The sequence below is a fragment of the Streptomyces sp. NBC_00028 genome (assembly GCF_045041065.1).
GTDB lineage: Bacteria > Actinomycetota > Actinomycetes > Streptomycetales > Streptomycetaceae > Streptomyces.
Map to the genome: position 1 here is coordinate 3444969 of NZ_CP108293.1, position 115343 is coordinate 3560311.

Genomic DNA, 115343 nt, shown 5'->3' on the forward strand with positions numbered 1-115343 from the left:
CAGGCCCCGTCTTAGCGTGGCCGCATGATCGAGCTCGAGGGCCTGACCAAGCGGTACGGCGAGAAGGTCGCGGTCAACAATCTGACCTTCACCGTCAGACCGGGCATCGTCACGGGCTTCCTCGGTCCCAACGGCGCCGGCAAGTCGACCACGATGCGCATGATGCTCGGCCTCGACCGGCCCACCGCCGGGGACGTCCGCATCGACGGCCGGCACTACGACCGGCTGAAGGACCCGCTCACCTACATCGGCGCCCTGCTGGACGCGAAGGCCATGCACGGCGGGCGCAGCGCCTTCAACCATCTCCTCTGTCTCGCGCAGAGCAACGGCATCCCGCGCGGCCGGGTCGCCGAGGTGCTCGACACCGTCGGTCTGACGGCCGTGGCGAAGAAGAAGGCCAAGGGGTTCTCGCTCGGCATGGGCCAGCGCCTCGGCATCGCGGGCGCGCTCCTCGGCGACCCCCGGATCCTGATGTTCGACGAGCCGGTGAACGGCCTCGACCCCGAGGGCATCCACTGGATCCGCAATCTGATGAAATCGCTGGCCGCGCAGGGCCGGACGGTGTTCGTCTCCAGTCACCTGATGAGCGAGATGGCGCTGACCGCCGATCACCTCGTCGTCATCGGTCAGGGGCGGCTGCTCGCCGACACGTCCATGGCCGAGTTCATCGAGCAGAACTCGCGGTCGTACGTCCGGATCCGCTCGCCCCAGCGCGAACGGCTCCTCGACGTGCTGCACGGGGCCGGGATCACGGTCGTGGAGACCGGCGCCGGCGCGCTGGAGGTCGACGGCGGCAAGCCCGAGCACATCGGTGAGCTGGCCGCCCAGCACCAGATCGTGCTGCACGAGCTCAGCCCCCAACAGGCCTCCCTGGAAGAGGCGTTCATGCAGCTGACCGCCGAGTCGGTCGAGTACCACGCACACACCGAGCCTGCTCAGGAACAGCAGCCCTGGGGCGACGGCTGGAAGGGGAACTGACCATGCCGGCAGCCCAGGTCGTCCGGTCCGAGTGGACCAAGATCCGGTCGGTGGCGTCCACGGTGTGGACCCTCTCGCTGGCCGTGGTCGTCACGCTCGCCCTCGGCGTGCTGATCTCGGCCCTGTCGAAGAACGAGTTCGACAAGATGAGCCGCAAGGACCAGCTCTCCTTCGACCCGACCTTCATCAGCTTCGCCGGGATGAGCCTCGGCCAGCTCGCGATGATCGTGTTCGGGGTGCTCGTCGTCTCCAACGAGTACAGCACCGGCATGATCCGCACCTCGCTGGCCGCCGTACCGCAGCGCGGCACCTTCCTGTTCAGCAAGATCGCCGTCGCGACCGGCCTCTGCCTCGTCGTCGGCCTCCTCACCAGCTTCGTCGCGTTCTTCCTCGGGCAGGCCATGCTCGGCGAGCACCGGGCGCACATCGGCGACCAGGGCGTGCTGCGCGCGGTCATCGGCGGCGGCCTCTACATGACGCTCATCGCGATGTTCTCCATGGGCGTCGCCGTGATGCTGCGCTCGCCGATGCTGTCGCTGGGCATCCTGATGCCGTTCTTCTTCCTGATCTCCAACATCCTGGGCAATGTCCCGGCCACCAAGAAGGTTGGGCAGTTCCTGCCCGACCAGGCCGGCAGCAGGATCATGCAGGTGGTCACACCGCTCGACGACGACACTCCCTACGGACCCTGGGGCGGGCTCGCGATCATGGTGCTGTGGGTGGCGGCGGCGATCGCGGGCGGGTACGTGCTGCTGAAGAAGCGGGATGCCTGAGGCTTTACGGCCTCTTGAGTGGAACCGTCAGCGCCCGGATAAGCTCCTAACCCTTACGGGGGCGTGCGCCCTGCTGTCCTGAACCTTTCGATGGGTGCGGAGCATGATCGAGGCAGTCGGCCTGACCAAGCAATATGGCGACAAGACCGCTGTGTACAACCTTTCCTTCCAGGTGCGGCCCGGTTCCGTCACCGGCTTCCTGGGCCCCAACGGCTCGGGCAAGTCGACGACGATGCGGATGATCCTGGGCCTGGACAACCCCACCTCGGGGCAGGTGACGATCGGCGGCTACCCGTACCGCAAGCTCCCGAACGCCCCCCGTCAGGTCGGCGCGCTCCTCGACGCCAAGGCGGTCCACGGCGGCCGGCACGCCCGCAACCACCTGCTCTGCCTCGCCCAGCTGTCCGGCATCCCGGCCCGCCGGGTGGACGAGGTGCTCGGTGTGGTCGGCCTCCAGGACGTGGCGCGGAAACGTTCCAAGGGCTTCTCCCTCGGCATGGGCCAGCGGCTCGGCATCGCCGCCGCGCTCCTCGGCGACCCCCAGGTCCTCCTGTTCGACGAGCCGGTCAACGGCCTCGACCCCGAGGGCATCCTCTGGGTGCGGAACCTCATGAAGTCCCTGGCGGCGGAGGGCCGTACGGTCTTCGTCTCCTCGCACCTCATGAGCGAGATGGCGCTGACCGCCGACCATCTGATCGTCATCGGGCGCGGGCAGCTGCTGGCCGACATGAGCGTGAACGACTTCATCGCGGCGAACTCCGCCGGCTTCGCGCGCGTCCGTACCCCCGACACCGAGCCGCAGCTCCGCGAGAAGCTGACGTCCGCGCTGACGGACGCGGGCGGCCATGTGCTGCCCGAGCAGGACGGCGCCCTGCGGATCACCGGGCTCCCGCTCCCCCGCATCAGCGACATCGCGCACGACACGGACGTACGCCTGTGGGAGCTGTCCCCGCACTCCGCCTCCCTCGAAGAGGCGTACATGCGGATGACGCAGGGGGCCGTCGACTACCGCTCGACCATCGACCAGAAGGCCGGGCTGCAACAGCCCCTCCCGCCAGGCGCCCAGCCCCCGATGCCGGTCCCGGGCCAGGGCCAGCCCGACTGGTACGCCCCGCCGCCGCCCCAGCAGCAGTACGCCCCGCAGAGCCAGGCCCCCGCGGGCCCCTACGCCCCGGGACAGCCCTCGGCGGGCCCGTACGGCGCCCCGGGCGCTCCGGGTGCCCCCGGCACGGCCGCGCAGCCGCCTAGCGTTCCTCAGGGCGCCCAGGCCCCGGCCGCCAATCCGTACGCCGCCCCGAGCGGCGCTCCGGCACCGCAGGCCCCGGCCCAGGCCCCCGGCCTCGCCAACCAGCCCGCGGCGGGCACTCCGTCCGGAACGCCCTCGGCCCCGCCGGCCGCTCCCACGCAGCCGGCCTCACAGCCCGCGGCCGCCCCGGCCGCGGCTTCCGCCTCCGCGCCCGCCGCCCCGGCCCCCGCGCAGCCCGCCGCCGACCTGACCAAGCCCGAGGAAGCCCGATGAGCACGCCCCAGCCTCAGATGCCGCAGGCCGCCGCGCCCCAGCCTCCGATGCCACAGGCCGCCGCACCTCAGCCTCCGCTGCCGCAGGCCCCCGCGCCCCACTGGCAGTCCGCGCAGGCCCCCGCGTACGCCGGGTACACCTCGCCCATCCCCGTCGTGCGCACGCACCTCGGGCACGCGATCGCCTCGGAGTGGACGAAGATCCGTTCCGTGCGGTCGACGATGTGGACGCTCGGCGTGTTCATCCTGCTCGTCGTCGGGATCGGGCTGCTGGCCGCGGTGGTCGTGTCGAGCAGCGCCGGCGAGACCGACCTGGCCGGTGAGAACCCGCTCTCCTTCGGCTTCTTCGGGCTGCTGCTCGGCACCATGTGCGTCATCACGCTCGGCGTGCTGACCACCGCCTCCGAGTACGGCACCGGCATGATCCGCACCACCACGACCGCGTGCCCCAGCCGGGTCCGCGTACTGGCGGCGAAGGCGATCGTGTTCTTCACCGTCGCCTTCGTGGTCACCTTCACGTCGGTCCTGCTGGTCGCCCTCGCGGACGTGGCCCTGCTCGACAGCAGCGGCGTGCGGGACCCCTCGGGCAGCGAGTGGCTCAAGGGCACCCTCGGCATCTCGCTCTACATCGCGCTGCTCGGCCTGCTCTCGCTCGTCATCGGCTCGATCATCCGGCACTCGGCGGGCGCGATCACCATCATGATCGGCGTGGTGCTGGCCCCGCTGGTCATCGCGCTGTTCATGTTCTCGTCCTCGCTGGAGAAGCTGCGCGAGGCCCTGTTCGAGTACTCCATCCCGAACCAGCTGAGCGTCTTCTACTCCAACTCCCTCACCGAGAGCGGCCCGTCCGGCTGGGACCCGCTGTGGATCATGCTCGGCGTGACGGCCGTCGCGTTCGCGGGCGCGTGCGCACTGCTGGAGAAGCGGGACGTCTGAGCGAAGTCCCTAGGTCGTGTCCGCAAAGTCCCGTCGTCCGCCCGGAGGGCGGGCCGGGCGGCGTCAGGTGCGTGCTCTCGGCGTGCCGGGCACGAACCCGCGTACTGGTTGTACGTGGGTTTGTGCCCGGTGCGGCGAGAGGGCGTGCATGGCGGCTCCCGGCAGGCGGGACTTTGCGGACACGACCTAGAACTTCGGCGCGTTCCTGGACCGCTGCACCCGCGTGGTGCGGCGGTCCTTCGCGTTCCAGCACGCCTTGTGCCAGTGCCGGCGCTCGTCGACCCCCGAGTGCTCCGGCCAGGCCACCACGTGCGGGACGCCGTCCGGGATCAGCTGGTCGCAGCCCGGGCAGCGGTAGGACTTGCCCTGCGCGCTCGCACCCGCCACATGGCGGATGTTCCACTCCTCGCCCTGCCAGTTCTCCGTGGACTGCCAGCCGCCGTACCGGCCGGACCGGTCGTCCTCGGCGCTCCGGCCGGAATCGGAACCCTTGGGTCGGTTGCGACGCGGGGACACGGAACACCTCTCGGGGCTATACAGGAAGCACGGGCCGTGTCCAGCCTACGCGGCACGGACAGGGGCACGCGAAGGGCACCAACCCTCGCAAGTCCCCCTCGCGGACGCCGCATTCGGCAGACAATCCGCAAATCTCTTCGCCAGGCCGTGTCCTCGGCACGTGTCACACGGTTATGCCGGGTGGGGGAGCTCCGCGTCGGAGCCAAGGAAGCAGGAAAAGCACATGCGTGTCGGAAGTTTCGTGTTGGCGGCCCAGTTCCCGGGACAGGGCCAGGGGGAGGCGCTGCACCGCGCGGTCCGCTCGGCCGAGGTGGCCGAGGAGGCGGGTCTCGACTCGGTCTGGCTGGCCGAGCACCACTTCGTGCCGTACGGCACCTGCCCGTCGGCGATCACCCTGGCCGCGTTACTGCTGGGCCGTACCCGCCGGCTCCGGGTCGGCACCGCGGTCAGTGTGCTGCCCACCGCCCACCCGGTGGCCCTGGGCGAGCAGGCCGCGCTGCTGCACCTCACCTCGGGCGGGCGCTTCTCGCTGGGCGTCGGCCGTGGCGGGCCGTGGGTCGACCTGGAGGTCTTCGGGTCAGGGCTCGCGGCGTACGAGAAGGGGTTCCCGGAATCACTCGATCTGCTGGTGCGCTGGCTGCGCGAGCCCTCCGTGGCGGCCGACGGCGAGCGCTACCGCTTCCGTGAGGTCCCCGTCGTACCGCGCCCGTCGGAGTCCCTGACGGAGGAGCCCGGGTCGGGACCCGAGGTCGTCGTCGCGTGCACCTCCCCGGCGAGTGTGCGGCTGGCCGCCGAGCGCGGGCTGCCGATGCTGCTCGGGATGCACGTCGGGGACGAGGAGAAGGCGGAGATGGTCGGCCTGTGGCGTCAGCACGCGCGCGCGGCGGGCCGTCCGCGGGACGAGATCCTGGGCGCGGGCCATGTCTCCGCCGGTGTCTGCCAGATCGCGGACAAGCGCACGGACGCCGTGGAGGCGCTGGTGAAGGCGATGCCGGGGTGGCTGCGGCAGGGTCTTGAGGCGCATGTGACGGTCGACGGCCGCCATCGCTCGATGCGCGATCCACTGGCGTACACCGAACTGCTCTGCGGGCTGCACCCCGTGGGTACCCCCCGGCTGTGCGCCGACCGGCTCGCCGCCACCAGCGAGCGGACCGGCATCTCCCGCTTCGCCCTGCTCGTCGAGGGCTCGGGAGACCTCGCGGCGACCGAGGAGAACGTACGACGGCTGGGCGCCGAGGTGCTCCCCCACCTCGGCTGACCGTGAGACCCGCGCAGAGCTTGCCGCCCCGGTACTGAATGCACCTCCCGCGTACGGAGCGGCAAGCGAACGGCTCACCGCGTCAGCAGTCCCGGAACTCCGGGGACTGGTTCAGCAGCTGACTGCGGACCGAGGTGAAGCGGGCCAGCGTCTCGTCCACCGAGGCGTCCAGCGGGAACACCGCCACCCGGTGGCAGTTCTGGAAGGCCAGCCGTACTCCGAAGTGCCGTTGCAGCGCGCCGCGTATCGCGTCACTCGCGAGCGCACGCAGCAGCTGACCGCGTGCCTGCTCGTCCGGCGGAGGCGTCTGGTTGTCGGCGAACGCACCGCCGTCGACCTTCAGCTGGGCCACCAGGGAGCTGATCATCTCCCATGCGTAGGGCAGGGAGGTCCGGACGCAGTCGACGAATTCCGCTTCGTCGACCTCGCCTCGCTCGGCCTTCTCGAGTAGGGCCGGTGAGACGTCGAGCGACATGGGTTCTCCTCTCGCACCCCCAAGCAACAGGGGTTGCCGGACAGTTGAGGGAGTCCGCGACGCCGAACACGCTGAGTACATGCCTCGCGACCTCCCGTTTACTACGGTAGGCAACGGACCGTGACGGCACCAGGAGATTGCGTACATAGAGGGTCCCCAATGGGCACACAATCGGCCACAAACGAACAAGGGTCGTTCCGGGTGGTACGGGCCGAATCGCTTCGACGGCGGGCCGTCGAGTAGCGTTGCCCACCATGCGTCTCGTCATTGCCCGGTGCTCCGTCGACTACGCGGGCCGGCTCACCGCCCACCTCCCGTCCGCGCCCCGCCTCATCCTCGTGAAGGCGGACGGCAGCGTCTCGATCCACGCGGACGACCGGGCCTACAAGCCCCTGAACTGGATGTCGCCGCCCTGCACGTTGAAGGAGGGTTCCGGCGACGAGGACGGCGTCTGGACCGTCATCAACAAGGCCGGCGAGAAGCTGATCATCACGATGGAGGAGATCCTCCACGACTCCTCGCACGAACTGGGCGTCGACCCCGGCCTGATCAAGGACGGCGTGGAAGCACACCTTCAGGAACTCCTCGCGGACCGCATCGAGACCCTCGGCGACGGCTACACCCTCATCCGCCGCGAGTACATGACCGCCATCGGCCCGGTCGACATCCTCTGCCGGGACTCCGCGGGCCAGACCGTCGCGGTGGAGATCAAGCGGCGCGGCGAGATCGACGGTGTCGAGCAACTCACCCGCTATCTGGAGCTGTTGAACCGCGACCCCCATCTCGCCCCGGTGCGCGGCATCTTCGCGGCCCAGGAGATCAAGCCCCAGGCCCGCGTCCTCGCCACGGACCGCGGCATCGGCTGCACGGTCCTCGACTACAACGCCCTGCGCGGTATCGAGGACGACAAGCTGCGGCTGTTCTGACAGCGGTTTTCGAGGCTCTACGACGATGAGGGCCGGGTTCCCACGGGGAACCCGGCCCTCACTGCTGGCGTACGCGCGTCAGATCACCGTGTCCGACGCCGAACCCGAGGAGCTGGGCGTCCCGGCGGCGCTGCTCTCCGTGGCACTGGCGGGCGCGCTGGACGACGCGGGGCCGCTGGCGGAGTCGGAGGTGGACGGCGTGGTCGACGGATCCGGTGTCGGGCTGGTCGTCGGTGTCGGCGTGTCCGAGGGCTCGGTCGGCGTCGGCGTCGGGGTCGGGGTGTTCGACGGCGGCTTGGAAGTCGACGACGGCGGCTTCGACGTCGTCGTCTTCGAAGGCGAACTCGACGAGGACGGCTTCTTCGTCCCGCTCGGGTCGTCCGAAGGCTCCGCGCTCTCCGTCGGCGTCGGGTCGTCGGACGTGCCGAACGTGCCGTCGGGGCCCGGGTCGGTCGGGCGGCTGGTGGCCTTGCCGGTGTCCCCCTTGCCGTCGTCGTTCTTCGGGACGTCGGCGCCGAGGCTGCCGTCGTCCACGTCCTGACTGGCCGACGGGTTGACGCCGACCTTGTCGGAGGGGTTGTTCGCGTCGTTGTCGGACGTCGCGCCGAGCGTCACCACCGTGCCGAGCACGGCCGCGAGGAGCGCGCCGGCACCGGCCGCGACGAGGTTGCGCCGGGCGAGGCCCTTGAGGCCGCCGCGGGCCTTGCGGTTCGGGACGGGGCCCGCGGGGGCCGCGGCCCGGTGGGTGACCAGGGTCGCCGTCTCGTTCGGCGGCTGGAGCGGCGGGAAGGCCATCGGGACGCCGCCGGGCGGCGACTGCGACTCCTCACGGCGGGCGTCGGGCACCTCCTCGCCGGCGGTCGCGGTGATCCCCAGCGGTACCCCGGACCGGTCGGAGACCAGGGCGAGGGCCCGGCGGCCGGCGACGGTGCCGCGCTTGTCGGCGAGGGCGCCGCGCAGCGCGATGGCGGCCTCCAGCTCGGCGCGGGCCCGGTCGAGCTGGTCGGCGCAGAGTGCGAGGATGCCCAACTCATGGTGGAAGTAGGCCTGTTCGCCGACCTCTCCGGAGGCCCGGGCGGCTTCGGCGCCGAACCTCAGGGCCCGCTCCCAGGCGCTCCAGTGCAGCCCCGCGGCGAACGCGGGCGCCGCGGTGCGGGCCAGCTGGACGGGGACGTTCTCCTCGTCCTCGGCGGGCGGCTCCGCGACCGGCACGAGCACGGCGAGGGCGGCGAGCACCGCGTCGGCCTCGGCGCACACACGCTCGGGCGTGACCGAGGGATGCCCGGCCCACCAGGCGTAGTGGCGGCCCGCGGCCAGCGCCCGGGCCTCGGTGTCGTCGCCGTATCCGGCGCCCTCCAGCTGGGTCTGCACACCGGCGGCGAGCCGGTAGCGGGCGCCGACCGGGGTGATCAGCGCGGAACTCAGCAGCTCGCCGAGGGCGGCGTCCGCGTGGGTGTCGCCGACGAGGGCGGGCAGATGGGCCTGGTGCGGCACCTCGCCGCCGAGCGCCACGGCGAACCGCAGGGCGGTGCGCGCCGAGTCGCTGAGCCGTCCGGCGAGCAGCGTGGCCGGTGCGGCGCCCTCGGCGAGCGAGGGCAGGGGTACGTCGTGGCCGTCGCCGGCCTCGAAGGGGGCGTCGATCTGGGCTTCCTGGAAGACGCCGAACTCGTCGAAGGCCTCGGCGCTGGCGCGCAGTTCGTCGCGCTGCCGCAGCAGGGCGCCGGCCTGCACGAAGCGCAGCGGCAGGCCCTCGGACTCGAACCAGAGGTCGCCGGCCCAGTTGGCCTCGTCCTCGGTGAGGACCCGGCCGACGGCACGCTCCAGGAGCTCCACTCCGCCGGCCCGGTCCAGGCCGCCGAGGAAGACCTCTTCGAGGGCCGAGTCGGCCGACGGGGCGGGGACGTCGGGGGTCGCGGCGACCAGGAAGGCGCACTCGGGGGTGGCGTCGAGGAGGTCGTCGAGCGCGGCACCGCCGAACTCGACGTCGTCGAGGACGACGACCGCGCCGATCTCCCGGACGAGGGCGAGCAGGTCCTCGGGTCCCGGGCGGTGCAGGGGTGCGTCGTAGACGGCGTAGAAGAGGTCGTGGAGGAGGTCGTCCGGGGTGCGGTGGAAGCCGCTGAGGCGAACGACACCGTCGGGCGCGAGGTCCGAGCAGTCCTCGGCGACGACGTCGAGGAGGCTGGTGCGGCCCGACCCGGCGGGGCCGGTGAGGCGGACGGAGCGGCCGCGGGCGAGGAGCCGCACGAGGCGCTCGCGCTCGTCCTGGCGGGCCAGCAGCGGCAGCCTGGGCGGGGTCGGTCCCGGCGGGACCGGCGGGCGGGCCGCGCGGTCGCTCTCGGCACGGTCGGCGGCGGTGAGCTTCTGCGGCCGGGCGGGCCGTTCGCCGGGCGGGCAGGCCTCTATCTCGCTGCCGTCGACGGGGTTGACGGTGAGCAGGTGGTCGCCGGAGACCAGTTGCACGGCGCGGGCCAGGGCGGGTGTGCTCTGGCCGAAGTCGGGTGTGAGCGGGTCCCTGGGCGGACGCTGGCGCGACGGGCTGCCGTCGCCGTCGTGGCCGTACTCCTCGGGTCCCCGGTTGTTCGGGTCCATAGGTTCAAGCCCCCCAAAAGCGTCTCGTGTGTCGTGGGTCCTCCGGGACCCAGGCCCCCTCCGGCCTGCTGCACACCGCGCTGTCGCTTCTGGTCCGGGCCCGCTCGTTCAGGGACGTACATCCAGCGGGCGACCGAACCCTAAACCTTCGCACAGTATCTACGACAGCCCGGGGTACCGCGCCGTCCGAGACGTCACAGTCTCGTGAGGATTGTGCGCGGCGCGCCTTTCACCTTTGCAACACCGGGCGCTCACATCGCACGCACACGAGGGTTCACACCCGGGGCAGCGACTCCACTCCGATGCCGCCCTCGATCGCCAGGATCCGGTGCAGCCGGGTGGCCACCAGCAGGCGCTGCATCTGCGGCGGTACGTCGCGCAGCACCAGGCGTCGGCCGCAGCGGCCGGCCCTGCGGTGGGCCCCCATGATCACCCCGAGTCCGGTGGCGTCCCAGGAGTCGAGCTCGGACAGGTCGAGCACGAGATCGCCGACTCCGTCGTCGACGGCCGAGTGCAGGACCGTACGGGCGTCCGCCGCGCTGCGGACGTCGAGGCGGCCCCCGACGACCAGCTCGACGTGGTCGCCCCTGATGAACATATGCGCTCCCCGTGGTGCGTCTCGTGCTCCGCGAATGTGATGTCCGGTGATGCAACCTCTGACTGCGCGAGGCGGTCAGAGGTTGCCGTCTGTAAGCGAACCGATACCGAATTCACCCCTCGGTGTGACACCTGAGGGGCGTAAGTGAATTCGGACGTTGACCAGTACGTGTACCGGGTGGTGATCAGTACGTGTACCGGGTGAAGATCAGTACGTGTAGAAGCCCTGCCCGCTCTTGCGCCCGATGTCACCGGCGTCAACCATCCGGCGCATCAGCTCCGGCGGAGCGAACTTCTCGTCCTGGGACTCGGTGTAGATGTTGCCGGTGGCGTGCAGCAGGATGTCGACGCCGGTGAGGTCGGCCGTGGCGAGCGGGCCCATGGCGTGCCCGAAGCCCAGCTTGCACGCGAGGTCGATGTCCTCGGCCGTGGCCACGCCCGACTCGTAGAGCTTGGTGGCCTCGACGACGAGGGCGGAGATGAGCCGGGTGGTGACGAAGCCGGCGACGTCCCGGTTGACGACGATGCAGGTCTTGCCGGTGGACTCGGCGAACTCCCGCGCGGTGGCGAGGGTTTCGTCGCTCGTCTTGTAGCCGCGGACCAGCTCGACGAGCTTCATCATCGGCACCGGCGAGAAGAAGTGCACGCCGACGACCCGCTCGGGGTGCTCGGTGGCCGCCGCGATCTTGGTGATCGGGATGGCGGAGGTGTTGGAGGCGAGGACGGCGTCCGGCCGCACGATCTTGTCGAGCGCGCGGAAGATCTCGTGCTTCACTTCCAGCTTCTCGAAGACCGCCTCGACGACGATGTCGGCGTCCGCGGCGGCGTCCAGATCGGTGGTCGCGGTGATCCGGCCGAGGGCGGCGTCGGCGTCGTGCGCCTCCATCTTGCCCTTGCTGACGAACTTGTCGTACGAGGCCTTGATGCCGTCGGTGCCACGCTTGAGAGCCTCGTCGGTGACGTCCCGCAGGACGACGTCCCAGCCCGCAGATGCGGAGACCTGGGCGATCCCGGAACCCATCAAGCCGGCGCCGATGACGGCAAGCTTCCGTGCCACTGTTGTGACTCCCCTTTGTACGCCTTGCCCACTGTTGAGATTGCTTCTCCGGCGGACCTTAGCGTTCGTGAGGTGCTGTGTGACCGGTAAGTAATGCGCGTCACGTCTCATCTGACGGACATCACACCGGCAGACCTCACGCCGGGTCCCGTACGGCGTAGTTGAGCACCTTCTCGCTCAACAGCCCCTCGATCTCGTCCATCAGTACGAGCACCTCTCGGGACACTTCATCCGGATTGCGGCCCTTGACCATCTCACGCCCGATAACACCCATGACGGTGTGATGGATCCAGTTGAGCTGACCGGCCATCAGGGTGGGGACCGGGTCGTCGTCGGCGGCGGCGGTCTCCTCGCGCAGGGCCCTCTCCAGGTTCTCCTGGACCTCCTGCTGGATGCTCCACAGCCGGGACCGCAACGGCGGCGCCTCATGGATGACCCGCATGAACCGGTCGTAGCCGACCATCAGCCCGACCCGGGGCGAGACCGCCTCGACCTCGTCGCGCAGTTCGCGCAGCAGCGCGGCGGCGGCCGACTCGCCGGCGTCCCGGCCGCGCACCCAGCGGGCGAGGCGGTCGACGACGCCCTTGCTGCGGTCGAGGAAGAGGTCCTCCTTGGTGGCGAAGTAGTTGTAGACGGTGTTGACGGAGACGTCGGCGGCTTCGGCCACATCCGCGATGGTCACGTCCATGAAGCCGCGCTCCAGGAACAGCCCGGTGGCGATGTCCGAGATCCGCTGTCTCGTCTCGCGCTTCTTCCGCTCCCTGAGCCCTTCAGCCATGGTCCACATCCTAGCTTCGCTGGTGTCGGTTGATTTTTGGGGCCATTGCAAAATTTAAGTCTCTCTGTTTTTCTGGGCGCATGACCGTCATCAGTACGGCCGGACTGGCCCGTACCTTCCAGACCAAGCGCGGCCCCGTAGAAGCCGTGCGCGGCATCGACCTGACCGTCCGAGAGGGCGAGATCCTCGGCTTCCTCGGCCCGAACGGCGCCGGGAAGACCACCACCCTGCGCATGCTCACGACCCTGCTCGCGCCGACCGGCGGCACCGCCACCGTCGCCGGCCACGACCTCGCCACCGACCCGGCCGGAGTGCGCCGGGCCTGCGGATACGTGGCCCAGTCCGGCGGCGTCGACCCGCAGATCGGCGTGCGCGAGGAACTGGTCACCCAGGGCCGCCTCTACCGGCTGGCGAAGACCCAGGCCCGCGACCGCGCCGAGGAGTTGGCCCGCGACCTGGGCCTGACCGAGCTGCTGGACCGCAGGTGCGGGGAGTTGTCGGGCGGCCAGCGGCGCCGCCTGGACATCGCGATGGCGCTGACCCATCGCCCGAAGGTCCTCTTCCTCGACGAGCCGACCACCGGCCTCGACCCCGGCAGCCGCGCCGACCTGTGGGACCTGATCCGACGCCTGCGCGCCGAGCACGGCACGACCGTCTTCCTGACCACCCACTACCTCGACGAGGCCGACGCCCTCGCCGACCGCCTGGTGATCGTCGACCGCGGTGTGGTCGTGGCCGAAGGCACCCCGACCGCGCTCAAGCTCCAGTACGGCGGCTCGATCGACGCCACCCTCCAGGACACGTTCCTCACCATCACCGGCCGCAGCGCGCCTGAGGCCGACGCCGCCCCCGTAGCCGTATAGGACCCGCTTCATGCTTCTCCACGACACCGCGCTCATCTACGGCCGCTATCTGCGCCAGTCCCTGCGCTCCCGCTTCGCGCTGCTCTTCGGGGTGCTGATGCCGCTGCTGTACCTGCTGTTCTTCGGTCCCCTCCTGACCGATCTGCCGCTCGGCGGACAGGGCAGCTCCTGGCAGGTGCTGGTGCCAGGACTCCTCCTCCAACTCGGGCTGTTCGGAGCCCTGTTCGCCGGGTTCATGATCATCCTGGAGAAGGGGTCGGGGATCGTCGACCGGATGCGGGTCACGCCCGTCAGCCGGCTCGGGCTGCTGCTGGGGCGGGTACTGCGGGACGCTACGGTCTTCGTCTTCCAGGCGGTGCTGCTGGTGCTGGCCGCGCTGGTGATGGGGCTGCGGGCACCGCTCGTCGGCATCCTGATCGGCTTCGCCTTCGTCGGGCTGCTCACGATCTCGCTCGCCTCGCTGTCCTACGCGGTGGCGATGAAGGTCCGCACACCCCAGGAGTTCGGCCCGCTCATCAACGCCGTGTCGATGCCGTCGATGCTGCTGTCCGGGCTGATGCTCCCGATGACCCTCGGCCCCGCCTGGCTGGACGTCCTCTCCCACTTCATGCCGTTCCGCTATCTGGTGGACGCGATGCGGGACGCGTACGTCGGTGAGTACGCCACGGCCCACATGGCGTACGGCGTCCTGGTCGCCCTCGGCTTCTCGGCGCTCGCCGTGACAGTGGGCACACGCGTCTTCCGGACGGCCGGCGCGTAACTAGGCTGGTCGCATGGTCAATCTGACGCGCATCTACACCAGGACCGGCGACCAGGGCACCACCGCCCTCGGCGACATGAGCAGGGTCGCCAAGACCGATCTGCGGATCTCGGCGTACGCCGACGCCAATGAGGCGAACGCGGTGATCGGGACGGCGATCGCGCTCGGCGGGCTCGCCGAGGAGGTCGTCAAGGTCCTCACGCGCGTCCAGAACGACCTGTTCGACGTCGGCGCCGACCTGTCCACGCCCGTCGTCGAGAACCCGGAGTTCCCGCCGCTTCGGGTCGAGCAGTTCTACATCGACAAGCTGGAAGCGGACTGCGACCACTTCAACGAGCGGCTGGAGAAGCTCCGGTCGTTCATCCTCCCGGGCGGCACCCCGGGCGCGGCCCTGCTGCACCAGGCCTGCACGGTCGTACGCCGGGCGGAACGGTCGACGTGGGCGGCGCTGGAAGTGCACGGGGAGGTCATGAACCCCCTGACCGCGACCTACCTCAACCGCCTGTCCGACCTGCTGTTCATCCTGGCGCGGACCGCCAACAAGGAGGTCGGGGACGTGCTGTGGGTGCCCGGCGGGGAGCGTTAGGCCTCCCTCTTGGGGAACAGCGTGTAGCTGCCGGCGATGACGACGTTGATGCCGATCAGCCAGAGCATGCGCTGCTGCCACGCCTGGAGCGAATCGGTGTCGCCGGCGCCTCCGACGTACCAGATCGCGGCCTGGAGCAGGGCCATGGCGACCACCGCAGCGACGATCCAGCGGCCCGCGACCTTCCATTCGTGGACGGCGCGGGCCGTGCCGTACTTCGGCGGCCGTACCGGCGGCGGGCCGCCCGCGAAACGGTGGGCGAAGCGGGCGTCGGCCCAGCGGATCGTGGAGTGGCCGAGCCCGACCGTGAAGCCGATGTAGACGGCGGCCAGGCCGTGCTTCCAGTCGGGTTCGGCGCCGTTGCGGAGGTCGATCGCGGTGACCGTGAACAGCACCACCTCCAGCAGCGGCTCGCACAGCAACAGGGCCAGCCCGGTACGCGGCATCTTCAGCAGGTACCGGAAGGCCAGCCCCCCGGCCAGCAGCACCCAGAACGCCACCTCGCAGGCGATGATCAACGCGACCAGCACGGCTCGCTCCTCACAGAAAAGTCCGTCACCCTTCCAGGCTCGGCCCGGATTCCCCCGCTTTCCTCGTCGCCGACGACGAACTCGCCGTACATCGAAAGATGCAGTCCAGGACCGTCCCCGGGGATCAGGCGGGCGGCGCGGCGGCCGTGTTTCATGGGGGCATGGCCGTACGACTCCCCCGCCCGCACCGCTTCGACGTGTACGTCGCGGCCGGCGGACTGCTCGGCGGTCTGCTGCTCGTGCTGCTGGGGCTCGGCACCCGGCGCTCGGACGACCCGATCACCCTCTTCGACGGCCCCTGGCCGGTACTGCTGCCGCTCACCGTGCTGGCCGGGTGCGAACTGCTGCGCCGCACGGCACCGCGCGCGGCCCTGCTGACCGGCACGGTCGCGATCTGCGCGGACCTGACCACGCAGGGCAGCCTGGCGTCGGTGCTGATGTTCACCGACCTCGTCTACGCGGCCGTCCTGTACGGCCCGCTCGCCTCGGCCCGCCGCATCCAGTGGATCACCGGTCTGCTCACGGTGGTCGCGACGCTGGTGCCGTTCGCGGTGTGGCGGGTCCCGGAGGCGCTGCTGATCGGTGTGGTCGTCGGCGTCGTGGCGTACGGGCCCGCCGCCACCGGCTGGATCGTCCGCAACCACCGCGACGCCGCCGAGGCGGCCCGGCTGCGCGCCGAACAGACCGCGCTGCTCGCCGAGATGGACCGCAACCAGGCCGTCGTCGCCGAACGCGCCCGGATGGCCAGGGAGTTGCACGACATGGTCGCCAACCACCTCTCCGCGATCGCGATCCACTCCACCGCCGCGCTGTCACTGGACGACCCGAAGACCTCCGCGGAGGCCCTCGGCGTCATCCGCGAGAACAGCGTCAAGGGGCTGGAGGAGATGCGCCGGCTCATCGGCATCCTGCGCGACGGCGACGAGGAGCCGAGCGCGGTGCCGACCCTCGACGGTCTCACCGCCCTCGTCGAGGACGCCCGCACCAACGGCCTCGACGTCACGCTGGACCCCGGGTACGGCACGACCGTGCCCGCCCCCGTCGAGCTCGCCGCCTATCGCATCGTCCAGGAGTCCCTGACCAACGCGCTCAAGCACGCCTGCCCCGGCCGGGTCACCGTCAGCCTGGCCCGGCGCGACGGCTCGCTCGACGTGCTCGTGAGCAGCCCGTACGGCCGCCGGGAGGGCCCGAGCGCCCCCGGTTCCGGCGCCGGTCTGGTCGGCATGCGGGAGCGGGTGGCGCTGCTGGGCGGCACCTTCACGGCCGGCCCCGAGGGCACCCTGTGGGCCGTACGCGCCGCCCTCCCCCTCACCGATGGAGACCCCACATGATTCGTGTGCTCGTCGCCGAGGACCAGTCCGCCGTGCGCGCCGGGCTCGTCCTCATCCTGCGCAGCGCCCCGGACATCGACGTGGTCGGTGAGGCGGCCGACGGGGAGCGGGCGGTGGCGCTGGCAAGGGAGTTGCGGCCGGATCTCGTCCTGATGGACGTGCAGATGCCGCGTCTGGACGGAGTGTCGGCGACCCGGAAGGTCACGCAGGAGGGGCTCGCGGACGTCCTCGTGCTGACCACCTTCGACCTCGACGAGTATGTGTTCGGGGCGCTGCGGGCGGGCGCGGCCGGGTTCCTGCTGAAGAACACGGAGGCGAGGGACCTCGTCGAGGCCGTGCGCACGGTGGCCCGCGGGGAGGGCATCGTGGCCCCGGCCGTCACCCGTCGGCTGATCGCCGAGTTCGCGGCGAAGCCCGTACGGCAGTCGAGCGCGGACCCAGCGGTCCTGGACTCCCTCACCCGCCGTGAACGCGAGGTGCTGTCCTGCCTCGGCGAGGGACTGTCCAACGCGGACATCGCGGGCCGCCTCGACATGGCGGAGGCAACGGTAAAGACGCACGTCAGCCGCCTCCTGGGCAAGCTGGACCTGCGGAGCCGGGTGCAAGCGGCCGTACTCGCGCAGGAGTTGGGTGTCTGAGCGGTTGCATACGAGAGTGGTCCAGACCTATTGACCCGTGGTCCAGACCTTTCTATTCTCGCGGCACCGTGGGCACGAAGGCTCAGTCGTGCCCCCATCCCCGAGAAGGAGGCGCGGTATGCGCTTCAGACACAGAGCCGCGGCAGGGTTCGCGACGCTGTTGCTCCCCTTCGCCGGACTGGTCGGGCTGGCCAGTCCCGCCCAGGCCGCGACGTCCGCGACCGCGACCTTCGCCAAGCCCCAGGACTGGGGCACCGGCTTCGAAGGCAAGTGGACCGTCAAGAACACCGGCGACACCACCCTCAGCTCCTGGACCGTGGAGTGGGACTACCCCTCCGGCACCTCGGTCACCTCCGCCTGGGACGCCGACGTCACCTCCTCCGGCACCCACTGGACCGCCAAGAACAAGTCCTGGAACGGCACCCTCGCCCCCGGCGCCTCCGTCTCCTTCGGCTTCAACGGCTCCGGCTCCGGCTCCCCCTCCAACTGCAAGCTGAACGGCGGCAGTTGCGACGGCGGCACCACCAACCCGAGCGACAGCGCGCCCAGCGCCCCCGGCACCCCGACCGCGTCCGGCATCACCGACACCTCGGTGAAGCTCTCCTGGAGCGCGGCCACCGACGACAAGGGCGTCAAGAACTACGACGTCCTGCGCAACGGCAGCAAGGTCGCGACGGTGACGACGACCTCGTACACCGACACCGGCCTGACCGCCGGCACGTCCTACTCCTACACGGTCCAGGCCCGCGACACCGCTGACCAGACCGGCCCGGTCAGCGGCGCGGTCTCGGTGAAGACCACCGGCGGCGGCACCACCGACCCGGGCACCGGCGGCGACAAGGTCAAGCTCGGCTACTTCACCGAGTGGGGCGTCTACGGCCGCAACTACCACGTCAAGAACCTGGTGACCTCGGGCTCCGCCGCGAAGATCACGCACATCAACTACGCGTTCGGCAACGTCAAGGACGGCAAGTGCGTCGTCGACGACACCTACGCCGCCTACGACAAGGCGTACACCGCCGACCAGTCCGTCAGCGGCGTCGCCGACACCTGGGACCAGCCGCTGCGCGGCAACTTCAACCAGCTGCGTGAGCTGAAGGCCAAGTACCCGAACATCAAGGTCCTCTACTCCTTCGGCGGCTGGACCTACTCCGGCGGCTTCGCCCAGGCCGCCGCCAACCCGGCCGCGTTCGCCGCGAGTTGCAAGTCCGTCATCGAGGACCCGCGCTGGGCGGACGTCTTCGACGGCATCGACATCGACTGGGAGTACCCGAACGCCTGCGGTCTGACCTGTGACACCTCCGGTGCCGCGGCCTTCAAGAACCTGGTGTCGGCGCTGCGTTCGGAGTTCGGCAGCGACTACCTCGTCACCGCCGCGATCACCGCGGACGCGTCCAGCGGCGGCAAGATCGACGCGGCCGACTACGGCGGCGCCTCGGCGTACCTCAACTGGTACAACGTGATGACGTACGACTACTTCGGCGCCTGGGACAAGACCGGCCCCACCGCCCCGCACTCCCCGCTCACCTCGTACTCCGGCATCCCGAAGGCCGGCTTCAACTCGGCCGACGCGATCGCCAAGCTGAAGGCGAAGGGAGTGGCGTCGAACAAGCTCCTGCTCGGCATCGGCTTCTACGGCCGCGGCTGGACCGGCGTCACCCAGGCCGCCCCCGGCGGCACCGCCACCGGCCCGGCGACCGGCACCTACGAGGCCGGCATCGAGGACTACAAGGTCCTCAAGACGTCCTGCCCCGCCACCGGCACCGTCGGCGGCACCGCGTACGCCTACTGCGGCAGCAACTGGTGGTCGTACGACACCCCCGCCACCATCGGCACCAAGATGGCCTGGGCCAAGAGCCAGGGCCTCGGCGGCGCCTTCTTCTGGGAGTTCAGCGGCGACAGCTCCAACGGTGAGCTGGTGAGCGCCATCAACAGCGGGCTCAGCTAGCGGTACCCGTACTACGCGACATTGACGCGCTGACCGGGCGGGGCTGCCTCAAGCCACGCGAGAAAACCGGTCAGCGCGTCTTCGCTCATGGCGAGCTCAAGACGCGTGCCCCGGTGCAGGCAGGTGAGGACGACGGCGTCGGAGAGCAGCGCCAGCTCCTCCTCGCCCTCGGGCAGCCGGCGTCCCGCGACCTCGATCGCGGCGCGCTCCAGGACGCGGCGCGGGCGGTAGGCGTAGGAGAAGACGCGGTACCACTCGATCCGGTCGCCGTTGTAGCGGGCTACTCCGTAGCTCCAGCCTTTTCCGCTGGTGTCGGTTTTCTCCGGGACGTCCCAGCGCAGGGAACAGTCGAAGGTGCCGCCCGAGCGCTGGATCAGTCTGCGACGCAGGCCGAAGACGAACAGCCCGAGCACCACCAGGGCGACCACGATTCCGCACACAGTCAGAGCGAGGACCATCGACACCGACCTCCTCGTCTACTCGGTAACGGAATGGAAAAAACATCCACATTTGCCTCAGCCGCGACCGGGGCCGGATTTCTCCGGTCCCAGCCGCGGCTGAGTGACGTCATACGGTCTTGCGCAGGCTAGCGCGTCGCCGCCGCACGGATGCGTACGTCCGCGCGACGCTCGGCGGCGGCGTCACCCTCCGCCTTCGCGCGCTCCAGCTCACGCTCGGCACGCTGGACATCGATCTCGTCCGACAGCTCGGCGATCTCGGCCAGCAGCGACAGCTTGTTGTCGGCGAACGAGATGAAACCGCCGTGCACCGCGGCGACGACCGTTCCACCGTCACTCGTACGGATGGTCACCGGGCCCGACTCCAGCACACCGAGCAGCGGCTGGTGACCGGGCATGACGCCGATGTCGCCGGACGTGGTGCGCGCGACGACCAGGGTGGCCTCGCCGGACCAGACCTCTCGGTCGGCCGCGACCAGCGCGACGTGCAGCTCAGCAGCCAAGGTGGCTCCTCGGGTCACCACCCGGCGGTTCTGCCGGGTGTGGGTTACAAGTCTAGTAGGCGTGAAAGAGGGGGCGGGACGTGCCCCGCCCCCTCAGGTGTGAGCCACAGGGCTCACTTGGAACTCGGTTGAGTTCAGGAGACGCCGAGCTCCTTGGCGTTGGCCTTCAGGTCCTCGATGCCACCGCACAGGAAGAACGCCTGCTCCGGGAAGTGGTCGTACTCGCCGTCGATGATCGCGTTGAAGGCCGCGATCGACTCGTCCAGCGGGACGTCCGACCCGTCGACGCCGGTGAACTGCTTGGCGACGTGGGTGTTCTGGGACAGGAAGCGCTCCACGCGACGGGCACGGTGGACGGTGAGCTTGTCCTCCTCGCCCAGCTCGTCGATACCGAGGATCGCGATGATGTCCTGAAGGTCCTTGTACTTCTGCAGGACCGTCTTGACGCGCATCGCGGTGTTGTAGTGGTCCGCCGCGATGTACCGCGGGTCGAGGATGCGGGACGTCGAGTCCAGCGGGTCCACGGCCGGGTAGATGCCCTTCTCGGAGATCGGACGGGAGAGCACCGTCGTCGCGTCGAGGTGGGCGAAGGTGGTGGCCGGGGCCGGGTCGGTCAGGTCGTCCGCGGGGACGTAGATCGCCTGCATCGAGGTGATCGAGTGACCACGGGTCGAGGTGATGCGCTCCTGGAGGAGACCCATCTCGTCGGCCAGGTTCGGCTGGTAGCCCACCGCGGAGGGCATACGGCCGAGCAGGGTCGACACCTCGGAACCGGCCTGCGTGAAGCGGAAGATGTTGTCGATGAAGAACAGCACGTCCTGCTTCTGCACATCGCGGAAGTACTCCGCCATGGTCAGACCGGCGAGGGCCACGCGCAGACGGGTGCCCGGGGGCTCGTCCATCTGACCGAAGACCAGGGCGGTCTTGTCGATGACGCCCGAGTCGGCCATCTCCTCGATGAGGTCGTTGCCCTCACGGGTGCGCTCACCGACACCGGCGAACACGGAGACACCGTCGTGGTTGTTGGCGACGCGGTAGATCATCTCCTGGATGAGCACCGTCTTGCCGACGCCGGCACCACCGAACAGACCGATCTTTCCACCCTTGACGTACGGGGTGAGAAGGTCGATGACCTTGACGCCGGTCTCGAACATCTCGGTCTTCGACTCGAGCTCGTCGAAGTTCGGGGCCTTGCGGTGGATGCCCCAGCGCTCGCCCTCGTACTGCTCGTCGACGTTCAGCACCTCACCGAGGGTGTTGAACACCTTGCCCTTGGTGAAGTCGCCGACCGGCACGGTGATGGAGGCACCCGTGTCGGTCACCGGGGCCTGGCGGACCAGACCGTCGGTGGGCTGCATCGAGATGGTGCGGACCAGGCCGTCACCCAGGTGCTGGGCGACCTCCAGGGTCAGCGTCTTCTTCGCGCCGTCCTGGGCCGGGTCGGCCACCTCGACGTGAAGAGCGTTGTAGATGTCGGGCATCGCGTCGACGGGGAACTCCACGTCGACGACCGGGCCGATGACCCGGGCGACGCGGCCCGTGGCCGTCGCGGTCTCAACAGTGGTGGTCATTAGCGGTCACTCCCCGCGGTCGCGTCGGCCAGGGCTGCGGAGCCTCCGACGATCTCGCTGATTTCCTGGGTGATTTCGGCCTGGCGGGCCGCGTTGGCAAGCCGGGAGAGCGTCGTGATGAGCTCTCCGGCGTTGTCGGTGGCCGACTTCATCGCGCGGCGGGTGGCGGCGTGCTTGGAGGCAGCCGACTGGAGCAGCGCGTTGTAGATACGGCTTTCGACGTACCGCGGCAGAAGGGCGTCGAGGACGTCCTCCGCCGACGGCTCGAAGTCGTACAGCGGGAGGATCTCGCCCTTGGGCGCCTCCGCCGCAACCTCTTCGAGGCTGAGCGGCAGCAGACGGTTGTCGATCGCCGTCTGCGTCATCATCGAGACGAACTCGGTGTAGACGATGTGGAGTTCATCCACGCCGCCCTCGGCCGTGTCCTTCTCGATGGCCTCGATCAGCGGGCCCGCGACCTTCTTCGCGTCCGCGTACGAGGGCTCGTCGGTGAAGCCCGACCACGACTCCACGACCTTGCGCTCGCGGAAGTTGTAGTGGGCCAGACCGCGCCGGCCGACGATGTACGTGTCGACCTGCTTGCCCTCGGCCTCGAGACGCGCGGTCAGCTGCTCCGCGGCCTTGATGGCGTTGGAGTTGAAGGCACCGGCGAGACCACGGTCGCTCGTGAGGAGCAGCACCGCGGACCGCACGACCGTCTCGGCCTGCGTGGTCAGCGGGTGCTTCGTGTTCGAGCCGGTACCGACCGCCGTGACCGCGCGGGTGAGCTCGGTCGCGTACGGCGTGGAGGCCGCCACCTTGCGCTGCGCCTTGACGACGCGCGAGGCGGCGATCATCTCCATCGCCTTGGTGATCTTCTTGGTCGCGGTGACGGATCGGATGCGACGCTTGTAGACCCGGAGCTGGGCTCCCATGAGTCAGGTCCCTTCCTTACGTCACTTGGCGGCGGCCGGGGCGTCCTCGCCGAGAAGCTTGCCGTCCGAGGTCTCGAACTGCTTCTTGAACTCGGCGATGGCGTCGGCAACAGCGGTGAGGGTGTCGTCCGACATCTTGCCGCCCTCCTTGATGGAGGTCATGAGGCCCTGCTCCTTGCGGTGCAGGTACTCCAGGAGCTCCTTCTCGAAGCGGCGGATGTCGGCGACCGGGACGTCGTCCATCTTGCCGGTGGTACCGGCCCACACGGAGACGACCTGGTCCTCGGTCGGCATCGGCTGGTACTGCGGCTGCTTGAGCAGCTCGACCAGACGCTGACCGCGCTCCAGCTGGGACTTCGACGCGGCGTCCAGGTCGGAACCGAAGGCGGCGAACGCCTCCAGCTCGCGGTACTGGGCCAGGTCGAGGCGCAGTCGGCCGGAGACCTGCTTCATCGCCTTGTGCTGCGCGGAACCACCGACTCGGGAGACGGAGATACCGACGTTCAGCGCGGGGCGCTGACCGGCGTTGAACAGGTCCGACTCCAGGAAGCACTGGCCGTCGGTGATGGAGATGACGTTGGTCGGGATGAACGCGGAGACGTCGTTGGCCTTCGTCTCGACGATCGGCAGGCCCGTCATGGAACCGGCGCCCAGCTCGTCGGAGAGCTTCGCGCAGCGCTCCAGCAGGCGGGAGTGCAGGTAGAAGACGTCACCCGGGTAGGCCTCACGGCCCGGCGGGCGGCGCAGCAGCAGGGAGACGGCGCGGTAGGCGTCGGCCTGCTTCGAGAGGTCGTCGAAGATGATGAGGACGTGCTTGCCCTCGTACATCCACTGCTGGCCGATGGCCGAACCGGTGTACGGCGCCAGGTACTTGAAGCCGGCCGGGTCGGACGCCGGGGCGGCGACGATGGTCGTGTACTCCAGCGCGCCGGCCTCTTCGAGGGCGCCACGCACGGAGGCGATGGTCGAGCCCTTCTGACCGATGGCGACGTAGACGCAGCGGACCTGCTTCGACGGGTCGCCGGTGCGCCAGTTGTCGCGCTGGTTGATGATCGTGTCGACGGCCAGGGCGGTCTTGCCGGTCTGGCGGTCACCGATGATCAGCTGACGCTGGCCACGGCCGATCGGGGTCATCGCGTCGACGGCCTTGTAGCCGGTCTCCATCGGCTCGTGCACCGACTTACGGGCCATGACGCCCGGAGCCTGCAGCTCAAGGGCGCGACGACCGCTGGTCTCGATCTCGCCGAGGCCGTCGATCGGGTTGCCGAGCGGGTCGACGACGCGGCCGAGGTAGCCCTCGCCGACGGCCACGGAGAGGACCTCACCGGTACGGGATACCGGCTGACCCTCCTCGATGCCGCTGAACTCACCGAGGACGATGGCGCCGATCTCGCGCTCTTCCAGGTTGAGCGCGAGGCCGAGGGTGCCGTCCTCGAACTTCAGCAGTTCGTTGGCCATGGCCGAGGGCAGACCCTCGACCTTCGCGATGCCGTCGCCGGCAAGGGTGACCGTACCGACCTCCTCGCGCGAGGCCGCGTCCGGCTTGTACGACTGGACGAAGTTCTCCAGCGCGTCCCGGATCTCCTCCGGCCGGATCGTGAGCTCCGCCATCTGGGTTCCCTGCTCTCCTTGTTGGGCCCGAAGTTTCACTTTGGGGGTCTGGGGGCGACCCCCAGGATTCTTCATGTACGGCCCAACCAGGGCCGTCGTAAGTACGTACTGCTATGAAGTTGCTGCTCAGCCCGCCAGGCGGCGGCCGGCGTCCTCGATGCGGTCCGCGATGGAGCCGTTGATGACCTCGTCACCGACCTGCACCCGGATACCGCCGAGGACCTCGGGGTCCACGTCGATGTTCAGGTGGACCGGGTGGCCGTAGAGCTTCCCGAGTGCGGCGCCCAGGCGCTGCTTCTGCGCGTCGCTCAGCGGTACCGCCGAGGTGACGACGGCGACCAGGCGGTTGCGTCGGTCCGCGGCGAGCTTGGACAGGGACTCCAGTCCCGCTTCCAGGCTACGTCCCCGCGGCGCGGTCACAAGACGCGTCACCAGGCGCTCGGTGGCAGCGTCGGCACGACCGCCGAGCAGGCTGCGCAGCAGCTCGCTCTTGGCCGAACCGGTCGCGGCGCGGTCGGTCAGCGCGGCCCGCAGCTCGGTGTTCGAGGCGACGATCCGGCCGAACCGGAACAGCTCGTCCTCCACGTCGTCGAGCGCACCGGACTGCTGCGCGGCGGTGAGGTCGGCGAGAACCGCCAGCTCCTCAAGGGCGTCCACCAGGTCGCGCGACTGCGACCAGCGGGAGCGCACCATGCCGGACACCAGGTCCGCGGTCTCGCCGCCGACCTGGCCGCCGAGGAGACGCCGGGCCAGGTCGGCCTTGGCCTCGCCGGCCTGCGCCGGGTCGGTCAGGACCCGACGCAGCGACACCTCGCGGTCGAGCAGCGCGGTGACGGCGGCCAGTTCGTCGGCGAGCGTGCGGGCGCTCACGGACGTGTTGTCCGTCAGCGCGTCCAGACGCTCACGTGCGGCTGCCAGGGCCTCGCGGCTCGCTCCGTTCATCGCGCGGCCTCGGCCTTCTCCTCGAGCTCGTCGAGGAAGCGGTCGATCACGCGGCTCTGCCGGGCGTGGTCCTCGAGGGACTCACCGACGAGCTTGCCGGCCAGGTCGGTGGCGAGCTTGCCGACGTCCTGGCGGAGCGCGGACGAGGCGGCCTTGCGGTCGGCCTCGATCTGCGCGTGACCGGCGGCGATGATCTCCTCACGCTGCCGCTGGCCTTCCGCGCGCATCTCGGCGATGAGCGTGGCGCCCTGCTCCTGCGCCTCCTGGCGCAGGCGCGCGGCCTCGTGGCGGGCCTCGGCGAGCTGTGCCTTGTACTGCTCAAGGACGCTCTGGGCCTCGGTCTGTGCGGCCTCGGCCTTCTCGATACCGCCCTCGATGGCCTCGCGCCGCTCTTCCAGAACCTTGTTGATGGTCGGGAGGAGCTTCTTGGCGAGGAAGCCGAAGACGATGACGAAGGCGATCAGGCCGATGACGAGCTCCGGCCACGGCGGAATGAGGGGGTTTTCCTTCTCCGCCTCGGCCGCCAGCTGAACCAGTGCGTGGTTCACATCAGTGCCTTTCGTCTAATTACGGCTGGTCGTCTGGTTCGTCTTAGTAGACGAACGGCATGACCAGACCGATGAGGGCGAGCGCCTCACAGAAGGCGAAGCCGAGGATCTGGTTGGCGCGGATGAGGCCGGCCGCCTCGGGCTGGCGGGCGAGGGCCTGCGTGCCATTACCGAAGATGATGCCGACGCCGACGCCCGGGCCGATCGCGGCGAGGCCGTAACCGATGGAGCCGAGGTTGCCTTCGACCGCAGCGAGGGTCTGGAGAGCGGACATGCCGGTTCTTCCTTCTCTTTCAGTGACCGGTGGGGGTTGGCCACCGGATGTCTCTAGGGGTGTCGCAGGGGGCGGTGCTCAGTGGTGCTCGGCGAGCGCGCCCTGGATGAAGGTGCAGGTCAGGAGGACGAAGACGTACGCCTGAACCGCCTGGATGAACAGCTCGAAGGCGGTCATGATGATGACCATCACGAACGACACGGCGGAGTAGGCGATGCCGATGCCGTTGAGCATGTACCAGCTGGCGATCGTGAAGAGCAGCAGCAGGGTGTGACCGGCGAACATGTTCGCGAACAGTCGCACCGCGTGCGTAAACGGACGGACGATCAGGTTCGAGAAGAACTCGATGGTCATGGCCAGCGGGAGCACCGGGCCCAGCGACTTGTCGTAGCCGGTGAAGTTCTTGAAGGCGCCCACGAAGCCGTGCCGCTTGAAGGTGAGCGAGACCCAGGTGACGTAGACGATCGCGGCCAGTACGGCGGGGTAGGCGATGATCGATGTCACCGGGAAGGACGCCACCGGCACGATGGACCAGAGGTTCATGATCCAGATGAAGAAGAACAGCGAGACGGCGAGCGGAACGTACTTCTCGCCCTCCTTCTTGCCGATCGTCTCGTAGACGATGCCGCGGCGTACGAAGTCGTAGCCGGCCTCGGCGACCATCTGGAGCTTGCCCGGGACCAGCTTCGGCTTGGCGAAGGCGGACCAGAAGAAGCCCACGATGATGATGGAGCCCAGGAGGGCCAGCAGCATCGGCTTGTTGAAGTACGCGCCGTTGCCGTCGGCGTCGCCCCACAGCGGCTCGAACATGAACGAGTGCAGGCCCGGAGCCGGGAAGCCGCACCCGTCGAACAGGTGACAGCTCGTGTCGAAAGCGAGCGTCTGCGTCGGGTCAGCACTCACCGCGGGCTCCTTCATCGTGGCGCATAGGTACGGCAACCTCGTTGTGTCGGCGCGGCGCAGGGCCGCGGTTCGGCACGGGACTGGTGTTACGGATGTGGGGGCGGCTGGGGGGCATCTCGCCTCGCGAGTGAGATCGAGCAGGCGTCAGCTCAGATGCCCGCGCCCGCGATGCCGCAGTTGGCACCGGACGATAGCAGGACTTCTCGTGCCCCTTTATCCCGCCCCTACCCCTCACGACGAGTGCCCCGATTTTTCGGGCTTGTTACCCGAATCGGGCTCGACGTAGAGGATCTTGGACTTCATGTGGGCACGTGTCTGGGCGGCGATCCAGGCGAGGGTGCCGGCGACCAGAGTCAGTGCGAAAGCCTTGGGGTTGAACAACGTCGTGTTCTTGAAAGCAGCGACGAACACGAACAGCAGCAGGATCTGAGCCGCGTAGAGCATCAGGCCCATCGCCTGGAACAGGTGCGGAAGCGATTTGGCAGTGCGCTGCAGTACGTAGAGACCGATTCCCATGAACAGGATCACGATCAGCGTCGCGACGCCGGCCCCGATCGCCCCTTTGCCGCCGGCGACCACACCACTGACGACGGCGGCAATCGCGCCGACGGCAGCTGTGGGCACAGCAGCCTGGGCCAGGATCCGGACGTCGTTGGACGGCATGGCGGCAACTCCGCTTTCAAAGGGGGAAGGGGTGTCGTCATGGACGAGCGTAGTCCCGGGTCGAGAGGGGACCTCACACCAATGGACCGTCGCACTACGGTCCTTCGGCTCTACCCCGGGTTCTCGTGAACCGTATCACAAACTATTTGATGAGGTCTTTACCTGGTTGGTGTGCTCGCTGTCACACATGAGAGTGACCGTGCGCGTCTGTGCAAGAACACGGCCGACATGTCTGGTATTGGGGCGCTTTACACCCCCAACTCACTCCCACGACTTGGCAATGCTCTAGTCAGATTCTTACCTTGCCGCGTCAGCGCGACGATTCGGCTTTCCGCCGGTCCAGGAACCGCGAACGGGCGCCGATGGCGGTCGCCCCGTTGACGCCGGACACCCCGACCGCGACCGGAGTGCGCTCTTCCTCCTCCGCCTCGGCGGAGACCGGCTCCGCGACCGGCGTGGATTCCGCAACGGCCTTGCGGCGACGGCGATATCGCGGCGGCACGAAGGCCTGCGCCCACATCGGGGCACGCGGTGTGAAGCGCGGCAGCAGCAGGAGCAGCAGCCCGATCGCCGAGAGGATCACCACACCGAGCACGATCCACATGGACGCGGAGTTCACGGAGTAGGCGAGGGCGCCGAACGCGATCAGCGCCGACCAGAAGTACATGATCAGGACGGCCCTGCTGTGCGAGTGCCCGATCTCCAGCAGCCGGTGGTGCAGATGCCCCCGGTCGGCCGCGAACGGCGACTGACCGCGCCAGGTGCGCCGCACGATCGCCAGCACCAGGTCGGCGGCCGGGATGGCGATGATGGTCAGCGGCAGCAGCAGCGGGATGTAGACCGGCACCGTCTGGTGCACCGCCGCCTTCTCGGACCCGGCGAACAGCTTCAAGGCGTCCGGGTCGACCTGTCCGGTGATGGAGATCGCGCCGGCGGCCAGCACCAGCCCGATCAGCATCGAGCCCGAGTCGCCCATGAAGATCCGCGCGGGGTGCATGTTGTGCGGCAGGAAGCCCAGGCACATGCCCATGAGGATCGCCGAGAACAGCGTCGCCGGGGCGGCGGCCTCGATGCCGTACGACACCCAGACGCGGTAGGCGTACAGGAAGAACGCGGCCGACGCGATGCAGACCATGCCGGCCGCGAGGCCGTCGAGGCCGTCCACGAAGTTGACCGCGTTGATGGTGATGACCACCAGCGCCACCGTCAGCAGGGTGCCCTGCCACTGGGTCAGCGCGACCGAGCCGAAGCCCGGGATGGGCAGCCACAGGATCGTCAGACCCTGCATGACCATCACACCGGCGGCGATCATCTGCCCGCCGAGCTTGATCAGGGCGTCGATCTCGAACTTGTCGTCCAGGACGCCGATCAGCCAGATCAGGGCGGCGCCGGAGAGCAGCGCACGCGGCTCGTTGGACTGGGAGAAGACCCCGTTGAGGTTGGTGAGGTGGTCGGCGACCAGCAGTCCGGCGCACAGGCCGAAGAACATGGCGATACCGCCGAGCCGCGGAGTCGGTTCCCGGTGCACGTCACGGGCCCTGATCTCCGGCATCGCTCCGGCCACGATCGCGAACTTCCGTACCGGCCCTGTCAGCAGATACGTCACCGCGGCCGTGATGCAGAGCGTCAGCAGGTATTCACGCACAGGCTTCCCCACAGGTCTCGCTGGCCATCTCAGCCCCACACCCTAGCGACGGACGCATATGGTTGGGGACTTCCGGGTAGCGACGATGGTTGCACGTGTGGCTGTGCACCAGGGTTGAAACCAGGTGTCCGACGGGTTCCACGGCGGGTTCTACAGGGTTGCGCCTACCCCTACTGAGCGGGGTACGGCGGAAATCTGCCCGCCAGCTCCCGCACTTCTTCACGGGCCTTCTGCCCCTCGGTCTCCCCGCGCAGCACCCCCGCGAGCAGGGCGGCGACCTGGGCCATCTCCTCCTCCCCCATGCCCTGCGTGGTCAGGGCGGCGGTCCCGAGGCGCAGTCCGCGGACGTCCGCGTGCGGCAGCGCACAGCAGTCGAGGACCATGCCGGCCGCGGCGAGCAGCCCCCTCGCGGTGCGCCCGTCGACGCCGAGCGGTGCGGGATCGACGGTGAGCAGATGCGTGTCCGTGCCTCCGGTGGTGACGACGAGCCCCTCGCCGGCCAGCCCCGCCGCGAGAACCCTCGCATTGGCGACCACCTGATGGGCGTACGCCGTGAACGCCGGAGTTGCCGCCTCGCCGAAGGCGACGGCCTTGGCGGCGATGGTGTGCATCTGCGCGCCGCCCTGGGTGAACGGGAAGACAGCCCGGTCGACCCGCTCGGCCAGCTCGCTTCCGCAAAGGATCATCCCGCCGCGGGGCCCGCGCAGCACCTTGTGCGTGGTGGCGCAGACGACATCGGCGTACGGCACCGGACTGGGCGCCGCTCCCCCGGCGACGAGCCCGATGGGGTGGGCGGCGTCGGCGATCAGATAGGCGCCCACCTCGTCGGCGACCTCGCGGAAGAAGGCGTAGTCGATGTGCCGGGGGTAGGCGATGGACCCGCACACGATCGCCTTGGGCCGGTGATTCCTCGCCAGGGCCCGCACCTGCTCGTACTCGATGAGCCCGCTCTCGGCATCGACGCCGTACCCGACGAAGTCGAACCACCGCCCGGAGAAGTTCGCGGGCGAGCCATGCGTGAGATGCCCGCCGTACGGCAGCCCAAGGGCAAGAACGGTGTCCCCGGGCCGCAACAAGGCCGCATAGGCGGCCAGCACGGCGGACGACCCCGAATGGGCCTGCACATTGGCGTGCTCGGCCCCGAAGAGCGCCTTCGCCCGGTCCACGGCGACCCGCTCGGCGACGTCCACGATCTCGCAGCCACCGTGGTGCCGGGCGCCGGGATACCCCTCGGCGTACTTGTTGGCGAGCGGCGACCCCAGGGCGGCCAGCACGGCGGGCGACGAGAAGTTCTCGGCGGCGATCAACTGCAATGACGTCGACTGCCGTTCGAGCTCCCCGAGCAGGATCTCAGCCAGCTCGGGATCCTGCCGCCGCAGGACATCGGCGGTCTCGGGCGCATGGGTGACCGACATGGTGGACTCCGGGGCGTCGACGATGACGTACGACCAATGTAGGCCCGGTACCCCCGAGGTGCTCGCCCGTCACGCCCGCGCGGCAACCCCCGTCAACGCCGTCACCACCGGATCCACCGCCTGATGTATCTCGTCCCCGATCGACCGGAAGAACGTCAGCGGCGCCCCGTACGGGTCGTACACCTCGTCCGCCTCCGCCGTCGGAGCCAACAGCCACCCGCGTAGAGCCGCCGCCGCACGGACCAGGGCACGGGCACGGTCGACCACGCCGTCCTCCAGAGGGGGCAGCGTGGTGGGGACCCCGTCCCCGACGCGCCCCTCGCACCGCTCGGCCCTGGCGGGCCTCCCGGGCTTCGAGCCGCTGCGTCGGACTCCGTCCGCCGACTCACACCAGCCGCGTCACGCCCGCGCGGCAACCCCCGTCAGCGCCGTCACCACCGGATCCACCGCCTGATGTATCTCGTCACCGATCGACCGGAAGAACGTCAGCGGCGCCCCGTACGGGTCGTACACCTCGTCCGCCTCCGCCGTCGGAGCCAACAGCCACCCGCGTAGAGCCGCCGCCGCACGGACCAGGGCACGGGCACGGTCGACCACGCCGTCCTCCAGAGGGGGCAGCGTGGTCGGGTCTATGGCTCGGACCAGGCGGGTGAACTCCTTCAGGGTGAAGGTGCGCAGGCCCGCCGAGTGGCCCATGGAGATGACCTGCTGGCGGTGGTCGCGGGTGGCTGTCAGGACCAGGTCGGCCATGATGACGTGCTCGTCGAGGAGCTCCCGGCCGGTGAAGCCGGTGGCGTCCGCGCCGAAGTCGGCCAGGACCGCCTCCGCGTTGGCCTCCATGGGGGCCCCTTCGTGGCCCCAGGTGCCCGCGCTCTCCACCACCAGGCCGCCCCACAGCGGGTCGCCGAGCCGGTTCGCCAGGGCATGGCGAGTCAGCCGCTCGGTGATCGGCGAGCGGCACACGTTGCCGGTGCTGACGTGGAGGATGCGGAAGGTGTCACGCGGGAGGCCGGTGAAGGTCCGCGTCTCTTCCATGTCCCATATGCCACGCCCCGCGTCAGGGGCCGTCAATTCGCCACCTCGAGGTCGGGTACGACCTTCCTCAGCTCCTCGGCCGAGATGGCACCCGCGCGCAGCAGCAACGGCACCTCGCGCGTCACGTCGACGATCGAGGACGGGACGTTGCCGGGGGTCGGGCCGCCGTCCAGGTAGACCGAGACCGAGTCGCCGAGCATGTCCTGGGCCGCGTCGCAGTCCTCCGGCGCCGGGTGGCCGGTGAGGTTGGCCGAGGAGACCGCCATGGGGCCGACCTCGGTCAGGAGCTCGATGGCGACCGGGTGCAGGGGCATGCGTACCGCCACCGTGCCCCTCGTGTCGCCCAGGTCCCACTGGAGGGACGGCTGGTGCTTGGCGACGAGCGTGAGCGCGCCCGGCCAGAACGCGTCGACCAGTTCCCACGCCATCTCGGAGAAGTCCGTGACGAGACCGTGGAGCGTGTTCGGGGAGCCGATGAGGACGGGTGTGGGCATGTTGCGGCCCCGGCCCTTGGCCTCCAGCAGATCGGCGACGGCCTCGGAGGAGAACGCGTCGGCGCCGATGCCGTACACCGTGTCGGTCGGGAGGACCACCAGCTCGCCACGACGGACGGCGGACGCGGCTTCGCGCAGACCCGTCGAGCGGTCGGTCGCGTCGTTGGTGTCGTATCGCCGTGCCATGTCTAGCGGGCCTCCTCGTACACGTACTTCTGGTCGAAAGTCTTTACGGCGCTCACGGCAGCGCCTTGCGTGCCGTGGCGAACCTCGGTCGGTTGTTGAGGTCGGGGTGGTCGGCCGCGTCGGCCCAGCCCCGTTCCTCGGTGAAGATCCACGGCACCTGGCCGCCCTGGGTGTCGGCGTGCTCGATGACGACGACACCACCGGGGCGGAGCAGCCGGTGCGCGGTGCGTTCCAGGCCGCGGATGAGGTCGAGGCCGTCCTCGCCCGAGAACAGGGCGAGTTCGGGATCGTAGTCCCGCGCCTCGGGAGCGACGTACTCCCACTCGGTCAGCGGGATGTAGGGCGGGTTGGAGATGACCAGGTCGACCTGGCCGTCGAGGTCGGGGAAGGCGTCCAGGGCGTTGCCCTGGCGCAGGTCGACCCTGGAGCCCTGCACGTTCTTGCGGGTCCACTGGAGGGCGTCCTCGGACAGCTCCACGGCGTGCACCCGGGAGCGCGGGACCTCCTGCGCGAGGGCGAGCGCGATGGCGCCTGAGCCCGTGCACAGGTCGACGATGCACGGCTCGACGACGTCCATCGCGCGGACGGCGTCTATCGCCCACCCGACGACGGACTCGGTCTCGGGCCGGGGCACGAAGACACCGGGCCCGACCTGGAGCTCCAGGTACCGGAAGAACGCCCGCCCGGTGATGTGCTGCAGCGGCTCGCGCTGCTCACGGCGGGCGATGACCTCCCAGTAGCGGGCGTCGAAGTCCGCGTCCTTCACGGAGTGCAGCTCGCCCCGCTTCACGCCGTGCACGAACGCGGCGAGCTCCTCCGCGTCGTTGCGCGGCGAGGGCACGCCGGCGTCGGCCAGCCGCTGGGTGGCCTGGGCCACCTCTGCGAGCAGCAGGTTCACGCAAGTCCTCCGTGTCGTACTCGGTCGTGCGTAGGTGCCTGGTTCGCGGCCCCCACGCGTGCCTTCACACGTGCCTTTACGCGGCCGCCAGCTTCGCCGCCGAGTCCGCGTCGACACAGGCCTGGATCATCGCGTCGAGGTCGCCGTCCAGGACCTGGTCCAAGTTGTACGCCTTGAAGCCGACGCGGTGGTCCGAGATGCGGTTCTCCGGGAAGTTGTACGTACGGATCTTCTCGGAGCGGTCGACGGTACGGACCTGGCTGCGGCGGGCGTCGGCGGCTTCCCGCTCCGCCTCTTCCTGCGCCGCGGCGAGCAGCCTGGAGCGCAGGATACGCAAGGCCTGCTCCTTGTTCTGAAGCTGGCTCTTCTCGTTCTGGCAGGAAGCGACGACTCCGGTGGGAATGTGCGTGATGCGCACGGCGGAGTCGGTGGTGTTGACGGACTGTCCGCCGGGGCCCGAGGAGCGGTACACGTCGATGCGGAGGTCGTTCGGGTTGATCTCGACGTCCACCTCCTCGGCCTCGGGCGTGACCAGCACACCGGCGGCGGAGGTGTGGATGCGGCCCTGGGACTCGGTCGCCGGGACGCGCTGCACGCGGTGCACGCCGCCCTCGTACTTCAGCCGCGCCCAGACGCCCTGGCCGGGCTCGGTGGCACCCTGGCCGCCCTTGGTCTTCACGGCGACCTGGACGTCCTTGTAGCCGCCCAGCTCGGACTCGGTGGCGTCGATGATCTCGGTCTTCCAGCCGACGCGCTCGGCGTAGCGCAGGTACATGCGCAGCAGGTCACCGGCGAACAGGGCGGACTCGTCACCGCCGGCGCCCGCCTTGATCTCGAGGATGACGTCCTTGTCGTCGCTGGGGTCGCGCGGGACGAGCAGCAGGCGCAGCTTCTCGGTGAGCTCCTCGCGCTGCTTCTCCAGTTCCTTGACCTCGGCGGCGAAGTCGGGGTCGTCGGCGGCGAACTCCTTCGCCGTCTCGATGTCGTCGCCGGTCTGCTTCCAGGAGCGGTACGTGGCGACGATCGGGGTGAGCTCGGCGTAGCGCTTGTTCAGCTTGCGCGCGTTGGCCTGGTCGGAGTGGACCGACGGGTCGGCGAGCTTCGTCTCCAGGTCGGCGTGCTCACCGACGAGTTCCTCGACGGCCTCGAACATCTCAGGGCTCCTGTACTGCGAACGAAAAAGGGAAGGCGGGCGACCAAAAACGCCGGTCCCGGCGCGCTCCGAGGAGCGCGACCGTGGACCGGCGCTGGTGGCTCGCTACTTCTTGGCAGCAGCCTTGCCGAAGCGGGCCTCGAAGCGGGCCACACGGCCACCGGTGTCGAGGATCTTCTGCTTGCCCGTGTAGAACGGGTGGCACTCGGAGCAGACCTCGGCACGGATGGTGCCGCTGGTGATGGTGCTCCGGGTGGTGAACGAGGCGCCACAGGTGCAGCTGACCTGCGTCTCGACGTACTCGGGGTGGATCTCGCGCTTCAAGGTGTCTCCTAGTTTCGGGAGGGCACCGGGTCGCCGTCCGCGGGTTGCGGGGGCGTGAACCGGGGCCGACGTACCAGTCTGCCAGGACTGGCCGCATCCCCCAAAACGGGGGGTGGCCGTGAACTATTCCCGACCGGCCTACGAGGCGGTGACCACGCCCTCGGCCTGGCCGGTGGCCGTGCCCTGGGTCGCGCTCTTCGGGATCGCCCGGTCGTTCTCCAGAGCCTTCCAGACCACCTTGGACTTGGCCTCGTCCACGAGGACGCGGTTGCCGTCCGCCGGGTCGTACTGGACCGGCATGGTGACCATGGTCATGTTCTTGGAGCTGATGCCCTTGAGGCCATTGGCGAAGGACATGAGCTTCTTGACGGAGCCGAGGTCGGAGTCGGTCGTCACGGCCTTGGTGGCGGTGTTGGCGAGGTCGTACAGCTTCTTCGGGTTGCCGAAGACGTCGACGTGCTTGATCTGGTCGATCAGCGCCTTGATGAACGCCTGCTGGAGCTGGATGCGGCCGAGGTCGGAGCCGTCGCCGACGCCGTGCCGGGTGCGGACCAGGCCGAGGGCCTGCTTGCCGGTGAGGGTGTGCGTGCCGGCCTTCAGGTTCAGGTGGCTCTCGGGGTCGGTGATGTTCTTGGTGGTCGTCACGTCGACGCCGCCGAGCTCGTCGATGAGCTTCTGGAAGCCGGAGAAGTCGACCTCCAGATAGTGGTCCATGCGGATGCCGGTGAGCGACTCGACGGTCTTCACGGCACAGGCGGCGCCGCCCGTGGAGTACGCGGAGTTGAACATCGCCATGGACGCGGCGTCGTGCTCGGTGCCGTTGCTGTCGGTGCACTCGGGGCGGTCGACCAGGGTGTCGCGGGGTATGGAGACCACGCTGGCCTTCTTGTGGCCCTCGTAGATGTGCACGACCATCGCGGTGTCCGAGCGGGCGCTGCCGTCGTCGGCGCCGCCGCCGAGCTTCTTGTTCGTGCCGGAGCGGGTGTCCGAGCCGAGGACGAGGATGTTCTCGGAGCCGTTGTCGACCTTGGTGGGCCGGTCGGTGCCGAGGGCCTGGTCGATGTCGACGCTCTTGATGTTGCCGTTGAGCTTGAAGTACAGGTATCCGGCGCCGGTGCCCCCCAGCACGACGATGCCCGCGGCGGTCCAGGCCGCGATCTTCAGGCCTCGGTGGTTGCCGTGAGTCTTGCGGCGTCGGCCCTTGGCGCGGTGGCGCGGGCCCGTGGTGCCGGAGTCGCCCGGTATGCCGGGCTCCGGCGTGCTCTCGGCGGTCATGTGCTCCTCGTTCTCGTCCGGTCGGTTACCCCCTGCTTTCAGGGTCAGACGTGGTCGCGTGCGACCCGGACCTCACCATGGTCGCTCCGTCGGGTCAGACGGGGAAACCGGGAAAAGGGTTGCACAACGCACTGTGCCCACCCGGTGGACGGGTGGGCACAGTGCGTAGTCGCCGAACGAGGTCAGGCCTCGCTCACCAGCGATTTCAGCCGAAGATGTCGTACTGCTTGAAATCGGTACCGACCGAGATCCTTGTGGCGAAGATCTCGCTGGTGGCCTTGCCGGTGCCCTTGTACAGGTAGAGCGTGCCGCCGGGCGTACGGGCCAGGAAGTCGGCCTTGCCGTCGCCGGTGACGTCACCGACGGCGTCGAAGGCGTTGTACGTGGTGTTGCTCCACGTACGGACCTTCACCCGGGCGGAGAAGGGGCTGGAGGCGTTGCCGGTGCCCTTGTAGAGGTAGATGGCGCCGGTGCTCTTGTTGCGGGCGATCAGGTCGGCCTTGCCGTCACCGTTGAAGTCGCCCTTGCCGCGCACCATGTTGTACGAGTTCCAGCCGGTGCCGGTGCCGATCTGCTTGCGGGCCGCGAAGGTGCCGTCGCCATTGCTCGGGTAGAGCCACGCCTTGCCGGCGGAGTCCACGGAGACCAGGTCGGGCTTGTAGTCGCCGGTCAGGTCACCGGGGGTGATGATCCGGGTGCGGGTCTTCCAGCCGGAGAACATCTTCTTCTCCGTCCACGTCTCGGTGGACCAGACGTAGCGCAGCCAGTAGACGTCGCCGGTGGAGCTCTGGCGGAACACGAAGTCCTGGACGCTGTCCCGGTTCAGGTCGGTCTGCGTGACGAGGTTGACCCCGCCCCAGTCGCCGAGGGACTGACGGGCGCCGAACGAGGTGCCCTTGGAGTCCTTCTCGTAGGCGACACCGGTGCTCTTGTTGCGGACGAACAGGTCGGCCTTGGCGTCGGTGTAGCTCATGTTGGCGTCGTCGACCTGCGCGTACGCGGCGCCGAGGTAGGTGCTGACCTTCGAGAAGACGCTGTACGCGCCCTTCTCGACGCAGTCCGTGACACCCCAGGAGACGACACCCACGATGCGGCCGGAGACGACCAGCGGACCACCGGAGTCACCGTTGCAGGCGGACGTCGTGCCCGTGTCGCTGCCGGTGGCGGGGTTGCCCGCGCAGACCATGTGGCCCTTGATGAAGTCGGCGCTGTAGTAGTTGCCGCAGGTGGTGTCCGACTGGATCGGCAGCGTGGCCGTCTTCAGCGTCTCGGAGATGTCCTGCGTGGTGGAGCTGGTACGGCCCCAGCCGTAGACCTTCGCGCTGGTCCCGGCCTTGTACGAGGTGGTGTCCGTGGACGTCGTCATCCGGATCGGCGTCGCCTTGACCGGGCTGCTCAGGGTGAGGACGGCGATGTCGTTGTCGATGGTCCGCGCGCTGTACGACGGGTGGGTCCACTGGCGCACCACGCCGGTGACCGTGCCGTTGGTGTTGCCGTTCTCGTCGGGCAGCGTCGTGGTACCGGTGACGATCGCGCCGTTCTTGGCCCAGTCGTAGCCCTTGGCGCAGTGCGCGGCGGTCAGGATCTTCGTCGGCGTGACGACGGAGCCACCGCAGAAGAAGCCGATGTCGTCGGAGGTGTCGGAGGTGGTGCCGTTGTCGTCGTAGTACCAGAGCTGGGCCATCCACGGCGCGGAGCTGATCGTCGTGGTGGAGCCACCGATGATCTTCGGGTCGACACTGCCGCTGCTGGTGCTGGAGCTCTGCGCCGACTTCGAGGTCGTCTCCCCCGCGGTGTCGTCACCGGCGACACCGCCCGCGACGCGCTTGGTCAGCTCGGCCTGCGACACCGTGGTGACGGCCGGCTTGACCGTCGGCGTCGGCAGCGCGGTCGCGGCCCCGGCCGACGTGGTCATCAGCGCGGCTGCCACGGCGGCGGCGACACCCACCGCGCCGATGGGCAGGGCGATCCGCATCCGACGTCTGTGCCGACCGCCCCCGGACATGGCTGTACCCACGCAAGTCCCCCCTCGGGATCAGAAGTTCAATGGTCGAATAAGTGACCGAAGAGCGCGATCGTACACCGGCCGCACAAAGCAGAAAGGGCCACCCCTGCAACAGGGGTGACCCTTTACCAAGACTTACGTCAGTCGCCGTTGCCCGGCGTCGGCGTGGTCTTCTGGATCTGCATCAGGAACTCGGCGTTCGACTTCGTCTGCTTCATCTTGTCGAGGAGCAGTTCGACCGCCTGCTGCTGGTCGAGCGCGTGCAGCACCCGGCGCAGCTTCCAGACGATGGCGAGCTCGTCGCTGGCGAGCAGGATCTCTTCCTTACGGGTGCCGGACGCGTCCACGTCCACCGCCGGGAAGATCCGCTTGTCGGCGAGCTTGCGGTCGAGCTTGAGCTCGGCGTTGCCCGTGCCCTTGAACTCCTCGAAGATGACCTCGTCCATGCGGGACCCGGTGTCCACCAGCGCGGTGGCGAGGATGGTCAGCGAGCCGCCGTCCTCGATGTTGCGGGCCGCACCGAAGAAGCGCTTCGGCGGGTACAGGGCGGTCGAGTCGACACCACCGGACAGGATGCGGCCGGAGGCCGGGGCGGCGAGGTTGTACGCACGGCCCAGACGCGTGATCGAGTCGAGCAGCACGACAACGTCGTGGCCCAGCTCCACCAGACGCTTGGCGCGCTCGATGGCGAGCTCGGCGACCGTGGTGTGGTCCTCGGCCGGACGGTCGAAGGTCGAGGAGATGACCTCGCCCTTGACCGACCGCTGCATGTCGGTGACCTCTTCCGGACGCTCGTCGACCAGGACGACCATCAGGTGGCACTCGGGGTTGTTGTGCGTGATCGCGTTGGCGATCGCCTGCATGATCATGGTCTTGCCGGTCTTCGGCGGGGCCACGATCAGACCGCGCTGGCCCTTACCGATCGGCGCGACGAGGTCGATGATGCGGGTGGTGAGGACGCCCGGGTCCGTCTCCAGACGGAGGCGGTCCTGGGGGTACAGCGGCGTCAGCTTGTTGAACTCCGGGCGCCCACGCCCGGATTCGGGCGCCATGCCGTTGACGGAGTCGAGACGCACGAGCGCGTTGAACTTCTCGCGACGCTCGCCGTCCTTGGGCTGACGGACCGCACCGGTGATGTGGTCGCCCTTGCGCAGGCCGTTCTTGCGGACCTGGGCGAGGGAGACGTACACGTCGTTGGGACCCGGCAGGTAGCCCGACGTACGGATGAAGGCGTAGTTGTCGAGGATGTCCAGGATGCCCGCGACGGGGATCAGGACGTCGTCGTCGGCGAGCTGCGGCTCGGGGGCGCCGATCTCGTCACGGCCGCGACGGCCACGACGGTCCCGGTAACGGCCCCGACGGCCACGGCGGCCGCCGTCGAAGTCGTCGTCGTCCTGCGGGCCGGCGTTGCGGTCCTGACGGCCGCCGCCCTGCTGCTGGTTCTGCTGCTGGCCGCGCTGGCCGCCGCCCTGCTGGTCGTCGCCCTTGCCACGGCGGTCGCGGTCGCGGCCACCACGGTCACGGTCACCGCCACGCTCACGGTCGCCACCGCGGTCGCCGCGGTCACGACGGCCCTGACGGCCCTGACGGCCCTCGGCGTCACCGGCGTCGCCCTTGGCCTCGCCCTGCGCCTGCGCGGCGGGCGTCTCGGCCTTGGGCTCGCTCTTCGCCTCGGCGACCACGGTCTCGGGGCTGCCCGCCTCGGCGGTGGCGCGGCGACGGCGACGCTCCACCGGGGCGTCGTCGGAGGCCGGCTGGCCGGGGATCTCGATCTGCTGCTGGGCCGTCGCCTTCTCGGCGGTGGCCTCGGCCTTCGCGTCGGCCTTCTTCTCGGCGCTCTCGCCGGTGCGGGCCTTGGAGGTGGCGCGGCGCTTGGGCTTGGTCTCGGCAGCGGCGTCCGCCTTGGGAGCCGCGGCACCCGCTCCCGCCTGTGCCTCCTTGATGACCTCGATCAGCTGGCTCTTGCGCATCCGCGCGGTGCCCCTGATACCGAGGCCGGATGCGACCTGCTGCAGCTCGGCCAGCACCATGCCCTCGAGGCCGGTACCGCGGCGCCGCCGGGAGCCGGCACCGCTGGCAGGCGCGGAGGCGTCCGTGGCGGGCGCGGCAGCGGTCTCCTCGACACGTGCGCCCATCAGATCGGTGGTGTCGCTCACGAAGGGTCCTTCCCTGGAGCGGACGTCGGCCTGTCTGGCTCGGCGACCGGTTGTGCTGTCCGACGTCGGTCCCATCCTTGTGGACCGTGCCGGGGCGGTGGTCCGCCTGGGCGGCGGAGGAATCTGGTGATGGCGCTTCCCAGAGCAGCGACACCGACTGTCTGCGTCGCGTGGCTCGGTCGCACCGGTTCCGGAGCGTGCCCGGCAAGTCGCTCAGTGCTCGCGTACGACGTACTGCCCGCGTACGTCGTACGAAACACAGTGCGGCTTGGGAGGCTCCCGGAAGAATGTCTGTCCCGGACGGGGACGTGAAGCACCTCGCCATGGTGGGGTCGGGTGCAGACTTGAGGTTAACACTACCGGATCCAACAAACATTCCCCCTCTCGAAATCCGGCAACCGAGCTCTTTAAATGTCGCCGGAAGGTGCCAGTGGCAAGACGCTCGCCCCTTGCGCGTCGAGTTCCAGCCGGTTGGCGGCCCAGCCCTCGCCTGCCAGGTGGGCGACCTTGTCGGCGCTCTCCTCGTCGACCAGGGCGAGAACGGTGGGCCCGGCTCCGGAAATCACCGCGGGAACTCCGTCCGCCCTCAAGCGCTCGACGAGTGCGGCGCTTTCCGGCATGGCCGGAGCGCGGTATTCCTGGTGCAGCCGGTCCTCGGTGGCGGGCAGCAGCAGCTCGGGGCTCCGGGTGAGGGCCTCGACGAGCAGGGCGGCACGGCCCGCGTTGGCGGCGGCGTCGACGTGCGGCACGGTGCGCGGGAGGAGACCGCGCGCGGTCTCCGTCAGAACCGGCTTTCCGGGCACGAAAACCACCGGAACGATGGAATCGGCGGGCTTCAGCCGGATGGCCCGGGCGGCGCCGGCCTCCATCCAGGCGATCGTGAAACCGCCGAGCAGACACGGGGCCACGTTGTCGGGGTGGCCCTCGATCTCGGTCGCGAGCTCCAGGAGCGCCGCGTCGTCGAGCCTGGACTCGCCGCCTATGGTCACGGCACGCGCGGCGACGATGCCGGCGCAGATGGCGGCGGAGGAGGACCCGAGGCCCCGGCCGTGCGGAATGCGGTTGGCGCACACGATCTCGAGGCCGCGCGGCTGTCCGCCGAGCAGGTCGAAGGCGGTGCGCAGGGACCGTACGAGCAGGTGCTTCTCGTCGCGCGGGAGGGTCTCGCTGCCCTCACCCGCGATGTCGATGTGCAGCCCTGAGTCGGCCACCCGGACGACGACGTCGTCGTAGAGCCCCAGCGACAGGCCGAGGCTGTCGAAGCCCGGGCCGAGGTTGGCGCTGGTGGCGGGGACGCGCACCCGGACGGCGGCGGCGCGGAACGCTGGACCGGCCATCGCTCGATGACTCTCCTTGAGCTGCGTGATTGTCGAAGACATTCGATACGTACGTGGAGACCCCGCGGGCCGCGGAGATGACGCGGCTCCCGGCCATGCGCTCGGGCATATGCGGCGGGCGGGTTCGGTACAGCCTATCGAAGGAAGGTTCTGTGGCGACATAGGGCGCACAGGAGGCGCACGATGCGTGTCGTAAGCCCCCTGTGCACCCCCTTATGGGGATGTCGCTCGGGGATGCCCCGGGATGCCCTTATGCGAGACCGAGGCGCTCGGCGGCCGTCGCCGCGTCGACCGGGACGGTGACGGGCTGCGGGGCGCCCGCGACGGCCCAGTCGGGGTCCTTGAGGCCGTTGCCGGTGACCGTGCACACGATCTTCTGGCCCGGGTCGACCAGGCCCTGCTCGGCGGCCTTCAGCAGACCGGCCACGGACGCGGCCGAGGCGGGCTCCACGAAGACGCCCTCCTGCGCGGCCAACAGGCGGTAGGCGCGCAGGATCTCACGGTCCGTCACCTCGTCGATGAGGCCGCCGGACTCGTCCCGCGCGGCGAGCGCGTACTGCCAGGACGCCGGGTTGCCGATGCGGATGGCGGTGGCGATCGTCGAGGGGTCCTTGACGATCTCGCCGCGCACGATCGGGGCGCTGCCGGAGGCCTGGAAGCCCCACATACGGGGGGTCTTCGCGGCGATGCCGTCGGCGGCGTACTCCTTGTAGCCCTTCCAGTACGCGGTGATGTTGCCCGCGTTGCCGACCGGGAGGACGTGGATGTCGGGGGCGTCGCCGAGCATGTCGACGATCTCGAAGGCGGCGGTCTTCTGGCCCTCGATACGCACCGGGTTGACCGAATTGACCAGCGCCACTGGGTAGTTGTCGCTCAGCGCGCGGGCCAGGGTGAGGCAGTCGTCGAAGTTGCCGTCGACCTGGAGGATCTTCGCGCCGTGGATGAGCGCCTGGCCCATCTTGCCGAGCGCGATCTTGCCCTGCGGCACGAGCACGGCGGAGACCATGCCGGCGCGCACCGCGTAGGCGGCGGCGGAGGCCGAGGTGTTGCCGGTGGAGGCGCAGATGACCGCCTTGGCGCCCTCCTCCTTGGCCCGCGTGATCGCCATGGTCATGCCGCGGTCCTTGAAGGACCCCGTGGGGTTCGCGCCCTCGACCTTGAGGTGGACCTCGCAGCCCGTGCGCTCGGAGAGCACCTGCGCGGGCACGAGGGGCGTGCCGCCCTCGCGGAGCGTCACGACCGGCGTGGTGGCGGAGACGGGCAGCCTGTCCCGGTACTCCTCGATGATTCCGCGCCACTGGTGGGTCATTGCTGGTTACTCTCCTTCAACCCGCATGATGCTGGCGACACCGCGCACGGTGTCGAGCTTGCGCAGCGCCTCGACGGTCCCGCCCAGGGCGGCGTCGGAGGCTCGGTGGGTGACGACGACGAGGGAGGCCTCGCCGTCCTTGCCCGTCTGGCGAACCGTATCGATGGAAACCCCGTGCTCGGCGAACACGGTCGCGACCTGGGCGAGAACACCCGGTTTGTCCGCGACATCGAGACTGATGTGATACCGCGTGACGACCTCGCCCATCCCCGAGACGGGAAGGGCCGCGTACGCGGATTCGCCGGGACCGGTCGCGCCGTTGAGCCGGTTGCGGCAGACGGCGACGAGGTCGCCGAGGACTGCGGAGGCGGTCGGGGCGCCGCCGGCGCCGGGACCGTAGAACATGAGCTGCCCGGCGGCGTCGGACTCGACGAAGACGGCGTTGTACGCGCCGCGCACGGAGGCCAGCGGGTGGGTGAGCGGGATCATCGCCGGGTGTACGCGAGCCGTGACCGACCCCCCGTCCTCGGCCCGCTCGCAGATGGCGAGCAGCTTGATGGTGCAGCCCATGTTCTTCGCGGAGGCGAAGTCGGCGGCGGTGACCTCGGTCATGCCCTCGCGGTAGACGTCGTCGAGCCGCACGCGCGTGTGGAAGGCGATACCGGCGAGGATGGCGGCCTTGGCGGCGGCGTCGAAGCCCTCGACGTCGGCGGTCGGGTCGGCCTCGGCGTACCCGAGGGCCGTGGCCTCGTCGAGCGCCTCCTGGTACCCCGCCCCCGTGCTGTCCATCTTGTCGAGGATGAAGTTGGTCGTGCCGTTGACGATGCCCAGCACGCGGTTGACCTTGTCGCCGGCGAGGGACTCGCGCAGCGGGCGGATCAGCGGGATGGCGCCGGCGACGGCGGCCTCGTAGTAGAGGTCGGCGTCATGCTCCTCGGCGGCGGCGTGCAGGGCGGCGCCGTCCTGGGCGAGGAGGGCCTTGTTGGCGGAGACCACCGAGGCGCCGTGCTCGAAGGCGGTGGTGATGAGGGTGCGGGCGGGCTCGATGCCGCCGATGACCTCGACGATGACGTCGATGTCCCCGCGTTTGACGAGGGCGGTGGCGTCGGTGGTGACGAGGGCGGGGTCGATGCCCTCACGGACCTTGGACGGCCGCCGTACCGCGACCCCCGCCAGCTCGACGGGGGCGCCGATGCGCGCGGCGAGGTCTTCGGCGTGCGTCGTCATGATGCGCGCCACCTCTGAGCCGACAACCCCACAGCCCAGCAGCGCCACCTTCAGCGGACGCGTACGCATCATCCGACCTCGTTTCCTCATACCGTCTACGGTTGGTCCAGTCTCACTCACCGGACGGGAGTTTCTACCCTTCGTCCGGATCGTGAGACATCTATTTCATTTGTACGGGGGTGGAAGACAGGAGATCTTCCGCCCCCGGCCTTGGGCGGCTGTCGGACGTCTCATCCGACGTATCATCCGACGTCTCATCCGACGTCGAGACGCAGGAGGTCCTCCTCCGTCTCCCGGCGGACGATCACGCGGGACTCCCCGTCGCGCACGGCGACGACCGGCGGCCGCAGGACGTGGTTGTAGTTGCTCGCCATGGAACGGCAGTACGCCCCGGTCGCCGGTACGGCGATCAGGTCGCCCGGCGCGATGTCGGCGGGCAGGAACGCGTCCTTGACCACGATGTCGCCGCTCTCGCAGTGCTTGCCGACGACGCGGGCGAGCATCGGCTCGGCGTCGCTCGTCCGTGACACGAGAGCGACGCTGTACTCGGCGTCGTACAGCGCGGTACGGATGTTGTCGGACATGCCGCCGTCGACGGAGACGTAGGTGCGCAGCCCGTCGAGGGGCTTGATGGTGCCGACCTCGTAGAGGGTGAACGCGGTGGGGCCGACGATGGCGCGACCGGGCTCGACGGAGATACGGGGGGTTCGGAGCTTGGCCGACTCGCACTCACGCGTGACGATCTCGGTGAGCGCCTTGGCGATCTCGTGCGGCTCGCGGGGGTCGTCGTCGGAGGTGTAGGCGATCCCGAGCCCGCCCCCGAGGTCGATCTCGGGCAGCTCGACCCCGTGCTCGTCCCTGATGTCCTTGAGCAGCCCGACGACGCGGTGCGCGGCGACCTCGAAGCCGGACATGTCGAAGATCTGCGACCCGATGTGGCTGTGGATCCCGATGAGTTCGAGGGAGTCCAGTTGGAGCGCACGGCGCACGGCCTCGGCGGCCTGGCCGCCGGCGAGCGGGATGCCGAACTTCTGGTCCTCGTGGGCGGTGGCGATGAACTCGTGGGTGTGCGCCTCGACCCCGACGGTGATCCGGATCTGCACGCGCTGCCGCTTGCCTTCGGACTGGGCGATGTGCGCGACGCGGACGATCTCCTGGAAGGAGTCGAGCACGATCCGCCCGACACCTGCCTCGATCGCCCGGCGGATCTCGTCCTTGGACTTGTTGTTGCCGTGGAAGGCGATGCGGTCGGCGGGCATGCCGGCGGAGAGGGCGGTGGCGAGTTCGCCGCCGGAGCAGACGTCGAGGTTGAGCCCCTCTTCGTGCAGCCACCGCACGACGGCACGGGACAGGAACGCCTTGCCCGCGTAGAAGACGTCGGCGTCGGCCCCGAAGGCGGTACGCCACGCACGGGCCCGCTCCCGGAAGTCGGCCTCGTCGAGGACGTAGGCGGGGGTGCCGTGCTCCTCGGCGAGGGTCTTGACGTCGATACCGCCGACGGTGAGGACACCGTCCTCGTCACGGGTGACCGTCTGGGCCCAGACCTTGGGGTCGAGGGTGTTGAGGTCGGCGGGCGGCGCGGAGTAGTGGCCCTCGGTGAGGACGTCTGCGTGGCGGGGCCCGGCGGGGTGGGCGGAACGGCTCATGTTCTTCGCTGGCTCTCTGTTCGCTGTCTCAGAGGTGTTCGGGTGCGTCGATGCCGAGCAGGGACAGGCCACCGGCCAGCACCGTCCCGGCGGCTTCGGCGAGGGCGAGCCGGGCGCGGTGGGCGGCCGAGGGTTTCTCGTCGCCGCGCGGCAGCACGGTCGGCAGGACGGCGAGCACGGCATCGGCGACGGTGACGAGGTGCCGGGCAAGACGGTCGGGGGCGTGGTGGGCGGCCGCCTGGGCGAGGATGCGGGGGTGGTCGGCCAGGAGGGGGGTGAGGGTGGACCCTGGGTGTACGGCGGTGGGTTCGGCGCGTGCACCGGATTCGGCGGTGAAGCCCAGCTCGGCGGCGTTGCGGCGGAGGGCCCGGGTGCGGGCGTGGGCGTAGCGGACGCGGAAGAGGGGGTTGCCCTCACGCTGGACGAGGTGCTCGTCGGTGATCCGGGGCCGGTCGTGGGCGGCGGGGTGGAGCAGGGCCCAGCGGGCGGCGTCGCGGCCGAGGGGGACGGGGTCGGCCGGGGCGGGCACGGGGCGGATGCCGATGTCGAGGGGGGCGGGGGCCTCGGGGGTGCCGTAAGCGTCGACGCGCACCCCGAGGGTGTCGGTCCACTCGGCCGCGGGAGGCCCTTCACAGCTGCTGCGGACGAGGGCGCCCTGGGAGCGGAGGATGCGGGAGACGGCGTCCATGACGACGACGGCACGTACCTCGCGGGCCGCGTGCAGCTGCACGACCTGGCCGCTGGGCCCGTCCACGAACCCGTACCGCGCCCCGCTCGCCAGAATCTCCGCCACGAGGGCGGTGGGAAGGGCCTGGGCGTCGCTCAGGCTGAAGTTGAGGAAGCCGGGCCCGGTGACGACGACGTCGGCGATGCCGTCGGTGCCGCTCAGATGCGGCCGCAGGATCTCGGCGACGCGGCGGGGCGGTTGTCCGGCGGGGCGGGCGAGCTGAAGGGCGATGTTGGTGGCGTAGTCGCCACACCCCCCAGGCCCAGGGAGGGTGACGACAGCCCGTCCCGGCACGGACACGCTCAGCTCTCCCCCGTCGACAGCGCGACGGACCGCGCGCAGCACGGTGCGGGAGAGTTCGACGGGGGTCACGGGACAAGCGTATGGGAGGAGGGGGGTGGGTAAGCGAGTCGGTTTAGCGGAGGTCCGGCATATGGACGCCCGTGGACAGCCAGGGAACAGCGATCCGCCAACTGGAGCGGCAGCGCCGATCAGCCGCCGGCCCGCCCGGCGCGCTCGGCCTCACCGGCGCCGAGGACGCCGTCGAAGACCCCGTCCTCATCCCCGTCCGTCTGGTCCGCGCCGTGCCTGCGCTCCATCAACCGCCGCACGAGCTGGACGAGTTCGGCGGGCTCGAAGGGCTTGGCGAGGAAGGCGTCCACACCGACGTCGAGGCCGCTCTCGACCTCGTACTGCGTACAGGCGCTGACGATGGCGAGCGGCAGATCACGGGTCCGGGGGTCGGAGCGCAGCCGAGCGGCGGTACGAAGCCCGTCGAGGCGGGGCATCACGACATCGAGGGTCACCACATCGGGCCGCACCTGATGCACGACATCCAGACACTCGGCACCATCGGCCGCGGTCACGACCTCGAGACCCTCCAGCTCGAGATTGACCCTGATCAACTGCCGGATGACCTTGTTGTCGTCCACAACAAGCACCCGGCCCGACGCGCCTGGCACAACTCGAGAGTAGGTCCGGACCGGCCACCGCGTCCGGGTTTTCCCGACTTCCACCCGTACCGGGGACCGCCACCCCCTCTGACCGCCGGAAATACCTGTTCATGAAGACCCCATCGAAGCTGGTAGGGTTCTACCCGTCGCCGCGCACAGTGCGGCGGACGCCCGCGTAGCTCAGGGGATAGAGCAACGGTCTCCGGAACCGTGTGCGCAGGTTCGAATCCTGCCGTGGGCACATTGCTGAGAGCGGGACCCAGTCCGACTGGGTCCCGCTCTTTATTTGTTTGGTTCGGGTGGGGCCGATCACCGGGGTGTGTGCGGTCGTGAGCTTTGCCACAGATCGTTCGCAGGTGGGGGACAACTCCGTTGGCCAAGAGGGCAGTTGAGGTGGTTTTCCGTTCGCTGATCGTTTGCGGAGGGTAAGGAGCGGGGCAGGTTTTTGTTTCAACAATGGCCTTTCCGGCTTTCGTCCCGTTCACTCAGAACCGTCCCCCGCAAGGCAGTTCAGACTATGGGAAGCATGTACGGCTATGTCCAATTCGTCCGAGACGTCTGAAGTCCCGATAAATCCACACACAGTTGGCGTCGCCGAGGTGATCCCGGGTGACCTGGTCGCCCTGTCGGCCGGGGACGTGGAGCGGCAGCGCTGGTACGTCGTCACGCACACGCTGCCCGAGTCGCCGGAGACGATCCGGATGTCGCTCCGGCCGCCGCTCGGCGGGGTGGACCGGGACGTGGTGCTCGGCCGGGAGGGGACCGTCACCGTCGCCTGCCATCGGCTGGACGTGGCGGCCGTGCCCCGGCTGTCCTCGCCGCCACTCGACGACGTCGCGTTCCGGGACGGTGACCGGGTCGGCTCGGTGCGGGCCGTCGATCCGCGTGCCGTCGAGGTGACGTACGTACGGCGTTGGGGCGCCTGGCACCGGGATCTCGACGTGTGTGCGGAGGAGCCGGTGACGGACTCGGAGGTGCGGGGGTGGGCTCGTGACGCCGACCGGGAGGGGTATGTCGTACGGCATCACCCGCGGCCGGCGCGGGAGGCCGCCGCCGGTGGGCCGCGGCGGGTCGTCGTCACCGGGCTCGGGGCCGTGACTCCGCTCGGGGTGGGGGTCGATGAGTTGTGGCGGGGGCTGCTCGACGGGCGGCACGGGATACGGGAGTTGGACGGGGACGAGTTCGGTGAACTGCCCGTGCGGGTGGCCGGGACCGTGCCTGTCGATCCTGCCGCGTTGCTGCCACGGGCCGCCGCGCGGCGGATGAACCGGGCCGCCCAGTTCGCCGTGCTCGCCGCGCGGGAGGCATGGGCCGACGCCGGGTTCGTGGACGGAGGGACCCGGGAGAGCGGGCTCGCGCCCGAGCGGGTCGGGGTGAGTCTGGGAGCCATCCTCGGGGACGCCTCCGTGCTGGTCGGCGGCGACCGGAAGCTGCGGGAGAAGGGGCCCCGGGGCGTCTCACCGCTCACCACGCCGATGACCGTGCCCTCGCAGGCCGCCTCGCAGGTCTCTCTCGATCTGCACATCACCGGCGAGGCCCGGACCGTGACCAGCGCGTGCGCCTCCGGCACCGAGGCGATCGGACAGGCCATCGACCGCATACGGTACGGCCGGGTCGACGTCGCCCTCGCGGGCGGTGCGGAAGCCGTCGTGACGCCCGCGATCATGGCGTCGTTCGCCTCGATGCGGGCGTTGTCCCAGGCCGGCCTGGAGGACGGGCGTTCGCCCTCACGGCCGTTCGCCAAGGACCGGGGCGGGTTCGTGAACGGCGAGGGGGCGGGGGTTCTGGTCCTGGAGGCCGAGGAGCACGCCCTCGCCCGGGGCGCGCGCATCTACTGCGAGGCCGCGGGATGGGGACTGTCCGCCGACGCGCACCACATGGCCGCGCCCGATCCGTCGGGCAGCGGGGTCGCGCTCGCGCTGCGGCGGGCCGTGCGGGACGCCGGGGGGCATGTCGTGGACGTCGTCCATGTGAACGCGCACGCCACGGCGACCGTGGAGGGGGATCTGGCCGAGGCGGGTGCGCTGCGGGCCGTGTTCGGGAACCGGTCGACGTCCGGGGCCGTGCCGGTGACCGCGCTCAAGGGGCACCTCGGGCATCTGCAGGGGGCCGCGGGCGGGGTGGAGGCCGTGGCCACCGTACTGACGCTGCATCACGGAGTGGTGCCGCCGACTGTGGGGTGTGCGGAGGTGGACGACGACGTGCGGCTGGACGTGGTGACGGTGGCTCCGCGGGAGTTGCCGGGGAGCGGGGATCTGGCGCTCAGCAATTCGTTCGGGTTCGGGGGGCACAACGCGGTGCTGGCCCTGCGGCGGATGGGCCGGGAAAGGGTGGAGTAAGAGGCGGCGGGGCCCAGCGGGGTTCGGTCCGAATCTGGGCCCGACCCCCGAATCCGGGTCCGGGTCCGGGCCCCCGAATCCGCCTGGGTCCGGGTCCGGGCCCCCGAATCCGCCGGGTCCGGGTCAGGCTGAGCGTTTGCGTGGTGTGGTCTTCTTCGCCGATGTCTTCTTCGCCGTACCCGTCGATGCCGACGCCGTCTTCTTCGCCGCCGCCGTCTTCTTGGCGGAGCCCGACGCCGTCTTCTTTGCCGCCGTCGACTTCTTCGCTGATCCCGATGTCGACGCCGATGCCGTCTTCTTCGCGGTCGTCTTCGACGTCGACTTTCTGCCGGTCGCCGGCTTCGGGGTCGTGCGGGACGTCTTGCGCTGCGGGAGCTGTCTGACCTCCGCCGGTTCCTCGCCGCGGGACTCCTTCGCCTCGCGCACGCTCTTCTCCAGGGCGGCCATGAGGTCGAGGACCTTGCCTCCCTTGGCCGGTTCCGGGGACTCCGGCGGGCTCTCACCGGCGGCCTTCGCTGCGACGACCTCCTCCAGGGCCTCGCGGTACTCGTCGTGGAGGTCTTCGAGGTCGATCTCGCCCAGGGTGTCCATGAGGGCGTCGGCGAGGTCGAGTTCCTTGTCGTTGACGGTGACCTTGGTGTCGGGAGCGACGCCCTGGGGGGCGCGGACCTCGTCCGGCCACAGCAGGCCGTGCATGGCGATCGCGTCGTCGACCACCCGCAGCATCCCCAGCCGCTCCCTCCCCCGCAGCGCGTACTTGGCGATCGCCACCTTGTTGCTGCGCTTCAGCGCCTCCCTGAGAAGCGTGTACGGCTTCGCCGCGGGGGCGCCACCCGCCGCGAGGTAGTACGCGGCGTCCATCTGGAGCGGGTCGATGCGGTCGGCCGGCACGAACGCCACGATCTCGATCGTCTTCGCCGTCGGCAGCGGGAGGTGGGAGAGGTCGTCGTCGGTGATGGGGATGATCGTGCCGTCCGCGTCCTCGTAGCCCTTGCCGATCTCGGCCCCGCTGACCTCCTTCTCCTCCAGCTCGCACACCTTGCGGTAGCGGATGCGGCCGCCGTCCTCCAGATGGATCTGGCGGAAGGAGATCGAGTGGCTCTCGGTGGCGTTGACCAGCTTGATCGGGATGCTGACCAGCCCGAACGAGATCGCACCGTTCCATATGGATCGCACGGTCAGTACCCTTTCGACACATAGCGGTCGGTATCACCTTATTTGCGTGAGATTCTCATCGTATGACGCCGATCACGGAGGTGGAGGGCCGTCGGCTCGCGCTCAGCAACCTGGAGAAGGTGCTGTATCCCGCGACCGGGTTCACCAAGGGCGAGGTGCTGCACTACTACGCCACGACCGCCGACGCCCTGCTCCCCCACCTGCGGGGCCGCCCGGTCTCCTTCCTGCGCTACCCGGACGGGCCCGACGGGCAGGTTTTTTTCGCCAAGAACGTGCCGCCGGGTACGCCCGACTGGGTCACCACCGCCGAGGTGCCGAGGTCGGAGGGGCCGGCCCGGATGGTCGTCGTACAGGATCTGCCGTCGTTGATGTGGGCGGCGAACCTGGTGACCGAGTTCCACACGCCGCAGTGGGTCGTCGGCGCGCCGGCCGAGGCCGACCGGATGGTCTTCGACCTCGATCCGGGGCCGCCCGCCTCCGTCGTCGAGTGCTGCGAGGTCGCGCTGTGGCTGCGGGAGCGGCTCGCGGCGGACGGGATCGCCGCGTACGCCAAGACGTCCGGGTCGAAGGGGCTGCATCTGCTGGCGGCGGTGCGGCCGACGCCGTCCGAACGGGTGTCCGAGTACGCCAAGGAGCTCGCCGTGGCCGCCGAGCGGGCGATGCCGCAGCGGGTCGTGCACCGGATGACGCGGAGCCTGCGGCCCGGGAAGGTGTTCGTCGACTGGAGCCAGAACGCCGCCCGGAAGACCACCGCCACCCCGTACACCCTGCGCGCCCGCCCCGAGCCCAGCGTCTCCGCGCCGGTCACCTGGACGGAGGTCGAGGAGTGCCGGTCGGCCCGTCAACTCGCCTTCCTCGCACCGGACATCGGGCCTCGGTTGCAGGACTACGGCGATCTGCTCGCGCCGCTCCTCGACACGCGCTCCGCGGGACGGCTGCCCCCGCTCCCCTGACGGTCCGCCCTGCCGAGCGCCCGATCCACCCGGCCCGGCGCGCCGGCACCGACGGCAGCCCGGCCGCCACGGCCGACACGGCCGACACAGAGGGAACGCCAACGCCGTACCCGGACGGGACACCGACGCCCCACGGGCGCGACCGCAACAGGGCTCAACCGGCTTCAGCCCCGCACCACCACGGGCCCCGGCACCACCATCCCCCGGCCCAACTCAGCCGGCGGACGCCCACGTGGTGCGGTCCCGTGCCATCGCGTGCAGGGCCTCCACGTCCGCCGGTTTCAGCACCCCGCCGAGCCGGGCCAGGGACTCGACCCCCGTGTCCTCGATGACGCGGACCTCGCGCAGCGGGGCCGTGACGCGTACGTCCGTCGGGCCGACGAGGGCGAGGACCGGATGGACCTCGGCGGTCAGGGCGTAGGAGGCGCGGTCGGCGTCGGCGCGGACGCGGCGCAGCAGCGGGTGGGGGTCGTGGCGGCCCAGGGTGACCATGGGGTCGGCGACCGTCACCCGTTGCTTGCGGGCGTACAGGGTGTGGATGGCGAAGAGGCCGCCGGGGCCGATCGCGAGGTGGTGGACGCGGTCGCCGCCGGGGAGCGGGAGCGAGTGGAGGGCGTGCCAGCCCGCCCCGTCGAGCCGGTCGAGGGCGTCCCCCACCGTCTGCTCGGCCAGCAGCGCCCGGCGGCGCGGGTCCGGGCGCAGCCGGTGCGGCGGGCCCGGGTCGCGGTCGAGGGCGATGTGGAGGGCCTCGCCGGGACGGTTGGGCGCCAGGTCGTCGTCCGGGTGGAGGGTGAGCCGGGCCAGTTCCGCGGGGGTCGGCACAGGGGGCGGTCCGACCGCGACCGGGCCCGTCAGGAACGGGCCGAGCACCTCCAGTACGTCCTGTCTGCTCGCCTCGCTGAGCAGGTTGACCCGGGCCGCCTCCCTGTCGTACCAGGCGACGTTCCGCCCGTCCGTCAGGCACACGTAGAGCCGCTCCTGACCATGGCGCCAGGTCGGTACGACGCGCAGTCCGCTCATGCACCATCACCCCCTGACCATGGGAACAGGCGGGGTGCTCCAGGGGCAAGAAGGCGGTTACCTTTGGGGGTGGTTGGGAGGTAGTTGGGAGGGGGAGTTGGGGAGGCGTTATTGCGTACCCGCAGGAAGCAGCCCGACGTACCGGCCCCGGACCGTCCCTGGAACGAGATCGTGCCCGGCCTGTGGATGGGCGGACATGAGTTCCGGGGACCCTCGGGGCAGCGGGAACTGGCCGTCGTACGGGACGAGTTCGATCTCGTCCAGACTCTGCTGAGGCTGCCGGGGCACGGGCCCGACCCCGGCGTGGAGCACCATGTGTGGCCGATACCGGACGGGCCTTTGGACGGGACCCAGCTCGCGGGAGTGATCCGCCTCGCGCGGGCCGCGAGTGAAGCCGTCGGCGAGGGCCGCAAGGTCCTCGTCCGCTGTTTTCACGGTTACAACCGCTCGGGGCTGGTCGTGGCGCACGCCCTGATCCGGGCCGGGCACTCCGCCGAGGAGGCGATCCGCACGATCCGGGACCGCCGCTCACCCTGGGCGCTGCACAACGACCTGTTCGTCGACTATCTGCGGGCCGGACTGCCCACGGCGCGGCTGCTGGAGGAGCTGGCCGAATAGTTCCCGTCCCGGGCGGGTGCGACGGGCGCGACGGGTGCGCAAAAAGGACTTGCGTACGAATAAGGTGTACGGGCCGGTAGTCGTCCCTCGCCTGTTCCGCCCCGCCCGCCCCACCTGCCCGCCCCTGGAGCACAGTGCCACGCCCCGTCCGTACCGCCCTCGCCACCGCCCTGCTGCTGGCCACCGCCGCGGGCTGCGGTGACGCGGGCGGCCTCCAGGGCGCGGGCTCCACCCCGACCGCGACCAGCCCGGCCAAGCTCTGGCCGCAGCTGACCCCGGCGTCCAGCCCCGCCTGGAACTATGACGACGGCGAGGCCGAGGTGATGAAGGGCATCGCCGTGCCCGGTGACGACGTCCGCGCGGTGGACCCGGTGGCGGTCGTGCGGGCGGAGATCCGCCGGCACCCGGAGGCCTACACCGGCGCCAAGGCGACCTACCGCGAGACGACCCGCCGGATGGCCTACTGCGGCAAGTCGCCCGCGGACAGCCGGTGCCCCGTCCTCAAGGCGTACTACCGCGATCTCACCGGCGACGGACACGCGGATCTGACGCTGGGCTTCCGGCTGCTGCCGGGCAACCAGACCGCCGTACGCGTCTACACCGTGCAGGGCGGCCGACTGGTCCAGGTCATGAGCAACGACGACTCGGTGAGCGAGGTCGAGCTGGCCGGGCACTCCGTGATCATCCACGCGCCGTCCGCCCTCGCGGACTACGAGTACCGGTTCCAGTGGACCTGGGACCCGGACCAGCACGTCATGCTGCTCACCCACGACGAGATGCTGCACATCGGCAAGAGGCCGAAGGCCTCCCCCACCCCCTCGGCGACCCCCTGATGAGGCTCACGCTCCCCCGGTGGACCGGCACGCTCGCCCTGAAGGCCCTCGTCTTCATCACCGTCATGTGCTGTGGGCTGGCCGCGCTGCTCGGCATCCTGGTGCATGTCTCGGTGACCAACCAGACCGTGGGGCAGGCCCGTGACCTGGCGCTGTCCCGGCTGGCGGACGCGACCTCGGCGTACGAGGCCGGGGACACGCTGCTGCCGGGCGCGGGCGTCGACCCGCCCGGGTTGCCCGCGTCGCTGCGGGCCCTCGCGGTGGCGGGCGACCGCGGCACGATGGTCGCCGATCACGAGGGGCGCCCCACGATGTGGGCGGCCGGTCCCGCCGACGGCGACCGGGCCCTCGCCGTCGTCGTCGACTACTCCCAGCAGGCCCGTACGATCAACGCCCTCGACCGGGCGATCCTGTGGTCCTCGGCCCTCGCCATCGGGGCGACGCTGCTGGTCGGCGCGTTCGCGGTGACCCGGGTGACCCGGCGGCTGCACGCCACCGCGCGGGTGGCCCGGCGGATCAGCGGCGGTGATCTGGACGCCCGTGTCGACGATCCGCGCACGAAGGATCCGACACGGCCTCAGGACGAGGTGGCCGCGGTCGCGGGCGCGTTGGACTCCATGGCGGCCTCGTTGCAGGGCAAGCTGCTGAGCGAGCAGCGGTTCACGGCCGACGTGGCGCACGAGTTGCGGACGCCGCTGACGGGGCTGCACGCGGCGGCGGAGCTGCTGCCGCCGGGGCGGCCGACGGAGCTGGTGCGGGACCGGGTGGCCGCGCTCAGGACGCTGACGGAGGATCTGCTGGAGATCTCGCGCCTGGACACGGGTCGGGAGCGGCTGGATCTGGACGCGGTGCCGCTGGGGGCGCTGGCGGAGCGGGTGGTGCGGGCGTCGGGGACCGACACCGAGGTCAGGGTCGTGCGGAGTGTCGTCGTCGAGACGGATCGGCGGCGCCTCGAACGGGTGTTGGGGAACCTGGTGGCCAACGCGCACCGGCATGGGCGGACGCCGGTGTCGCTGACGGTCGACGGGGCGATGGTGACCGTTCGGGATCATGGGGACGGGTATCCGGAGTACCTGGTCGAGCATGGTCCGCAGCGGTTCCGTACGGAGGGCGGGGCGAAGGGGCACGGGCTGGGGCTGACCATCGCGGTCGGGCAGGCGGAGGTGTTGGGGGCGGAGCTGAGTTTCCGCAACGCCATCGACGGAGGAGCCGTCGCCGTACTCACCCTGCGGGGTTCCCCACACCCCTGAGCGGGGTTCTCCTATGGCCCAGTCAGAAAGGCGCCCCTGACACACCCCTCCTAATGTGGCGATTAGTCAAGTTCGCCCCCTTCGTGGAGGTTCCGCCATGTCCCTGCGCTCCCGTCTCTCCATATCCCTCGTCGCCGGCGCCCTGCTCGCCGTCACCGCCGCCGTGCCCGCCGTCGCGAACGACGACTGGGACGGCGAGCGCGGCGACGGGGGGAACAATCAGCAGCAGTGGGGGAACAACCAGCAGCAGCACCAGAACCCGCGCCTGTACCGGGGTGTCGTCACGGCGAGCACGCTGAATCTGCGCAGCGCGCCGAACCGCGGGTCGCAGATCATCCGGACCGCCTACCGGGGCGAGGTCGTGTCGATCTTCTGCAAGACGCCCGGCCAGAGCGTCCAGGGCAACCCGCTCTGGTACCTCCTCACGGACGGCACCTGGGCCTGGGGTGCCGCGCGGTACATCGACAACATCGGGGCGGCGCCACGCTGGTGCTAGGAAGACCCGGAAGACGGGGAAGACAAGTCTCCCTATTTGGGTAGGTTCCGGACATGACCAAGGCCGGAACCACCGTGGCTCAAGCGGATCCCCCCGCTCCCGCTGTACGTCTCCCCCGGCGCCGTGGCATCGAACTCGCCCTCCTCGTCGTCGCCGTACTGCTCTCCGTGTACGGCTACTGCGCGGTCGGCCTCGCCCGACACGGCACCGTCCCGCCCGGCGCCGCCGGTTACGGCGCCGGGCTCGGCGTGCTCGCGCTCGTCGCGCATCTTTCGGTGCGCTACCGGGCGCCGTACGCCGATCCGCTGCTGCTGCCGATCGGCGTGCTGCTCAACGGCCTCGGCCTGGTCCTCATCTACCGGCTCGACCTGGAGACCCCGGACGACCGGGCGGCGCCCACCCAACTCGTGTGGTCCACGGTCGGTGTGGCGCTGTTCATCATGACCGTGCTGTTCCTGCGGGACCACCGGGTGCTCCAGCGGTACGCGTACGTGTGTGTCGCCGCCGCGCTCGTGCTGCTGGTCCTCCCGATCGCCTTCCCCGCCGTGAACGGGGCCCGGATCTGGATCCGGATCGCCGGATTCTCCATCCAGCCGGGCGAGTTCGCGAAGGTGCTGCTCGCGGTGTTCTTCGCCGCCTACCTCGCCGCCAACCGCAACGCGCTCGCCTACGCCGGACGCCGGATCTGGCGGCTCCAGCTGCCGACCGGGCGGGTGCTCGGGCCGATCGTGGCGATCTGGCTGCTGAGTGTGCTGGTACTGGTCCTGGAGCGGGACCTCGGGACCTCGCTGCTGTTCTTCGGACTGTTCGTGGTGCTGCTGTACGTCGCCACCGGGCGCACCGGCTGGATCGCGGTGGGGCTGCTGCTGGCCTCGCTGGGGGCGGTCGCCGTCGGCTGGCTCGAACCGCATGTGCACAGCAGGGTGCAGGACTGGCTGCACCCGTTCGCCACCATCGAGGCCGGTCAGGGCCCCAACCAGCTGTCGCAGTCGCTGTTCGCCTTCGCCGCCGGCGGGACGATGGGCACCGGGCTCGGACTCGGCCACTCGACCCTCATCGGCTTCGCCACCAAGTCGGACTTCATCCTGGCGACGGCCGGTGAGGAGCTGGGCCTCGCGGGCCTCTCGGCGATCTTCCTGCTGTACGGGCTGCTGGTGGAGCGCGGCTACCGTGCGGGCCTCTCCCTGCGTGACCCCTTCGGGCGGCTGCTCGCGGTCGGGCTCGCCTCGATCGTGGCGTTGCAGGTGTTCGTCATCGCGGGCGGGGTGACCGGGCTGATCCCGCTCACCGGCATGGCGATGCCGTTCCTGGCCCAGGGCGGCTCGTCGGTGGTCACCAACTGGGCGATCGTGGCCCTGCTGATCCGGGTGAGCGACTCGGCCCGCAGCCAGTACGACGGGGAGGTCACCGCATGACGCGGAGCATCCGGATGACGCGCCACATCCGCCACGCCGCCTGCTTCTGCGCCCTGCTGCTGGTGGCGCTCCTCGTCAACGCCACCCGCATCCAGGTCTTCCAGGCCCAGTCCTACGACGACAACGCGGCCAACCGCCGTACCGAGATCGCCCGCTACGGTCAGCCGCGGGGCGACATCCTGGTCGGCGACTCGGCGGTCACCGGCTCGAAGGACACGGACGGGCGGCTGCGCTATGAACGGACGTACCCGAAGGGCCCGTTGTACGCGCCGGTGACCGGCTTCGCCTCGCAGATCTACGGCACGACCTTCCTGGAGCACGCCGAGGACGACCTCCTCTCCGGCACGGACCCGATGCTGTCGGCGTTCCCGCTGTGGAACGACCTGACGCGGCGCCAGAACCCGGGCGGCAACGTCGTCACGACCATCGACACGGCCGCCCAGCGGGCCGCCTACGAGGGACTCGCCGGGCGCAAGGGCGCGGTGGCCGCGGTGGAGCCGTCGACCGGGCGCGTTCTCGCGCTGGTGACGAGCCCGTCGTACGACCCCCAGGTGTTGTCGGGGAACGACGCGGCGGTGGAGCGGTCCTGGGCGCGGCTGAACGCGGACCCGGACAAGCCGATGCTCAACCGGGCGGTACGGCAGACCTATCCGCCGGGGTCGACCTTCAAGGTCGTCACCCTGGCCGCCGCGCTGGACGCGGGGGTGGTGACGGACGTCGACGAGGCGACCGACTCCCCCGATCCGTACACCCTGCCGGGCACCACGACCTCGCTCACCAACGAGTCCACGGGCTGTGAGGACGCGCCGATCCGGGCCGCGTTCATGTGGTCCTGCAACACGGTCTTCGCACGGCTCGGTGTGCGGGTGGGGGTGAGCGACATGGCGGCCACCGCGGCGCGGTTCGGCTTCAACGACACCGGGCTCGGGATCCCGTACTCCGTCGCCGAGTCGACCTTCGACGTGTCCGTGGACAAGGCGCAGCTCGCGCTGTCGTCGATCGGGCAGTACAACACGCGGGCGACGCCGTTGCAGATGGCGATGGTGTCGGCGGCCGTCGCGAACGGCGGGCAGATCCGCTCGCCGTACCTCGTGGAGCGGACGACGCGGTCGGGCGGGACGACGGTGGCGACGGCGGGCTCGCGGCCGGTGCGACAGGCGATGCATCCGGCGACCGCGGTGCGGCTGAAGGAGCTGATGGAGGAGGTGGTGACCGAGGGCACCGGCAGGAACGCCGCGATCCCGGGGGCGACCGTGGGCGGCAAGACCGGTACCGCGCAGCACGGCGTCGACAACTCCGGTACGCCGTACGCCTGGTTCATCTCCTGGGCGCAGGGCGAGCGTGACCTGGAACCGAAGGTCGCGGTCGCCGTGGTGGTGGAGGACGCGGAGGCGGACCGGGGGGAGATCAGCGGGGGCGGGGACGCGGCGCCGATCGCGCGGGCGGTGATGGAGGCGGTGCTCACCGACTGAGACGGGGGTACCGCCGCCCGGACTCCCGACCTACCGTTCGGTACATGATTTCAGTCGCCGCGTACGAACTCGCCCAGGTCAACATCTCCCGCCTCAAGTTCCCGCTGGACTCACCGGAGTTGAAGGACTTCGTCGACGCGCTGGACCCGGTCAACGCCTCCGCGGAGGCAGCCGACGGCTATGTCTGGCGCCTTCAGTCGGAGGGTGGCGACGCGACCGACATCAAGGTCTTCGGCGACGACTGGCTGATCATCAACCTCACGGTGTGGCGGGACACCAACGCGCTGACCGCCTTCATGTACCAGGGGCAGCACCGCGAGCTGCTCTCCCGCCGCCGGGAGTGGTTCGAGAAGGTGACGGAGGCGATGACGGCCCTGTGGTGGGTACCGGCCGGCCACCGCCCGACGGTCGCCGAGGCCGAGTCCCGCCTGCTGCATCTGCGGGCCAACGGCCCCACCCCGTACGCCTTCACGCTGCGGACGTCGTTCCCGGCGGGGGCTTCAGAGCCGGTGTCGCTCGCGGTGCCGGAGGATCTGGGCTGCGGGGTCTAGGACCTGTCCGGGGTCTCGGTGTTCATGGAGTCCCCTGGTCGATCATGTTCTGCACTTCGGCGACCCGGTCACGCTCCTCCGCCGCGAACCGCTCCGCGTCCAGTTTCTCGGCGATCTCCTCGTCCTGCGCCATCAGCAGGTCGAGGTTGGAGTCGCCCATCCCGAAGACCCCCATGTCGACGTAGGCCTGCTGGAGCCGTTTGCCCCACAGGCCGATGTCCTTGACGCACGGGACGATCCGGGAGAACAGCAACTGACGGAAGAGGGCGAGGAATTCGGACTGTTCGCTGTACTCCTCCGCCTCGGCGGTGGGGATGCCGAAGTTCTCCAGGACCTCGACGCCCCGCAGGCGGTCGCGCATCAACCAGCAGCCCTCGATGACGAATTCCTCGCGCTCGCGGAGTTCGGCGTCGGACAGCTGCTTGTAGTAGTCGCGCAGCGCCATGCGCCCGAAGGCCACATGCCGTGCCTCGTCCTGCATGACGTAGGCGAGGATCTGCTTCGGCAGCGGCTTGTCGGTGGTGTCGCGGATCATGCCGAAGGCGGCGAGCGCGAGGCCCTCGATGAGGACCTGCATACCGAGGTAGGGCATGTCCCAGCGGCTGTCCCGGAGCGTGTCGCCGAGCAGGGACTGGAGGTTGTCGTTGATCGGGTACAGCATCCCGATCTTCTCGTGCAGGAACCGGCCGTAGATCTCCGCGTGCCGGGCCTCGTCCATCACCTGGGTCGCCGAGTAGAACTTCGCGTCGAGGTCGGGGACGGACTCGACGATCCGCGCGGCGCAGACCATGGCTCCCTGCTCACCGTGCAGGAACTGGCTGAACTGCCAGGAGGCGTAATGCTGTCGCAGCTCGCCCTTGTCCTTCTCGGTGAGCTTCGCCCAGTGCTTGGTGCCGTAGAGGGACATGGACTCGTCGGGGGTGCCGAGGGGGTCGTACGGGTCGACCTCCAGGTCCCAGTCGATGCGCTTCTGCCCGTCCCACTGCTTGTCCTTGCCCTTCTGGTAGAGCGCGAGGAGACGGTCGCGTCCGTCGTCGTACTCCCAGCTGAAACGCGCCGCGCCGGTCGCCGGCACCTGCCAGTGGGGGTCTCCCGGATCCGTGGCGTACAGGTCGAAAGTCGGCATGTTCCGCAGGCTGCCCCTTCGTAGACCGGCGGTCAACAAGTCGTGCGCAAGGGATTGACGAGCTTGCTGACAAGCAGTCTCATAACCTCATGACGACGCTCACGGAAGCCGATGCGCTCGCGGGGCTGCGCGATGCGCTCGGCCTGCTCAAGGACCGGGAGCAGGTGGCCGAGCGGCTGCTCGACTCCTCCGCCAAGCACTCCTTCGACCCCGACAAGGAACTCGACTGGGACGCGCCCTTCGAGGAGGGCAAGTGGTTCTGGCCCCCCGAGCTGGTGTCGCTGTACGACACCCCGCTGTGGAAGCGGATGAGCGAGGAGCAGCGGATCCTGCTCTCCCAGCACGAGGCGGCCGCGCTGGCCTCGCTCGGGATCTGGTTCGAGCTCATCCTCATGCAGCTGCTCGTGCGGCACATCTACGACAAGGCCGCCACGAGCGCGCATGTGCGCTACGCGCTCACCGAGATCGAGGACGAGTGCCGGCACTCGAAGATGTTCGCGCGGCTGATCTCGCACGGGGACACCCCGTGGTACCCGGTGAGCCGGGCGCACCAGCAGCTGGGCCGGCTGTTCAAGACCATCTCGACGACGCCGGGGTCCTTCACCGCCACGCTGCTCGGCGAGGAGGTCCTCGACTGGATGCAGCGGCTGACGTTCCCGGACGAGCGGGTGCAGACGCTGATCCGGGGGGTCACGCGGATCCATGTCGTGGAGGAGGCCCGCCATGTCCGGTACGCCCGCGAGGAGCTGCGGCGGCAGATGGTGACCGCGCCGCGCTGGTCGCAGGAGTTCACGCGGGTGACGTCCGGGGAGTTCGCGCGGGTGTTCTCGGTGGCGTTCGTGAATCCCGAGGTCTACACGAATGTGGGGCTGGACCGGCGGGAGGCGGTGGCTCAGGTGAAGGCGAGTGGGCATCGGCGGGAGGTCATGCAGACCGGGGCGAAGAGGCTGACGGACTTCTTGGATGACATCGGGGTGCTGCGGGGGGTCGGGCGGCGGTTGTGGAAGTCTTCGGGGCTGCTGGCTTGAGTGTCGGCTGCGGGTTGTGGGGGCTGGTCGCGCAGTTCCCCGCGCCCCTAGCTAGGTCCAGCTAGGCACGCCGGTGACTGCACCCACCTCAGGGGCGCGGGGAACTGCGCGACCAGCCACGACGCGCCCGCAGCCGCACGACTACGCTGCACCCATGACCCCCGCCGCCCCCGCCTATCGCCGCCTGAGTGTCGAGGAGCGGCGCAGTCAGCTCCTTGAGGCCGCCCTCGGTCTCTTCGCGCACCGCGTGCCCGAGGACGTCTCCCTCGACGACGTGGCCGAGGCGGCCGGAGTTTCCCGTCCCCTCGTGTACCGGTACTTCCCGGGCGGCAAGCAGCAGCTCTACGAGGCCGCTCTGCGATCCGCCGCCGAGGAGCTCCAGCAGTGCTTCGACGAGCCTCACGAAGGCCCGCTGCTCGACCGTCTCTCCCGCGCTCTCGACCGGTATCTCGCGTTCGTCGACCAGCACGACGCCGGGTTCAGCGCGCTGCTCCAGGGCGGAAGCGTGGTGGAGACCTCGCGTACGACGGCCATCGTGGACGGCGTACGGCGGGCCGCCGCTCAGCACATCCTCAGCCATCTCGGGGTCACCGAGCCCAGCCGGCGGCTGCGGATGACCGTACGGATGTGGATCACGGCCGTGGAGGCGGCCTCGCTGCTGTGGCTGGACGACGACAAGGAACCGCCGGTCGAGGAGTTGCGGGACTGGCTGGTGGAGCAGTTCGTCGCCGTGCTGTCGGTGACCGCGCGGCGCGACCCGCAGACCGAGGCGCTGGTGCGGGCCCTCGGGGCGGATGGCTGACACTGGTGGCGTGAAGAGCGAAGACACCCCCTTCGAGGGCGGTCCCATGGACGGCCGCGTCCTTCCGGTCCTCCTCGGCCCGACCGGGCACCCGCCCAAGCAGTACCGCATCCCCCTCCCGGACCCGGACGGCGGTCCGCCCACCGTGCTGATCTACCGCCGCGTGCCGCGCGGGCACAGCAAGCTGGGGCTCCAGCAGGGGTGGAAATACGAGTACGAGCCGGAGGGCAGGCCGTCGCGGCTCAGGTGGCCGTGGTCCAAGCCCGACGCCACGCCGGGCGGCAAGCCGGACGACACCGACGGGTGACGTGGTTGCGCCGAACCGCGTACACCCGGCGCGCGCGGGCGGGGCGCCCGTCCCATGCTCGCGGTGCGGAGCAGAGGGGCTGCTGCGCACCGGAGGTGATGACGTGTCAGGAAGGCTTCTGCGTCTGGCGTGTACGGCGGCGGTGGCGGCCGGCATCGTCCTCGCGCCCTTGCCCGCGGCGGCCGTACCGGAGCCGCCCACGCCCGGCGGGCGGAGCGTCTCCGAGCTGCTGACGGACCTTCAGCGGCTGTACCAGGAGGCCGAGGAGGCAACCGAGACGTACAACGCCACCGCGGAGAAACTGAAGGAGCAGCGGGCGCAGGTGCGCCGGCTCGACGGCCGGCTGGCGCGGGCCCGGCTCTCGCTCCACGACAGCCGGGGGGCCGCGGGGCGCCTGGCCCGGCAGCAGTACCAGAACAGCACCGACATCTCGCCGTACGTACGCCTGCTCCTGGCCCGTGATCCGCAGCACGCGCTCGACCAGGGCCATGTGATCGGGCAGTTGGCGCGGGAGCGGGCCGAGGCAGTGGGCCGGCTGACGGGAAGCGAGAAGAAGGCCGACGGGCTGGCCCGCGCCGCCCGCAAGGCGCTGGACCGGCAACTCACCCTCGCCGTACGGCAGAAGAAGGACCGGGACGACGTACGGAAGAAGCTGGACGACGTCGAGAAGCTGCTCGCCTCCCTGACGGAGGAACAGCTCGGCGCCGTCGCCGAGTTGGAGCGGACGGATGTCGAGGCGGCTCAGGAGGACCTCGTCACCTCGGGCGCCCTGGGCAGTGGCGAGGACTCGGGCGAGCCGACGCGGGCGGCGGACCGTGCCGTGCGGTACGCCGTGCAGCAGCTCGGAAAGCCGTACGAGTGGGGGGCCGAGGGGCCCGAGGCGTACGACTGTTCAGGGTTGACCTCGCAGGCCTGGGAGCATGCGGGCCGGCCCATTCCGCGGACCAGTCAGGAGCAGTGGGCCCGGCTGCCGCGGGTTCCGCTGCGTGAGCTCCGCCCCGGTGACCTGGTGGTCTACTTCCCGAAGGCGACCCATGTGGCCATGTATCTGGGCGGCGGGCAGGTCGTACAGGCCCCGCGGACGGGTGAGAAGGTCAAGGTCTCCCCTCTCGCTTCCCACCCGGTCCTGGGCGCGGTGCGCCCCGACGGAGCTCAGGACAGGGACGCCAGGTAGGCCGCCGTCTTCTCCGGCTCGTAGAAGAAGTTCTCGAAGTCGGACGGGTCGTTGAAGGCGTTGGCGAAGCGGTCGGCGGCGGGCTGCAACTGGCCTGCCGCGCCGATGAGGTTGAGGATGTGCTCCGGCGGCGGCGCCAGCATGGCGTTCGTCCACTTGGTGACATGCTGGGCGGTGTCCCAGTAGCGGTCGAACGTGCCCTGCATCCACTCCTCGTCGAACTCCTTCTCCCCGCGCTCCAGGATCGAGGCGAGGTAGGAAGCCGCGCACTTGGAGGCCGAGTTGGAGCCCTGTCCCGTGATCGGGTCGTTGGCGACGACGACGTCCGCGACACCGAGGACCAGTCCGCCGCCAGGAAGGCGGCCGATCGGGTTGCGGACCGTCGGCGCGTAGCGCCCGGCCAACGTACCGCCCGCGTCGGTGAGTTCGACGTTCGCGGCCCGCGCGTGCTCCCAGGGCGTGTACCGCTCCATGAGTTCCAGGGTCAGGGAGAGGTGCTGCGCCGGGTCCTTGACGCCGTTGAAGACGTCGAGCGGGCCGCCGGGTATGCCCTCCCAGAACAGGATGTCGGCGCGGCCCGAGGTGGTGAGCGTCGGCATGATGAACAGCTCGCCGACGCCGGGGACGAGGTTGCAGCGGACCGCGTCGAACTCCGGGTGCTCGGGGCGCGGTCCGAGACCGTGGACGTAGGAGACGGCGAGGGCGCGCTGGGGTTCGGTGTAGGGGGAGCGCTCGGGGTCCCGGGCGAACATCGAGACCAGCTCGCCCTTGCCCGCCGAGACCAGCACCAGGTCGTACGTACGGGAGAAGTAGTCGAGGTCGGAGACCGCCGCGCCGTGGATGACGAGCTGGCCGCCGCGCTGGGCGAAGGTCTCCATCCAGCCGGCCATCTTCACCCGCTGGTCCACCGACTGCGCGTACCCGTCGAGCTTGCCCACCCAGTCGATGGCACGGGCCGCCGGGCCCTCGCCCCACGACCCCGGTGCCGCGACCGAGACGCCGAGTCCTTCGATCTTCGGGGCCTGGGACTCCCAGAAGTTCAGCTGGAGATCGCGCTCGTGCTGCAGTGCCGTGTGGAACATGCACTGCGTCGACATGACACGGCCGGAGCGGATCTCGTCCGCCGTCCGGTTCGACATCAGGGTGACCTCGTACCCGTGCGACTGGAGTCCGAGGGCGAGCTGGAGTCCGGACTGGCCGGCTCCTACGACGAGTATCTTCCGCATGCGGGTGGTGACTCCTTGGTGGGTGCTACTCGGGGGTTTCGTCCAGGGCGTGGCCGACCAGGGAGAGCAGGGTCTCGATCGCCGAGATCCGGCGGCGCGCGTCCATGATCATTACAGGTATGTGCGCCGGGATCGTCAACGCCTCGCGCACGTCCTCCGGTTCGAAGAGCTCGCTGCCGTCGAAGTGGTTGACCGCGACGACGTACGGCAGTCCGCAGCTCTCGAAGTAGTCCAGCGCCGGGAAGCAGTCCTTCAGGCGGCGGGTGTCGGCCAGGACGACGGCGCCGATCGCGCCGCGCACCAGGTCGTCCCACATGAACCAGAAGCGCTGCTGGCCCGGCGTGCCGAACAGGTAGAGCACCAGGTCGTCGTCGAGCGTGAGGCGGCCGAAGTCCATGGCCACGGTGGTCGTCAGCTTGCCGGGCGTGGCGGTGAGATCGTCGGTCTCCTCGCTCGCCTCGGTCATCAGCGCCTCGGTCTGCAGGGGCGTGATCTCGGAGACGGCGGTGACGAGGGTGGTCTTGCCGACGCCGAAGCCGCCGGCGACCACGATCTTCGTCGCGACCGGGGCCCGGGTGCGGTCCGTCTGCCAGGACTTGAGGTCCTCGTCGAGGTCCGCACCGACGTTCTCAAAGACGACGGAGTCCATTCAGCACCCTTTCGAGCAGAGCGCGGTCCGGACGGCCGGTGCCGTGACCGGTGCCGGTGCCGTACACACGGATCTTTCCCTGGTCCGCGAGGTCGCTGAGCAGCACCCGGACCACGCCGAGCGGCATCTTGAGCAGCGCGGCGATCTCGGCCACCGTACGCATCCGGCGGCAGAGTTCGACGATGGCCCGCATCTCGGGCATGACCCGGGTGTTGAGGGAACCATTCGTCAGTTCTTTCCGCTCCTCCGGGGCCTCAAGTGCCGCGACGAACGTCTCCACGAGGAGGACGTGGCCGAAGCGCGTACGGCCGCCGGTGAGCGAGTAGGGGCGGACGCGGGCGGGCTTGCGGTCGCCGCCGCGGACGGGAAGGTGGGGGCGATCGGTCATCGGGTGCTCCCTGCCGATTGGGTCTCGCTCTCCAGGGATTTTCGTAGCTCACTGCGGAGTTCGGGGGTCAGGACATGGCCGGCGCGGCCCACGAACAGGGCCATGTGGTACGCCACGACGCTCATGTCGCAGTCCGCGGAGCCGTGCACTCCGAGCAGCGAGCCGTCACTGATCGACATCACGAACAGGCTGCCCTCGTCCATCGCGACCATGGTGTGCTTCACCGGGCCGGACTCCATGAGCTTGGCGGCGCCGATGGTCAGGCTGCCGATGCCGGAGACGATGGTGGCGAGATCGGCCGACGATCCGCGCGGGCCCTTGATCTCGGGGGCGCGGGTGCGGGCCTCGCTATTGCGGCCGGGGTCGGAGGAGAGCAGGAGCAGGCCGTCCGATGAGACCACCGCTACTGACTGGATGCCCGGCACCTCCTCGACCAGGTTCGTCAGCAGCCAGTGCAGGTTGCGGGCTTCACTGCTCAGTCCGAAGGTACTGGGCGCGGTCAACTGCTTGCCTCCTCGGGAGTGCCCCCCGTGGCTTCTTCGGACTGTGCGGGCGTCCTCGTCTGCCCCGTCTGTTCGGCGATCTCTGCTTCCACGTCGCGGTAGCCGGCCTCCGCCCCCCGGCGGAAGCCACCGAGCCTACGGCGGAGGGCTTCGGCGTCGACGGAGGCGCTGCGCTGGCGGGGCGGTTCCGCCGGCGCCGTGATCTTCGGGGTGCGCTTGGGGAGGCCCTTGGCGGTGAGTTGTTCGTCGTCGGGGGCGCGATGGTGTTCCGTCTCGGCTTCGCCTTCGCCGGCCGCGGGTGGTTCGTCGGTGGGCGCCGGCACCGGGGCGAGGAGTTCCATCGTGGTCTCCGACGGGGTCTCCTCCCCCACCGGCTCCCGCTCCCGTGCGGTCTCCTCCCCCGCCCGTTCCCGCTCCCGTACGGTCTTCTCCGCCGTCGGCCCATGCTCTCGTACGGTCTTCTCCGCCAGCTCCACCAGCGGGTCCCCCGCGCCCCCCGAACGGCCCGGCAGGACGTTGGAGTTGGCCTCCGCGTCGGCGCCCGGGAGGGAGAAGGAGTGGGTCGTGGCCGACAGCGGGGTGGTCGCGGACGGGACCGCCGCCGAGGGCGCGGCCGCCAGCAGCGGCTTCGGCAGGACCACCACCGCCGCGATGCCGCCCTGCTTCTGCTCGCGCAGCCGGACGCGGACGCCGTGGCGGTGGGCCAGGCGGGCGACGACGTAGAGGCCGAGGCCGAGACCCTCCTCGCCCTCCTGGTCGTACGGGGAGTCCGGGTCGAACTCGGCGAGGCGGGAGTTGAGGCGGTCCAGGCGGTCCTCGGTCATGCCGATGCCCTCGTCCTGGACGGAGAGCATGACCTCGCCGCTCTCCAGGAGCCAGCCGGAGACCTCGACGGGCATGTCCGGCGGGGAGAACGAGGTGGCGTTCTCCATCAGTTCGGCGAGGAGGTGGGAGAGGTCGTCGGCGGCGAAGCCCGCGACGTGCGCGTGCGGGGGCAGGGCGGCGATGCGGACCCGCTCGTAGCGCTCGATCTCGCTGACCGCGGCCCGGACGACGTCCACCAGCGGGACCGGGCCCGCGTGCTGCTGGACGTGTTCCGTGCCCGCGAGGACCAGGAGGTTCTCGCTGTGGCGGCGCATGACGGTGGCGAAGTGGTCGAGCTTGAAGAGGGTCGCGAGCCGGTCGGGGTCCTGCTCGCGCTCCTCCAGACCCTCGATGACGGCGAGTTGGCGCTCGACCAGGCCGAGTGTGCGCAGCGCGAGGTTGACGAAGGTGCCGCCGATGCTCTCCCTGAGCCGGGTCAGCTGGGCGGCGGAGTCGGCGAGTTCGGCACGGAGTTCCTCGCGGGCGTCGGCCATCTTCTGGCGCTGGGCGACGAGGTGTTTGCGGTCGGCCTCAAGGGTGGTGATCCGGCCCTGGACACCGAGGACGTGTGCGTGCAGCGTGTTGACGGAGCGGACGACCTGGGCGAACTCGTCGTTGCGTCCGGTGAACTTGACGGGTTCCGCGGTGGCCGGGTCCGCCGCTGTGGCGAGGCGCGCGGTGCCCAGCCGCAGGACCGCCAGCGGGCGGGTGAGGGTGCGGGCCATGGCGGTGGCGATGCCGACGGCGAGCAGCATGAGGGCGCCGAGGACCGCGATGCGGATCTCCCAGGCGGTCACGTCGTCGTCGCGGAGCCGGGCGAGGTCCTCGGTGCGCTGGTGGTAGAGCGCGGACTCCACGCCGCGCATCAGCTCGACGCGGGCCGAGAGGGCGGCGTCGAGCTTCTTGGCGCTGGTGTCGAGTTCGCGGTCGGAGAGGGTGGGCTGGTCGGTGAGGGAGGCCAGGTACTTCTCGGCGGAGTTGACCTCGGGGCCCGTGACGGTGGAGTCGTAGCGGGCGGCGGTGTCCTTGGGCGCGGTCTCGTGGAAGTCGGCGAGCGCGGCGTCGGAACGCAGTCGGGCCTGCTGGGCGGCGGCGGTGAGGGCGGCGCGCTGCTTGGCGTCGGCCTCGGAGGTGGTGGTGACGGTGGAGGCGATCCCGGTGATGGGGTCGGTGACCGTCTGGGTGCTGCTGGGCACGCTGAGGGCGGCGAGGAGCAGACCGCGGGTGGCGGCGGCCTGCTGGACGGCGGAGTCCAGCTCGGCGAGGGAGTACGCGCCGGAGCCGGCCCGGGGCGGCAGCTGCTCGGCCAGTTGCTCGGCGAGTCGGTGCAGTTCGGTGATGGTGGCGGAGTAGGAGGTGTGCGCTTCGAGAGCGGTGCTCTTGCCGGTGAGCACCGCTCTGCGCAGGGCGGCGATCCCGTCGAGGTCGGCACGGAGGTCTGCCGGGGTGTCGGTGTCGGCGCGCAGCTCCTCGACCTGCCGGTCGACGCGGGCGCTGCGCTGCTCGGACGGCGCCTTGGAACGGGGGCGGCCGGCGGCGACGTAGGAGGTGACCTCGTCCCGCTCGTCGGCGAGCGCGTGGGCGAGGGCGAGCGCGTCCTGGGTCTGCTCGGCCAGGGTCACCAGGTCCTGGGAGTCGCTGAGGTCCTGGGAGGCGGCGAGCACGGACGGGGCTCCGGCCCCGGCGATGGCGGCGGCCACGACGGCGACGGCCACGATGAGCCGGTTGCGTACGTGGGTGGGACGGCCCTTGCCCACGACGACCCCGTCAGGGGCGGTGGCGGAGGCAGAGGTGGTGTCGGCGGTGGCCGTCTGCTTGCTCGTACGACGTGGCCGCGTCTTCTGCACCGGTGCTCGCATTCCTGACTCGTGTACTCATGGGCCCGGGTGACGCTCCGTCAACTGACGGGTACTCCCGGTACGGTTCCCGACCCTCCCAGCGCCAGTGGGCAGTGGTCGCGCATCACCCGACCCGCCACTCGAAGGAGTGAACCCCGGAGGGGAGTTGGGGAGCAAGTTCCCGTGGCACAGTCAGGGGCCTTGCGCGGCGGGCCGGTTGGACGTCCGGGGCGCACGATGGCATCATCTGCCGCCACGCGCCGCCGGAGTGAAGCATTCCAGCCCAAATCAGACGCCTGACCTGCGCGCCTGCACCGATTCGGCGATCGATGCCAGCCTTTCGTGAACGCTGTGAAGGGCTCGTGCAGACTGGCTGGATGCGTACTGAACTCGTCTCGGAGCCCGGCGATCCGACCCGCCCCAACGAGGACTTCGCGAGCGTGAGCCTTCCCGCGTCCGGGCGGGGTGGGGTGCTGGTGCTCCTCGACGGCGTGACACCACCGAACGGCCCCACAGGCTGTCTGCATTCCGTCCCCTGGTTCGTCTCACGCCTGGGCGGCGCGCTGACCGAACTGACCGTTTCCCTCCCGGATGTTCCGCTGACCGAGGCGCTGAGCCTTGCGATTGCACGTACCGCCGATGCCCACGCACACACGTGTGACCTTTCTCACCCACGCACACCTCAGGCCACGGTGGTGGTGGCGCGGTGGTCCTCCGAGGCGGTGGAGTACCTGATCCTCTCCGACTCCGTCCTGCTGGCGGAGGCCCCCGACGGAGCGGTGACGGTCCTGGCGGACGACCGCCTGGCCCTGCTGCCGCGAGCGTCTTTGACAACCGCCGCCTTCATCGACGCACACCTGCGCAACAAGGAGGGCGGCTTCTTCACCGCGGCCGCGGATCCTTCGGTGGTGGGGCGTGCGGTGACGGGGGTGTTGCCGGGGGCGTCGGTGCGGGCGTTGGCCGCGATGACGGACGGGGCGACTCGGTGGGTGGAGAAGTTCCGGGAGGGGGGTTGGGGGGACTGTTTGCGGGTGGTGCGGAAGGAGGGGGCTGCTGCGTTGGTGGGGCGGGTGCGGGAGTTGGAGGGGGCGGATGTGGAGGGGGTGCTTCTGGGGCGGGGCAAGCGGCATGACGATGCTTCGGTGGTGTTTGTGGAGTGGTGAGGGGGCGTCAGGGGCCGGGGTTGGGATCGGCGCTCACGGACGCGTCCGTGCCGGGGTTCGTCGGGGTCGGGTTGCCGTCCGGCGCGATCCAGGCGCCCACCATGGCGGTGGCCAGCGCCGTGGCCGCCGCCACCAGCACCGTCGTCGCCGGGACGGCCGCGGCTGTCAGCGAGCGGAAGTTGCGGATCTGTCCCCAGCGGAGTCCTGCGACACGGACCAGACGGGCTTCCCAGTACAGGCCGAGAATGAGGAAGATCGCGAGACAGTTGCCCGTCGTGAGCAACAGCTGGACGGCGAAGTGCCTGGGTTCCAGCCCTTGGTAGAGCAGCTGCGCGAGTTCCGCGGGCAGGACCACGGCGAGCAGGCACAGGGACTTGCCGATAGGGCTGCCACCGCGGAGCCAGGAGTAGACGTAGCCGTAGACGAAGCCGTAGACCGCCCAGCGCAGGGCGTAGGCCCAGACCTGGGCGTCCTCCGGGAAGTCGGCACTGAGCGGAGGCGGCAGTGTGTAGCCCAACCAGGGCAGGCTGAGGACCGTGAGCAGGACCGCGGCCGCCGTCCCGTTGCGCAGGGCCGTGCGGCCCCCGGACGTGCCCAGGGCGGCCAGGCGCAGGTTGACCGAGTGTTGGGGCGCCGTGGCCCGGTCACCGAGGGCGCCGAGACGCCGCCAGCGCGCACTCCACTGCCGGGCGGTCAGCTCTCCCTGCGCGAGCGCGGTGCGGGAGGCGGTCAGGAACTCGCGCCGCCCTGCCGCGAGGGTCTGGTCCTTCAGCAGGGCGTGCATCAGACGGTTGTGGGCGGCCGGTCGGATTTGGTGCAGCCGTACGGCCCGGTTCTCGGCGTCTGGCGGGAGCAGCCAGGTGAAGCCCGTTGCGGCGATGAGGAGGGCTATGTAGTAGCCGCCGCGCTGCGCATCGTCGCCGAACATGGTCAGCCCGTACGCGGCCAGGCCGGTGCCCGCCGCGGCGATTCCCAGCCCGACGGCGATGGTGCGCACGTGGAGCGGCCAGCCTTCGTACCAGGCGTCGTGGGTCCGCAGGACCAGCAGCGTCACCAACAAGGCCAGGACCAGCTGTGCGACCGGGTATGACGCGGCACCCGCCGGATAGCGCCCGATGATGTCCCAGGACCCACCGTCGCCCCAGAGGTACCACAGGGGGGCCCAGTCCTCCGCGATGGCCAACGCCACGAAACTGCCGTACAGCAGAGGCCACCCCAGCCAGGCACGCCTGTTCACGACCACCACGATGGACCAGACCAGCCCGTACCAGCCCCAGTTCAGTTCGAGCATGGCCAGGGAGTTGCTGACATCCCACACCGGCTGCGGGTCCTCGCGCGGGGGAAGACCGGTACCCGGCCCGGCGGCCAGCACCGTCAGCCAGGCCGCGCCGGCCGCGGTGACCGCCCACCGGCGCCCCGCCGACCCCAGTGCACCGCCGCGCAGACCGTACGCCACCGCGGCTGTCACCAGTGCCGCGGCAGCCACCGAGAGCAGCGGCCACCACCTTCCCTCGCACACCGCGAAGACGCAGGCCAGCACCGGCAGTACGGCACTCGGCAGGAGCATCGGCAACAGTTCCCGGGGCTCGGGTGGGCGTCCCTTGATGAGGCGTGGCAGACAGGCGAACAGCAGGAAGGGCAGCAGCACCCACCACCAGACCGCGAGCAACGCTCCCCGCCCCGGATAGAGCCAGCCCGGCCAGGGCACTTCGGCCGAACCGGCGAGGGCGTACAGCAGCGACGCACCCGTCAGAGAACACGCGGTCGCGGCGGCGGCGGTCCAGCGGCGCCGAGTGGCGGGCGGCGCCCACTCCCCGACGAAGGGCAGGATCCAGCACAGTGTCACCGCAGCGGCGGCCGCCGCCAGCCAGAACGCCTCCCGTTGGGGCGTTTCCTTCTGGAGCAGTACGCCGAGATGTTCCGTGTCACCCTGTTCACGGCTCCCGGTGCCCGGAGGGCCGAGCACGACGGTCAGCCGCTCCCCCTTCTTGCCGAGGCGCAGTTCGGCGTGGTGGGCGTCCTGACTCAGGACGGTGCCGCCCCTGATGGTGAGGAGCAGACGCGTGGGGACGTCGACCGTGACGCTCCAGGAGTCGTAAACGCCGTCCTTGCCCAGCATGCCCTCGCCGTCCTCGAACGTGAACGTGGCATGGCCTTCGGGACACTCGTACTCCGACTCCGGCCCGGGCCAGGTCGCCCGTTGTACGTAGGAGGCGTACACCGTCGAGGTCGCTGTCTCCTGTGCGAGCGAGCTCTCTTCGGCATCCCCGCGGAGGCCCTGCATCCCGCACGCCTCTGACCTCCCACCGAGATGGGTCAGGAGCGGCGTCCACGCCTCCACCGTCTGATCGCCGGTGCGAAGGTCCTTGACCATGGGGTCGGAAGCCTGGAGTTCGAGCATGTGTGTCGCCTTGGCCGTCCACTCGCCCCTGTCGGGAAAGACGCGCAGCTCGGTGCTGCCAGAGCGCTCAGGATGCCCCTTCGCCCGGTACCGGGCATCCGCAGCCTTCCACGTCTCGTACTGGGAGGACGAGGACTCCCCGCCCTGCGTGGGCGCCGCCAACAGCCCGTCAGCGGCCTGTATCCACCCCGCATGAGAACAACCGGCCCCCAGCACCACCAACAACAGCAGCGCACCCCCGACCACCCGCGCACGCCACTCCGCCGCACCCGCCATCGACGGCCACCCCCGTCCCCCGGGCGGTCAGATTAGTGGCCGCCCGGCGCGGCAGACAGGGGTTCAGCGCTCCATGCCCAGGTTCAGTTGGTTCAGCAGCCGCGCCAGCTCCGAGACCTCCTTCGGATCCCAGTCCGCCAGCCGCCCCGCATACCGGGCCCGCCGCGCGTCCCGTACCCGTCCCACCCGCGACCGCCCCTCGTGCGTCAACTCGACGAGCCACGCCCGGCCGTCCGCGGGATCGGGGGCGCGGGTGACGAGGCCGAGGTCCTCCAGGGCCCGGAGCTGGCGGGACATGGTCGCCTTGCCGACGCCGATGTACGCGGCGAGTTCCGTGGCCCGCTGGCGGCCGTGCTCGTCGAGGCGGACCAGGAGGCCGTACGCGGAGGACTCCAGGTCCGGGTGGACCTCGCGGGCCATCTCGCCCTGGTTGGCCCGGGCGCGCCGCAGCAGCACGGTCAACTCGCGTTCCAGTGCCAGGAACTCGGGCTGGTCCACACCACTCCCGGGCAGGGCGGAGCCGGCTCCGCGTCCGCCGCCGTTCGCGTCTTCGTGCACGTCAGTCCCTGCCTCGGTTTCCGGGTCGTGAAAGTTTCCGCCAAATGCCGTCATCGCCGCAGCTCGGTCAGTATTTCGCAGGTCAAGACCAACGGCAGCCCCCGGTCCCTCTTCCCCCGCGCTCTTCTACGTGCGTAGCTTCTTTACCAGGCACTTACTGGCATGGTCACGCCAGAAGTCACATGAGACCACCCCCCACGTTTCCGGCACGTCCCCCCACCGAGCCCTCGGAGGCACGCATGCCCGTGCACAGACTCAGACCGGTTCGCCTCTTCCTCACGGCCGTTCTCGCCACCCTCCTCGCCGCCGTCTCCCTCCCCGCCACCGCCACCGCCGCCGACACCCCGGCCCGCGGCTCCGCCTACATGGGTATCGGCGTCCTCGCCCACGACGGCCAGAGCGGCACTCCGCGTGACACGCGCGCCGCGCAGACCGAGGGCGTGGACGTCTCCAGCCATCAGGGCAACGTCGCCTGGTCCACGCTGTGGAGCAGCGGCGTGAAGTGGGCGTATGCGAAGGCGACCGAGGGGACGTACTACACGAACCCCTACTTCGCCCAGCAGTACAACGGCTCCTACAGCGTCGGCATGATCCGCGGCTCCTACCACTTCGCCACCCCGGACACGACCGGCGGCGCCACCCAGGCCGACTACTTCGTCGACCACGGCGGCGGCTGGTCCCAGGACGGCAGGACGCTGCCCGGGGCGCTCGACATCGAGTGGAACCCGTACGGCGCCTCCTGCTACGGCAAGACGCAGAGCGCGATGGTGACCTGGATCCGTGACTTCCTGAACCGGTACAAGGCGCGGACCGGACGTGACGCCGTCATCTACACCGCCACCACCTGGTGGACGGAGTGCACGGGGAACTACGGCGGGTTCGCGGCCGCCAACCCGTTGTGGATCGCGCGGTACGCGACGACGGTGGGGACGCTGCCCGCGGGGTGGGCCTACCAGACCATCTGGCAGTACACCTCCTCCGGGCCGACCGTCGGCGACCACAACAAGTTCAACGGGGCGCTCGACAGGGTGGTGGCCCTCGCCAACGGATAGCGCAACGCCGCCTCCGGCTGGGGGCCCGGGGGTCGCCCCCCGGAAGATGCAGCAACGGGGCGCTCGACAGGGTCGTCGCCCGCGCCAACGGATAGTGCAACACCCCCTCCGGCTGGGGGCCCGGGGGTCGCCCCCCGGAAGATGCAGCAACGGGGCGCTCGACAGGGTCGTCGCCCTCGCCAACGGATGATCGACGAACGTACGGCGAAGGCCCGGGCCTCCCTCACGAGAACCCGGGCCTTCACCTCATCCGGTCGCGTCCGTCACGCCGCGACCGGAAGTCACACGGCCACCGGACGTCATGCCGCCGCCAGGCGTCACGCCGCGACCGGAACCTCCGGCGTCGCCCCCGCCGTCGCCGGGGACAGCGCCAGCTCCAGGACCTGGCGGACGTCGGTCACCGGGTGGACCTCCAGCTTGTCCAGCACCTCGGACGGGACGTCGTCCAGGTCGGCCTCGTTGCGCTTCGGGATGATGACGGTCGTGACGCCCGCCCGGTGCGCGGCCAGCAGCTTCTGCTTCACACCGCCGATGGGCAGGACCCGGCCGGTCAGGGAGACCTCGCCGGTCATCGCCACGTCCGTGCGAACCTGGCGTCCGCTCAGCAGTGACGCCAGCGCCGTCGTCATCGTGATGCCCGCGCTCGGGCCGTCCTTCGGGACCGCGCCCGCCGGGAAGTGGATGTGCACGCCCCGGTCCTTCAGGTCGCCGACCGGCAGTTCGAGTTCGGCGCCGTGCGAGCGCAGGAAGGACAGGGCGATCTGCGCGCTCTCCTTCATCACGTCGCCCAGCTGACCGGTGAGGGTCAGGCCCGCCGCGCCCGTCTCCGGGTCGGCCAGGGACGCCTCGACGAACAGCACGTCACCACCGGCTCCCGTCACCGCCAGGCCCGTCGCCACGCCCGGCACCGCAGTGCGGCGCTCGGCCGGGTCCTGGGCGGACTCGGGGACGTGGTGCGGGCGGCCGATCAGGTCGCGCAGCTCCCCGTCCGTCACGGTGAACGGCAGCTTCCGCTCGCCCAGTTCGTGCTGGGCGGCGACCTTGCGCAGCAGCCTCGCGATCGCCCGCTCCAGGGTGCGGACGCCCGCCTCACGGGTGTACTCGCCGGCGAGCTTGCGCAGCGCGCTCTCGTCCAGCGTCACCTCGTCCGCCGCGAGTCCCGCCCGCTCCAGCTGGCGCGGGAGCAGGTGGTCACGGGCGATGACGACCTTCTCGTCCTCGGTGTAGCCGTCCAGGCGGACCAGCTCCATACGGTCGAGCAGGGCCTCCGGGATGGCTTCGAGGACGTTCGCCGTCGCCAGGAACACCACGTCGCTCAGGTCGAGTTCGACCTCCAGGTAGTGGTCGCGGAAGGTGTGGTTCTGCGCCGGGTCGAGGACTTCGAGCAGCGCCGCGGCCGGGTCACCCCTGAAATCCGAGCCCACCTTGTCGATCTCGTCGAGCAGGACCACCGGGTTCATCGACCCGGCCTCCTTGATGGCCCGCACGATCCGGCCGGGCAGCGCGCCGACGTAGGTCCGCCGGTGGCCGCGGATCTCCGCCTCGTCGCGGACGCCGCCGAGGGCGACACGGACGAACTTGCGGCCCATGGCGTGCGCGACGGACTCACCGAGGGACGTCTTGCCGACACCGGGCGGACCGACGAGGGCCAGTACGGCACCGCCGCGCCGCCCGCCGACCACACCGAGCCCCCGGTCGCTGCGGCGCTTGCGCACCGCCAGGTACTCGGTGATCCGCTCCTTCACGTCCTCCAGGCCCGCGTGCTCGGCGTCGAGCACGGACTGGGCCCCCTGGATGTCGTACGCGTCCTCGGTCCGCTCGTTCCACGGGAGTTCGAGGACGGTGTCCAGCCAGGTGCGGATCCAGGAGCCCTCCGGGGACTGGTCGCTGGACCGCTCCAGCTTGTCGACCTCCTTGAGGGCGGCCTCGCGGACCTTCTCGGGCAGGTCGGCGGCCTCCACGCGCGCGCGGTAGTCGTCGGACTCCTCGGCCGCGTCCTTGGAGTCGCCGTTGAGCTCGCGCAGTTCCTTGCGTACGGCTTCCAGCTGGCGGCGGAGCAGGAACTCGCGCTGTTGCTTGTCGACGCCCTCCTGGACGTCCTTGGCGATGGTCTCGGCGACGTCCTGCTCGGCGAGGTGGTCGCGCAGCTGCTGGGTGGCGAGCTTGAGGCGGGCGACCGGGTCGGCGGTCTCCAGCAGCTCGACCTTCTGCTCGGTGGTCAGGAACGGCGAGTAGCCGGAGTTGTCGGCGAGCGTGGAGACGTCGTCGATGGCCTGCACGCGGTCCACGACCTGCCAGGCGCCGCGCTTGCGCAGCCAGGCGGTGGCGAGGGCCTTGTACTCCTTGACCAGTTCGGTGACATGGCCGGGCTGCGGCTCGGGGACCGTCTCGTCGATGCGCGTGCCCTCGACCCACAGCGCCGCGCCCGGGCCGGTGGTGCCGGCGCCGATCTGCACACGGCCGCGACCGCGGATGAGCGCGCCCGGGTCGCCGTCGGCGAGCCGGCCGACCTGCTCGACGGTGCCGAGGACACCGGTGCTCGCGTAGGTGCCGTCGATCCGGGGCACCAGCAGGACCTTGGGCTTTCCGGGCTCGGAGCGGGCGGCGGCCTGGGCGGCCTCCACCGCGGCGCGCACATCGGCGTCGTTCAGATCGAGCGGGACCACCATTCCGGGCAGCACGACCTCGTCGTCGAGCGGCAGCACAGGCAGAGTGAGCAGTGTGGACGTCGAAGCCATGATCTCCCCTTCGGCACTCAAGTTGAGCTATGCCGACTCAATGCACGTGAGCCTCTGAATGTTCCCCCGGACGCGTTCGCTGTGAGCGATCACGTCTGTCGGGGCGCGTGACGAGCCGCGTATCGTCTCCTTAGTAATAGTCACTCAAGTATTTCACTCATTACGAGGAGATGTCGTGGACGAGACCGTGCGGGCCTGGGTGGACGGGTGGGTCGTCTCGCGCGGGGCGGCCCCGCCGGTGCTGGAGCCCTGGGGCTGCACGATCGACATGGGCATGGACGGGCACGTCACCCGGCATGTCCTCGGCGGGATCGGCGAGGGCGTCGAGCGGGCGGCCGTACGGAAGGTCGCCGAGGGCGTGACCGGGGCCGGGGTCTGGCTCAAGGCGTTCCGGCATCCGGCCGTGGTCTCGGGCTGGCTGGACGACCGCTGGTGGATCGACCCCGAGCCCGGCTATCTGATGACGCTCCCCCTCACCCCGGCGACCGCCGAGGTGCCCCCGCTCCCGGAGGGCTACCGGCAGCACACCTGGTCGCGCGGCGGAGTCGTCCGCACCATGGTCGCCGGCCCCGACGGCTCCTGGGCGGCCCGCGGCCAGCTCGCCCCGACCGGCGCCACCGCGGTCGCCGACCAGATCGCCACCTCCCCCACCCACCAGCGCCGCGGCCTCGCCACCCTCGTCATGCGCACCCTCCAGCGAGCGGCGCTGGAGGAGGGGGCGGAGCGATGCGTACTGGCGGGCACGCCCGCGGGACGGGCGCTGTACGAGTCGCTGGGCTGGACGGTGTCGGCGGTGCTGACGAGCGCGAAGTACACCGGGGACTGAAACGGGGGGCGGGCAAGACCGGTTGCCCCACCCCGCCGACCGGGGTGACGTACGAGAGGGACAGGCCGCTGCTGCGGATCGGCGGGCAGTTCCGGGGGTTCGTGAGCGGGCCGCGCGACCTCGGGGTGGAGGGCGAGTAACTGGACGAGCTACCGGAGGACCGGGAGACGATGCTGATCGGCCGCGCGGCCGAGATGGCTGTACGGGAGCCCGTGCTGCCGGACGGTGTCACCCCGCGGCGCGTCACCGCCGACGCGGACATGCGGCGGATCGCGGCCATGGAGTCGGCCGTGTGGGGCCAGGACCGGGGCTGGCTCGCCGACGATCTCATCGGGCGGGTCGCCACCGCTCCCGACGAGATCGCGGTCTACGTCGCCGAGGCGGACGGCGAGGTCGTCTCCGCCGCCTGGCCGGCCTTCCGCGCGGGCACCGACTTCGCGAGCCTGTGGGGCGGCTCCACGCTCGCCGCGTGGCGGGGCCGCGGGATCTACCGCGCCCTCGTAGCCACCCTCGCCACCCTCGCCGCCGCCCGAGGCGTGACCTATCAACGCGCCCGACCTGACCGAAGATCCCTGACCGGCCCTGATCTCCACGTCATCGCAAGCCCGCCGCGACATCTCCGCAACGCCGTTCAAAGGAAGTGCCTGCACACTGCAAGCTCGTTCACAGCTCGGTTGAGCGTTTGTATGGGGTTTTACGGGGACTTGGGGACAGGGATGAGCGACGGGGAGCAGCGGCGACGGCCCGGGCGGCGCGCGGTGCTGACGGGGGCGGCCGTGGCGGCGACGGGGGCCGCGCTACCGCTCGTGCTCAGGGCCACCGGAGGCGACTCCCCCACGGCCGGCGCCACCGCCGCCCCCGTCGCGAGCCGCGCCCCCTCCCCCGCCACCCGCGGGGACGACCGCCCCAACATCCTCCTGGTCCTCACCGACGACCAGCCCAAGGACACGGACTGGGCGCTCCCCCAGACCCTGGACTGGCTCGGCGGCAGCGGTACGACCTTCGGGCGGGCGCACGCCAACACCCCGCTCTGCGCCCCGTCGCGGGCGTCCATCATGTCCGGCCGGTACGCCCACAACCACGGCCTGCTCGACACCCGCCACCCCGGCCACCTCGACCAACGCACCACGGTCCAGCGCCGGTTGCACGAGGCGGGTTACCGCACCGGCCTGTTCGGCAAGTACCTCAACTACTGGCCCACCGGCCACAACCCGCCCCACTTCGACGAGTGGCTGCTCCAGGAACCGGTGCGCTACTACAACGGCCACTACAACGACAACGGCACCGTCCGGACCGTCCCCGGCTACAACACCACCGTCATCAAGGACCGCGCCCTCGACTTCATCGAGCGTTCCCGCGACGACACCCGGCCCTGGTTCGCGTTCGTGGCCACGCGCTCCGCGCACGAGGTCAACATCCCGGAGCGGAAGTACGCCCACACGCGCGTGCCCGAGTGGCAGGGCCGCCCGTCCGTCCTCGAACCGAGCAAGGGCGACAAACCTCCCTACCTCCGCCGGGCCCACCACACCTTCGCCGAGGGCAGCGCCCTGCGCACGCGTCAGTTGCGCACGCTGCTCTCCGTGGACGACGCGATGCGCGACTTCCGCGACAAGCTGCGCGCGCTCGGCCAACTCGACAACACGCTCGTGCTGTTCACCAGTGACCACGGCCTGTGCTGGGGCGACCACGGCTGGCTGCGCAAGTCGGTGCCGTACCGGCCCAGCCTGGAGGTGCCCTTCCACCTCTCCTGGCCCGCCGGCGGCCACGGCGGCGCCCGCACCGACGACCGGCTCACCGGCCACGTCGACATCGCGCCCACCCTCCTCGCCGCGGCGGGCGTCGCCCCCGACACCCCGCACGACGGTCACTCCCTGCTCGACCGGGACAACGACCGCACCCATCTGCTCGCCGAGTGGTGGTGGAACCGGCAGGACAAGCAGCCGATCCACACCTGGGCGTCGTACGTCGGCAGGACCGAGCAGTACACGGAGTACTACCGCACCCGCCTCGGCACCGACGGCCGCCCGCACGGCGACGGCAAGGTGCTCTTCCGCGAGTACTACGACCTGCGCGCCGATCCGTATCAGCTGCGGAACCGTCTGCACGGCGCGGGTCCGGAGGGCGAACAGCGGCTCGGTGTACCGGCGTTGGCGGCGGCGCTGGCCAAAGCCCGTTTGCGGGACGGGAACTGACGGAAGGGAACCTCCTGCGCGCCGTATTCTGAGGCGGCGCGGAGGGGGGATGGCCTATGGGGCCGTTGATCGCGGTGCTGGGGAGCGCGGATCCGGAGCGGTCGTACGATCCGCCGATGGGCGACACCGAGGCCGCGCTGGCGGCCGGTGAGGAGATCGGGGCGGCGCTGGCCGCGGCCGGGTGCCGGATCATCGTGTACTCCAGTGAGGCGCAGTTCGTGGAGGACCGTGTCGTCACCGGATACCTCACCCGGGAGGACCTGCCGCCGGGTTCGGTGCAGGTGCGGCCGCCCTACGACGAGGACGCCGAGACCGACTTCCCGCACCTCGCCGAGCGGCCGGAGGTCTTCGACGTACGCAACGATCCAGGCGCCGACTGGGAGGTCGGCTTCTACCGGTCGCTGCGCGAGGTCGACGGGGTGATCCTGGTCGGCGGCGGACGTTCCACGCTGGTCACCGGGATGATCTGCCTCGCGTTCGGGATACCGGTGTATCCGGTGGCGTGGTTCGGGGGTGCCTCCCGCAAGGTCTGGGACACCATGAACCGCTCCACCCACCACGCCACGCCGGACGAGGTCTCGGCCATGGGCGCCCAGTGGCGTCCGGGCAGCGCACAGCGGCTGGTCGAGGTGCTGGGCGCGCAGCGGGAACGCCGTGCGGAGAAGCAGCGCGAGGAGGCCAGATCCCGGCGCGGCGCCACCCTGCGCGCCGGGCTCGGCGCGGCCACCGGGATGCTGCTGCTCCTGCTCGGCTTCGCCACCATCCCGCTCACCTACGCCGTCGAGTCGAGCACCGCGGTCAACCTCACCGCGCTCATCATCGGCGCGCTGGCCACCGGCACCTCGGGGGCGATCACCCGCACCGTCTTCGAGCGCGAGACGCACTGGGCGCGGACGGCGGTGCTCGGCATGTCGGCGGGCGGGATCGCCTTCCTGCTCTTCGTCTCCGCCCAACTCGCCGCGTCCCCCGACATCCTGGCCGGCGAGGGCGTCCGCCGGCTGCTGTTCTTCGTCCTCGCCGTCGGCTATGTCTCGGGCTTCACCTTCGACGCCGTCTACAACCGCCTCAAGCAGACCGAGCCGCCCGTGCCGCCGGTGGTTCCGGGTCTGCCGGCAGGGGTGCCGGGCGGGGCGACGCCGCCGCAGGGACCCGGGGGCGCCTGATGGAGTCGTCGGCCAGGCTTGAGGTGTTCCTCAGCCATCGCTATCACTCGCCCGCCGAGAACCTGTACTTCTGGGAGCTGCTCAGCTCCGCCGAGGACGTGTCGTTCCGGGTCGACGAAGCGGTGTCCTTCACCAGCCCGGTGCGCCTGGAGCGCATGATCCGGGACGCGGACGGGTTCGTCGGCATCCACCCCCTGCCGGGCGGGGCCCGCGAGGTGCATCTGCTGCCCCGGCTGCGGGACATGGCCCGGTACTTCCGCCTCGAACTGGGCATGGCCGTGCGGGCCCGCAAGCCGGCGGTCGTCTTCCACGACCAACGGCTGCTGCCCGCGTTACGGGCCCCGCAGAGTGTGCGTCTGGTGCCGTACGACGCCCAGGAGACCGAGGCGGCGAACCACTCCGCGCTGCCGGGGAAGGTCGAGTCGGTCTACCGCGGCTTTCTCGCCGAGGCGCACGCGTCGGCCTCGGCGCAGCGGCGACGCTCCCCTCACCAGCGCCGGGTGGGGCTGGTGGTCTCGCCCGACAACAGGTCCGCCACGTCCGTGTTGACCGAGGCCCTGGAGGAGCACTCCTGGGAACCGGTCGTCCTGCCCTGGCCGCCCCGCCTCGACCTCGACCTGATCACCCGGCTGCGGGCCTGTGACTGGGTGATCGTCGATCTGGACAGCGCGCAGGGCCAGCTCGTGGCCGCCTTCACCCACGGTCAGTTCGTCCCGACGCTGCCGATCGTCTCGCCCCGGGCCTCCGGGTCGCTGGAGCAGACGCTCTACGGCGAGATCCCGACCGGCCATCGCAAGGCGATCGTGCGCTGGGACGATCCCGACGACCTCGTCGCGGCCGTCGAACCCCATCTGCGGGTCATCGACGAACAGCCCCGCTACATCGGCAGCACCGCGCAGGCCCTGGAGTACTTCCGCTCCGCCGCCAAGCGCAACGAACGCGTCTTCCTGAGCTACGCGTCCGCCAACCACGACCAGGCGGCCACGTTCGCGCAGTTGCTGAACGACCGCTTCCAGAACGTCTTCGACTTCCGGCAGCACGGCGCCATCGGTGTCGGCGAGGACTGGCTCAACGATCTGATGGGGAACCTGGCCAAGTCCGCGGTCGGGGTGCTGCTGCTGTCGAAGGAGTACCTGGAGAGCAAGTACTGCATGCTGGAGGCGCGCGAGCTGCACCGGTACTCCATCGAGGGCGACGTACGGCTGGTGCCGGTCTGTCTGGAGCGGATGGAACTCCCCGACTTCCTCCAGCGCACCCAGTACCGCAACCTCGCCCGTCACACCCCGCAGACCATCGTCAGCGAACTGCTCTCCCAACTCGCCGCCACCGCCTGACCAACGGCCACGCGGCCACCCCGATCGCCAGCGAGAACAGATGTCCCCAGTTGCTCAGCGGATCGGTGAAGGCGAGCAGGTCCTGGACCAGCATCCCGCCGAACAGCGCCAGCAACGGCCAGCGCAGCCAAGGCCGCAGCAACCCGGCGAGCGCCCCGAAACTCGCGGCGACCCCGAAGCTGATGCCGTAGTCCAGGCGGTGCAGCGAGCTGTCCGGCAACTGCCCGACCAGCACCGCGAGCCCCACCGGTACCTCGGTCGCCAGCGTGGCCCCGACATGCCCGAGCAGGAACACCACGGCCGCCCGCGCCCCGCCGATCCGCCGCTCCAGGGCGGTCAGCACGACCAGGAAGCCGAGGGTGTACGGCGCCAGCAGCCCGCCCGCGATCCACAGCCCGCTGGCGAGCAGCACGAGCACCGGCGTCCGCACGAGGTGGGCCACGTCGGTGCTGGAGCCCTGGAGCAGGGTGTGCACGAGGTCGGGGTCGGCGTACTCGGTGACCAGCGAGGTCACGGCGAGGACGGCGGCGTACCCGAAGGTGAAGGGGGTCCCGGTGGGGGTGGGGAGCAGGTGCCGGGGGCGGAGGCGGGCCGGAGCGGTGCGAGCCGCCGGCGTCGGCCCTCGCTGACTCGGGATGCCGTCGAGCAGCTCGGCGGCATCGGGAAGGCCGGCCGTCTCAGTCCGTTCCACCGCGAGGCGCTCCTTCCGTTTCACCCCACGATTCGCCCCCGGCCACACCCTTGTCTGTGACCGGCGCCACGCGGGCGCCGATTCACAGGCGGTTCTCAAGAACCGTCCGGCAGTCCGGCGCCCTCCGGTAAATCCCGGTGCGCGGCCAACCGGCCTGCCAGGATGGGCTGATGCCCGTCTCGTACGACATCCCCGAAGTCCTGGACCGTCGCGAGGGCCCGTACGGCGAGGTCGTGCTGCGCCGGCACGGGGAGTTGCTCCAGATCATCGCCAACGGCTGTTTCCTGATGGACACTTCCGACGGCCGCTCCGAGCGGCTGCTGGTCGACGCCGCGCTCGCCGCGCTGGACGACCGGGCCGCGCCGAGTGTGCTGATCGGCGGCCTCGGCGTCGGCTTCTCGCTCGTGCACGCCGCCGGGAATCCGCGCTGGGGCCGGATCACGGTCGTGGAGCGGGAGTCCGCCATCATCGACTGGCACCGGACCGGCCCGCTGTCCGCGCTCACCGCGCACGCCCTGGCGGATGCACGCGCAAAGATTCTGGAAACGGATCTTGTCACTTACGTCAATGAGACATCGGACACGTACGACGTTCTGTGCCTGGACATCGACAACGGACCGGACTGGACGGTCACCGAGGGCAACGACGGGCTGTACTCGTCGTCCGGACTGGCCAGCTGCGCAAGGGTGTTGAGACCGGGCGGGGTGCTGGCCGTGTGGTCGGCGCAGCCCTCTCCGGAATTTGAAAGTTCCCTACGGAATGCCGGGTTCCAACAGGTGCGTACCGAAGAGATCCCGGTTGCCCGGGGCGTTCCGGACGTCGTGCATCTCGGCGTCCGACCTGGATAGCCGTGGCGCGGTGACTCCCCGTACTCTGCTTCCCTGACGCAGATCATTCAAGCGTCAATCGCAAGCATGCGCAGGCAAGCCAGAGAGCGGAATCACCCCACTGATTCCGGAAAGCAACTTTTGGGGCGGGCGATGGAGCAGACACACACCTCCCACAACGGCACGGCTACGGCCACCCCGGGCGCACAGCGCCGGGTGCTGGTGGTCGAGGACGACCCGACGATCGTGGAGGCCATCGCGAACCGGCTGCGCGCCGAGGGATTCGTCGTGCAGACCGCGGGCGACGGTCCGGCCGCGGTCGACACGGCCGAGGCCTGGCAGCCCGATCTGCTGATCCTCGACATCATGCTGCCCGGCTTCGACGGCCTGGAGGTCTGCCGCCGGGTACAGGCCGCCCGTCCGGTGCCGGTGCTGATGCTGACCGCGCGGGACGACGAGACCGACATGCTGGTCGGCCTCGGCGTGGGCGCCGACGACTACATGACCAAGCCGTTCTCGATGCGTGAGCTGGCGGCCCGGGTGCACGTCCTGCTGCGGCGCGTGGAGCGGGCGGCGCTGGCCGCCGCCACGCCCCGCTCGGGCATCCTGCGCCTGGGCGAGCTGGAGATCGACCACGCGCAGCGCCGGGTACGAGTGCGCAGTGAGGACGTTCACCTCACGCCGACCGAGTTCGACCTGCTGGTGTGCCTGGCGAACACCCCGCGCGCGGTGCTCTCCCGGGAGCAGCTGCTGGCCGAGGTGTGGGACTGGGCTGACGCCTCCGGCACCCGCACGGTCGACAGCCACATCAAGGCGCTGCGGCGGAAGATCGGCGCCGAGCGGATCCGCACGGTGCACGGCGTGGGCTACGCCCTGGAGACGCCGACGCCATGAGCGAGGGTCCGGCCGGACGGAGAGGCCCCTGGGGGCCCGGGGATCCCAAGGGTGCTCCCGGTGAGCCCTGGGGCAGCGTGCGCCCGTTCTCGATCAAGACCAAGCTGGGGGCGCTGGTCGTCGCCTCGGTCCTGATCACCACGGGCCTGTCGATGATCGCGGTGCAGACCAAGACGGAGATCCGGTTCATCACGGTCTTCTCCATGATCGCCACCCTGCTCATCACCCAGTTCGTGGCGCACTCGCTCACGGCCCCGCTGGACGAGATGAACGCGGTCGCCCGCTCCATCTCGCACGGCGACTACACCCGCCGGGTGCGCGAGAACCGCCGCGACGAGCTCGGGGACCTGGCCGAGACGATCAATCGCATGGCCGACGACCTGGAGGCCCAGGAACAGCAGCGCAAGGAGCTCGTGGCGAACGTCTCCCACGAGCTCCGCACGCCCATCGCGGGCCTCAGGGCGGTGCTGGAGAACATCGTGGACGGCGTCTCGCCCGCGGACCCCGAGACGATGCGGACGGCCCTGAAGCAGACGGAGCGGCTCGGCCGGCTGGTCGAGACGCTCCTCGACCTCTCCCGCCTCGACAACGGCGTCGTCCCGCTGAAGCGGCGCCGCTTCGAGGTGTGGCCGTATCTGTCGGGCGTGCTGAAGGAGGCCAACATGGTCGCCTCGGCCCGTGCGGGCATCGGATCCGGATCCGGCAGCCACACCCGCACCGACGTACATCTGCACCTGGACGTGACCCCGCCGGAGCTGACCGCGCACGCGGACCCGGAGCGGATCCACCAGGTGGTGGCGAATCTCATCGACAACGCGGTCAAGCACAGCCCGCCGCACGGCCGGGTCACCGTGAAGGCCCGGCGCGGCCCGCTGCCCGAATCCCTTGAGCTGGAGATTCTCGACGAGGGTCCCGGCATTCCGCGCTCGGAGTGGCATCGGGTCTTCGAGCGGTTCAACCGCGGCAACATCACCCGGCCGCACGGCCCGGGCAGCGACGGCGGTACGGGGCTCGGTCTGGCGATCGCCCGCTGGGCGGTGGATCTGCACGGTGGCGGGATCGGAGTGGCCGAATCCGAGCGTGGCTGCCGGATTCTTGTCACTCTTCCGGGACTTCCATCTCTGCCAAGTTGACGTAAAGTTCGAAGCGGAGCCCCAAGATCCACGGGCGTCCGCGCTGACGGACACGTGTGATCGGCCACAGGCCCGCGCCATCGGCGTCCGGGGCCGTGCTCACCCCTTGCCAGGTGCCGCCGTGAGAAGCGGAACCACGCTTGTTTCCCGCCATTTCTGGCCCCGAAACACGCTTTCCGATGTGACTTACACGACGATGACCATGCCCGGCCTGACCTTCCCGGCCAGGGAGGCGTAGCCTTTATTCCCGCTGTCCATCACCTTGTGAAGCGGAAGAGGGCGGTTGCCGCCGTGTCGCCACAGTCCCCCAGTAACTCGAGCATCTCGACCGACGCAGACCAAGCGGGAAAGAACCCCGCTGCCGCGTTCGGCGCCAATGAGTGGCTCGTCGACGAGATCTATCAGCAGTACCTCCAGGACCCGAACTCGGTAGACCGAGCCTGGTGGGACTTCTTCGCCGACTACAAGCCGGGTGCGGCCGCCGCCCCGGCCGCGGCTGCTGCTCCGGCCCCCGCCGCCCCGGCTCCGGCGGCTCCTGCCGCCCCCGCGGCTCCTGCGGCGCCCTCGGTGCCCACGCCGGCCCCCGCGGCCGCGCAGCCCGCTGCCGCCGCTCCGGCGCCCGCGAAGGCCGCCGCCCCGGCTCCGGCCAAGCCCGCCGCCCAGCCGGCCGCGAAGGCCGCGCCGGCCGCCGCGTCCGCGGAGGGTCCCGAACTGGTCACGCTGCGCGGCCCCGCCGCCGCGGTCGCGAAGAACATGAACGCCTCGATCGAGGTGCCCACGGCCACGTCCGTGCGTGCGGTCCCGGTGAAGCTGCTCTTCGACAACCGCATCGTGATCAACAACCACCTCAAGCGCGCCCGGGGCGGGAAGATCTCCTTCACCCACCTCATCGGGTACGCGATGGTGCAGGCCATCAAGGCCATGCCGTCGATGAACTACTCCTTCCAGGAGAAGGACGGCAAGCCGACCCTGGTGAAGCCGGCCCACGTGAACTTCGGCCTCGCCATCGACCTGGTGAAGCCCAACGGCGACCGCCAGCTGGTCGTCGCGGGCATCAAGAAGGCCGAGACGCTGAACTTCTTCGAGTTCTGGCAGGCCTACGAGGACATCGTCCGCCGCGCCCGTGACGGCAAGCTGACGATGGACGACTTCTCCGGTGTCACGGTCTCCCTGACCAACCCCGGCGGCCTCGGCACCGTCCACTCGGTCCCGCGCCTGATGCCCGGCCAGTCGGTCATCATGGGCGTCGGCTCCATGGACTACCCGGCGGAGTTCCAGGGCACCTCCCAGGACACCCTGAACAAGCTCGGCATCTCGAAGGTCATGACGCTCACGTCGACCTACGACCACCGGGTCATCCAGGGCGCCGCCTCCGGCGAGTTCCTGCGGATCGTCGCGAACCTCCTCCTCGGCGAGGGCAACTTCTACGACGAGATCTTCGAGGCGCTGCGCATCCCCTACGAGCCGGTCCGCTGGCTCAAGGACATCGACGCCAGCCACGACGACGACGTCACGAAGGCCGCCCGTGTCTTCGAGCTGATCCACTCCTACCGGGTCCGCGGCCACGTCATGGCCGACACCGACCCGCTGGAGTACCGCCAGCGCAAGCACCCCGACCTCGACATCACCGAGCACGGCCTCACCCTGTGGGACCTGGAGCGCGAGTTCGCGGTCGGCGGCTTCTCCGGCAAGTCCCTGATGAAGCTGCGCGACATCCTCGGCGTGCTGCGCGACTCGTACTGCCGCACCACCGGCATCGAGTTCATGCACATCCAGGACCCCAAGCAGCGCAAGTGGATCCAGGACCGCATCGAGCGCCCGCACTCCAAGCCGGAGCGCGAGGAGCAGCTGCGCATCCTGCGCCGGCTGAACGCGGCGGAGGCCTTCGAGACCTTCCTGCAGACCAAGTACGTCGGCCAGAAGCGCTTCTCCCTGGAGGGCGGCGAGTCCGTCATCCCGCTGCTCGACGCGGTCATCGACTCCGCGGCCGAGTCGCGCCTGGACGAGGTCGTCATCGGCATGGCCCACCGCGGCCGGCTGAACGTGCTCGCCAACATCGTGGGCAAGTCGTACGCGCAGATCTTCCGCGAGTTCGAGGGCAACCTCGACCCGAAGTCGATGCACGGCTCCGGCGACGTGAAGTACCACCTGGGCGCCCAGGGCACCTTCACGGGCCTGGACGGCGAGCAGATCACCGTCTCGCTGGCCGCGAACCCCTCCCACCTGGAGACGGTCGACCCGGTCATCGAGGGCATCGCCCGCGCCAAGCAGGACATCATCAACAAGGGCGGCACGGACTTCACGGTCCTGCCGGTCGCCCTGCACGGTGACGCGGCCTTCGCGGGCCAGGGCGTGGTGGCCGAGACCCTGAACATGTCGCAGCTGCGCGGCTACCGCACCGGCGGCACGGTCCACATCGTCATCAACAACCAGGTCGGCTTCACGGCGGCTCCCGAGTCGTCGCGCTCCTCCATGTACGCCACCGACGTGGCCCGCATGATCGAGGCGCCGATCTTCCACGTGAACGGCGACGACCCCGAGGCCGTCGTCCGCGTGGCCCGGCTGGCGTTCGAGTTCCGTCAGGCGTTCAACAAGGACGTCGTGATCGACCTCATCTGCTACCGCCGCCGCGGTCACAACGAGTCGGACAACCCGGCCTTCACCCAGCCGCTGATGTACGACCTGATCGACAAGAAGCGCTCGGTGCGCAAGCTCTACACCGAGTCCCTCATCGGTCGCGGCGACATCACCCTGGAAGAGGCCGAGCAGGCGCTCCAGGACTACCAGGGCCAGCTGGAGAAGGTCTTCACCGAGGTCCGCGAGGCCATCACGGCCCAGCCGGCCGAGGGCCCGATCTCGGACCCGCAGGCGGAGTTCCCGGTCGCCGTGAACACCGCGATCTCCTCGGAGGTCGTCAAGCGGATCGCCGAGTCCCAGGTCAACATCCCCGACACCTTCCACGTCCACCCGCGTCTGCTGCCCCAGTTGCAGCGCCGGGCCACGATGGTCGAGGACGGGACGATCGACTGGGGCATGGGCGAGACCCTCGCCGTCGGCTCGCTGCTCCTGGAGGGCACCCCGGTCCGTCTGTCGGGCCAGGACTCCCAGCGCGGCACCTTCGGCCAGCGTCACGCGGTCCTCATCAACCGCGAGACGGGCGAGGAGTACACCCCGCTCCAGTACCTCGCCGAGGAGCAGGCCCGCTACAACGTCTACAACTCCCTGCTCTCCGAGTACGCGGTCATGGGCTTCGAGTACGGCTACTCGCTGGCCCGCCCCGACGCGCTCGTGCTGTGGGAGGCGCAGTTCGGCGACTTCGTCAACGGCGCCCAGACGGTGGTCGACGAGTACATCTCGGCGGCGGAGCAGAAGTGGGGCCAGACGTCCGGCGTCACCCTGCTGCTCCCGCACGGCTACGAGGGCCAGGGCCCGGACCACTCCTCGGCCCGTATCGAGCGCTTCCTCCAGCTCTGCGCGCAGAACAACATGACGGTCGCGATGCCGACCCTGCCGTCGAACTACTTCCACCTCCTGCGGTGGCAGGTGCACAACCCGCACCACAAGCCGCTGGTGGTCTTCACCCCGAAGTCGATGCTGCGCCTGAAGGCCGCCGCGTCGAAGACGGAGGAGTTCACGTCGGGTCAGTTCCGCCCGGTCATCGGCGACGCGTCGGTGGACCCGGCCGCGGTCCGCAAGGTCGTGTTCGTCGCGGGCAAGCTGTACTACGACCTGGAGGCCGAGCGGCAGAAGCGCGGCGCCACGGACATCGCGATCGTCCGCGTCGAGCGGCTGTACCCGCTGCCGGGTGCCGAGCTCCAGGCGGAGATCGCCAAGTACCCGAACGTCGAGAAGTACCTGTGGGCCCAGGAGGAGCCGGCGAACCAGGGTGCCTGGCCGTTCATCGCGCTCAACCTGATCGACCACCTCGACCTGGCGGTCGGCGCGGACGTCCCGCACGGCGAGCGGCTGCGGCGCATCTCGCGCCCGCACAGCTCGTCCCCGGCGGTGGGTTCCGCGAAGCGGCACCAGGCCGAGCAGGAGCAGCTGGTGCGTGAGGTGTTCGAGGCGTAGGTCTCGGCGCACACGCGAAAGGGCCCGGCCCCGAGTCGTACGACTCGGGGCCGGGCCCTTCGTTGTTCGCCACCGCTCCCGATCAGCCCAGGTATGCCTCGAAGTCCCAGTAGGGCCGTGTGCGTTGGCGAGCGGAGATGGTGTGGGGGTGTTGGACCCCCAGGGTGCGGGTGAGCCCGAGCAGACCGTCCTCCTCCAGCTTGCCGGCCTCCTCCTGCTCACGCGCGGCCCGCAGGTCGGCGGCGAGTGCCACCTGGCAGGAGAAGGTGAGGGGATGCTCGTCCCCGAGCACGTGCCGGGCCCGGCGCAGCGTGTCCCGGCTCAGGTCGACGGCGTCGGCGATGCGGCCGTTGAAGTTGCGAGCGCTGGCGGCGTTCAGGGCGCAGCCCAGCACCCAGGGGTGGTCGGCACCGAGCGTGGCGGTCAGACCCGCGAGCGCGGCCTCGAACATCGACATCGCTTCGGCGCGTTCGCCCGCGGCCTGCATCACGAGGCCGGTGTTGGAGAGCATGCCCGTGGCGACCGGATGGGCGGGCCCGAGGAGGGAACGGTAGCCGGTCTCCGCCTCGTCGATGAGGTCGCGGGCCTGGCTGAGGTCGCCGTGTTCGCGCAGGAAGTTGCCGTAGTTCGTGATGAAGGCCAGGGTTCGGTAGTGGGCCCGGCCATGGAGCTGCTCCAACTGGTCCAGCAGGCTCGCCATCGACGGCCCCACGTCCTGGGAGTAGCTGCCCTCGCGGCGACGGCACATGGCCAGTTGGGCACGGGCCTCCAGGGTCTGCGGGTGCTGGGCACCGAGCACCTGGACGTGCAGGCGGACCACCGGTTCCTGGCGGGCGAGCGCGTCGCGGTAGCGGCCGAGCAGACGCAGGTCGTGGGCCACGGCGCTGCCCGAGTTGAGCGTGCTGATGTGCCGGGCACGCAGCACGTTCTCCCGGCGGGAGAGCGTCTCCAGGTCCAGCTCGTACGCTTCCGCGTAACGGCCCATCAGGCGCAGGCTGACGCCGAGGTTGAACCTGGCGATCAGCGTGGGGATCTCGTCGGCGCCGAGCAGCCTGAGGTTGCCCTGGTGGACCTCGCGTTGAAGGTCGTACGCCTCCTCGTACCGTCCGAGGTGGCGCAGGCTCGTCGCCACTGCGCCCCTGGTGTTCAGCTCGCCGATCTCGTTGCGCTCCGCGGTGGCCTGCAGTTTCCCGAGGACGTCCCTGTCCAGCTCGTAGGCCTCCCGGAACCTGCCGCTGGCCCGCATCATGTTGCTCTCCTGAGTGGTCAGGTCGAGCATCGGCTGTCCGAGTGGGTCCAGGGTCCGCGACCAGCGTTCGCGGACCTGCCGGGCGAGTTCGAGACCACCGTTGTACTCCCCGCTGCGGAAGCAGTACCGCAGGCAGTTCAGGACGGTCTCCTGGACCTTGGGCATGGTGCTGTCGAGCGCGCCGGAGGGTTCCAGGTGCGGGAGCAACTCCGCGTACCGGGGCCAGTTCCGGGTGTCCATCGGGTTCTTGGGGTCGGCCTCCGCAAGCAGCGTGTGGACCGCCCTGCGGTGGCCGGCCCGGCTGTCGTCGCTGGTCAGCTTGGAGACGATGTCGTGGACGAGGCGGTGCATGTGCACCGACTCCTGGTGCGGACCCATCTCGGCACCGGCCGGGCCGCGGGTCTCGCGGGTGAGGACCGAGTAGTTGACCAGCGTGTCCAGCGCCCGTGTCCAGGCGGGAAGGTCGGTCACCATCCAGCGCAGATCCTCAGGGAGGTCCGCCCGCGGGTAGGCGCGGATGAGGCCGAGGGGGATGCGTCCGGGCGCGAAGGACGTGCACAGGCTGAGGACGTCGATGGCCTGCGGCTGGGCACGGCGCAGCCGGTTGAGCAGTATCGACCAGGAGGTCATGGACGACTGCGGGAAGCCCTCGCCGGTGGCGGGTTCGTCCACGGTGGAGAGTCTGCGTTCGCGGACCATCCGCAGGTACTCGGGCACATCCATGCCGGACTCGCCGAGCCAGGAGGCGGCCTGGACCAGCGGCAGAGGCACGTCACCGAACTCAGTGGCGACCTCGTCGGCCTCGTCGGCGGTGATGTGGGGCGCGCGGCGCATCAGATAGCCCGTGGACTCCGCGCGGACGAAGGCGGGGACCTCCAGGATGTCGGTGTGCTGGCTCCAGGCCCGGTTGCGGGAGGTGATCAGGACATGCCCGGCGCCCTGCGGGAGCAGGGTGGTGGCGCCCTCTGGATCGTCCCAGCCGTCGAAGACCACAAGCCAGTTGGAGTGCGGCTCCCCGCGTCGCAGCGCGTCCCGGACGGCACGGATGCGCTCGCCGGGCTCGCTGCCGATGCGGAGACCGAGTTCCACCGCGAGTTCACCCATGCGGTCGCGCTGGATGTTGCGGTCGTCGGAGTTGACCCACCACACCATGTCGTAGTCGGTGCTGAAACGGTGGGCGTACTCCGCGGCGAGCTGGGTCTTGCCGATGCCGGACATGCCGAGCAGGGTGCAGGCGGCGGCGCCTCGCTCGGCGTCGGCCAGGCGCTGGTGGATATCGGTGAGCAGGTCGTCGCGGCCGGTGAAGCGCGGGTTGCGGCGCGGGACCTCGCCCCAGATCTCACAACGGGTCTCCGGGTAGCGGACCCCGGTGAGCAGGATGCGTGGCGATCGGCGGCGTTCCAGGCCGAGTCGGCTGAGCAGGCGTTCCTCGGCGGCCTCTTCGCTCAGTCCCCACAGGCTGGCCGGTTCCAGGACCGCCGTGGCGGGCAGGAGGGGCCGGTTGGTGAGGTTGACGGCGGCGAAGCGGTCGGCGTGTGCGGCGACGAAGCCGCGCAGCGCGTCGTTCCACTCGCCCGCGGGGCGGGGGCCGAGTTCGAAGAACCAGTCGTTGAGGACCAGCAGCACCCGTCCACTGGCCAGCAGCAGGTCGCCCAGCGAGTCCTCGAGCGGGACCTCCCGCGGCGGGTCCCAGCGGTGCAGGGTGACCCGCTGGCCGTGGCGCTCCAGGCTGTGCCCGATCCACGTGGCCCACGAGCGGTGGTAGCCGGGAAAGACCACCAGGAAGTGCTCGGGTGCCGGTGCACCGTCCGAGCCCGACCGCCGCTGATCCGCCATCGTCGCTCCCTGTTCCCGCGCCTGCGGCGCCGTCGCGTCTACCTGCGCATAACGTAACGCAACTCATCTTGCACACATCGTTACGAGGTCTTCCGGGCGAGCAGGCCGAGACTCTTGTGGTGCCTGCCCATCTCCCGAACGAACTGCCTTCCAGCAAAGGTCAGTTCATCGGATTCGCGGAGGATGCTCAAGGCTTCCCCGACCTGTTCCCGATACGTCTCGAACTGCCGCTCCGCCCGGCGCCGCCACGCGGTCGGCCGACGGTTGTGCGCCCGCCACCACAGGTCGCTGAGGGCCAGATGGGCGTAGGCCCCTTGGAGCACCCCCGGGATCGGCCGCAGGTCGGCGCGCCAGCCCACGCGGTGCAGGGTGCCGGGGCCGGGGCGGTAGAGGGGCACGACCTCGTGCACGGCCGCCAGCTTCGTGTGGTGGGTCTCGTGCACCAGGCATTCCGTCAGTTTGCCGACGTCGTTGGGGAGTTGGGAGAGAACGGCGCCGGGGGCGGCCCGCAGTGTGGCGCTCGTGGGAGTGCCGACGGCCCGGTCGGACGGTTCCAGGGGCACCAGGGCGCGCAGCACGGCCCGGACCTCCGCGGCACGCTCGGGATCGGTCACCGAGAGCAGTTCGTGCGCCTCCCGCCAGCACCGCGCCCAGAGCCGATGGGCGACGGACGAGTGCTCGGCTGCGGGGAGCGCCTCGGGGCCGATCCCGGGCTCCGGCACCCGGTAGGGATCCAGGTCGTCCAGGACGACGGTGCTGCCCGGCAGGCTCCTCAGCCCGGTCCAGCCGGTCCCGGTGGCGGTCGGGCGGTACCCGCCGGAACCCGGCCGGGCTGTGGAGTGCGGCAGCATCAGCCCCTCGCCGTCCGAAGCGTCGGTCATCCGCATCAGTCCACCGCTCCCGTCGAGGCGGGCGCGACCGGACGGGCAGCGCAGCACACCGAGTCCGGGCAGGGCCAGGGTGCCCGCGCGCACCGTGACGGTTGCGCTCACCTCGTACCCGGCCCGGACCGCGGCGGCGACGGCCACGCCCCGCAGATGAGCCAGGTGCCGTTCGAAGGCGGGCGCGTCAGGCGCGGCAAGGGCCTCGGCGAGCCAGGTGCCCGTCATCGGATAGTCGACGACGGCACGCGCGGCGGCCGGGTCGGTCGCCTCGGCCCGTTCCAGAAGCGCCCAGTCCTGCTCGAAGTCGCGGCGGGCCGCGGAGGTCAGCAGCTCGCGCCGCCGTTCGACGCGGACGAGGAGGGACTTGAGGAGCAGCATGCGACGCGCGTGGACAGCGCCACGCAGTGCCTCGGTGGCCGACGGCAGCGGACGGGTCGTCGCCAACTCGGTGAAGACCTCGGAGAAGGCCGCCGCCAGGGTCATCCCGGGGCGTCCTCGGCATCGGCGCCACCAGCGAGTTCGGCTGGAAACGTACGCCGGCCGCCCTCGCTGCCGACGTACCAGATCTCCTTCGGGCCGGAGGTTTCCTCAAGCACGCGGTCGACGGCTGTCAGGAGCTCCGGGTCGTCCGAAGCACGCAAGGTCCGCAGGTCGACGGCGGTGAGGTCGAGCAGGAGCGCGGTCCGCGCGTCCTTCGCGCCAGGACCGACCGTCCTCTTCCTCAGCTCCCCCACCCTCGGCTCCTCCCTGCCCGCGCCCGCCCCGTACGGCCGCAGCGGCTGCCCAGTTCTTCCCGAGGGGCCGGAGACAGAAACCCCTAACGGATCAACTCCGGTCAAGATCGGCCCAGTTGTTCCAGGACTCTGTCCAGGGGTACCAGGGCGGCGCCGACCGCAGCCAGGCCGACTCCGGCATCTCGCGTGTGGCCCCAGGCGGACTCGGCGAGTCGGCAAATTCCTCGTCCGTGCGCCGCGTCAGTTCCACCTCCGCCCAGTCGACTTCCCGTAACGCCCCCACCAGCCGCTGCCATTGCTCCCGGGCGGACCGGTAGGACGCGCGGCCGGCCCCCGGCCGACCCATCAGCACCAGCACAGCGCCGCACCCGTGCCGGGCCCGCGCGGCGGTCACCGAGCCGGGGTCGACACCATGTGCGGCCTGTGCCTCACGCTCCGCGTTCTCGTAGGCCTGAAGGGCGTCCATGAGCACCGGTGTCCCGGCCCGGTACCAGCCTTCGAGCCGCACCCGCCCCAGCTGAAGCCAGGCCTCGGCGCGCACGGCGGCGTCGGCGGCCGCGCGCACGGCCTGGCCGAGCAGATGACGGCTCTCGAACAGGTCGGGGAGGAAGCCGACATGACGGAAGCGCTGGGCGAGCGCGCTGCCGACCAGGCCCTGCAACCTCCCTCGCTGCGCGGACCGTGCGGGCAGCGCGTGGAGCGCCTCGCGCAACACGTATTCGGCACGGTCCACGAGCTGTGCGCCGTCCCGCCCTGAGGCACGCCGCAGCAAGGACTCGCCCCAGGCGGTGAGAAGTTCGCAGCGCCGCTGGCTGTCGGGCGGCGCGATCATGGTGGCTTTCTCGTACGCGTCGTCGGCCTCCCCCGCCTCCCCCGCCGCGTCATGGAACGCGGCCCGGGCGGCCAGACACGGCAATCGCAGCTCCGGCTCGTCACCGGCGGCGTGCTCCGCCCTGCTCAGCGCGTCCAGCGTCGTGACGTCCTCCGCGCCGGCGGCCCGCAGCGCCCGCGCCAGATCGAGCAGAGCGGGACTGCGCACGGCGCCCCCTGCCCCCTCGGCCTCCAGGAACTCGCAGCCCTCCGCCAACTCGGGCACGGCGGCCCGGGCCCGGCCCAGATCGAGCGACATCCGACCCCGCAGCAGCAGCCGGGCCCGATGGGCTCCCGCCGCCCACGCGTCCAAGTCACCCGTCCCGCCCTGCCCGTGCGCACCCGACGCCCCCTGGTCCGGACCGCTCGGCGCAGCCGGCGCGGCAGCCGCACGTGCCTGCCCCCCGGACCCGCCCGGCCCTCCGCTCCTGCTCCGGAGCCACTCGCGCGCGCGAGGTGTCACGGTCGGCCAGGGCGCCACATCCCCGGCCAGAACCTCCAGCGCGGCCGTCAGGTGTTCCGTCTCACCCGTCAGCCGCCACAGCTCGCGTCGGCAGGCGGCCAGTTCCAGTGCCGCCTCGGCCTGGGCGGCGGTGTCGGCCGGGGCCGTGCGATGGGCCGAAGTGAGCTGTTCCACCGCCTCGCGCAGCAGGTCCGCCCGGTGTCCCCCGCCGCGTGCCGCCGCCGTACCGGCCTCGGCCCGCAGGACGCGGCCGAGGAGCAGCCGGGCACGGGCGTCGTCGTCGGGGCCGGGCAGGCGTACGGCCGCCTCGGCCTGCTCCTTCGCCCGGTGCAGCACCTCCGGGTCGGCCAGCGCCTGCCACTGCCCGAGCAGCCGCTCCGCCTCGGCCAGGGGCTCGGGCGTCACCAGGTCGGGCTGGTAGAAGCGCAGCACGCGTGCGGGGATGCGGGCGAACAGCTCCGCCTCGACGTTGACCTCGTCCTCGCGCGGATCGTCCTCGTCGACGGCCGGCCCGGCTCCGGCGGCCGGATCGTGGTCGGCGAGGCGGGCCGCGGCGAGGGCGGCGAAGTTGCGGGTGCCCTTGCCGAAGTGGCGTTCCACGTAGGCGGAGCAGTGCTTGAGGACGAGTCCGGCCGTCTCCTGCTCCAGGTCGCCCAGGAGCAGGTCCTGTACGCGTCCCGGGTAGCTGAAGCAGGGCTGGTCGCCGGGGCCGGGCAGGCGGCGCAGGAGGCCGCCCAGGAGCACCTCGGCGAGTTCCATGGGGCCGGTGTCGGGGAGCATCGCGCGCTGGACGAGCTGCATGACCGGCAGGGTGAGGGGGGCCGCGGCGAGATAGACGGCGAGGCGCAGGGCGCCGGGTGAGGCGCCGGCCCGGAAGGCGCGCAGCAGTTCGTCGTCGGAGCGCCGCACGGGCGCGGGGCCCGCCGGCTGCCGTACGGCGTCGGGGGTGGTCCAGGCGGCCCAGGCGCGCTCGCTGGTGGGGCCGGTGCCGGACAGCAGGCGGGCCCAGGCCTCGAAGGCCTCGGGGGTCGGTTGCAGCACCGGCACCGGGCGGGCGTACGGGGCGGGTTCGTCCCAGGGGTCCTCGTCGGGTGCGAAGGCGAGCCGGCCGCCGAGTTCGGCGGGCCTGCGCAGCACTCCGGGTTCGGCGGGCAGTGCGGTACGGCCCCACAGGCGCGGCGGCAGCGGCTGGACGACGGCGAGCGGGGAGGTGCGCGGCCAGCGGTGCAGCAGGCGTTGGGCGCCGCCCTGCTGCCACAGGGGTCCCACGCAGTCGCTGATCACCAGGGTGAGACGGCGGCCGGTGGGGTCGTGGAGCTCCTCGGCGCCGCGCAGCCGGGTGTGCCGGCCGGGGCCCGCGGTGGTGCCGACGAGCGGGGTGCCGGATCCGTCGTCGTAGAGCTGGTGGACCCGGACGGAGGCGAAGGCGCCCGACTGCTGGCAGGCCTGCCGCAGTTCCTCGACCATCTGCCCCCACACGGCCATGGCGGGGCCGGTGTCCATGAGGAGCTGGATGTCGCAGCGGTGGTGGCGGTCGGGGCGCAGCACGGGCAGCAGTACGCCGCTGGCGGCGGCGTGCTGGGCGGTCGCCTCCTCGTCGATGCGCTCGTCCTGGGGGGCCGCGGAGGCCGCACGGTAGCGGCCGAGGGCGCGCAGGGCCTTCTCCAGGCCGAGCAGTCCGGGCAGCGCGGTGGCCGCGGGGGCGCGCACCGGGAAGGCGGGCCGGCTGCCGCCCTGGGCGCGTTGCCGGGGGCCGGCGCCCGCCGTGTGCAGGGGGACGGCGCCCGCCCGGGGGTCCGGGCCGGTTCCGGGGGTGTACGGCTCGTCGGCGTCGGCGGGCCGCGATGCGCGTGTGCCCGGTTCAGCGGTGCCCGGGGCGGGCGGTGGGGGCGGGGGGCCGGCCGGGGCGTCGCGGGGCGCCGAGCGGTCCAGCCACCGGGCCAGCCACACCGCGTCCGCCACCTCCTCCGCGGACAGGTCGAGGCCCGCGCGGCGCAGCCGGGCGATCAGTTCGTCCAGATGCGTCCCCTGCATCCGGCCATCACCTCGAACGGTCGAGCGGCTGCATGAGCATGTCCGCGATCCGCTCCCGGGTGAGGCGTTCCGCGTGCGGGGTGTGCTGGGTGAGGAAGAGCGCGTTGAGGAGCTGGTCGGCGGCCACCACTTCGCCCGGGTCGCGGGCGAGGAACCGGGCGATCAGGTCGCGTCCGGCGGCGGCGCCCTCGGCGCCCAGGTGCGCCTCGACCATGGCGGTGAGCTGCTCCTCGCCGGGCGGCTCCAGCTCCAGCTGGACGCACCTGCGCAACAGGGGTGCGGGGAAGTCGCGTTCGCCGTTGGACGTCAGCACGATCACCGGGAAGGCGGCGCAGGCGATACGGCCGCCGTGCACGGCCACCCGCTCGCCGTCGTCGGTGAGGACGTCGACGACGGGCTCGCGGTCCGCGAGGCGTTCCAGCTCGGGAATGCCGAACTCGCCCTCCTCCAGGGTGTTCAGCAGGTCGTTGGGCAGATCGAGGTCGCTCTTGTCGAGTTCGTCGATGAGCAGGACGCGGGGCCGTTCGGCGGGCAGCAGCGCGGTGCCGAGCGGGCCGAGACGGAGATAGGAGCCGATGCCGGACGCGGTGGCCGCGGGGCTCTCGGTGCCCTGAGCGCGCTCCAGTTGTACGTCCTGGAGGCGGCCGATGGCGTCGTAGCGGTAGAGGCCGTCCTGGAGGCCGGTGCGGCTGACGATCGGCCAGCGCAGCACTCGGCCGAGGCCCAGTTCGTGGGCGATCGCGTAGGCGAGGGTGGACTTGCCGGTGCCGGGGTTGCCGGTGACCAGGAGCGGGCGGCGCAGATAGAGGGCCGCGTTGACGGCGTCGACCTCGGCGGGGCGGGGGGCGTAGTTCTCCACGAGCCGGCGCTGGACGCCGAGTCGGCGGGCGCTGCTGGGGTCCTCCGGGCCGGCCTCGGCACCGTCGCGCGCCGCCGCGAAGTCCCGCCAGGGCGGGGGTGCGGGTAACTGCCGCAGACCGTCGTGCGGTTGCCCCGCACCGCGGTAGATCCGCCAGTCGTTCACCATGGGCTCCTCCCGGCTCTGGTGATCATGCAGCGGTCCCGGCCGTCCGCCGCCACGTTACCGCCCGGCGGCCGGGCCTGCCGAGATCCCGGCGTGTCGAATATCGCTTGAGGTCGATCAACCCCCTTGTCAGACAGGTGAGTTGACATGGGCTTACGAATCAGGTCCGGCCAGGGCCGGGGGGTGGATGGACTCGGTTCCGTGGCGGGGCCGGTCGGGCGGGTCCAGGAGTACGGCGATCCTCCCCTTGAGCCCTTGGGTCCGGGCGGTGTCGGGGTCGGACAGGCGGATGCGCAACTCCCGTACCTGGCGGGCGAGACCGTCCGCCCGGCCCGCCGACTCCAGCAGCCGGGCGGCCTGCGCGTGGAACGCCGCACACTCCTCCGGCGGATGGGCGTCCCGCCGCCACACCGCGACGGCGTGCCCGGCGAGCAGCGCGCGCCCCATGGCCTCCAGCCCGTCGCCGCTGCCCACGGGCCCGCAGTGCACCGGCACGCACGCGTCGTCCGCGCCGCCCAGGCGGCCGTACACCGCGAGCGCGCCCTCCCGGTGCGCGCCGGGCACATGGCCCTCCGCCGACGCCTCGGCCCGCAGGGGTACGGCGGTCAGCGGACCGCGCGCCACCCCGCGCCGGCGACGGCGCCATTCGGGGCTGGGCGGCCGGGTGTTGCGGTGCTGGGCGCGCACGACGACCGTTCTGCGCAGACCGATGGGCATGGACTGCTCGTCGAGCGCGTCGGAGTCGTCGTCCGCCGCTCCGGGCGGGGTGAGCTGCCACTCGTCGACCGGCAGGTCGAACAGACGGCGCGGCAGGAACACCTCGACGGCGGCGAGGTGTTCGTCGTGGTCGCCGAGGCTGAGGGCCTTCGCCAGCGCTCCCCGCACGGACTCCTCCAGCTGCCCGAGCGGGACCCCGATGTCGTCGCCGTCGACGGGGGTGACCACCTGGCCGTCGTAGAGGAGTTGGACGCTCCATGGATAGCGGTCGCCGTACTGGATGTCGCCGATCCGTACGAGGACGTCGATCCGGGTCGCCGGCGCCTCCGTGGCCTCGGGGGCGGCGACGGTCGCGAGGGCCGTGGCGGTCGGGTGGGGCGCGTCGGCGGTGCCGAGGGGCGCGGCGGCCGGGCGGGGAGCGACGGCGAGGTCCGTCAGGAGGGCGCGGATCGCCTCGCCGACCGGCCAGTACGCGTGCCGCTCGGCCTGTTCGGTGATCCAGCCGGCGAACGCCCGCAGAAGCCGGGCGTCCTGCCCGGCCGCGCGCCGGGCCACCTGCGCCGCGTACAGGAGTACGGCGTCGAGTTCGACGTCGGCACTGCTGCGGCTGCCGCTGCGGTCGCGGAGGCCGTGCAGCAGGCCCGCGCCCTCGCGCCAGGTCTGCGGATCGTGCAGGAGGAGCGGGTGGTTGTCCTCGCCGGTCACCGTGGCCTTGACCCGGCCGACGAGGTCCAGGACCGGGCGCGGTCCGGTGGGTGGGCGCAGTTCCGCGAAGTACCCGTAGAGGCGGACCCGCAGGGCGGGGTCGACGCCGGGGACCCCGGAGCGGTGGAGTTCGGTCTGGGCCGTGGTCCAGGCGGTGGCCGGTGACTCGGTGAAGCGCCGCAGATGGTGACGGTCGTGCTCGCGCACCACCGTGTGCAGGACGTCACCGCCGGCCAGGTCGAACAGTTCACGCAGGGCGGTGATCGGGACCGCGGCTCCCTCGTGCTCCCCGCGTCCCTTGTTCATGCCGATGACGGCGCCGGACCGCCGGTCGAGCACCGGCCCCCCGGACAGCCCGCCGACCGGCAGGGCACCGCTGAGCAGCAGCGCCTTGCCGTCCACGCCGCTGATCTGTCCGGTGCCGTAGCGGACGCCGAGGTCACCGGTCTCCCGCGACCAGCCGTGCAGACTGACGCTCGCGTGCAGCGCCGGTGCCCGGTCGCTCAGCCACACGCACCGCGCGTCGTCGGCTCCGCGCACCCTGACCAGGGCGATGTCCGGGAACTTCCAGGAGCCGCGGCCGCCGCCGAGCGCCTCGTGGCCGGGCTTGGCGAGGATCACCTGGCCGGTGGTGGTGCCGCCCTCCCAGCTGACACCGACCGGGCCGCCCTCTCGCATCACGGCCGCTCCCCCCTCCCCCACGACATGCGCACAGGTCAGCAGCCAACCCGGTGCGACGAAGAAACCGCTGCCCCAGTAGCCGTCACCGTCAGGTGCATACCCGTCACCGCACGCCACGATTCGTGCGAGCGTGGGGCGCACCATCGCCTCGAGGGAGCTCAGGGGCTCCTCGAAGGCGGTCATCCGCCGGTGGGGGGTGAGGGTTCGGGGGTGCCGCCGCTCCCCTGCCCCGGATCCTGCCCGGTGCCGTCGTGGGCGGGCTCCGTCCAGGTCAGCGACACCGTCAAGGAGGTCTGGCCGCCCGCTCCCGCGATGGCGCTCACGACCCGTCCGGCCTGCGCCGACAGTTCAATGCCGAAGGTGACGGACACCTCCACGGGTGCCGTGGTCTCCAGCCCGGCGCGCAGGGAGCGCACGACTCCGCCGACGGTGCCGGCGAGCCCGCCCGCGAGCGAGGAGATCCGCTCTCCGGCGCCTGTGTCCCGGAAACCGCCCCCGTGCGACGCGGCGCCGTCCGCCGCGCCGATCCTGGCCCATACGACGGTTCCGTCGTCGAGCCTTATCCGTTCGATCCCTCCGCCCACGGCGCCCCCGTCCGTTCGCTTCCGGCTCCCCCGCATCGAGGGAAGCGTCCCTACCGCGATGGGAGGAGAAGGCTAACTCCCCGTGAAGTGGAGCGCGAGGGGGCGCAGTTGGGCGATCGTCCGTGGTCGGGGGGCGGTTCCTACTCGTCGTCCTCGTCCTCGAGACGGGCCAGCCAGGTCGCGAGCCGCTCGACCGGCACCTCGAAGTCGGGGTTGAGATCGACGAACGTGCGCAGCTGTTCGGCAAGCCACTCGAAGGTGACCTCTTCCTCGCCGCGCCGCTTCTCCAGTTCCTCGATGCCGCGGTCGGTGAAGTACATGGGTTCTCCTGCGTACGTCTGTGTTCCGGGTTCCGTGATGCGGGTGCCGGGTTCCCGGTCTCGGGTTCCGTGGACAGCCTATGCAAGCCGCGCGGGGGAAGACGCCGGGCCTGGTGCGGGGGGCCCGGCCGCGCGCCCGCTCTCTCAGTCGCGCGGGTGGCTGAGGTCGTACGCCAGTCCCAGCGCCCCGTGCGCCAGCAGCAGGGCGCCCGCCGTGATCCAACCGCCGCTGCGGCGCCGTAGGCCGAGGGCGGCGAGCGGGAGGCCGGCGGCCACCTGGGCCAGGGCGAGGGCACGGGCCCTGGGGTCGCCGGACCAGGGGAGCCACGGGGCCAGGCGGTGGCCCGCGACGGCTTCGAGCTCACCGCGGACCGTCTCGCGCCAGCCCTCCCACTCGACGGGCCGGGTGTCAGGTTGGGCGCGGGCGGCCTCGCGGAGCCGGTCGGCGGGTTCGCCGGGGGCGAGGCCGGCGGGAAGTGTGAGACCCGCGCGCGTGAGGACGGCGAGCAGGCCCGTCAGCCGGGCGCGGGCGTCGGCGGCGGCGTCCGGCTTCGTCAGCTGGTCCAGGGACTGCACGTCCAGGACCGGGTCGAGGCCGAGACGGGCGGCGAAGGTGCGCATCGCCTCGTCCTCGCCGGCCGGGGTGCCGTTGGCGAGCCAGACGTAGCCGACGGGGCGGCGGAAGCCGGACGCGAGGGTGTAGCCGCTGCGGTCGGCGTCCCACCACAGGGCGAGGACCGGCCAGGGGGCGCCGACGGCGAGGGCCCCGGCCCAGCCCGTGAGGACGCGGTCGACCGGTTCGGCGCCGTCCCGCCAGGGCTTGCCCTCGGGGACGAGGACGCTCCAGTCCCGGCCCGCGCGCGTGAGCAGCATGGGTTCGCGCAGCAGTTGGGCGACGGGGGCGACGGCCTCGGGCTCCGCACGGCACAGGAGCAGGGCGCCGGGGGCGGGGGTGGGAGCGGAGCGATCCGTCGGCATGGTCACACGCTAGGGCGATTTGTGCGGTTTGGGCATTTCTGGGGCGCCGAGTGTGCCAAGTGTGCCCGAAACGGGTGTCTTGACTTTCCGGGTCCGCGATATATCGTGAATGACAGAAGACGCGATATGGCGTGTGTGGCGTGATGTCGTGTGTCGTTGTCACGGGGAGGTCAGCGCCATGTCCGAGTGGTCCGTCTCAGAGCCCGGGAAGCTCTCGTTCGACGAGCCGGTGCGCGAGCTCCATGTACGCATCGTCAACGGAACGGTGAACGTGGTGGGGACGGACGAAGGTTCCGCCCGCCTGGAGGTCTCCGAACTGGAGGGCCCACCCCTGGTCGTGCGCCAGGAGGCCGGCACCCTCACGGTCGCCTACGACGACCTGCCCTGGAAGGGCTTCCTCAAGTGGCTCGACCGCAAGGGCTGGCGGCGCAGCGCCGTCGTGTCCCTGGCCGTGCCGGCCGCCACCCGCGTCGAACTCGGCGTGGTGGGCGCGGGGGCCGTCGTCTCCGGCCTCAGTGGCCCCTCGTCGGTGAAGGGCGTCACGGGCGACACCACACTGGTGGGCCTCTCCGGTCCGGTCCGCGCGGACACCGTCTCCGGGAACCTGGAGGCCCAGGCCGTCACCGGCGACCTGCGCTTCAACTCCGTCTCCGGCGACCTCACGGTCGTCGAGGGTTCGGGCTCCTCCGTGAAGGCCGACTCGGTCAGCGGCTCGATGATCGTGGACCTCGATCCGGACGGCCCCACCGACATCCGGCTGACCAGCGTCTCGGGCGAGATCGCCATCCGGCTGCCTCAGCCGGCCGACGCCGACGTCGAGGCCAACACCGCCAGCGGCACCATCTCCAACGCCTTCGACGGCCTCCGGGTCCACGGCCAGTGGGGCGCCCACAAGGTCACCGGCCGCCTCGGCGCCGGCACCGGAAAGCTCCGCGCGACCACGGTCTCCGGCTCGATCGCCCTGCTGCACCGGCCGGCCCGGGAGGACGAGGAGGAAGCCGCGCAGGACGGAGGCCTGGAGGACCCGCACGATGTCGACGCCCACGCGGAGCACCGGGTGGAGCGAGTGACGGAGGACCGCGCGGGGGATCACGCCGACCGCCGGGTGGAGCACCTCGTGGTGGACTCGGAACCGGATGCGGGGCCGGATGCCGGGACGGAGAGCGACGGTACGACGGACACCTCCGACCCGGTGGACGGGCCGCGGGGCGCCTCGGGGGACAATTCCGGTTCCGGCCCGGGTGACGGCACGGACGGCATCGACAGCACGGACGCCACAGCCCCCACAGGCCCCACCGCCACCAACCCCACCGCCCCGGCCGACGGCACGACCGACAAGAAGGTGCTCTGACATGCCCCCCGTCTTCGCCCACGGCCGCCTCCGCCTCTACCTGCTGAAGCTGCTCGACGAGGCCCCGCGGCACGGCTACGAGGTGATACGGCTGCTGGAGGAGCGTTTCCAGGGGCTGTACGCCCCCTCGGCCGGCACCGTCTACCCCCGGCTCGCCAAGCTGGAGGCCGAGGGCCTGGTCACCCACACCACCGAGGGCGGCCGCAAGGTGTACGCCATCACGGACGCCGGCCGCGCCGAACTGGCCGACCGCAGCGGTGAACTGGCCGACCTGGAGCTGGAGATCCGGGAGTCGGTCGCGGAGCTCGCCGCCGAGATCCGGGCCGATGTGCGGGGCGCGGCGGGTGATCTGCGCCGCGAGATGCGCGCCGCCGCCTCCGAGGCCCGGCGCGGCGGCGCGGGCGGTGACAGCGGTCGCGTACCGGACGGCGGCCCCGGGGACTTCGCGGAGCACACCGACAACGAGTCGTGGCGTGCCGCCAAGGAGGAGATGCGCCGCGTCAAGCAGGAGTGGAAGGAGCAGGCCCGGCGCGCCAAGGACGAGAGCCGGCGGGCCCGTGAGGAGGCCCAGCGGGCCCGGCGCCAGGCCAAGGAGGCGCAGGAGCGGGCTCGGGAGCAGGCCCAGGAGGAGGTGCAGCGGATCGCCCGGCGGGTCCAGGAGCAGGTGCAGGACCACTTCGCGCGGGGCGACTGGCCCACGGGGGTGCGTGAGGGGCTGACGGAACTGGCCAAGGAGTTCGGCGAGTTCGGGAAGGACTACGGCAAGGGGTTCGGCAAGGACTTCGGGTTCGGCCGGGGCGGTGACTCGGGACAGGGCCGGAAGTCGGCGAAGTCGGCACCGGCGCCCGAGTACGGCCAGACCCCGGAGGACTTCCCGGCCGACTACGAGCCGTCCTGGGCCCACGAGGCGGGCACCGGTGACCCGGCCCGTGACCTGGACCGCCTCCTCGACCGCTTCCGCGACGACATTCGTGACGCGGCCCGCGACCACGGCGTCACCTCCGACCAACTCCGGGACGCGCGCCGCCACTTGTCGGCGGCGGCAGCCCACATCGGAGCGCTGCTGCGGACGCCGAAGGCCTGAGGCCCGCTGAGCTCACCTCCGGTGGCGCCGTCGACTCCGCCGACGCCACCGGACAACGCCGCACCGCCGGACAACACCGGACAACGCCAGGCCACCGGGCCGCCGGGCCGCCCGGCTCAGCCCGCCTTCGCCTCTCCCCCGCCGTAGAGGACACGGATCAGCGCTCCGTACGTCACCCCCTGATCGGCGAGGACCTCGGCGGGCACGCCGGGGCCCGAGGCGAGGGCCAGCAGGATGTGCTCGTCGCCGACATGCCGGTCCTTGCGGCCGACGGCGACGCGCAGAGCACGTACCAGCACGTCCTTGGCGCTCCGGCTGAACGGACGGCGCCCCGACCACCCCGACCACCGCCCCGCTCCCGGCCGGTCGCCGGACATCGCTCCGGCACCGTGCGCCTCCTCCACCCGGGCGACGATCTCCGACACATCGATCCCGAGGCCGGCCAGCGCGTCGGTGTCGGCCTGGGACAGTCCGCCGCGGCGCCGGGCCTCATCAAGCGCCCGCCGTACCGAGTCGAGCCATCCCGCACCGCCGACCGAGGCGAGCGCGAACGACGCCCGGCTGCCCTCCCGGTCGAGCAGCGAGAGCAGCAGATGCTCGGCGTCGACCGCCTCCGCCCCACCCCGCTCCGCGTGCGCGACCGCACCGGTCACCACGGCACGGGCGTCCTTCGTGAACCGCTCGAACATCAATGCCTCCCGTACTTCTTGTGCACGGCCTGCCTGGTCACACCTAGTTCCGCGGCGATCTCCTGCCACGACCAGCCCTGGTTGCGCGCGCTGCGCACCTGCACGGACTCCAACTGCTCAAGGAGGCGGCGCAGGGCGGCGACGGCCCGCAGACCGACCCTGGGGTCGCGATCACCCGCGCGCTCGGCGAGATCCGTTGCTTCGGTCATGATGTCAACCTACGTTGACACTCACAAGATGTCAACCAAAGTTGACAGACTCGGCACGAGAAAGGCGGGCCCGGACACCGGACCCGCCCCGACCGTCTCCCGCGAACTCAGGCGTTCGTCAGCACGATCTTCCCGAACTGCTCCCCCGACGCCAGCCGCTCGAAGCCCTCGCGGGCCCGGTCCAGCGGGAGTTCCTCGTCGATGACCGGACGGACCCCGGTCGCGGCGCAGAAGGACAGCAGGTCCTCCAGCTCGTCCTTGGTGCCCATCGTGGAGCCGACGACCTTGAGTTCGAGGAAGAAGATCCGGGTCAGCTCGGCGTGCGAGGGGCGGTCGCCGCTGGTCGCGCCGGAGATGACGAGCGTGCCGCCCGGCTTCAGGGACTTCACCGAGTGGGACCAGGTGGCGGCGCCGACGGTCTCGATGACGGCGTCCACACGCTGCGGCAGCCGCGCCCCGGACTCCACCGCCTCCACGGCGCCCAGCTCGAGCGCCCGCTTGCGCTTGGCCTCGTCACGGCTGGTGGCGAAGACCCGCAGACCGGCCGCCTTGCCGAGCACGATCGCGGCCGTGGCGACCCCGCCGCCGGCGCCCTGGACGAGGACCGAGTCACCGGGCCGCACACCGGCATTGGTGAAGAGCATCCGGTACGCCGTCAGCCAGGCCGTGGGCAGACAGGCGGCCTCCGCGAAGGAGAGCTCCTTGGGCTTGGGCAGCACGTTCCAGGTCGGCACGGCGACCTGCTCGGCGAACGTGCCCTGGTAGCGCTCGGTGAGGATGGAACGCGGCTCCCTGGGCCCGACGCCATGGCCGCTCTGGCCGATCACCGAGTGCAGGACGACCTCGTTGCCGTCCGCGTCGACACCGGCGGCGTCACACCCGAGGATCATCGGCAGCTTGTCCTCGGACAGGCCGACGCCCTTCAGGGACCAGAGGTCGTGATGGTTGAGGGAGGCGGCCCTGACGTCGATGACACTCCACCCCGAGCGGGCCTCGGGAGCCGGGCGCTCCCCCAACTCAAGGCCGGTCAGCGGCTGGTCACGGTCGATGCGGGCGGCGTAGGCGGCGAACATGAGGGTGACGATAGGGTCCGCGGCGTCCCGACGGAACCATGGGGCGCTGTGACACACACCCTCTTGCCATCGCCCTCACCACCACCCGAACGGCCCCGCCCCCGAGTAAAGAAGTGACCCCGCCCGGCATTGAGCCGAACGGGGTCACCCGCACCATCACCCGCCTCAGCGGCGCGCCACGCCCTCCGCGCGAGCCGCGGCGGCGACCGCCGCGGTGACCGCCGGAGCGACCCGCTCGTCGAACGGGGACGGGATGACGTAGTCCGCGGCGAGGTCGTCGCCGACCACCGACGCCAGTGCCTCCGCCGCCGCGATCTTCATGCCCTCGGTGATCCGGGAGGCCCGCACCTGGAGCGCGCCGGCGAAGATGCCGGGGAACGCGAGGACGTTGTTGATCTGGTTCGGGAAGTCGGAGCGACCCGTCGCCACGACCGCCGCGTACTTGTGCGCGACGTCGGGGTGCACCTCGGGGTTCGGGTTGGCCATGGCGAAGACGAACGCGCCCTCTGCCATAGACGCCACCGCCTCCTCCGCGACCGTGCCGCCGGAGACGCCGATGAAGACATCGGCGCCGGCGAGGGCGTCCTCCAGGGAACCGGTCAGCCCGGCCTTGTTGGTGAAGGAGGCGACCTCGCGCTTGACGTCCGTCAGGTCCGCACGACCCGTCGAGATGACGCCCTTGCGGTCGGCCAGCGCGACATCCCCGATGCCGGCCTCGACCAGCATCTTGGCGATGGCGACACCGGCCGCGCCGGCGCCCGAGATGACCGCGCGGAGCTGCCCGATCTCCCGCCCGCTCAGCCGCGCCGCGTTGCGCAGCGCCGCCAGCGTGACGACGGCCGTGCCGTGCTGGTCGTCGTGGAAGATCGGGATGTCGAGGCGCTCCTGGAGGCGCTTCTCGATCTCGAAGCACCGCGGCGCCGAGATGTCCTCCAGGTTGACCCCGCCGAAGGAGGGAGCGAGGCGGACCACGGTCTCGACGATCTCGTCGACGTCCGTGCAGTCCAGCGCGATCGGCACCGCGTCCACGCCGCCGAACTGCTTGAAGAGGATGGCCTTGCCTTCCATGACCGGAAGGGAGGCCTCGGGCCCGATGTCACCGAGTCCGAGGACCGCCGTGCCGTCGGTCACGACGGCGACGACGGACGACTTCCACGTGTAGTCGTGGACGAGCTCGGGCTGCTCGGCGATGGCGCTGCACACCTTCGCCACGCCGGGCGTGTACGCGAGGGACAGGTCGTCCTTGTCACGGATCGGCACGGTGGCCTGCACTGCCATCTTGCCGCCGCGGTGCAGCGCGAACGCGGGGTCGAAGGAATCGAGGGGCTCCGCCCCTCCGTCCTGGCCCGTATCGCTGTCGCTGCGAGGATTGACGATCTCCGCTGCCACTTGTTCTACCCCTTAGATATTCATGGTTTGAGGGTGGCCACTCCTGGTTGAGAAGTGGGCGGGCACCGCGTACGGCCCTGTGTCGGTGATGCGTACGGGCCGTACACGACGGGCGCGCCGCACACGCGCCCTGAGCCCCGGATGAGGGGTGTAAAGAACCTTCTTACCGGACGGACGGCACCCGCGACGAGTCCAATACGTGCAAGGTCACATGACGGACCGCGCACATCACATATCGGTGACATGAATCATGAACAAATATGTGGACACACGCTCGACACCCTCTTGACAGCGGGTCGAGCCGCCGTGCATGCCGGGAGCTTGGCGCTCACATCGTGAGATGCACCGGAGATCCTCCGGCCGGAAGGATGGATTCCCGCAAGAGGTGCCGTCATGATGTCCGACCTGATGCGGTTCGGGGGTAACCCGTTATCCGATTTTGACATGGCTGGCCCCCTGAATGGCGCAGTCCGAATGGCAAGATGCCGTAATCACACGAGGTCGCGGCACTCGAAGGCGTGTGCTCTCGTCGACCTAGGAAACCAAGGCCCCTGCCGACCCCATCGGCAGAAGCCCGCCCCATCGGCAACTCCACCCATCCGCCGGAGGAACCCACCATGACCGCAAGCTCCACCCGTCGTACGACCGCCGCCCGCTCCCGGCTCGCAGCGGTCGGCTCGATCGCGGTCGCAGGCGCCCTGATCCTCACCGGCTGCGGTGACCAGACGGACAGCGGCAACGACAGCGGCTCGAAGGAGAGCGCGTCCTCCAGCAAGGCGCCGCTCTTCGACAAGCTGCCCGCGGACATCCAGAAGGCCGGCGTCATCAAGGCCGGTACCAACGCCGAGTACGCCCCCATGGAGTACCAGGAGGGCGGCAAGATCGTCGGTGTCGACATCGACATCGCCAACGCCCTGGGCGAGCAGCTGGGCGTGGAGTTCAAGTTCACCTCCGGTTCCTTCGACGGCCTGATCACCGCCCTGAACTCGGGCCGCTACGACCTCGCGATGTCCTCCATGACGGACACCAAGCAGCGTCAGGAGGGCCTGGACGACAAGGGCAAGAAGCTCGGTCCGGGTGTCGACTTCGTCGACTACTTCAAGGCCGGCACCGCCGTCTACGTCGCCAAGGGCAACCCGAAGGGCATCAAGTCCATCGAGGACCTCTGCGGCCAGACCGCCGCCGTGCAGCGCGGCACCACGTACGAGGCCGCCCTTCAGACGCAGTCCAAGGCCTGCACGAAGGACGGCAAGAAGAAGATCAACATCGAGTCGTTCGAGAACGACACCGAGGCCCAGACCCGTGTGAAGTCGGGCGGCGCCGTCGCCGGTGTCAACGACTACCCGGTCGCCGTGGACCTGGCCCGCAAGGCCGACGGCGGCAACGCCTTCGAGGTCGTCGGCGAGCAGGTCGACGCCGGTCCGTTCGGCATCGCCGTGAACAAGGACAACAAGGAGCTCACCTCCGCGCTGGAGGCGGCCGTCAACGCGATCATCGAGGACGGCACGTACAAGAAGATCCTCGACAAGTGGGGCGCCCAGTCCGGCGCCATCGACAAGGCCGCCGTCAACGGCGGCAAGTGACGTCCCGCACCACTGAAGGGCAGTCACGGTGACTGACAAGTTCGAGAAGGAGCCGGCGGACGCGACGCCGCCGGTCTCCAAGGAGGCCTCCTCCTCCGCTGCCGCCGCCTCCGTGGCGCCCGAGGCGATCAAGGCCATCCCGGTCCGCCACTGGGGCCGCTACGTCAGCGCGGTCATCGTCCTGGCGCTCGTCGGCCTGCTGGTCAACGCCTTCGCCACGGCCGACAAGATCCAGTGGTCCGCGGTCGGCGACTACGTCTTCGACGACACGGTCCTCAAGGGTGCCGGGCGCACCCTGCTGATCAGCGTGCTCGCGATGATCATGGGCGTGGTCCTGGGCGTGATCCTGGCCGTCATGCGGCTCTCCAAGAACCCGGTGACGAGCTGGGTGGCCTGGGTCTACATCTGGTTCTTCCGCGGGACGCCGGTCTACGTCCAGCTCCTGCTCTGGTTCAACCTGGCGCTGATCTTCCCCATGCTGAATCTCGGTCCGATCTACAAGGACGAGATGGTCGACGTCATGACGCCGTTCATGGCCGCGCTCCTCGGCCTGGGGCTGAACGAGGCCGCGTACATGGCGGAGATCTGCCGCGCCGGCCTGCTGGCCGTCGACGAGGGCCAGACCGAGGCCTCGCACGCGCTCGGCATGAGCCACGCCAAGACGCTGCGCCGGATCGTCATCCCGCAGGCGATGCGGGTGATCGTGCCGCCGACCGGCAACGAGTTCATCAACATGCTCAAGACGTCGTCGCTGGTGTACGCGGTGACGTACAACGAACTGCTGCGCGCCACGTCGACGATCGGCTCCACGTCGTACGCCGTCATGGAGATGCTGTTCGTGGCGTGTATCTGGTACCTGGTCATGACCAGCGTGTTCAGCGTCTTCCAGTTCTACCTGGAGCGGCGTTTCGCCCGCGGCTCGTCCCGGAACCTGCCGCCCACACCGTGGCAGAAGATCAGGGTCAACATGATGGCCTTCAGCCGCGAGAGGGGTAACACGGCATGACCGCCATGGTGAAGTCCGAGGGCGTGCACAAGTCCTTCGGCCCGGTGGAAGTCCTCAAGGGCATCGACCTGGAGGTCAAGCAGGGCGAGGTGTTCTGCCTCATCGGCCCCTCCGGTTCCGGCAAGAGCACGTTTCTCCGGTGCATCAACCACCTGGAGAAGATCAACGCCGGCCGGCTGTACGTCGACGGCCAGCTCGTCGGCTACCGCCAGAAGGGCGACAAGCTCTACGAGCTCAAGGACAGCGAGGTCGCGCTCCAGCGCCGGGACATCGGCATGGTGTTCCAGCGGTTCAACCTGTTCCCGCACATGACGGCGCTGGAGAACGTCATGGAGGCCCCGGTCCAGGTCAAGGGCGCGAGCCGGGCCCAGGCCAGGGAGCGGGCGGGCGAGCTCCTGGAGAAGGTGGGCCTCGCCGACAAGGCGAAGAACTACCCCTCGCAGCTCTCCGGCGGCCAGCAGCAGCGCGTCGCGATCGCCCGGGCCCTCGCCATGGACCCGAAGCTGATGCTGTTCGACGAGCCGACCTCGGCCCTCGACCCGGAGCTGGTCGGTGACGTCCTCGACGTCATGCGCGACCTCGCCGAGTCGGGTATGACGATGGTCGTCGTCACCCACGAGATGGGCTTCGCCCGCGAGGTCGGCGACAGCCTGGTCTTCATGGACGGCGGTGTGGTGGTCGAGTCCGGCAACCCGCGCGACGTCCTGACCAACCCGCAGCACGAGCGGACGCAGGCGTTCCTGTCGAAGGTCCTGTAGCGGGTCGTACGACGAGGAAGGGGCGGTACGGGATTCCCGTACCGCCCCTTCCTCGTCGTACGGTCACTTGACCGCGAGCAGCAGCGTGTCCGACGGCGAGGCCCACACCGGCCTGGCCTCCCCGAAGCCCTGCTCCCGCAGCACGCGCGCGTGCCAGGCGGCGGAGGGCATCTCGCCGTCGGCGTGCTCGCCGTAGATCTCGAAGCGGCGGGCGGTCGGGCCGGCGAGGACCGGGTCCTGGGCGGCGACCTCCCACCACTCGGCCCAGTCGAGGGCGCCGTCCGCCTTGGCCTGATCCATGCGGGCGTGACGCTGGGCGCGCTCGGCCGCGTTGATCCGGGGCGTCGTCTCGTCGATCATGTGGTCCGCGTTCATGAAGACACCGCCGTCGCGGACGAGTTCCGCGACCTGACCGTAGAGGGCCGCGAGGGGTTCGCTGTGCAGCCAGTGCAGGGCCGTGGCGGTCAGGACCGCGTCGTACGTGGCGTACGGCAGCTTCGCCGGCCAGTGGGGGTCCTTGAGGTCGGCGGTCACGAAGGTGACCCGGTCGTCGTCCGCGAAGGTGCCCTCGGCGATGGCGAGGAGCGCCGGGTCGAGGTCGACACCGGTGCTGGTGGCCTCCGGGAACCGGGCGAGCAGCCTGGCCGTGATACTTCCCGTGCCGCAGGCCAGGTCCAGCACGCGCGGGCGGGGTCCGACGAGGGCCTCGACCATGTCGAGCATGATCCGGAAGCGTTCCTCGCGGTCGGGCATGTACCACTCCTGCTGCCGGTCCCAGCTCTCCTGCCAGGCCTGCCAGTCGGTGTGGGTTCCGGTTCCGGTCGTCAAGGGATCCCCCTCTTCCTGTGCATACGTAATACCCTGGAAGCACGATCAGCTGTTACCGACCCTAGTTCACCCTCGTAAGGACTACAAGTGGAACTGGCCTATTACTCGGATTACGCCGTGCGGCTCGTCAACAGCGAGGACCCGGCCCGGGGCAAGGACACGCTGACCTCGGTCGAGGCCATCCGCGAGCTGTTCGGCGGCAGCCAGGAGGCGGCCCGGCGGGCCACCGACTCCGATGTCACCCGCTTCCGCTCGGTCCGCGGCCGGCTGCGCGCGGTCTTCGAGGCCGCCGACTCCGGCGACGAGAGCCTGGCGGTCAACCTGCTCAACGCGCTCCTGCTGGAGTTCCCGGTCAGCCCGCAGATCTCCGGGCACGACCACCGGGACGACAGCGGCCGCCCGTTGTGGCACATGCACCTCGCCGACCACCCGTCCAACGTGACCGCCGGCTACGCGGCCATCGCCGCGATGGGGCTGGCCTTCCACCTCACCGAGTACGGCGTGGACCGCCTCGGCCTGTGCGAGGCCGCGCCCTGCCGCAACGCCTACCTCGACACCTCCACGAACCGCTCCCGGCGCTACTGCTCCGACCGCTGCGCGACCCGCGCCAACGTGGCCGCCTACCGCGCCCGCAAGCGCCTGGAGGCGGACCGGCCGGAGAAGACGGGCCTGGCCGCCGACAGCACCCAGCGGGCCAGCGCGAGCGGCGAGCGCCGACCTGCCTCCGGCGGGCGGTAGCGGAAGCGGACCTTGCCGAGGATCAGGTCGTCGGGCACGACGCCGAAGTCCTCGCTGTCGGCGGTCGCGCCCAGCGGGTTGTCGGCCAGCACCCACCAGCCGCCCGGCCGGCGCTCCGCCGCCCGCTTCACCACGAGCAGGTTCTGCTGGAGGGGATGGCGCAGGATGACGATGTCGCCGGACCGGACCCGGCCCGTGTAGCGGATCAGGAGCTGGTCCCCGTGATAGAGCGTGGGCACCATCGACGGTCCGGTCACCTCCACCCACCCGAAGGGCGGGAGCGGCGCTCCGTGTTCGGTCTCCTGCGACAGCTCCGGCATCCCCGGCACCTCCCCGGTACGTTCATCCACCAGTCTCAGTCTGACCCCGGACTTTTGTCCTAAGCCCATGGGGGCACTCGCGAAAACCCGTCTCGCAGGGAGTAATGTCCCACCTGAGAAGACGATCACGAGGAAGGAATGCTCCATGCTTTCCCGCCTGTTTGCCCCCAAGGTCAAGGTCAGCGCCCACTGCGACCTGCCCTGCGGCGTGTACGACCCGGCCCAGGCCCGCATCGAGGCGGAGTCGGTGAAGGCCGTCCAGGAGAAGATGGCCGGCAACGACGACCCGCACTTCCAGGCTCGCGCCACCGTCATCAAGGAGCAGCGCGCCGAGCTCGCGAAGCACCACGTGTCGGTGCTGTGGAGCGACTACTTCAAGCCCCCGCACTTCGAGAAGTACCCGGAGCTGCACCAGCTGGTCAACGACGCCCTCAAGGCCCTCTCGGCCGCCAAGGCGTCCACCGACCCGGCCACCGGCCAGAAGGCGCTGGACTACATCGCCCAGATCGACAAGATCTTCTGGGAGACCAAGAAGGCCTGAGCCTCGCCAAGTCTCGCCGTACGGCGGCGCAGTGATACAGATCACTGCGCCGCCGTCGTGCGTAACCGGGCGTGTTCTTCCGGATTGACGGGCTTTTGATCGTTTACGTTCCGCAT

At 70.6% G+C, this 115343-nt stretch carries 102 protein-coding genes, 1 tRNA gene and 2 pseudogenes; 44 read left to right on the top strand and 61 right to left on the bottom strand.

All coding sequences use genetic code 11. From position 1 onward, the window contains the following. The first annotated feature begins 24 nt into the window (after positions 1–24). The 4 genes from OG885_RS15035 (at position 25) to OG885_RS15050 (ending at position 4205) form a co-directional block, all read left to right on the top strand. Positions 25–978: an ABC transporter ATP-binding protein gene (locus OG885_RS15035; RefSeq protein ID WP_405731170.1), complete on the top strand. Its 954-nt coding sequence runs from the start codon at positions 25–27 to the stop codon at positions 976–978. Positions 979–980: 2 nt separating this feature from the next. Then, the gene (locus OG885_RS15040) at positions 981–1751 is read left to right on the top strand and encodes an ABC transporter permease (protein ID WP_405731172.1); all 771 of its coding nucleotides are present in this window, start codon (positions 981–983) and stop codon (positions 1749–1751) included. A 103-nt stretch (positions 1752–1854) separates the two neighbouring features. Then, complete coding sequence (locus tag OG885_RS15045; protein ID WP_405731174.1) at positions 1855–3270, top strand: ABC transporter ATP-binding protein; 1416 nt, start codon at positions 1855–1857, stop codon at positions 3268–3270. 47 nt (positions 3271–3317) lie between these two features. Next, complete coding sequence (locus OG885_RS15050; protein WP_405742738.1) at positions 3318–4205, top strand: ABC transporter permease; 888 nt, start codon at positions 3318–3320, stop codon at positions 4203–4205. A 186-nt stretch (positions 4206–4391) separates the two neighbouring features. Here the strand turns inward: OG885_RS15050 and OG885_RS15055 are convergent, their stop codons facing one another. Continuing rightward, entirely contained in the window at positions 4392–4721 is a 330-nt protein-coding gene (locus OG885_RS15055) for an ATP/GTP-binding protein (RefSeq protein ID WP_405731176.1), read from the bottom strand. Between the two features lie 223 nt (positions 4722–4944). On the opposite strand from OG885_RS15055, the gene OG885_RS15060 reads away from it, so the two are divergent. Beyond that, complete coding sequence (locus tag OG885_RS15060; protein WP_399948224.1) at positions 4945–5979, top strand: LLM class flavin-dependent oxidoreductase; 1035 nt, start codon at positions 4945–4947, stop codon at positions 5977–5979. An 82-nt stretch (positions 5980–6061) separates the two neighbouring features. Here OG885_RS15060 and OG885_RS15065 read toward each other — a convergent pair whose 3' ends face one another. Beyond that, a complete protein-coding gene (locus OG885_RS15065; protein WP_059192310.1) occupies positions 6062–6454 on the bottom strand; it encodes an SCO5389 family protein in 393 nt (130 codons plus the stop codon). Between the two features lie 254 nt (positions 6455–6708). Here OG885_RS15065 and nucS point away from each other — a divergent pair, with 254 nt between their 5' ends. Further along, a complete protein-coding gene (gene nucS, locus OG885_RS15070) occupies positions 6709–7380 on the top strand; it encodes an endonuclease NucS (RefSeq protein ID WP_405731179.1) in 672 nt (223 codons plus the stop codon). Positions 7381–7458: 78 nt separating this feature from the next. Here nucS and OG885_RS15075 read toward each other — a convergent pair whose 3' ends face one another. From OG885_RS15075 to OG885_RS15090, 4 genes are all read right to left on the bottom strand, one after another. Then, complete coding sequence (locus tag OG885_RS15075; RefSeq protein ID WP_405731181.1) at positions 7459–9972, bottom strand: ATP-binding protein; 2514 nt, start codon at positions 9970–9972, stop codon at positions 7459–7461. A gap of 274 nt (positions 9973–10246) precedes the next feature. Further along, positions 10247–10570 (bottom strand): STAS domain-containing protein, encoded by a 324-nt coding sequence (locus OG885_RS15080; protein ID WP_059192313.1) that lies wholly within the window; start codon positions 10568–10570, stop codon positions 10247–10249. Between the two features lie 207 nt (positions 10571–10777). After that, positions 10778–11626 carry a 3-hydroxyacyl-CoA dehydrogenase family protein gene (locus tag OG885_RS15085; protein WP_405731183.1) on the bottom strand — a complete coding sequence of 283 codons (849 nt, stop codon included), beginning with the start codon at positions 11624–11626 and terminating at the stop codon, positions 10778–10780. Positions 11627–11762: 136 nt separating this feature from the next. Next, the gene (locus OG885_RS15090) at positions 11763–12404 is read right to left on the bottom strand and encodes a TetR/AcrR family transcriptional regulator (protein ID WP_405731185.1); all 642 of its coding nucleotides are present in this window, start codon (positions 12402–12404) and stop codon (positions 11763–11765) included. A gap of 80 nt (positions 12405–12484) precedes the next feature. Here OG885_RS15090 and OG885_RS15095 point away from each other — a divergent pair, with 80 nt between their 5' ends. Genes OG885_RS15095 through OG885_RS15105 form a run of 3 tightly spaced genes read left to right on the top strand, consistent with a single transcriptional unit; the run spans position 12485 to position 14613 of the window. Continuing rightward, entirely contained in the window at positions 12485–13267 is a 783-nt protein-coding gene (locus OG885_RS15095) for an ABC transporter ATP-binding protein (protein WP_405731187.1), read from the top strand. 10 nt (positions 13268–13277) lie between these two features. Continuing rightward, positions 13278–14027, top strand: coding sequence for an ABC transporter permease (locus tag OG885_RS15100; protein ID WP_405731189.1), 750 nt, complete (start codon positions 13278–13280; stop codon positions 14025–14027). Positions 14028–14040: 13 nt separating this feature from the next. Continuing rightward, positions 14041–14613, top strand: a complete 573-nt coding sequence (locus OG885_RS15105; RefSeq protein WP_405731191.1) for a cob(I)yrinic acid a,c-diamide adenosyltransferase — start codon at positions 14041–14043, stop codon at positions 14611–14613. On the opposite strand, the gene OG885_RS15110 is transcribed toward OG885_RS15105, so the two are convergent. Then, complete coding sequence (locus tag OG885_RS15110) at positions 14610–15143, bottom strand: hypothetical protein (RefSeq protein WP_405731193.1); 534 nt, start codon at positions 15141–15143, stop codon at positions 14610–14612. The genes OG885_RS15105 and OG885_RS15110 overlap by 4 nt on opposite strands. Before the next feature lie 161 nt (positions 15144–15304). Between OG885_RS15110 and OG885_RS15115 the strand changes: the two genes are divergently transcribed. The 3 genes from OG885_RS15115 (at position 15305) to OG885_RS15125 (ending at position 19060) form a co-directional block, all read left to right on the top strand. Further along, entirely contained in the window at positions 15305–16474 is a 1170-nt protein-coding gene (locus tag OG885_RS15115) for a sensor histidine kinase (RefSeq protein ID WP_405731195.1), read from the top strand. After that, positions 16471–17112, top strand: a complete 642-nt coding sequence (locus OG885_RS15120; protein WP_405731197.1) for a response regulator — start codon at positions 16471–16473, stop codon at positions 17110–17112. Before OG885_RS15115 ends, OG885_RS15120 begins: the two co-directional genes overlap by 4 nt. A gap of 118 nt (positions 17113–17230) precedes the next feature. After that, positions 17231–19060 carry a glycosyl hydrolase family 18 protein gene (locus OG885_RS15125; protein WP_405731199.1) on the top strand — a complete coding sequence of 610 codons (1830 nt, stop codon included), beginning with the start codon at positions 17231–17233 and terminating at the stop codon, positions 19058–19060. 11 nt (positions 19061–19071) lie between these two features. Here OG885_RS15125 and OG885_RS15130 read toward each other — a convergent pair whose 3' ends face one another. The 27 genes and pseudogenes from OG885_RS15130 to OG885_RS15260 all read right to left on the bottom strand — a co-directional run bounded on the left by OG885_RS15130 (position 19072) and on the right by OG885_RS15260 (position 47295). Continuing rightward, a complete protein-coding gene (locus OG885_RS15130; RefSeq protein WP_329334657.1) occupies positions 19072–19518 on the bottom strand; it encodes a DUF2550 domain-containing protein in 447 nt (148 codons plus the stop codon). A gap of 128 nt (positions 19519–19646) precedes the next feature. Further along, a complete protein-coding gene (locus OG885_RS15135; protein WP_046262507.1) occupies positions 19647–20021 on the bottom strand; it encodes a F0F1 ATP synthase subunit epsilon in 375 nt (124 codons plus the stop codon). A 134-nt stretch (positions 20022–20155) separates the two neighbouring features. Continuing rightward, a complete protein-coding gene (atpD, locus tag OG885_RS15140; RefSeq protein WP_399948248.1) occupies positions 20156–21592 on the bottom strand; it encodes a F0F1 ATP synthase subunit beta in 1437 nt (478 codons plus the stop codon). Further along, positions 21592–22506, bottom strand: coding sequence for a F0F1 ATP synthase subunit gamma (locus OG885_RS15145; RefSeq protein WP_405731202.1), 915 nt, complete (start codon positions 22504–22506; stop codon positions 21592–21594). The genes atpD and OG885_RS15145 overlap by 1 nt, the downstream gene beginning before the upstream one ends. A 21-nt stretch (positions 22507–22527) precedes the next feature. Continuing rightward, positions 22528–24117 carry a F0F1 ATP synthase subunit alpha gene (atpA, locus tag OG885_RS15150; RefSeq protein ID WP_405731204.1) on the bottom strand — a complete coding sequence of 530 codons (1590 nt, stop codon included), beginning with the start codon at positions 24115–24117 and terminating at the stop codon, positions 22528–22530. A 126-nt stretch (positions 24118–24243) separates the two neighbouring features. Beyond that, positions 24244–25059: a F0F1 ATP synthase subunit delta gene (locus OG885_RS15155; RefSeq protein WP_405731206.1), complete on the bottom strand. Its 816-nt coding sequence runs from the start codon at positions 25057–25059 to the stop codon at positions 24244–24246. Beyond that, complete coding sequence (locus OG885_RS15160; protein ID WP_399948254.1) at positions 25056–25607, bottom strand: F0F1 ATP synthase subunit B; 552 nt, start codon at positions 25605–25607, stop codon at positions 25056–25058. Before OG885_RS15160 ends, OG885_RS15155 begins: the two co-directional genes overlap by 4 nt. Positions 25608–25650: 43 nt before the next feature. Next, on the bottom strand, positions 25651–25881 hold the full coding sequence (gene atpE / locus OG885_RS15165) for an ATP synthase F0 subunit C (RefSeq protein WP_006381669.1): 231 nt from the start codon (positions 25879–25881) through the stop codon (positions 25651–25653). Between the two features lie 78 nt (positions 25882–25959). Further along, positions 25960–26799, bottom strand: coding sequence for a F0F1 ATP synthase subunit A (gene atpB, locus OG885_RS15170; RefSeq protein WP_165951172.1), 840 nt, complete (start codon positions 26797–26799; stop codon positions 25960–25962). A gap of 216 nt (positions 26800–27015) precedes the next feature. Beyond that, complete coding sequence (locus OG885_RS15175; protein WP_109496059.1) at positions 27016–27447, bottom strand: hypothetical protein; 432 nt, start codon at positions 27445–27447, stop codon at positions 27016–27018. Positions 27448–27757: 310 nt separating this feature from the next. Further along, positions 27758–29092, bottom strand: a complete 1335-nt coding sequence (locus OG885_RS15180) for an MraY family glycosyltransferase (protein WP_405731210.1) — start codon at positions 29090–29092, stop codon at positions 27758–27760. A gap of 170 nt (positions 29093–29262) precedes the next feature. Further along, positions 29263–30507 (bottom strand): serine hydroxymethyltransferase, encoded by a 1245-nt coding sequence (glyA, locus tag OG885_RS15185; RefSeq protein ID WP_405731212.1) that lies wholly within the window; start codon positions 30505–30507, stop codon positions 29263–29265. A gap of 69 nt (positions 30508–30576) precedes the next feature. Continuing rightward, a pseudogene (locus OG885_RS15190) lies at positions 30577–30804 on the bottom strand (protein-tyrosine-phosphatase); the annotation flags it as partial. Positions 30805–30906: 102 nt separating this feature from the next. Continuing rightward, complete coding sequence (locus tag OG885_RS15195) at positions 30907–31578, bottom strand: protein-tyrosine-phosphatase (protein WP_399948261.1); 672 nt, start codon at positions 31576–31578, stop codon at positions 30907–30909. After that, entirely contained in the window at positions 31575–32222 is a 648-nt protein-coding gene (locus tag OG885_RS15200) for an L-threonylcarbamoyladenylate synthase (protein WP_399948263.1), read from the bottom strand. Before OG885_RS15200 ends, OG885_RS15195 begins: the two co-directional genes overlap by 4 nt. A gap of 52 nt (positions 32223–32274) precedes the next feature. After that, on the bottom strand, positions 32275–33120 hold the full coding sequence (gene prmC, locus OG885_RS15205) for a peptide chain release factor N(5)-glutamine methyltransferase (protein ID WP_399948265.1): 846 nt from the start codon (positions 33118–33120) through the stop codon (positions 32275–32277). 76 nt (positions 33121–33196) lie between these two features. Continuing rightward, positions 33197–34273 carry a peptide chain release factor 1 gene (gene prfA, locus OG885_RS15210; protein ID WP_405731215.1) on the bottom strand — a complete coding sequence of 359 codons (1077 nt, stop codon included), beginning with the start codon at positions 34271–34273 and terminating at the stop codon, positions 33197–33199. A 105-nt stretch (positions 34274–34378) separates the two neighbouring features. After that, positions 34379–34597 (bottom strand): 50S ribosomal protein L31, encoded by a 219-nt coding sequence (gene rpmE / locus OG885_RS15215; protein WP_059192332.1) that lies wholly within the window; start codon positions 34595–34597, stop codon positions 34379–34381. Between the two features lie 138 nt (positions 34598–34735). Further along, positions 34736–35872, bottom strand: a complete 1137-nt coding sequence (locus OG885_RS15220; RefSeq protein ID WP_405731217.1) for an LCP family protein — start codon at positions 35870–35872, stop codon at positions 34736–34738. Between the two features lie 205 nt (positions 35873–36077). Then, positions 36078–37847: a trypsin-like serine protease gene (locus OG885_RS15225; protein ID WP_405731219.1), complete on the bottom strand. Its 1770-nt coding sequence runs from the start codon at positions 37845–37847 to the stop codon at positions 36078–36080. Positions 37848–38017: 170 nt separating this feature from the next. Next, positions 38018–40033 (bottom strand): transcription termination factor Rho, encoded by a 2016-nt coding sequence (gene rho, locus OG885_RS15230; RefSeq protein ID WP_405731221.1) that lies wholly within the window; start codon positions 40031–40033, stop codon positions 38018–38020. Positions 40034–40440: 407 nt separating this feature from the next. Then, a complete protein-coding gene (thrB, locus tag OG885_RS15235; RefSeq protein WP_405731223.1) occupies positions 40441–41370 on the bottom strand; it encodes a homoserine kinase in 930 nt (309 codons plus the stop codon). 250 nt (positions 41371–41620) lie between these two features. Beyond that, on the bottom strand, positions 41621–42679 hold the full coding sequence (gene thrC, locus OG885_RS15240; protein WP_405731225.1) for a threonine synthase: 1059 nt from the start codon (positions 42677–42679) through the stop codon (positions 41621–41623). A gap of 6 nt (positions 42680–42685) precedes the next feature. After that, entirely contained in the window at positions 42686–43978 is a 1293-nt protein-coding gene (locus tag OG885_RS15245) for a homoserine dehydrogenase (protein WP_329334697.1), read from the bottom strand. Between the two features lie 182 nt (positions 43979–44160). Continuing rightward, positions 44161–45552, bottom strand: a complete 1392-nt coding sequence (gene lysA / locus OG885_RS15250) for a diaminopimelate decarboxylase (RefSeq protein ID WP_405731227.1) — start codon at positions 45550–45552, stop codon at positions 44161–44163. Between the two features lie 28 nt (positions 45553–45580). Continuing rightward, entirely contained in the window at positions 45581–46651 is a 1071-nt protein-coding gene (gene nrtL / locus OG885_RS15255; protein WP_405731229.1) for an ArgS-related anticodon-binding protein NrtL, read from the bottom strand. A gap of 119 nt (positions 46652–46770) precedes the next feature. After that, a complete protein-coding gene (locus OG885_RS15260) occupies positions 46771–47295 on the bottom strand; it encodes a response regulator (protein ID WP_405731231.1) in 525 nt (174 codons plus the stop codon). Between the two features lie 106 nt (positions 47296–47401). Between OG885_RS15260 and OG885_RS15265 the strand changes: the two genes are divergently transcribed. Next, positions 47402–47473, top strand: a tRNA-Arg gene (locus OG885_RS15265). Positions 47474–47768: 295 nt separating this feature from the next. Beyond that, complete coding sequence (locus tag OG885_RS15270) at positions 47769–49571, top strand: beta-ketoacyl-[acyl-carrier-protein] synthase family protein (protein WP_405731233.1); 1803 nt, start codon at positions 47769–47771, stop codon at positions 49569–49571. A gap of 123 nt (positions 49572–49694) precedes the next feature. Here OG885_RS15270 and OG885_RS15275 read toward each other — a convergent pair whose 3' ends face one another. Further along, positions 49695–50747: a Ku protein gene (locus tag OG885_RS15275; protein WP_405731235.1), complete on the bottom strand. Its 1053-nt coding sequence runs from the start codon at positions 50745–50747 to the stop codon at positions 49695–49697. Between the two features lie 62 nt (positions 50748–50809). Between OG885_RS15275 and ligD the strand changes: the two genes are divergently transcribed. Then, the gene (gene ligD / locus OG885_RS15280) at positions 50810–51700 is read left to right on the top strand and encodes a non-homologous end-joining DNA ligase (RefSeq protein WP_405731237.1); all 891 of its coding nucleotides are present in this window, start codon (positions 50810–50812) and stop codon (positions 51698–51700) included. Between the two features lie 213 nt (positions 51701–51913). Here the strand turns inward: ligD and OG885_RS15285 are convergent, their stop codons facing one another. Beyond that, a complete protein-coding gene (locus OG885_RS15285; protein ID WP_405731239.1) occupies positions 51914–52720 on the bottom strand; it encodes a nuclease-related domain-containing protein in 807 nt (268 codons plus the stop codon). Positions 52721–52831: 111 nt separating this feature from the next. Here OG885_RS15285 and OG885_RS15290 point away from each other — a divergent pair, with 111 nt between their 5' ends. The 7 genes from OG885_RS15290 (at position 52832) to OG885_RS15320 (ending at position 59355) form a co-directional block, all read left to right on the top strand. After that, positions 52832–53338, top strand: a complete 507-nt coding sequence (locus OG885_RS15290) for a dual specificity protein phosphatase family protein (RefSeq protein ID WP_405731241.1) — start codon at positions 52832–52834, stop codon at positions 53336–53338. 134 nt (positions 53339–53472) lie between these two features. Beyond that, positions 53473–54171, top strand: coding sequence for a hypothetical protein (locus OG885_RS15295; protein ID WP_405731243.1), 699 nt, complete (start codon positions 53473–53475; stop codon positions 54169–54171). Next, complete coding sequence (locus OG885_RS15300) at positions 54171–55421, top strand: ATP-binding protein (RefSeq protein WP_405731245.1); 1251 nt, start codon at positions 54171–54173, stop codon at positions 55419–55421. The genes OG885_RS15295 and OG885_RS15300 overlap by 1 nt, the downstream gene beginning before the upstream one ends. 97 nt (positions 55422–55518) lie before the next feature. Further along, complete coding sequence (locus tag OG885_RS15305; RefSeq protein WP_405731247.1) at positions 55519–55917, top strand: SH3 domain-containing protein; 399 nt, start codon at positions 55519–55521, stop codon at positions 55915–55917. Between the two features lie 53 nt (positions 55918–55970). Beyond that, positions 55971–57332 carry an FtsW/RodA/SpoVE family cell cycle protein gene (locus OG885_RS15310; protein ID WP_405731249.1) on the top strand — a complete coding sequence of 454 codons (1362 nt, stop codon included), beginning with the start codon at positions 55971–55973 and terminating at the stop codon, positions 57330–57332. A 14-nt stretch (positions 57333–57346) separates the two neighbouring features. Then, on the top strand, positions 57347–58804 hold the full coding sequence (locus OG885_RS15315; RefSeq protein ID WP_405742740.1) for a peptidoglycan D,D-transpeptidase FtsI family protein: 1458 nt from the start codon (positions 57347–57349) through the stop codon (positions 58802–58804). Between the two features lie 44 nt (positions 58805–58848). Further along, the gene (locus OG885_RS15320) at positions 58849–59355 is read left to right on the top strand and encodes a DUF3291 domain-containing protein (protein WP_405731251.1); all 507 of its coding nucleotides are present in this window, start codon (positions 58849–58851) and stop codon (positions 59353–59355) included. Between the two features lie 22 nt (positions 59356–59377). On the opposite strand, the gene OG885_RS15325 is transcribed toward OG885_RS15320, so the two are convergent. Next, positions 59378–60481: a ferritin-like domain-containing protein gene (locus OG885_RS15325; RefSeq protein WP_405731253.1), complete on the bottom strand. Its 1104-nt coding sequence runs from the start codon at positions 60479–60481 to the stop codon at positions 59378–59380. A gap of 89 nt (positions 60482–60570) precedes the next feature. Between OG885_RS15325 and OG885_RS15330 the strand changes: the two genes are divergently transcribed. The 4 genes from OG885_RS15330 (at position 60571) to OG885_RS15345 (ending at position 63792) form a co-directional block, all read left to right on the top strand. Then, positions 60571–61509 (top strand): diiron oxygenase, encoded by a 939-nt coding sequence (locus tag OG885_RS15330; RefSeq protein WP_405731255.1) that lies wholly within the window; start codon positions 60571–60573, stop codon positions 61507–61509. A 154-nt stretch (positions 61510–61663) separates the two neighbouring features. Beyond that, positions 61664–62311: a TetR/AcrR family transcriptional regulator gene (locus tag OG885_RS15335; RefSeq protein ID WP_405731257.1), complete on the top strand. Its 648-nt coding sequence runs from the start codon at positions 61664–61666 to the stop codon at positions 62309–62311. After that, entirely contained in the window at positions 62304–62618 is a 315-nt protein-coding gene (locus OG885_RS15340) for a hypothetical protein (protein ID WP_405731259.1), read from the top strand. Before OG885_RS15335 ends, OG885_RS15340 begins: the two co-directional genes overlap by 8 nt. A gap of 103 nt (positions 62619–62721) precedes the next feature. Next, positions 62722–63792, top strand: coding sequence for an NlpC/P60 family protein (locus tag OG885_RS15345; protein WP_405731261.1), 1071 nt, complete (start codon positions 62722–62724; stop codon positions 63790–63792). Here OG885_RS15345 and OG885_RS15350 read toward each other — a convergent pair. From OG885_RS15350 to OG885_RS15370, 5 genes are read right to left on the bottom strand one after another with little or no spacing between them, the layout of a single operon-like run. After that, on the bottom strand, positions 63771–65018 hold the full coding sequence (locus tag OG885_RS15350) for a styrene monooxygenase/indole monooxygenase family protein (protein ID WP_405731263.1): 1248 nt from the start codon (positions 65016–65018) through the stop codon (positions 63771–63773). The two genes, OG885_RS15345 and OG885_RS15350, sit on opposite strands and share 22 nt — an antisense overlap. 25 nt (positions 65019–65043) lie before the next feature. After that, the gene (locus OG885_RS15355) at positions 65044–65667 is read right to left on the bottom strand and encodes a GTP-binding protein (protein ID WP_405731265.1); all 624 of its coding nucleotides are present in this window, start codon (positions 65665–65667) and stop codon (positions 65044–65046) included. Next, positions 65648–66055, bottom strand: a complete 408-nt coding sequence (locus tag OG885_RS15360) for a DUF742 domain-containing protein (protein WP_399948319.1) — start codon at positions 66053–66055, stop codon at positions 65648–65650. Before OG885_RS15360 ends, OG885_RS15355 begins: the two co-directional genes overlap by 20 nt. After that, on the bottom strand, positions 66052–66558 hold the full coding sequence (locus OG885_RS15365) for a roadblock/LC7 domain-containing protein (protein ID WP_405731267.1): 507 nt from the start codon (positions 66556–66558) through the stop codon (positions 66052–66054). Before OG885_RS15365 ends, OG885_RS15360 begins: the two co-directional genes overlap by 4 nt. Beyond that, the gene (locus OG885_RS15370; RefSeq protein ID WP_405731269.1) at positions 66555–69269 is read right to left on the bottom strand and encodes a nitrate- and nitrite sensing domain-containing protein; all 2715 of its coding nucleotides are present in this window, start codon (positions 69267–69269) and stop codon (positions 66555–66557) included. Before OG885_RS15370 ends, OG885_RS15365 begins: the two co-directional genes overlap by 4 nt. A 368-nt stretch (positions 69270–69637) precedes the next feature. On the opposite strand from OG885_RS15370, the gene OG885_RS15375 reads away from it, so the two are divergent. Then, a complete protein-coding gene (locus OG885_RS15375; RefSeq protein ID WP_405731271.1) occupies positions 69638–70423 on the top strand; it encodes a hypothetical protein in 786 nt (261 codons plus the stop codon). A gap of 7 nt (positions 70424–70430) precedes the next feature. Here the strand turns inward: OG885_RS15375 and OG885_RS15380 are convergent, their stop codons facing one another. Both OG885_RS15380 and OG885_RS15385 read right to left on the bottom strand, forming a co-directional pair. After that, entirely contained in the window at positions 70431–73100 is a 2670-nt protein-coding gene (locus OG885_RS15380; protein WP_405731273.1) for a hypothetical protein, read from the bottom strand. Between the two features lie 63 nt (positions 73101–73163). Then, positions 73164–73658, bottom strand: coding sequence for a MarR family winged helix-turn-helix transcriptional regulator (locus OG885_RS15385; RefSeq protein ID WP_405731275.1), 495 nt, complete (start codon positions 73656–73658; stop codon positions 73164–73166). 239 nt (positions 73659–73897) lie between these two features. On the opposite strand from OG885_RS15385, the gene OG885_RS15390 reads away from it, so the two are divergent. Further along, positions 73898–74710, top strand: coding sequence for a lysozyme (locus OG885_RS15390; protein WP_405731277.1), 813 nt, complete (start codon positions 73898–73900; stop codon positions 74708–74710). Positions 74711–75027: 317 nt separating this feature from the next. Here the strand turns inward: OG885_RS15390 and lon are convergent, their stop codons facing one another. Beyond that, on the bottom strand, positions 75028–77448 hold the full coding sequence (gene lon, locus OG885_RS15395; RefSeq protein ID WP_405731279.1) for an endopeptidase La: 2421 nt from the start codon (positions 77446–77448) through the stop codon (positions 75028–75030). Between the two features lie 175 nt (positions 77449–77623). On the opposite strand from lon, the gene OG885_RS15400 reads away from it, so the two are divergent. The 5 genes and pseudogenes from OG885_RS15400 (at position 77624) to OG885_RS15420 (ending at position 82963) form a co-directional block, all read left to right on the top strand. Continuing rightward, positions 77624–78274, top strand: coding sequence for a GNAT family N-acetyltransferase (locus tag OG885_RS15400; RefSeq protein ID WP_405731281.1), 651 nt, complete (start codon positions 77624–77626; stop codon positions 78272–78274). Then, a pseudogene (locus tag OG885_RS15405) lies at positions 78271–78819 on the top strand (GNAT family N-acetyltransferase); the annotation flags it as partial. The gene OG885_RS15400 and the pseudogene OG885_RS15405, both read left to right, overlap by 4 nt. Positions 78820–78990: 171 nt before the next feature. Next, entirely contained in the window at positions 78991–80466 is a 1476-nt protein-coding gene (locus OG885_RS15410) for a sulfatase (RefSeq protein ID WP_405742742.1), read from the top strand. 116 nt (positions 80467–80582) lie between these two features. Then, positions 80583–81629, top strand: coding sequence for a hypothetical protein (locus tag OG885_RS15415; RefSeq protein ID WP_405731283.1), 1047 nt, complete (start codon positions 80583–80585; stop codon positions 81627–81629). Beyond that, the gene (locus tag OG885_RS15420; protein WP_405731285.1) at positions 81629–82963 is read left to right on the top strand and encodes a toll/interleukin-1 receptor domain-containing protein; all 1335 of its coding nucleotides are present in this window, start codon (positions 81629–81631) and stop codon (positions 82961–82963) included. The genes OG885_RS15415 and OG885_RS15420 overlap by 1 nt, the downstream gene beginning before the upstream one ends. Here the strand turns inward: OG885_RS15420 and OG885_RS15425 are convergent. Next, the gene (locus OG885_RS15425) at positions 82926–83654 is read right to left on the bottom strand and encodes a rhomboid-like protein (RefSeq protein ID WP_405731287.1); all 729 of its coding nucleotides are present in this window, start codon (positions 83652–83654) and stop codon (positions 82926–82928) included. The genes OG885_RS15420 and OG885_RS15425 overlap by 38 nt on opposite strands. 170 nt (positions 83655–83824) lie before the next feature. On the opposite strand from OG885_RS15425, the gene OG885_RS15430 reads away from it, so the two are divergent. From OG885_RS15430 to OG885_RS15445, 4 genes are all read left to right on the top strand, one after another. Continuing rightward, entirely contained in the window at positions 83825–84502 is a 678-nt protein-coding gene (locus OG885_RS15430) for a spermidine synthase (protein WP_405731289.1), read from the top strand. A gap of 132 nt (positions 84503–84634) precedes the next feature. Then, a complete protein-coding gene (locus tag OG885_RS15435; protein WP_399948342.1) occupies positions 84635–85375 on the top strand; it encodes a response regulator transcription factor in 741 nt (246 codons plus the stop codon). Beyond that, a complete protein-coding gene (locus tag OG885_RS15440; RefSeq protein ID WP_399948344.1) occupies positions 85372–86508 on the top strand; it encodes an ATP-binding protein in 1137 nt (378 codons plus the stop codon). Before OG885_RS15435 ends, OG885_RS15440 begins: the two co-directional genes overlap by 4 nt. Positions 86509–86799: 291 nt before the next feature. Next, a complete protein-coding gene (locus OG885_RS15445) occupies positions 86800–90579 on the top strand; it encodes a multifunctional oxoglutarate decarboxylase/oxoglutarate dehydrogenase thiamine pyrophosphate-binding subunit/dihydrolipoyllysine-residue succinyltransferase subunit (protein ID WP_405731292.1) in 3780 nt (1259 codons plus the stop codon). A gap of 82 nt (positions 90580–90661) precedes the next feature. Here OG885_RS15445 and fxsT read toward each other — a convergent pair whose 3' ends face one another. The 9 genes from fxsT to OG885_RS15490 form a co-directional block, all read right to left on the bottom strand. Continuing rightward, positions 90662–93664 (bottom strand): FxSxx-COOH system tetratricopeptide repeat protein, encoded by a 3003-nt coding sequence (gene fxsT, locus OG885_RS15450; protein ID WP_405731294.1) that lies wholly within the window; start codon positions 93662–93664, stop codon positions 90662–90664. A gap of 80 nt (positions 93665–93744) precedes the next feature. Beyond that, positions 93745–95031 carry an aKG-HExxH-type peptide beta-hydroxylase gene (locus OG885_RS15455; protein ID WP_405731296.1) on the bottom strand — a complete coding sequence of 429 codons (1287 nt, stop codon included), beginning with the start codon at positions 95029–95031 and terminating at the stop codon, positions 93745–93747. Continuing rightward, a complete protein-coding gene (locus OG885_RS15460; RefSeq protein ID WP_405731298.1) occupies positions 95028–95282 on the bottom strand; it encodes a hypothetical protein in 255 nt (84 codons plus the stop codon). Before OG885_RS15460 ends, OG885_RS15455 begins: the two co-directional genes overlap by 4 nt. 91 nt (positions 95283–95373) lie before the next feature. Next, the gene (locus OG885_RS15465; RefSeq protein WP_405731300.1) at positions 95374–98649 is read right to left on the bottom strand and encodes an SAV_2336 N-terminal domain-related protein; all 3276 of its coding nucleotides are present in this window, start codon (positions 98647–98649) and stop codon (positions 95374–95376) included. A 7-nt stretch (positions 98650–98656) separates the two neighbouring features. Next, a complete protein-coding gene (locus OG885_RS15470) occupies positions 98657–99673 on the bottom strand; it encodes an AAA family ATPase (RefSeq protein WP_399949989.1) in 1017 nt (338 codons plus the stop codon). 153 nt (positions 99674–99826) lie between these two features. Continuing rightward, positions 99827–101959, bottom strand: coding sequence for a trypsin-like peptidase domain-containing protein (locus OG885_RS15475; RefSeq protein ID WP_405731302.1), 2133 nt, complete (start codon positions 101957–101959; stop codon positions 99827–99829). Beyond that, the gene (locus tag OG885_RS15480; RefSeq protein ID WP_405731304.1) at positions 101956–102360 is read right to left on the bottom strand and encodes a CU044_2847 family protein; all 405 of its coding nucleotides are present in this window, start codon (positions 102358–102360) and stop codon (positions 101956–101958) included. Before OG885_RS15480 ends, OG885_RS15475 begins: the two co-directional genes overlap by 4 nt. A gap of 140 nt (positions 102361–102500) precedes the next feature. Further along, a complete protein-coding gene (locus OG885_RS15485; RefSeq protein WP_329334820.1) occupies positions 102501–102680 on the bottom strand; it encodes a DUF6104 family protein in 180 nt (59 codons plus the stop codon). Positions 102681–102824: 144 nt separating this feature from the next. Next, a complete protein-coding gene (locus OG885_RS15490; protein WP_405731307.1) occupies positions 102825–103658 on the bottom strand; it encodes a hypothetical protein in 834 nt (277 codons plus the stop codon). A gap of 178 nt (positions 103659–103836) precedes the next feature. On the opposite strand from OG885_RS15490, the gene OG885_RS15495 reads away from it, so the two are divergent. Continuing rightward, entirely contained in the window at positions 103837–105009 is a 1173-nt protein-coding gene (locus OG885_RS15495; RefSeq protein WP_405731309.1) for a DUF4097 family beta strand repeat-containing protein, read from the top strand. Between the two features lies 1 nt (position 105010). Continuing rightward, a complete protein-coding gene (locus tag OG885_RS15500) occupies positions 105011–106093 on the top strand; it encodes a helix-turn-helix transcriptional regulator (RefSeq protein WP_405731311.1) in 1083 nt (360 codons plus the stop codon). Between the two features lie 116 nt (positions 106094–106209). On the opposite strand, the gene OG885_RS15505 is transcribed toward OG885_RS15500, so the two are convergent. The 4 genes from OG885_RS15505 to OG885_RS15520 form a co-directional block, all read right to left on the bottom strand. Further along, complete coding sequence (locus tag OG885_RS15505) at positions 106210–106782, bottom strand: Clp protease N-terminal domain-containing protein (protein ID WP_405731313.1); 573 nt, start codon at positions 106780–106782, stop codon at positions 106210–106212. Further along, complete coding sequence (locus OG885_RS15510) at positions 106782–106991, bottom strand: HTH domain-containing protein (protein ID WP_059192380.1); 210 nt, start codon at positions 106989–106991, stop codon at positions 106782–106784. The genes OG885_RS15505 and OG885_RS15510 overlap by 1 nt, the downstream gene beginning before the upstream one ends. Positions 106992–107098: 107 nt before the next feature. Beyond that, positions 107099–108064: a zinc-binding dehydrogenase gene (locus tag OG885_RS15515; protein WP_405731315.1), complete on the bottom strand. Its 966-nt coding sequence runs from the start codon at positions 108062–108064 to the stop codon at positions 107099–107101. 165 nt (positions 108065–108229) lie between these two features. After that, complete coding sequence (locus OG885_RS15520) at positions 108230–109453, bottom strand: NADP-dependent malic enzyme (protein ID WP_405731317.1); 1224 nt, start codon at positions 109451–109453, stop codon at positions 108230–108232. Between the two features lie 617 nt (positions 109454–110070). On the opposite strand from OG885_RS15520, the gene OG885_RS15525 reads away from it, so the two are divergent. Genes OG885_RS15525 through OG885_RS15535 form a run of 3 tightly spaced genes read left to right on the top strand, consistent with a single transcriptional unit; the run spans position 110071 to position 112800 of the window. After that, a complete protein-coding gene (locus OG885_RS15525; RefSeq protein WP_405731319.1) occupies positions 110071–111036 on the top strand; it encodes an ABC transporter substrate-binding protein in 966 nt (321 codons plus the stop codon). A gap of 28 nt (positions 111037–111064) precedes the next feature. After that, positions 111065–112042: an amino acid ABC transporter permease gene (locus OG885_RS15530; RefSeq protein WP_405731321.1), complete on the top strand. Its 978-nt coding sequence runs from the start codon at positions 111065–111067 to the stop codon at positions 112040–112042. Next, complete coding sequence (locus tag OG885_RS15535) at positions 112039–112800, top strand: amino acid ABC transporter ATP-binding protein (RefSeq protein ID WP_405731323.1); 762 nt, start codon at positions 112039–112041, stop codon at positions 112798–112800. Before OG885_RS15530 ends, OG885_RS15535 begins: the two co-directional genes overlap by 4 nt. A gap of 63 nt (positions 112801–112863) precedes the next feature. Here the strand turns inward: OG885_RS15535 and OG885_RS15540 are convergent, their stop codons facing one another. Then, the gene (locus OG885_RS15540) at positions 112864–113628 is read right to left on the bottom strand and encodes a class I SAM-dependent methyltransferase (protein WP_405731325.1); all 765 of its coding nucleotides are present in this window, start codon (positions 113626–113628) and stop codon (positions 112864–112866) included. Positions 113629–113715: 87 nt separating this feature from the next. On the opposite strand from OG885_RS15540, the gene OG885_RS15545 reads away from it, so the two are divergent. Further along, on the top strand, positions 113716–114366 hold the full coding sequence (locus tag OG885_RS15545) for a CGNR zinc finger domain-containing protein (RefSeq protein ID WP_405731327.1): 651 nt from the start codon (positions 113716–113718) through the stop codon (positions 114364–114366). On the opposite strand, the gene sodX is transcribed toward OG885_RS15545, so the two are convergent. Further along, positions 114249–114686 (bottom strand): nickel-type superoxide dismutase maturation protease, encoded by a 438-nt coding sequence (gene sodX / locus OG885_RS15550; RefSeq protein ID WP_405742744.1) that lies wholly within the window; start codon positions 114684–114686, stop codon positions 114249–114251. The two genes, OG885_RS15545 and sodX, sit on opposite strands and share 118 nt — an antisense overlap. A gap of 145 nt (positions 114687–114831) precedes the next feature. On the opposite strand from sodX, the gene sodN reads away from it, so the two are divergent. Then, positions 114832–115227 carry a superoxide dismutase, Ni gene (gene sodN / locus OG885_RS15555; protein WP_023546844.1) on the top strand — a complete coding sequence of 132 codons (396 nt, stop codon included), beginning with the start codon at positions 114832–114834 and terminating at the stop codon, positions 115225–115227. Positions 115228–115343 lie beyond the last annotated feature (116 nt).

Coding starts and splice junctions, on each gene's coding strand:
- OG885_RS15035 (WP_405731170.1), top strand. CDS start 25: ATGATCGAGCTCGAGGGCCTGACCAAGCGGTACGGCGAGAAGGTCGCG.
- OG885_RS15040 (WP_405731172.1), top strand. CDS start 981: ATGCCGGCAGCCCAGGTCGTCCGGTCCGAGTGGACCAAGATCCGGTCG.
- OG885_RS15045 (WP_405731174.1), top strand. CDS start 1,855: ATGATCGAGGCAGTCGGCCTGACCAAGCAATATGGCGACAAGACCGCT.
- OG885_RS15050 (WP_405742738.1), top strand. CDS start 3,318: ATGCCACAGGCCGCCGCACCTCAGCCTCCGCTGCCGCAGGCCCCCGCG.
- OG885_RS15060 (WP_399948224.1), top strand. CDS start 4,945: ATGCGTGTCGGAAGTTTCGTGTTGGCGGCCCAGTTCCCGGGACAGGGC.
- OG885_RS15065 (WP_059192310.1), bottom strand. CDS start 6,454: ATGTCGCTCGACGTCTCACCGGCCCTACTCGAGAAGGCCGAGCGAGGC.
- nucS (WP_405731179.1), top strand. CDS start 6,709: ATGCGTCTCGTCATTGCCCGGTGCTCCGTCGACTACGCGGGCCGGCTC.
- OG885_RS15075 (WP_405731181.1), bottom strand. CDS start 9,972: ATGGACCCGAACAACCGGGGACCCGAGGAGTACGGCCACGACGGCGAC.
- OG885_RS15080 (WP_059192313.1), bottom strand. CDS start 10,570: ATGTTCATCAGGGGCGACCACGTCGAGCTGGTCGTCGGGGGCCGCCTC.
- OG885_RS15090 (WP_405731185.1), bottom strand. CDS start 12,404: ATGGCTGAAGGGCTCAGGGAGCGGAAGAAGCGCGAGACGAGACAGCGG.
- OG885_RS15095 (WP_405731187.1), top strand. CDS start 12,485: ATGACCGTCATCAGTACGGCCGGACTGGCCCGTACCTTCCAGACCAAG.
- OG885_RS15100 (WP_405731189.1), top strand. CDS start 13,278: ATGCTTCTCCACGACACCGCGCTCATCTACGGCCGCTATCTGCGCCAG.
- OG885_RS15105 (WP_405731191.1), top strand. CDS start 14,041: ATGGTCAATCTGACGCGCATCTACACCAGGACCGGCGACCAGGGCACC.
- OG885_RS15115 (WP_405731195.1), top strand. CDS start 15,305: ATGGCCGTACGACTCCCCCGCCCGCACCGCTTCGACGTGTACGTCGCG.
- OG885_RS15120 (WP_405731197.1), top strand. CDS start 16,471: ATGATTCGTGTGCTCGTCGCCGAGGACCAGTCCGCCGTGCGCGCCGGG.
- OG885_RS15125 (WP_405731199.1), top strand. CDS start 17,231: ATGCGCTTCAGACACAGAGCCGCGGCAGGGTTCGCGACGCTGTTGCTC.
- OG885_RS15130 (WP_329334657.1), bottom strand. CDS start 19,518: ATGGTCCTCGCTCTGACTGTGTGCGGAATCGTGGTCGCCCTGGTGGTG.
- atpD (WP_399948248.1), bottom strand. CDS start 21,592: ATGACCACCACTGTTGAGACCGCGACGGCCACGGGCCGCGTCGCCCGG.
- OG885_RS15145 (WP_405731202.1), bottom strand. CDS start 22,506: ATGGGAGCCCAGCTCCGGGTCTACAAGCGTCGCATCCGATCCGTCACC.
- atpA (WP_405731204.1), bottom strand. CDS start 24,117: ATGGCGGAGCTCACGATCCGGCCGGAGGAGATCCGGGACGCGCTGGAG.
- OG885_RS15155 (WP_405731206.1), bottom strand. CDS start 25,059: ATGAACGGAGCGAGCCGCGAGGCCCTGGCAGCCGCACGTGAGCGTCTG.
- atpE (WP_006381669.1), bottom strand. CDS start 25,881: ATGTCCGCTCTCCAGACCCTCGCTGCGGTCGAAGGCAACCTCGGCTCC.
- atpB (WP_165951172.1), bottom strand. CDS start 26,799: ATGAAGGAGCCCGCGGTGAGTGCTGACCCGACGCAGACGCTCGCTTTC.
- OG885_RS15175 (WP_109496059.1), bottom strand. CDS start 27,447: ATGCCGTCCAACGACGTCCGGATCCTGGCCCAGGCTGCTGTGCCCACA.
- glyA (WP_405731212.1), bottom strand. CDS start 30,507: ATGTCGGTCACCCATGCGCCCGAGACCGCCGATGTCCTGCGGCGGCAG.
- OG885_RS15200 (WP_399948263.1), bottom strand. CDS start 32,222: ATGGCACGGCGATACGACACCAACGACGCGACCGACCGCTCGACGGGT.
- prfA (WP_405731215.1), bottom strand. CDS start 34,273: ATGTTCGAGGCCGTCGAGGAACTCGTCGGTGAGCACGCCGACCTGGAG.
- OG885_RS15220 (WP_405731217.1), bottom strand. CDS start 35,872: ATGACCGCCGAGAGCACGCCGGAGCCCGGCATACCGGGCGACTCCGGC.
- OG885_RS15225 (WP_405731219.1), bottom strand. CDS start 37,847: ATGCGGATCGCCCTGCCCATCGGCGCGGTGGGTGTCGCCGCCGCCGTG.
- thrB (WP_405731223.1), bottom strand. CDS start 41,370: ATGGCCGGTCCAGCGTTCCGCGCCGCCGCCGTCCGGGTGCGCGTCCCC.
- thrC (WP_405731225.1), bottom strand. CDS start 42,679: ATGACCCACCAGTGGCGCGGAATCATCGAGGAGTACCGGGACAGGCTG.
- OG885_RS15245 (WP_329334697.1), bottom strand. CDS start 43,978: ATGATGCGTACGCGTCCGCTGAAGGTGGCGCTGCTGGGCTGTGGGGTT.
- lysA (WP_405731227.1), bottom strand. CDS start 45,552: ATGAGCCGTTCCGCCCACCCCGCCGGGCCCCGCCACGCAGACGTCCTC.
- OG885_RS15270 (WP_405731233.1), top strand. CDS start 47,769: ATGTCCAATTCGTCCGAGACGTCTGAAGTCCCGATAAATCCACACACA.
- ligD (WP_405731237.1), top strand. CDS start 50,810: ATGACGCCGATCACGGAGGTGGAGGGCCGTCGGCTCGCGCTCAGCAAC.
- OG885_RS15285 (WP_405731239.1), bottom strand. CDS start 52,720: ATGAGCGGACTGCGCGTCGTACCGACCTGGCGCCATGGTCAGGAGCGG.
- OG885_RS15300 (WP_405731245.1), top strand. CDS start 54,171: ATGAGGCTCACGCTCCCCCGGTGGACCGGCACGCTCGCCCTGAAGGCC.
- OG885_RS15305 (WP_405731247.1), top strand. CDS start 55,519: ATGTCCCTGCGCTCCCGTCTCTCCATATCCCTCGTCGCCGGCGCCCTG.
- OG885_RS15310 (WP_405731249.1), top strand. CDS start 55,971: ATGACCAAGGCCGGAACCACCGTGGCTCAAGCGGATCCCCCCGCTCCC.
- OG885_RS15315 (WP_405742740.1), top strand. CDS start 57,347: ATGACGCGCCACATCCGCCACGCCGCCTGCTTCTGCGCCCTGCTGCTG.
- OG885_RS15320 (WP_405731251.1), top strand. CDS start 58,849: ATGATTTCAGTCGCCGCGTACGAACTCGCCCAGGTCAACATCTCCCGC.
- OG885_RS15325 (WP_405731253.1), bottom strand. CDS start 60,481: ATGCCGACTTTCGACCTGTACGCCACGGATCCGGGAGACCCCCACTGG.
- OG885_RS15330 (WP_405731255.1), top strand. CDS start 60,571: ATGACGACGCTCACGGAAGCCGATGCGCTCGCGGGGCTGCGCGATGCG.
- OG885_RS15335 (WP_405731257.1), top strand. CDS start 61,664: ATGACCCCCGCCGCCCCCGCCTATCGCCGCCTGAGTGTCGAGGAGCGG.
- OG885_RS15340 (WP_405731259.1), top strand. CDS start 62,304: ATGGCTGACACTGGTGGCGTGAAGAGCGAAGACACCCCCTTCGAGGGC.
- OG885_RS15350 (WP_405731263.1), bottom strand. CDS start 65,018: ATGCGGAAGATACTCGTCGTAGGAGCCGGCCAGTCCGGACTCCAGCTC.
- OG885_RS15355 (WP_405731265.1), bottom strand. CDS start 65,667: ATGGACTCCGTCGTCTTTGAGAACGTCGGTGCGGACCTCGACGAGGAC.
- OG885_RS15360 (WP_399948319.1), bottom strand. CDS start 66,055: ATGACCGATCGCCCCCACCTTCCCGTCCGCGGCGGCGACCGCAAGCCC.
- OG885_RS15375 (WP_405731271.1), top strand. CDS start 69,638: ATGCGTACTGAACTCGTCTCGGAGCCCGGCGATCCGACCCGCCCCAAC.
- OG885_RS15380 (WP_405731273.1), bottom strand. CDS start 73,100: ATGGCGGGTGCGGCGGAGTGGCGTGCGCGGGTGGTCGGGGGTGCGCTG.
- OG885_RS15390 (WP_405731277.1), top strand. CDS start 73,898: ATGCCCGTGCACAGACTCAGACCGGTTCGCCTCTTCCTCACGGCCGTT.
- lon (WP_405731279.1), bottom strand. CDS start 77,448: ATGGCTTCGACGTCCACACTGCTCACTCTGCCTGTGCTGCCGCTCGAC.
- OG885_RS15410 (WP_405742742.1), top strand. CDS start 78,991: ATGAGCGACGGGGAGCAGCGGCGACGGCCCGGGCGGCGCGCGGTGCTG.
- OG885_RS15415 (WP_405731283.1), top strand. CDS start 80,583: ATGGGCGACACCGAGGCCGCGCTGGCGGCCGGTGAGGAGATCGGGGCG.
- OG885_RS15420 (WP_405731285.1), top strand. CDS start 81,629: ATGGAGTCGTCGGCCAGGCTTGAGGTGTTCCTCAGCCATCGCTATCAC.
- OG885_RS15430 (WP_405731289.1), top strand. CDS start 83,825: ATGCCCGTCTCGTACGACATCCCCGAAGTCCTGGACCGTCGCGAGGGC.
- OG885_RS15435 (WP_399948342.1), top strand. CDS start 84,635: ATGGAGCAGACACACACCTCCCACAACGGCACGGCTACGGCCACCCCG.
- OG885_RS15440 (WP_399948344.1), top strand. CDS start 85,372: ATGAGCGAGGGTCCGGCCGGACGGAGAGGCCCCTGGGGGCCCGGGGAT.
- fxsT (WP_405731294.1), bottom strand. CDS start 93,664: ATGGCGGATCAGCGGCGGTCGGGCTCGGACGGTGCACCGGCACCCGAG.
- OG885_RS15455 (WP_405731296.1), bottom strand. CDS start 95,031: ATGACCCTGGCGGCGGCCTTCTCCGAGGTCTTCACCGAGTTGGCGACG.
- OG885_RS15465 (WP_405731300.1), bottom strand. CDS start 98,649: ATGCAGGGGACGCATCTGGACGAACTGATCGCCCGGCTGCGCCGCGCG.
- OG885_RS15475 (WP_405731302.1), bottom strand. CDS start 101,959: ATGACCGCCTTCGAGGAGCCCCTGAGCTCCCTCGAGGCGATGGTGCGC.
- OG885_RS15485 (WP_329334820.1), bottom strand. CDS start 102,680: ATGTACTTCACCGACCGCGGCATCGAGGAACTGGAGAAGCGGCGCGGC.
- OG885_RS15490 (WP_405731307.1), bottom strand. CDS start 103,658: ATGCCGACGGATCGCTCCGCTCCCACCCCCGCCCCCGGCGCCCTGCTC.
- OG885_RS15495 (WP_405731309.1), top strand. CDS start 103,837: ATGTCCGAGTGGTCCGTCTCAGAGCCCGGGAAGCTCTCGTTCGACGAG.
- OG885_RS15500 (WP_405731311.1), top strand. CDS start 105,011: ATGCCCCCCGTCTTCGCCCACGGCCGCCTCCGCCTCTACCTGCTGAAG.
- OG885_RS15505 (WP_405731313.1), bottom strand. CDS start 106,782: ATGTTCGAGCGGTTCACGAAGGACGCCCGTGCCGTGGTGACCGGTGCG.
- OG885_RS15510 (WP_059192380.1), bottom strand. CDS start 106,991: ATGACCGAAGCAACGGATCTCGCCGAGCGCGCGGGTGATCGCGACCCC.
- OG885_RS15515 (WP_405731315.1), bottom strand. CDS start 108,064: ATGTTCGCCGCCTACGCCGCCCGCATCGACCGTGACCAGCCGCTGACC.
- OG885_RS15525 (WP_405731319.1), top strand. CDS start 110,071: ATGACCGCAAGCTCCACCCGTCGTACGACCGCCGCCCGCTCCCGGCTC.
- OG885_RS15535 (WP_405731323.1), top strand. CDS start 112,039: ATGACCGCCATGGTGAAGTCCGAGGGCGTGCACAAGTCCTTCGGCCCG.
- sodX (WP_405742744.1), bottom strand. CDS start 114,686: ATGCCGGAGCTGTCGCAGGAGACCGAACACGGAGCGCCGCTCCCGCCC.
- sodN (WP_023546844.1), top strand. CDS start 114,832: ATGCTTTCCCGCCTGTTTGCCCCCAAGGTCAAGGTCAGCGCCCACTGC.